Origin of the sequence: Nonomuraea turcica (assembly GCF_030718205.1) — a bacterium.
Classification (GTDB): domain Bacteria; phylum Actinomycetota; class Actinomycetes; order Streptosporangiales; family Streptosporangiaceae; genus Nonomuraea.
The window spans coordinates 1-113,751 of the sequence record NZ_JAUZQF010000013.1 but is presented as its reverse complement, the minus strand read 5'-3'; the positions used below and the strand labels follow the sequence as shown (position 1 = coordinate 113,751).

General features: G+C 70.1%; 100 protein-coding genes and 2 pseudogenes (1 of these 102 only partly in view). 57 read left to right on the top strand and 45 right to left on the bottom strand.

Features of this window, described 5'->3' with window-relative positions:
- Positions 1-678, top strand: the 3' portion of a protein-coding gene (locus Q9G87_RS31575) for a D-alanyl-D-alanine carboxypeptidase family protein (protein WP_305920166.1). 423 nt of this gene lie to the left of the window's left edge; 678 of the gene's 1,101 nt are visible here — the last part of the coding sequence; the start codon falls outside the window, past its left edge; the stop codon is at positions 676-678.
- On the opposite strand, the gene Q9G87_RS31570 is transcribed toward Q9G87_RS31575, so the two are convergent.
- Positions 667-1,611 carry a YihY/virulence factor BrkB family protein gene (locus Q9G87_RS31570; RefSeq protein ID WP_305920165.1) on the bottom strand — a complete coding sequence of 315 codons (945 nt, stop codon included), beginning with the start codon at positions 1,609-1,611 and terminating at the stop codon, positions 667-669. The genes Q9G87_RS31575 and Q9G87_RS31570 overlap by 12 nt on opposite strands.
- A gap of 42 nt (positions 1,612-1,653) precedes the next feature.
- The gene (locus Q9G87_RS31565; protein ID WP_305920164.1) at positions 1,654-2,916 is read right to left on the bottom strand and encodes an amidohydrolase family protein; all 1,263 of its coding nucleotides are present in this window, start codon (positions 2,914-2,916) and stop codon (positions 1,654-1,656) included.
- 60 nt (positions 2,917-2,976) lie between these two features.
- Here Q9G87_RS31565 and Q9G87_RS31560 point away from each other — a divergent pair, with 60 nt between their 5' ends.
- Entirely contained in the window at positions 2,977-3,483 is a 507-nt protein-coding gene (locus Q9G87_RS31560) for a MarR family winged helix-turn-helix transcriptional regulator (protein ID WP_305920163.1), read from the top strand.
- Here Q9G87_RS31560 and Q9G87_RS31555 read toward each other — a convergent pair.
- Positions 3,480-4,343, bottom strand: a complete 864-nt coding sequence (locus Q9G87_RS31555; protein WP_305920162.1) for a haloalkane dehalogenase — start codon at positions 4,341-4,343, stop codon at positions 3,480-3,482. The genes Q9G87_RS31560 and Q9G87_RS31555 overlap by 4 nt on opposite strands.
- Positions 4,344-4,433: 90 nt before the next feature.
- On the opposite strand from Q9G87_RS31555, the gene Q9G87_RS31550 reads away from it, so the two are divergent.
- The 3 genes from Q9G87_RS31550 (at position 4,434) to Q9G87_RS31540 (ending at position 6,460) form a co-directional block, all read left to right on the top strand.
- Complete coding sequence (locus Q9G87_RS31550; protein WP_305920161.1) at positions 4,434-4,904, top strand: MarR family winged helix-turn-helix transcriptional regulator; 471 nt, start codon at positions 4,434-4,436, stop codon at positions 4,902-4,904.
- A gap of 81 nt (positions 4,905-4,985) precedes the next feature.
- The gene (locus Q9G87_RS31545; protein WP_305920160.1) at positions 4,986-6,176 is read left to right on the top strand and encodes a helix-turn-helix domain-containing protein; all 1,191 of its coding nucleotides are present in this window, start codon (positions 4,986-4,988) and stop codon (positions 6,174-6,176) included.
- 89 nt (positions 6,177-6,265) lie between these two features.
- Positions 6,266-6,460: a hypothetical protein gene (locus Q9G87_RS31540; protein WP_305920159.1), complete on the top strand. Its 195-nt coding sequence runs from the start codon at positions 6,266-6,268 to the stop codon at positions 6,458-6,460.
- Positions 6,461-6,502: 42 nt separating this feature from the next.
- Here the strand turns inward: Q9G87_RS31540 and trpS are convergent, their stop codons facing one another.
- Together trpS and Q9G87_RS31530 are read right to left on the bottom strand one after the other, a co-directional pair.
- Positions 6,503-7,507: a tryptophan--tRNA ligase gene (gene trpS / locus Q9G87_RS31535; RefSeq protein WP_305920158.1), complete on the bottom strand. Its 1,005-nt coding sequence runs from the start codon at positions 7,505-7,507 to the stop codon at positions 6,503-6,505.
- Between the two features lie 14 nt (positions 7,508-7,521).
- On the bottom strand, positions 7,522-8,835 hold the full coding sequence (locus tag Q9G87_RS31530; RefSeq protein WP_305920157.1) for a hemolysin family protein: 1,314 nt from the start codon (positions 8,833-8,835) through the stop codon (positions 7,522-7,524).
- Between the two features lie 86 nt (positions 8,836-8,921).
- Here Q9G87_RS31530 and galE (Q9G87_RS31525) point away from each other — a divergent pair, with 86 nt between their 5' ends.
- Positions 8,922-9,869: a UDP-glucose 4-epimerase GalE gene (gene galE, locus Q9G87_RS31525; protein ID WP_305920156.1), complete on the top strand. Its 948-nt coding sequence runs from the start codon at positions 8,922-8,924 to the stop codon at positions 9,867-9,869.
- A gap of 274 nt (positions 9,870-10,143) precedes the next feature.
- Here the strand turns inward: galE (Q9G87_RS31525) and Q9G87_RS31520 are convergent, their stop codons facing one another.
- Both Q9G87_RS31520 and Q9G87_RS31515 read right to left on the bottom strand, forming a co-directional pair.
- Positions 10,144-11,130 carry a malate dehydrogenase gene (locus tag Q9G87_RS31520; protein ID WP_305920155.1) on the bottom strand — a complete coding sequence of 329 codons (987 nt, stop codon included), beginning with the start codon at positions 11,128-11,130 and terminating at the stop codon, positions 10,144-10,146.
- Between the two features lie 55 nt (positions 11,131-11,185).
- Positions 11,186-13,156 carry a serine/threonine-protein kinase gene (locus Q9G87_RS31515; protein ID WP_305920154.1) on the bottom strand — a complete coding sequence of 657 codons (1,971 nt, stop codon included), beginning with the start codon at positions 13,154-13,156 and terminating at the stop codon, positions 11,186-11,188.
- 170 nt (positions 13,157-13,326) lie between these two features.
- On the opposite strand from Q9G87_RS31515, the pseudogene Q9G87_RS60840 reads away from it, so the two are divergent.
- Positions 13,327-13,641, top strand: a pseudogene (locus Q9G87_RS60840) (saccharopine dehydrogenase NADP-binding domain-containing protein); the annotation flags it as partial.
- Between the two features lie 211 nt (positions 13,642-13,852).
- A complete protein-coding gene (locus Q9G87_RS60835) occupies positions 13,853-14,458 on the top strand; it encodes a saccharopine dehydrogenase family protein (RefSeq protein ID WP_371825857.1) in 606 nt (201 codons plus the stop codon).
- On the opposite strand, the gene Q9G87_RS31505 is transcribed toward Q9G87_RS60835, so the two are convergent.
- From Q9G87_RS31505 to Q9G87_RS31490, 4 genes are all read right to left on the bottom strand, one after another.
- A complete protein-coding gene (locus Q9G87_RS31505) occupies positions 14,455-15,483 on the bottom strand; it encodes a polysaccharide deacetylase family protein (protein WP_305920153.1) in 1,029 nt (342 codons plus the stop codon). The genes Q9G87_RS60835 and Q9G87_RS31505 overlap by 4 nt on opposite strands.
- Positions 15,484-15,679: 196 nt before the next feature.
- Complete coding sequence (locus tag Q9G87_RS31500; RefSeq protein ID WP_305920152.1) at positions 15,680-16,036, bottom strand: YciI family protein; 357 nt, start codon at positions 16,034-16,036, stop codon at positions 15,680-15,682.
- Between the two features lie 241 nt (positions 16,037-16,277).
- Positions 16,278-16,709 carry a hypothetical protein gene (locus Q9G87_RS31495; protein WP_305920151.1) on the bottom strand — a complete coding sequence of 144 codons (432 nt, stop codon included), beginning with the start codon at positions 16,707-16,709 and terminating at the stop codon, positions 16,278-16,280.
- A 362-nt stretch (positions 16,710-17,071) separates the two neighbouring features.
- Positions 17,072-17,731, bottom strand: a complete 660-nt coding sequence (locus Q9G87_RS31490; RefSeq protein WP_305920150.1) for a hypothetical protein — start codon at positions 17,729-17,731, stop codon at positions 17,072-17,074.
- On the opposite strand from Q9G87_RS31490, the gene Q9G87_RS31485 reads away from it, so the two are divergent.
- Positions 17,730-17,960, top strand: a complete 231-nt coding sequence (locus Q9G87_RS31485) for a hypothetical protein (protein ID WP_305920149.1) — start codon at positions 17,730-17,732, stop codon at positions 17,958-17,960. The two genes, Q9G87_RS31490 and Q9G87_RS31485, sit on opposite strands and share 2 nt — an antisense overlap.
- Before the next feature lie 84 nt (positions 17,961-18,044).
- The gene (locus Q9G87_RS31480) at positions 18,045-18,524 is read left to right on the top strand and encodes a peptidase inhibitor family I36 protein (RefSeq protein WP_305920148.1); all 480 of its coding nucleotides are present in this window, start codon (positions 18,045-18,047) and stop codon (positions 18,522-18,524) included.
- A gap of 431 nt (positions 18,525-18,955) precedes the next feature.
- On the opposite strand, the gene Q9G87_RS31475 is transcribed toward Q9G87_RS31480, so the two are convergent.
- A complete protein-coding gene (locus tag Q9G87_RS31475; protein ID WP_305920346.1) occupies positions 18,956-22,462 on the bottom strand; it encodes a serine/threonine-protein kinase in 3,507 nt (1,168 codons plus the stop codon).
- Positions 22,463-22,726: 264 nt separating this feature from the next.
- Here Q9G87_RS31475 and Q9G87_RS31470 point away from each other — a divergent pair, with 264 nt between their 5' ends.
- Both Q9G87_RS31470 and Q9G87_RS31465 read left to right on the top strand, forming a co-directional pair.
- Positions 22,727-26,197 (top strand): WD40 repeat domain-containing serine/threonine protein kinase, encoded by a 3,471-nt coding sequence (locus tag Q9G87_RS31470; RefSeq protein WP_305920147.1) that lies wholly within the window; start codon positions 22,727-22,729, stop codon positions 26,195-26,197.
- Between the two features lie 94 nt (positions 26,198-26,291).
- Complete coding sequence (locus Q9G87_RS31465; RefSeq protein ID WP_305920146.1) at positions 26,292-28,874, top strand: AfsR/SARP family transcriptional regulator; 2,583 nt, start codon at positions 26,292-26,294, stop codon at positions 28,872-28,874.
- Positions 28,875-28,935: 61 nt separating this feature from the next.
- On the opposite strand, the gene Q9G87_RS31460 is transcribed toward Q9G87_RS31465, so the two are convergent.
- The 4 genes from Q9G87_RS31460 to Q9G87_RS31445 all read right to left on the bottom strand — a co-directional run bounded on the left by Q9G87_RS31460 (position 28,936) and on the right by Q9G87_RS31445 (position 31,356).
- On the bottom strand, positions 28,936-29,466 hold the full coding sequence (locus Q9G87_RS31460) for an RICIN domain-containing protein (RefSeq protein WP_305919547.1): 531 nt from the start codon (positions 29,464-29,466) through the stop codon (positions 28,936-28,938).
- A 36-nt stretch (positions 29,467-29,502) separates the two neighbouring features.
- The gene (locus Q9G87_RS31455) at positions 29,503-30,147 is read right to left on the bottom strand and encodes a tetratricopeptide repeat protein (RefSeq protein WP_305920145.1); all 645 of its coding nucleotides are present in this window, start codon (positions 30,145-30,147) and stop codon (positions 29,503-29,505) included.
- Between the two features lie 180 nt (positions 30,148-30,327).
- A complete protein-coding gene (locus tag Q9G87_RS31450) occupies positions 30,328-30,711 on the bottom strand; it encodes a hypothetical protein (RefSeq protein WP_305920144.1) in 384 nt (127 codons plus the stop codon).
- Positions 30,712-30,942: 231 nt separating this feature from the next.
- On the bottom strand, positions 30,943-31,356 hold the full coding sequence (locus Q9G87_RS31445; protein WP_305920143.1) for a sensor histidine kinase: 414 nt from the start codon (positions 31,354-31,356) through the stop codon (positions 30,943-30,945).
- Between the two features lie 508 nt (positions 31,357-31,864).
- On the opposite strand from Q9G87_RS31445, the gene Q9G87_RS31440 reads away from it, so the two are divergent.
- Complete coding sequence (locus Q9G87_RS31440) at positions 31,865-32,581, top strand: winged helix-turn-helix domain-containing protein (RefSeq protein ID WP_305920142.1); 717 nt, start codon at positions 31,865-31,867, stop codon at positions 32,579-32,581.
- Between the two features lie 151 nt (positions 32,582-32,732).
- On the opposite strand, the gene Q9G87_RS31435 is transcribed toward Q9G87_RS31440, so the two are convergent.
- From Q9G87_RS31435 to Q9G87_RS31425, 3 genes are read right to left on the bottom strand one after another with little or no spacing between them, the layout of a single operon-like run.
- Complete coding sequence (locus Q9G87_RS31435; protein ID WP_305920141.1) at positions 32,733-33,950, bottom strand: NADP-dependent isocitrate dehydrogenase; 1,218 nt, start codon at positions 33,948-33,950, stop codon at positions 32,733-32,735.
- A gap of 53 nt (positions 33,951-34,003) precedes the next feature.
- A complete protein-coding gene (locus Q9G87_RS31430; protein ID WP_305920140.1) occupies positions 34,004-34,306 on the bottom strand; it encodes a DUF3017 domain-containing protein in 303 nt (100 codons plus the stop codon).
- A complete protein-coding gene (locus Q9G87_RS31425; protein ID WP_305920139.1) occupies positions 34,303-35,424 on the bottom strand; it encodes a citrate/2-methylcitrate synthase in 1,122 nt (373 codons plus the stop codon). The genes Q9G87_RS31430 and Q9G87_RS31425 overlap by 4 nt, the downstream gene beginning before the upstream one ends.
- Before the next feature lie 181 nt (positions 35,425-35,605).
- On the opposite strand from Q9G87_RS31425, the gene Q9G87_RS31420 reads away from it, so the two are divergent.
- The gene (locus Q9G87_RS31420; protein ID WP_305920138.1) at positions 35,606-36,253 is read left to right on the top strand and encodes an FHA domain-containing protein; all 648 of its coding nucleotides are present in this window, start codon (positions 35,606-35,608) and stop codon (positions 36,251-36,253) included.
- A gap of 193 nt (positions 36,254-36,446) precedes the next feature.
- Here Q9G87_RS31420 and Q9G87_RS31415 read toward each other — a convergent pair whose 3' ends face one another.
- Positions 36,447-37,979: a glycoside hydrolase family 10 protein gene (locus tag Q9G87_RS31415; protein WP_305920137.1), complete on the bottom strand. Its 1,533-nt coding sequence runs from the start codon at positions 37,977-37,979 to the stop codon at positions 36,447-36,449.
- Positions 37,980-38,070: 91 nt separating this feature from the next.
- Between Q9G87_RS31415 and Q9G87_RS31410 the strand changes: the two genes are divergently transcribed.
- Together Q9G87_RS31410 and Q9G87_RS31405 are read left to right on the top strand one after the other, a co-directional pair.
- Positions 38,071-39,501, top strand: coding sequence for a glycoside hydrolase family 3 protein (locus Q9G87_RS31410; RefSeq protein ID WP_305920136.1), 1,431 nt, complete (start codon positions 38,071-38,073; stop codon positions 39,499-39,501).
- Positions 39,498-40,361: a MurR/RpiR family transcriptional regulator gene (locus tag Q9G87_RS31405; protein WP_305920135.1), complete on the top strand. Its 864-nt coding sequence runs from the start codon at positions 39,498-39,500 to the stop codon at positions 40,359-40,361. Before Q9G87_RS31410 ends, Q9G87_RS31405 begins: the two co-directional genes overlap by 4 nt.
- A 23-nt stretch (positions 40,362-40,384) precedes the next feature.
- Here Q9G87_RS31405 and Q9G87_RS31400 read toward each other — a convergent pair whose 3' ends face one another.
- Positions 40,385-41,155, bottom strand: a complete 771-nt coding sequence (locus Q9G87_RS31400; protein ID WP_305920134.1) for an IclR family transcriptional regulator — start codon at positions 41,153-41,155, stop codon at positions 40,385-40,387.
- Between the two features lie 102 nt (positions 41,156-41,257).
- Here Q9G87_RS31400 and Q9G87_RS31395 point away from each other — a divergent pair, with 102 nt between their 5' ends.
- Genes Q9G87_RS31395 through Q9G87_RS31370 form a run of 6 tightly spaced genes read left to right on the top strand, consistent with a single transcriptional unit; the run spans position 41,258 to position 47,698 of the window.
- Entirely contained in the window at positions 41,258-42,205 is a 948-nt protein-coding gene (locus Q9G87_RS31395; RefSeq protein ID WP_305920133.1) for an ABC transporter substrate-binding protein, read from the top strand.
- Positions 42,202-42,969: an ABC transporter permease gene (locus tag Q9G87_RS31390; protein ID WP_305920132.1), complete on the top strand. Its 768-nt coding sequence runs from the start codon at positions 42,202-42,204 to the stop codon at positions 42,967-42,969. Before Q9G87_RS31395 ends, Q9G87_RS31390 begins: the two co-directional genes overlap by 4 nt.
- Complete coding sequence (locus tag Q9G87_RS31385; RefSeq protein WP_305920131.1) at positions 42,966-43,769, top strand: ABC transporter permease; 804 nt, start codon at positions 42,966-42,968, stop codon at positions 43,767-43,769. The genes Q9G87_RS31390 and Q9G87_RS31385 overlap by 4 nt, the downstream gene beginning before the upstream one ends.
- The gene (locus tag Q9G87_RS31380; RefSeq protein ID WP_305920130.1) at positions 43,762-44,532 is read left to right on the top strand and encodes an ABC transporter ATP-binding protein; all 771 of its coding nucleotides are present in this window, start codon (positions 43,762-43,764) and stop codon (positions 44,530-44,532) included. Before Q9G87_RS31385 ends, Q9G87_RS31380 begins: the two co-directional genes overlap by 8 nt.
- The gene (locus Q9G87_RS31375; protein ID WP_305920129.1) at positions 44,529-46,229 is read left to right on the top strand and encodes a thiamine pyrophosphate-dependent enzyme; all 1,701 of its coding nucleotides are present in this window, start codon (positions 44,529-44,531) and stop codon (positions 46,227-46,229) included. The genes Q9G87_RS31380 and Q9G87_RS31375 overlap by 4 nt, the downstream gene beginning before the upstream one ends.
- Positions 46,230-46,240: 11 nt before the next feature.
- Entirely contained in the window at positions 46,241-47,698 is a 1,458-nt protein-coding gene (locus Q9G87_RS31370) for a benzaldehyde dehydrogenase (protein ID WP_305920128.1), read from the top strand.
- Between the two features lie 42 nt (positions 47,699-47,740).
- On the opposite strand, the gene Q9G87_RS31365 is transcribed toward Q9G87_RS31370, so the two are convergent.
- Positions 47,741-48,592, bottom strand: a complete 852-nt coding sequence (locus tag Q9G87_RS31365; protein WP_305920127.1) for a bifunctional methylenetetrahydrofolate dehydrogenase/methenyltetrahydrofolate cyclohydrolase — start codon at positions 48,590-48,592, stop codon at positions 47,741-47,743.
- A gap of 208 nt (positions 48,593-48,800) precedes the next feature.
- Between Q9G87_RS31365 and Q9G87_RS31360 the strand changes: the two genes are divergently transcribed.
- The 3 genes from Q9G87_RS31360 to Q9G87_RS31350 are packed head-to-tail and all read left to right on the top strand — an operon-like array spanning position 48,801 to position 54,987.
- The gene (locus Q9G87_RS31360) at positions 48,801-52,940 is read left to right on the top strand and encodes a glycoside hydrolase family 38 N-terminal domain-containing protein (protein WP_305920126.1); all 4,140 of its coding nucleotides are present in this window, start codon (positions 48,801-48,803) and stop codon (positions 52,938-52,940) included.
- Positions 52,937-53,863, top strand: a complete 927-nt coding sequence (locus Q9G87_RS31355; protein WP_305920125.1) for a DUF7158 domain-containing protein — start codon at positions 52,937-52,939, stop codon at positions 53,861-53,863. Before Q9G87_RS31360 ends, Q9G87_RS31355 begins: the two co-directional genes overlap by 4 nt.
- A complete protein-coding gene (locus tag Q9G87_RS31350) occupies positions 53,863-54,987 on the top strand; it encodes an ROK family protein (protein ID WP_305920124.1) in 1,125 nt (374 codons plus the stop codon). Before Q9G87_RS31355 ends, Q9G87_RS31350 begins: the two co-directional genes overlap by 1 nt.
- 32 nt (positions 54,988-55,019) lie before the next feature.
- On the opposite strand, the gene Q9G87_RS31345 is transcribed toward Q9G87_RS31350, so the two are convergent.
- The 3 genes from Q9G87_RS31345 to purN all read right to left on the bottom strand — a co-directional run bounded on the left by Q9G87_RS31345 (position 55,020) and on the right by purN (position 57,483).
- Complete coding sequence (locus Q9G87_RS31345; protein WP_305920123.1) at positions 55,020-55,196, bottom strand: hypothetical protein; 177 nt, start codon at positions 55,194-55,196, stop codon at positions 55,020-55,022.
- 122 nt (positions 55,197-55,318) lie between these two features.
- Complete coding sequence (gene purH, locus Q9G87_RS31340) at positions 55,319-56,857, bottom strand: bifunctional phosphoribosylaminoimidazolecarboxamide formyltransferase/IMP cyclohydrolase (RefSeq protein ID WP_305920122.1); 1,539 nt, start codon at positions 56,855-56,857, stop codon at positions 55,319-55,321.
- Positions 56,854-57,483 carry a phosphoribosylglycinamide formyltransferase gene (purN, locus tag Q9G87_RS31335; RefSeq protein WP_305920121.1) on the bottom strand — a complete coding sequence of 210 codons (630 nt, stop codon included), beginning with the start codon at positions 57,481-57,483 and terminating at the stop codon, positions 56,854-56,856. The genes purH and purN overlap by 4 nt, the downstream gene beginning before the upstream one ends.
- A 75-nt stretch (positions 57,484-57,558) precedes the next feature.
- On the opposite strand from purN, the gene Q9G87_RS31330 reads away from it, so the two are divergent.
- The gene (locus Q9G87_RS31330) at positions 57,559-57,978 is read left to right on the top strand and encodes a hypothetical protein (RefSeq protein ID WP_305920120.1); all 420 of its coding nucleotides are present in this window, start codon (positions 57,559-57,561) and stop codon (positions 57,976-57,978) included.
- Between the two features lie 203 nt (positions 57,979-58,181).
- On the opposite strand, the gene Q9G87_RS31325 is transcribed toward Q9G87_RS31330, so the two are convergent.
- The 3 genes from Q9G87_RS31325 to sucC all read right to left on the bottom strand — a co-directional run bounded on the left by Q9G87_RS31325 (position 58,182) and on the right by sucC (position 62,062).
- Complete coding sequence (locus Q9G87_RS31325) at positions 58,182-59,804, bottom strand: cell division protein PerM (protein WP_305920119.1); 1,623 nt, start codon at positions 59,802-59,804, stop codon at positions 58,182-58,184.
- A gap of 197 nt (positions 59,805-60,001) precedes the next feature.
- Positions 60,002-60,877, bottom strand: coding sequence for a succinate--CoA ligase subunit alpha (gene sucD / locus Q9G87_RS31320; protein ID WP_305920118.1), 876 nt, complete (start codon positions 60,875-60,877; stop codon positions 60,002-60,004).
- Positions 60,878-60,880: 3 nt separating this feature from the next.
- The gene (sucC, locus tag Q9G87_RS31315; RefSeq protein ID WP_305920117.1) at positions 60,881-62,062 is read right to left on the bottom strand and encodes an ADP-forming succinate--CoA ligase subunit beta; all 1,182 of its coding nucleotides are present in this window, start codon (positions 62,060-62,062) and stop codon (positions 60,881-60,883) included.
- 493 nt (positions 62,063-62,555) lie between these two features.
- On the opposite strand from sucC, the gene Q9G87_RS31310 reads away from it, so the two are divergent.
- Complete coding sequence (locus Q9G87_RS31310) at positions 62,556-63,410, top strand: hypothetical protein (protein WP_305920116.1); 855 nt, start codon at positions 62,556-62,558, stop codon at positions 63,408-63,410.
- An 18-nt stretch (positions 63,411-63,428) separates the two neighbouring features.
- Here the strand turns inward: Q9G87_RS31310 and Q9G87_RS31305 are convergent, their stop codons facing one another.
- From Q9G87_RS31305 to galE (Q9G87_RS31290), 4 genes are all read right to left on the bottom strand, one after another.
- Complete coding sequence (locus Q9G87_RS31305) at positions 63,429-63,791, bottom strand: VOC family protein (protein ID WP_305920115.1); 363 nt, start codon at positions 63,789-63,791, stop codon at positions 63,429-63,431.
- The gene (locus Q9G87_RS31300; RefSeq protein ID WP_305920114.1) at positions 63,788-64,039 is read right to left on the bottom strand and encodes a zinc ribbon domain-containing protein; all 252 of its coding nucleotides are present in this window, start codon (positions 64,037-64,039) and stop codon (positions 63,788-63,790) included. Before Q9G87_RS31300 ends, Q9G87_RS31305 begins: the two co-directional genes overlap by 4 nt.
- Positions 64,036-64,473, bottom strand: a complete 438-nt coding sequence (locus tag Q9G87_RS31295; protein ID WP_305920113.1) for a MarR family winged helix-turn-helix transcriptional regulator — start codon at positions 64,471-64,473, stop codon at positions 64,036-64,038. Before Q9G87_RS31295 ends, Q9G87_RS31300 begins: the two co-directional genes overlap by 4 nt.
- A 66-nt stretch (positions 64,474-64,539) precedes the next feature.
- Entirely contained in the window at positions 64,540-65,517 is a 978-nt protein-coding gene (gene galE, locus Q9G87_RS31290) for a UDP-glucose 4-epimerase GalE (RefSeq protein WP_305920112.1), read from the bottom strand.
- 438 nt (positions 65,518-65,955) lie between these two features.
- Here galE (Q9G87_RS31290) and Q9G87_RS31285 point away from each other — a divergent pair, with 438 nt between their 5' ends.
- The 6 genes from Q9G87_RS31285 (at position 65,956) to Q9G87_RS31260 (ending at position 70,003) form a co-directional block, all read left to right on the top strand.
- Entirely contained in the window at positions 65,956-67,419 is a 1,464-nt protein-coding gene (locus tag Q9G87_RS31285; protein ID WP_305920111.1) for a glutamate--cysteine ligase, read from the top strand.
- Between the two features lie 5 nt (positions 67,420-67,424).
- Positions 67,425-68,063 carry a neutral zinc metallopeptidase gene (locus Q9G87_RS31280; RefSeq protein ID WP_305920110.1) on the top strand — a complete coding sequence of 213 codons (639 nt, stop codon included), beginning with the start codon at positions 67,425-67,427 and terminating at the stop codon, positions 68,061-68,063.
- 84 nt (positions 68,064-68,147) lie between these two features.
- Positions 68,148-68,408 carry a WhiB family transcriptional regulator gene (locus tag Q9G87_RS31275; protein WP_305920109.1) on the top strand — a complete coding sequence of 87 codons (261 nt, stop codon included), beginning with the start codon at positions 68,148-68,150 and terminating at the stop codon, positions 68,406-68,408.
- A gap of 77 nt (positions 68,409-68,485) precedes the next feature.
- On the top strand, positions 68,486-69,169 hold the full coding sequence (locus Q9G87_RS31270) for a CPBP family intramembrane glutamic endopeptidase (RefSeq protein WP_305920108.1): 684 nt from the start codon (positions 68,486-68,488) through the stop codon (positions 69,167-69,169).
- Between the two features lie 208 nt (positions 69,170-69,377).
- A complete protein-coding gene (locus tag Q9G87_RS31265) occupies positions 69,378-69,590 on the top strand; it encodes a type II toxin-antitoxin system VapB family antitoxin (RefSeq protein WP_305920107.1) in 213 nt (70 codons plus the stop codon).
- Entirely contained in the window at positions 69,587-70,003 is a 417-nt protein-coding gene (locus tag Q9G87_RS31260; RefSeq protein ID WP_305920106.1) for a PIN domain-containing protein, read from the top strand. Before Q9G87_RS31265 ends, Q9G87_RS31260 begins: the two co-directional genes overlap by 4 nt.
- 5 nt (positions 70,004-70,008) lie before the next feature.
- Here Q9G87_RS31260 and Q9G87_RS31255 read toward each other — a convergent pair whose 3' ends face one another.
- Positions 70,009-70,728, bottom strand: a complete 720-nt coding sequence (locus Q9G87_RS31255) for a PIG-L deacetylase family protein (protein ID WP_305920105.1) — start codon at positions 70,726-70,728, stop codon at positions 70,009-70,011.
- Positions 70,729-70,824: 96 nt separating this feature from the next.
- On the opposite strand from Q9G87_RS31255, the gene pcrA reads away from it, so the two are divergent.
- Positions 70,825-73,086, top strand: a complete 2,262-nt coding sequence (gene pcrA / locus Q9G87_RS31250; RefSeq protein ID WP_452450478.1) for a DNA helicase PcrA — start codon at positions 70,825-70,827, stop codon at positions 73,084-73,086.
- A 34-nt stretch (positions 73,087-73,120) separates the two neighbouring features.
- On the opposite strand, the gene Q9G87_RS31245 is transcribed toward pcrA, so the two are convergent.
- The 3 genes from Q9G87_RS31245 to Q9G87_RS31235 form a co-directional block, all read right to left on the bottom strand.
- A complete protein-coding gene (locus tag Q9G87_RS31245; protein ID WP_305920104.1) occupies positions 73,121-74,071 on the bottom strand; it encodes a L,D-transpeptidase in 951 nt (316 codons plus the stop codon).
- Positions 74,072-74,170: 99 nt separating this feature from the next.
- Positions 74,171-74,803, bottom strand: a complete 633-nt coding sequence (locus tag Q9G87_RS31240; protein WP_305920103.1) for a response regulator — start codon at positions 74,801-74,803, stop codon at positions 74,171-74,173.
- Positions 74,800-76,008: an ATP-binding protein gene (locus tag Q9G87_RS31235; RefSeq protein WP_305920102.1), complete on the bottom strand. Its 1,209-nt coding sequence runs from the start codon at positions 76,006-76,008 to the stop codon at positions 74,800-74,802. Before Q9G87_RS31235 ends, Q9G87_RS31240 begins: the two co-directional genes overlap by 4 nt.
- 113 nt (positions 76,009-76,121) lie before the next feature.
- Here Q9G87_RS31235 and Q9G87_RS31230 point away from each other — a divergent pair, with 113 nt between their 5' ends.
- The 8 genes from Q9G87_RS31230 (at position 76,122) to Q9G87_RS31195 (ending at position 86,507) form a co-directional block, all read left to right on the top strand.
- A complete protein-coding gene (locus tag Q9G87_RS31230) occupies positions 76,122-78,023 on the top strand; it encodes a PspC domain-containing protein (RefSeq protein WP_305920101.1) in 1,902 nt (633 codons plus the stop codon).
- A 37-nt stretch (positions 78,024-78,060) separates the two neighbouring features.
- Positions 78,061-78,216, top strand: coding sequence for a hypothetical protein (locus Q9G87_RS31225; protein ID WP_305920100.1), 156 nt, complete (start codon positions 78,061-78,063; stop codon positions 78,214-78,216).
- Positions 78,217-78,287: 71 nt separating this feature from the next.
- The gene (locus tag Q9G87_RS31220) at positions 78,288-78,770 is read left to right on the top strand and encodes a (2Fe-2S)-binding protein (RefSeq protein WP_305920099.1); all 483 of its coding nucleotides are present in this window, start codon (positions 78,288-78,290) and stop codon (positions 78,768-78,770) included.
- Complete coding sequence (locus Q9G87_RS31215) at positions 78,767-81,112, top strand: xanthine dehydrogenase family protein molybdopterin-binding subunit (RefSeq protein WP_305920098.1); 2,346 nt, start codon at positions 78,767-78,769, stop codon at positions 81,110-81,112. Before Q9G87_RS31220 ends, Q9G87_RS31215 begins: the two co-directional genes overlap by 4 nt.
- Positions 81,109-81,963 (top strand): FAD binding domain-containing protein, encoded by an 855-nt coding sequence (locus Q9G87_RS31210; protein WP_305920097.1) that lies wholly within the window; start codon positions 81,109-81,111, stop codon positions 81,961-81,963. Before Q9G87_RS31215 ends, Q9G87_RS31210 begins: the two co-directional genes overlap by 4 nt.
- 77 nt (positions 81,964-82,040) lie before the next feature.
- Positions 82,041-82,733, top strand: coding sequence for an SRPBCC family protein (locus tag Q9G87_RS31205; RefSeq protein WP_305920096.1), 693 nt, complete (start codon positions 82,041-82,043; stop codon positions 82,731-82,733).
- Between the two features lie 109 nt (positions 82,734-82,842).
- On the top strand, positions 82,843-85,488 hold the full coding sequence (locus Q9G87_RS31200; protein WP_305920095.1) for a bifunctional glycosyltransferase/CDP-glycerol:glycerophosphate glycerophosphotransferase: 2,646 nt from the start codon (positions 82,843-82,845) through the stop codon (positions 85,486-85,488).
- Complete coding sequence (locus Q9G87_RS31195; RefSeq protein ID WP_305920094.1) at positions 85,485-86,507, top strand: glycosyltransferase; 1,023 nt, start codon at positions 85,485-85,487, stop codon at positions 86,505-86,507. The genes Q9G87_RS31200 and Q9G87_RS31195 overlap by 4 nt, the downstream gene beginning before the upstream one ends.
- Here the strand turns inward: Q9G87_RS31195 and Q9G87_RS31190 are convergent.
- The 3 genes from Q9G87_RS31190 to Q9G87_RS31180 are packed head-to-tail and all read right to left on the bottom strand — an operon-like array spanning position 86,504 to position 89,915.
- A complete protein-coding gene (locus tag Q9G87_RS31190; RefSeq protein WP_305920093.1) occupies positions 86,504-87,535 on the bottom strand; it encodes a sulfotransferase family protein in 1,032 nt (343 codons plus the stop codon). The two genes, Q9G87_RS31195 and Q9G87_RS31190, sit on opposite strands and share 4 nt — an antisense overlap.
- 22 nt (positions 87,536-87,557) lie before the next feature.
- The gene (locus Q9G87_RS31185) at positions 87,558-88,424 is read right to left on the bottom strand and encodes a CDP-alcohol phosphatidyltransferase family protein (RefSeq protein ID WP_305920092.1); all 867 of its coding nucleotides are present in this window, start codon (positions 88,422-88,424) and stop codon (positions 87,558-87,560) included.
- Between the two features lie 48 nt (positions 88,425-88,472).
- Positions 88,473-89,915, bottom strand: a complete 1,443-nt coding sequence (locus tag Q9G87_RS31180; protein ID WP_305920091.1) for a glycosyltransferase family 2 protein — start codon at positions 89,913-89,915, stop codon at positions 88,473-88,475.
- A gap of 146 nt (positions 89,916-90,061) precedes the next feature.
- Here Q9G87_RS31180 and Q9G87_RS31175 point away from each other — a divergent pair, with 146 nt between their 5' ends.
- Together Q9G87_RS31175 and pseI are read left to right on the top strand one after the other, a co-directional pair.
- Positions 90,062-90,553, top strand: a complete 492-nt coding sequence (locus Q9G87_RS31175) for a GNAT family N-acetyltransferase (RefSeq protein ID WP_305920090.1) — start codon at positions 90,062-90,064, stop codon at positions 90,551-90,553.
- Positions 90,550-91,593 carry a pseudaminic acid synthase gene (gene pseI, locus Q9G87_RS31170; protein ID WP_305920089.1) on the top strand — a complete coding sequence of 348 codons (1,044 nt, stop codon included), beginning with the start codon at positions 90,550-90,552 and terminating at the stop codon, positions 91,591-91,593. Before Q9G87_RS31175 ends, pseI begins: the two co-directional genes overlap by 4 nt.
- On the opposite strand, the gene Q9G87_RS31165 is transcribed toward pseI, so the two are convergent.
- Both Q9G87_RS31165 and Q9G87_RS31160 read right to left on the bottom strand, forming a co-directional pair.
- Positions 91,590-92,558: a PseG/SpsG family protein gene (locus Q9G87_RS31165; RefSeq protein WP_305920088.1), complete on the bottom strand. Its 969-nt coding sequence runs from the start codon at positions 92,556-92,558 to the stop codon at positions 91,590-91,592. The two genes, pseI and Q9G87_RS31165, sit on opposite strands and share 4 nt — an antisense overlap.
- Positions 92,555-93,289, bottom strand: coding sequence for a glycosyltransferase family protein (locus tag Q9G87_RS31160; protein ID WP_305920087.1), 735 nt, complete (start codon positions 93,287-93,289; stop codon positions 92,555-92,557). Before Q9G87_RS31160 ends, Q9G87_RS31165 begins: the two co-directional genes overlap by 4 nt.
- A 103-nt stretch (positions 93,290-93,392) precedes the next feature.
- Between Q9G87_RS31160 and pseB the strand changes: the two genes are divergently transcribed.
- Both pseB and Q9G87_RS31150 read left to right on the top strand, forming a co-directional pair.
- Entirely contained in the window at positions 93,393-94,370 is a 978-nt protein-coding gene (pseB, locus tag Q9G87_RS31155) for a UDP-N-acetylglucosamine 4,6-dehydratase (inverting) (protein WP_305920086.1), read from the top strand.
- Positions 94,370-95,494 (top strand): aminotransferase class I/II-fold pyridoxal phosphate-dependent enzyme, encoded by a 1,125-nt coding sequence (locus Q9G87_RS31150; RefSeq protein WP_305920085.1) that lies wholly within the window; start codon positions 94,370-94,372, stop codon positions 95,492-95,494. The genes pseB and Q9G87_RS31150 overlap by 1 nt, the downstream gene beginning before the upstream one ends.
- On the opposite strand, the gene Q9G87_RS31145 is transcribed toward Q9G87_RS31150, so the two are convergent.
- The 3 genes from Q9G87_RS31145 to Q9G87_RS31135 all read right to left on the bottom strand — a co-directional run bounded on the left by Q9G87_RS31145 (position 95,491) and on the right by Q9G87_RS31135 (position 100,006).
- Positions 95,491-97,377 carry a glycosyltransferase family 2 protein gene (locus Q9G87_RS31145; protein WP_305920084.1) on the bottom strand — a complete coding sequence of 629 codons (1,887 nt, stop codon included), beginning with the start codon at positions 97,375-97,377 and terminating at the stop codon, positions 95,491-95,493. The genes Q9G87_RS31150 and Q9G87_RS31145 overlap by 4 nt on opposite strands.
- A gap of 15 nt (positions 97,378-97,392) precedes the next feature.
- Complete coding sequence (locus tag Q9G87_RS31140) at positions 97,393-98,994, bottom strand: class I SAM-dependent methyltransferase (protein WP_305920083.1); 1,602 nt, start codon at positions 98,992-98,994, stop codon at positions 97,393-97,395.
- Between the two features lie 88 nt (positions 98,995-99,082).
- A complete protein-coding gene (locus Q9G87_RS31135) occupies positions 99,083-100,006 on the bottom strand; it encodes a hypothetical protein (protein ID WP_305920082.1) in 924 nt (307 codons plus the stop codon).
- A gap of 161 nt (positions 100,007-100,167) precedes the next feature.
- Between Q9G87_RS31135 and Q9G87_RS31130 the strand changes: the two genes are divergently transcribed.
- From Q9G87_RS31130 to Q9G87_RS31085, 10 genes are all read left to right on the top strand, one after another.
- Positions 100,168-100,416 carry an acyl carrier protein gene (locus tag Q9G87_RS31130; protein WP_305920081.1) on the top strand — a complete coding sequence of 83 codons (249 nt, stop codon included), beginning with the start codon at positions 100,168-100,170 and terminating at the stop codon, positions 100,414-100,416.
- On the top strand, positions 100,391-101,239 hold the full coding sequence (locus Q9G87_RS31125; protein WP_305920080.1) for an SDR family NAD(P)-dependent oxidoreductase: 849 nt from the start codon (positions 100,391-100,393) through the stop codon (positions 101,237-101,239). Before Q9G87_RS31130 ends, Q9G87_RS31125 begins: the two co-directional genes overlap by 26 nt.
- A complete protein-coding gene (locus Q9G87_RS31120) occupies positions 101,236-102,594 on the top strand; it encodes an AMP-binding protein (RefSeq protein ID WP_305920079.1) in 1,359 nt (452 codons plus the stop codon). The genes Q9G87_RS31125 and Q9G87_RS31120 overlap by 4 nt, the downstream gene beginning before the upstream one ends.
- An 833-nt stretch (positions 102,595-103,427) precedes the next feature.
- Complete coding sequence (locus Q9G87_RS31115) at positions 103,428-104,456, top strand: LuxE/PaaK family acyltransferase (RefSeq protein ID WP_305920078.1); 1,029 nt, start codon at positions 103,428-103,430, stop codon at positions 104,454-104,456.
- Between the two features lie 140 nt (positions 104,457-104,596).
- A complete protein-coding gene (locus Q9G87_RS31110; RefSeq protein ID WP_305920077.1) occupies positions 104,597-105,802 on the top strand; it encodes an acyl-CoA reductase in 1,206 nt (401 codons plus the stop codon).
- 66 nt (positions 105,803-105,868) lie between these two features.
- Positions 105,869-108,046, top strand: coding sequence for a hypothetical protein (locus Q9G87_RS31105; protein WP_305920076.1), 2,178 nt, complete (start codon positions 105,869-105,871; stop codon positions 108,044-108,046).
- 110 nt (positions 108,047-108,156) lie between these two features.
- The gene (locus tag Q9G87_RS31100) at positions 108,157-109,374 is read left to right on the top strand and encodes a glycosyltransferase (protein ID WP_305920075.1); all 1,218 of its coding nucleotides are present in this window, start codon (positions 108,157-108,159) and stop codon (positions 109,372-109,374) included.
- Positions 109,375-109,382: 8 nt separating this feature from the next.
- Positions 109,383-110,081 (top strand): class I SAM-dependent methyltransferase, encoded by a 699-nt coding sequence (locus tag Q9G87_RS31095; protein WP_305920074.1) that lies wholly within the window; start codon positions 109,383-109,385, stop codon positions 110,079-110,081.
- Positions 110,082-110,115: 34 nt separating this feature from the next.
- The gene (locus Q9G87_RS31090) at positions 110,116-110,790 is read left to right on the top strand and encodes a polysaccharide deacetylase family protein (RefSeq protein ID WP_305920073.1); all 675 of its coding nucleotides are present in this window, start codon (positions 110,116-110,118) and stop codon (positions 110,788-110,790) included.
- A 29-nt stretch (positions 110,791-110,819) separates the two neighbouring features.
- On the top strand, positions 110,820-112,307 hold the full coding sequence (locus Q9G87_RS31085; RefSeq protein WP_305920072.1) for a hypothetical protein: 1,488 nt from the start codon (positions 110,820-110,822) through the stop codon (positions 112,305-112,307).
- A 36-nt stretch (positions 112,308-112,343) separates the two neighbouring features.
- On the opposite strand, the gene Q9G87_RS31080 is transcribed toward Q9G87_RS31085, so the two are convergent.
- On the bottom strand, positions 112,344-113,264 hold the full coding sequence (locus Q9G87_RS31080) for a CHRD domain-containing protein (RefSeq protein WP_305920071.1): 921 nt from the start codon (positions 113,262-113,264) through the stop codon (positions 112,344-112,346).
- Positions 113,265-113,468: 204 nt separating this feature from the next.
- Here Q9G87_RS31080 and Q9G87_RS31075 point away from each other — a divergent pair.
- Positions 113,469-113,751, top strand: a pseudogene (locus Q9G87_RS31075) (DUF1996 domain-containing protein); the annotation flags it as partial.

Sequence of the window (113,751 nt, the reverse complement as noted above, 5' to 3'; positions counted from 1 at the left end):
GGCGGCCTCGCGAAGACGATGGCGGACATGAACGCCGAGGCCAAGCGGCTGCAGGCGTACGACACCGTGGCCAAGACGCCGAGCGGCCTGGACAAGCCCGGGCAGAGCAGCTCGGCCTACGACCTGGCGCTCATCGCCCGCGCCGGCCTGGCCAACCCCGATTTCACCCGCTACATCAGCACGAAGGTCGCGAACTTCCCGGCGCCCAAGGGCAAGCACTACCAGATCAGCAACCACAACAAGCTGCTCTGGCGCTACAACGGCATGGTCGGCGTCAAGAACGGCTGGACCACGAAGGCACAGGCCAGCTTCGTCGGCGCGGCCACCCGCGGCGGCCACACGATCGTGGTGAGCATCATGCGGCACGAGGGCGGCTTCTGGGACGAGGTGGCCTCGCTGCTCGACTGGGGTTTCTCGGTCAGGGGCAAGGCCGCGCCGGTCGGGCAGCTGGTCGACCCGCTCCCCGCGGGCCTGACCGCGCCGCAGCAGCAGGTGTCCGCGCCGCCGGCCACGCAGGTCACCCCGGCTCCGCAGCCGCCGCTGCTGGACACGGCCGCACGCAACCAGGACGCCTCCACCAAGACGGTCGGGTCGGTGGTGATCGGCGGAGGGCTGTTGTTCGGGCTGATCTACCTCTGGTACGGCATCCGCCGCAAGCGCTCCAGATCACGCTTCTGACGTCGGCGGCGGCGTCGGGGACGGCGGCGGGCAGAGTCCCGCCGTCGCCGTCCACGCGGCGACATAGAGCACGAGCCTGGCGGAGAAGTTGATCCAGACCAGCAGGCCCACGATGACGGCGAACGTGCCGTAGACCGGGTTGCCCAGCGTCTGCCCCAGCAGCAGCGTGGCGAGTTGCTTGAGCACGCCGAAGCCCATCGCGCCCAGCAACGCACCCCTGGCGATCACGCGGAACGGCTGGGTCAGCCTGGCCACCCAGCCGAGCAGAATCAGGAACAACAACCAGTCGGCGCCCACGCTCGCCGCCACCCCGGCCAGCCGCAACCCGGTGGTGGCCAGGGCGGACTCGCTGCCGAACAGGAATTCCAGCACGTTGTCCGTGGCCGTGGTGGCGAACCCGGCCACCAGCACCGAGGAGATCATCGTCACGCCGATCATGGCGATCGAGGCCAGATCGCGGAGCTTGCCCAGGAAGAAATTGAGCGGCGGCTCTGTGGTCATGGACATCTCGCGCAGCGCCCCGCGCAGCGCGTCCATCGCGCCGAGCCCGGCGTAGAGAAGGCCGAGCAGGCCGATGATCCCGGCGGTCGCCTTGGCCGTGGAGATGGCGTCGAGGTCCAGCTGGCCGGCGATCCCCGGCAGCCGCTCGACGATCGCCGCCTCCAGCGCCTCCCTGGTCGTCTCGCTGGTCGCCACCACGAGCCCGAGCACCGCGTACGACAGCGCCATCAGCGGGAAGAACGACAGGAACGCGAAGTAGGTGACCGCGCCCGCCAGCCGGTCGCCGAACTGCACCTGGTAGCGCTGCACGGCCCTGATGAGATGATCGAACGACAGCCTGCGGACCCGCCAGTCATCCACCTTGCCGCGGCCCCAGGCCTTGACCTTGCCGATCCTCTCCGTCAGGCCCGCCATCACACCCTCCCTGCTCATGGCCTCACTCCGTGAGGCGGGCGACGGCGCTCCCTCGCGGGATCACCTCACAACCGCGCCCGCGGACTCCCGCAGGGAGGCGAGGACCGCCGTCAGGTCGTGGTGGAGCAACTGCCCACCTCGCTTGACGACACGCCCCGCGACCAGCACCGTGTCGACGGAACTTGTGTCGGCGTTCAGCACGATAGCGCCGATCGGGTCGTGGGCGGCGGCCATGCCGAGCCGGTCGGTACGCAACAGCACCAGGTCCGCCTGCTTGCCGGGCCGCAGCGAACCGATCACGCCGTCCATGCCGAGCACCTGGGCGCCCTCGATGGTGGCCATGCGCAGCGCGTCGCGGGTGGTGAAGCCGAGTCCGGCGCCGTCTGGGCGGCCGCGTTCGAGCAGGTGGATCGTCCGCATCAGGGAGAACATGTCGCCTGGCGAGCAGACCACGGTGTCGGCGCCGAGCCCGGTCGGTACGCCTGCCGCCCTGGCCCGCCCGGTGGCCGGGTAGCCGATTCCCAGGTTCATCTCGTCCACCGGCGCGAGCGAGACGCTGCCGCCGCTGGCGGCGATGCGCTTGAACTCCTCATCGGTGTAGTGCAGGGCGTGCACGAACGTCGTCGGGGTGTCGAGCAGCCCGTTCGCCTCCAGGAAAGCCAGCCCGGCGCTCTCCGGGCTGTTTCCGAGATGGCAGGTGACCGGAAGGCCGAGCTCTTTGGCCAGCCGCCACTCCACCAGCGCACGCTCCTCCCCCGCGATCTCCGGCCCCAGGGCGGCGAGGGCCATCGTGACCAGGCCGTCCGGCAGTTGCTCTCGCACCCGCCGGGTCTCGCTCGCGAGACCGCCGGGCTCGCCTCCATGGCAGTAGCCGAACACCGCCCTGATGCCGGATTCGCGGAGCGCCTGGAGCGCCGCCTCGGTATGGCCGGGGCTGAACTGGATGTGCGACCAGTCGAGCAGCGTGGTGATGCCCGCGTCGAGGCACTCCAGCGCGCCCCCGAGGTTGCCGGCGTAGACGTCCTCGGGTCTGTGGCGGGGCGCGAGCTCACCGATGACGCGCCGCATGTAGCCGGGGAAGTCGACGTCGGGCGCGGCGGCCCTGATTGCGGCCTGCCAGGTGTGCCGGTGGGTGTCGACGAAGCCGGGGAGCACGAACCGCCCGGCCGCGTCGATCACCTCGGCGCCGGGGACGTCCGGCAGGCCGGGGCCCACCTCGGCGATGGCGCCGTCCTCGATCCGCACGTCGGCGCGGCCGAGGACGACGGGCTCAGGCTCGGTGTCGATGACGACGCCATTCTTGATCAACATGGTAGTTGTCATGTTGGAAAGCTTAAACAGAAGCTTTTAGAAAAGCAATCTCGCGCTAGGTATCCTCAAGGCGTGAAACCGGATGAGATCGACGCGCTGACACCCCTCTGGAAAGAGGTGGGCATGTCGTCGTCGCTCATCGCCACGCTCGAGTTCGGCAAGCGGATAACCCGGCTCCACCTGCTGTTCGAGCAGGCGATCAAGGTGGAGCTGGCGGAGCTGGGGCTGACCTACGCCGAGTTCGACGTGCTGATGGCGCTGAACCGGGCGGCGCCTCCGTACCGGATGAAGCCGAGCGAGCTGTCGAAGGCGCTGTTCCTCACCTCGGGCGGCATCAGCAACGTGCTGCAGCGGCTGACGGCGGCGGGATACGTGGAGCGCGAGGCCAACGCGGGGGACGCGCGCAGCCGCTGGGTGCAGTTGACGGACGAGGGACGGCGGGTGGCCGAGGCGGGCCTGGAGGCCTCGGCCCGGGCGTACACGGACGTGACCGCCGGGATTCCGGAGGAGACGGTGCGACGGGCGGCGGACGCGCTCCGCGAGGTCCTGGCCCCGATGAGCCGCCGCCGCTACCGCTAGCCCAGATCGTGCCGGCCGGCCCAGGCCGAGATCGCCGCGGCGATGACCTCGGCCCGGTCCTCCGCCGCGTGGTGCCCGGCCGGACCGCCGTGCTCCGTCTCCAGGGCGGCGATGTTCTCCGCGCACCAGGCTGCCATCCGCGGCGTGATCAGCAGGGTCGGCGAGGAGTCGAAGGTGAGCAACAGCTTGGGCACGTCACCGCTGGCCCCCAGCCATTTGAGGTAGCCCTGGATGCGCTCCGCCACGTCGGCCGGCTCGCCGTCGAGCGGCAGCGAACGTGACCACTCCAGCAACGGCCGCCGGCTCTCGCGCGTCGGGTACGGCGCCAGGTAGGGCGCCTTCTCCTCATCACTCAAGGGCGTCAGCACCCCTCCCGTGAACGCGGTGTCCACGAGGAAGTTCTGATCGAGCACCAGCGACTCCCCCTCCGGGCCGCGGATGGCCTCGGCGCGGGCGCGCGGCCTGTCACCGAGCTCGTCCCAGCTCATCCCCCGCAGGATGGTTTCGAAGAACGCCACGCCCCGCACTCGATCCGGGTGACGGGAGGCCCAGTCGAAGGCGAGCGAGCCACCCCAGTCGTGGCCGACGAGCACCACGTCGCGCAGCTCGAGCGCGTCGAACCAGGCGTCGAGGTAGCGGGCGTGGTCGGCGAACCGGTAGGGGATGTCGGGCTTGCCCGAGCGGCCCATGCCGATGAGGTCCGGAGCGAGCAGGCGGCGCCCGGCGCCGGCCACTCCCGGCAGCACGTTCCGCCACGCGTGGGAGGAGGCCGGGTTTCCGTGCAGGAAGACGAAGGGGATGCCGTCGCCCGAGTCTTCGTAGGCGATGGTCGAGTCGAGCACGTCGATCGTCTTGAACATGACGCCTCTTTCGTTTGTCTGGCTAACGTTTATGTCACTAACGCAACGTACATCGTTAGTCCCACTAACGCAAGCGATATGATCGGCGGCATGACCTGGGACGCCATGGACGACCACCAACCCTCCGCCCGGCTGCGGCGCCTGCCCAGCCGCATGTTGGCGATGATCGCCATGCAGGCCGACCGGCTCGTGAGCGAAGGGCTGGCCCAAATGGACGCCCGCAAGTGGCACTACGCGGCGCTAGTGGCGCTGAACGAGTCCGGGCCGGTCAGCCAGGCTGAGCTGAGCAGGCGCACCGGCATCTACCGCAGCGACCTGGTCTCCGTGCTCAATGAGCTGGCCGAACGCGGCTTCGTCGAGCGCGCGCCCGACCCCGCCGACCGCCGCCGCAACGTCATAACCGTCACCGAGCGGGGCCGCGGGCACTTGAAGCGCCTCGACAAGCTCATCACCGAGCTACAGGACGACGTGCTCGCGCCCTTGACCCGACCGGAACGCGAGCAGCTGACCGACCTCCTGGCCCGCGTTCTGGAGCATCATTCGCGTTCTCGCGCCTCCTGAGCTGCGCGGAAACCAGGGCAGGGCACGGTCTGGAGCCCTAACCTGTGGGGTGCTGAACCGAGCCAGGAGGCGCCCACACCCATGACCGAAATAAGCACCGGGCAGATGGTCAGACTCCAGCGCGAGCGGCGGGGCATGAGCACCACCGCGCTGGCGACCCAGGCCGGATGCACTCCCCGGCACATCGAGCTGATCGAGCACGGCAAGCGCACACCCTCACTGCCCCTCCTGCGGGAGATCGCCAAGGTGCTGGGCGTACGCACCGCGGTGCTCTTAGGAGAGACCCCGCGCGACTCCCACGAGCCGAGCCGGCCGCAGATCAGCGACATCGAGCGCGCGTTGTTCACCTGCCGCTCGTCGGCGCCCGACCTCGAGCCGCCCGACGCCGAGCAGCTGTCGGAGCGGGTCGCGGACGCGCGCACCTCCTGGTTCACCTCGACGCGCCGCTACTCGATCCTGATGGCGGCGCTGCCGTCCCTGGTGACCGACGCCGAGAGCCTGGCGGCCGAGCGCACGCCGCGGTCCTGCGGAGTCGCGGCGGACGCGTACCTTCTGGCCAGGGGTGTGCTCAAGCACCTGCAGCGGGTGGACCTCTCGCATCTCGCGGCGGACCGGGCCATGCGCTTCGCGGAGGAGTCCGAGGACCCGCTGATGATCGCGTGGGCGTACTGGAGTCTCGGGCAGTCGATGTTGTCGGACGACATGCACCAGATCGCGTACGAGCTCGGGCGGCGCGGCATCGAGCTCATCGAGCCGCACGTCGCCGACGGCGATCAGCGCCACGTCAAGGCGCTCGGCGCGCTGCACCTGCTCGCCGCCGTCGGCGAGGCCCGCTCCGGCGACGACGACCGGGCCAGGGAACGGCTACGCGGGCCCGCGACGCACCTCGCCGAACGCGTGCAGGACTCGGCGAACGTCTACGATCTGGCCTTCTTCGGACCCGCCAACGTCGCCATCCACATGGCCGGCATCGAGAGCGACGTCGGCCGGCCCGAAGACGTGCTGCGCATCGCCGACGACATCGACCTGCGCCACACCCCCTCCATCGAGCGGCGAGCCACCCATCTCGGCCACGTCGCCCGTGCCTGCGAGGACGTGGGCGACGACGCGGCGAGCCTGCTGCACCTGCTGCGCATCGAGCGCGAAAGCCCTGAGGAGCTCGACCACAAGCTGCTGCTGAGGGAGATGGTCCGGTCGCTGGCGCGGCGGGCCCGGCCCTCGTGGGCGCCGGAGGTTCGCCATCTCGCCGAACGCCACGGCATCCTCAACTGAATCGCGAACTAAGAGTTCGGACTTTGCGAACGGGGAGATCTGTCGCTCGAGTTCGTCACGGAACGACACGTCAATGACACGCTGCGTTCATGACCACAGCGCCGAGTGCCGATTTCGTCATGGCACGACTACAGCAGGAAGCCGTGCGTGAGTTTCCCGGGTGGGCCTTCGAACGGGATCGTTCCGGCTGGACCGCCGTTCACGGCGACATCCGGTTCACCAGGCCCACCTTGGCCGCCCTCCGCGCGATTCTGCGCGTCCACCGGGCGACGCGGCGTCGCTAAGGGCGGGCCGCGGAGCCCCGAGCGCCGTGGAGGTCCGAGGTGTCAGAGCTTGGGGAGGAAGCCGACCCGGTCGCGGACCGCGGCCATGGTCTGCCTGGCCACCGCCGACGCACGCTCCGCCCCCAGGGCCAGCAGCTGGTCCAGCTCCTTCTCGTCCGACAGCAGCTTCTCCGTGCGCTCCCTGATCGGCGTGAACGTCTCCACGACCGCCTCGGCGACGTCCTTCTTGAACGTGCCGTATCCCTGCCCCGCATAGCGGGCGACGAGCTCAGGGATCGGCGTGCCGGTCAGCGCGGACTGGATCCGGAGCAGGTTGGAGATGCCGGGCTTGTCGTCCTCGTCGAACAGGACCTCCGTGCCCGCGTCCGTGACCGCTCGCATGATCTTCTTCTTCAGCGGGCCCGGCTGCTCCAGGACGTCCAGGATTCCGGCCGGGCTCGACGACGACTTCGACATCTTCGACGTCGGGTCCTGCAGGTCGGTGATCTTCTCGACTTCCTTGAGGATGTAGGGCTCCGGCAGCGTGAACGTGTCACCGAAGCGGTGGTTGAAACGCTGCCCCAGGTCGCGGGTCAGCTCCAGGTGCTGCTTCTGGTCGGCGCCCACCGGCACGGCGTTGGCCTGGTAGAGCAGGATGTCGGCGGCCTGCAGGATCGGGTAGGTGAACAGGCCGACGCTGGCCGCGCTCTCCCCGAACTTGGCGGACTTGTCCTTGAACTGCGTCATCCTGCCCGCCTCGCCCATGCCGGTGAGGCAGATCAGGACCCAGGCGAGCTCGGTGTGCTCGCGTACGTGCGACTGCACAAAGACCGTGGAACGCTCCGGGTCGAGGCCCGCGGCGAAGAGCTGTGCGGCGGCCACGCGGCTGCGGCGGCGCAGGGCGGCGGGCTCAGTCGGCACGGTGATCGCGTGGAGATCGACCACGCAGTAGAAGGCGTCGTGGGTCTCCTGCAGGGTGACCCACTGGCGAACGGCACCCAGGTAGTTGCCCAGGTGGAAAGAGTCCGCGGTGGGCTGGATGCCGGAGAGTACACGAGGTCTGGCCATAGCACGCAATTGTGTCAGGAATCCTGGTCGGGCGGCGACTCGACGACCGCTCGGCGCTTCACCCTCACCCGGGCGACACGGCGGCCGTCGAGCTCGGTGACGGTCAGCTCGAATCCCGAGGCCTCCACGCGTTCCCCGAGGACGGGCACGTGGCCCAGCATGGCCATCACGAACCCGCCCAGCGTCTCGTAGGGGCCGTCGGGAAGCCTGATGCCGGTCTCGGTGGCGAAGTCGTTGAGGTTCGTCAGGCCGTCGATCTCGATCTCGCCGGCGGGCAGGACGACGACGTCCTCTTCGATGTCGTACTCGTCCCTGATGTCGCCGATCAGCTCCTCGACCAGGTCCTCCATGGTGACGATGCCGGCGGTGCCGCCGTATTCGTCCACCACGATCGCCAGGTGCTGGCCCTCGTCGCGCATCTCGTTCAGCGTGGTCAGCAGGCGTTTGGAGGCGGGCACGAACTTGGCGGGGCGGATGGGCACGACCGCGCTGATGGGCTCGGTGCGGCCGGCGAGCTCGGGATCGAGGATGTCACGCACGTGGACGAAGCCGATGACCTCGTCGTACGACTCGCGGTAGACCGGGAATCGGGAGTGCGGCAGCCTGGCGACCTCGCGCGCCGCGTCGACCAGCGGCGTGTCGGCCTCCATGAACTCCACCTCCGTGCGCGGCAGCATCACCTCCCTGAGCTGCCGTTTCCCCGCGGCGAACACCTCGCCGATCAGCTTGCGCTCATCGGCGGTCAGGTCGGTGTGCCCGACCACCATGTCGCGCAGCTCCTCGGTGGTGACCTCCTCCCTGTCGGCCTTCGGATTGCCGCCGAGCAGCCTGACCACGCCGTCGGTGGACTTCGACAACATCCAGATGATCGGGCGCGACAGGTGGGCGATCCAGTCCAGGAACGGCGCCACGACCAATGACAGGCCCTCGGCCCGCTGCAGGGCCAGCCGCTTGGGGGCGAGCTCGCCGAGCACGAGCGACACGTACGAGATCGCCAGCGTGACCAGCACGAGCGCGAGCACGGGCGACACGGCCGCGGGCACCCGCCACGTCTCGAGGACGGGCACCAGCTGCGCCGCCAGGCGGTCGGCGCCGAACGCGGCCGACAACATGGTGGCCACGGTGACGCCGATCTGCACGGCGGACAGGAACCGGTTGGGGTCCTGAGTGAGTTTGGCCACGCGTTCGCCCCGGCGGCCGAGTGCGGCGAGCTTGCGGACCTGGCTCTCCCTGAGGGAGACGATCGCCATTTCGGCCGCGGCGAAGAAGCCCCCGATCAAAATGAAGAGCAGAACCAGGGCGATGTTGGCCGCGACGGTGTCAAACATGGTGGTTGGCAGCGTACTCGTGTGGTTTCCAGCGTATGCTGAACGGCAAGCCATACAAAATCAAACATATTTGAACAGGAGCCAACATGAGACTGCTGGTCACCGGAGGGGCCGGATATGTCGGCAGCGTCGTCGCGGCGCAGCTCGTCGAGGCGGGACACGAGGTGACCGTGCTCGACGACCTGTCAACCGGACATGAGGACGCGGTGCCGGAGGGCGCCCGTTTCGTCCGGGCGGAGATCGCCGACGCAGGCGATGTGCTCGACGGCATGGACGCGGTGCTGCACTTCGCGGCCAAGTCGCTGGTGGGCGAGTCGGTGCAGAAGCCGGGGCTCTACTGGGACAACAACCTCGGCGGCACGCTGGCGCTGCTCGAGGCCATGCGGGACACGGGTGTGGGCAAGATCGTCTTCTCCTCGACCGCGGCCACGTACGGCGAGCCCGAGCGCTCCCCGATCCAGGAGGACGACCCGACGCGCCCGACCAACCCGTACGGCGCCTCCAAGCTGGCCGTGGACACCGCGTTGAGCGCGTACGCGCGCATCCGCGGACTGGGCGCGGTGAGCCTGCGCTACTTCAACGTGGCCGGCGCCTACGGCCGCTACCGCGAGCGGCACGCCATCGAGACCCACCTCATCCCGAACGTGCTGAAGGTCGCCACCGGCGAGCGCGCCTCGGTGAGCGTGTTCGGCACCGACTACCCGACGCCGGACGGGACCTGCGTGCGCGACTACATCCACGTGACCGACCTGTCGCGGGCGCACCTGCTGGCGCTGGAGTCGATCACGCCGGGCGAGCACAAGATCTACAACCTGGGCAGCGGCACCGGATTCAGCGTGCAGGAGGTGATCTCGGTCTGCCGCGAGGTCACCGGCCACGAGATCCCCGCCGAGGTGGGCGAGCGCCGGGCCGGCGACCCCGCCGTGCTGGTGGCCTCGTCCGCGAAGATCCAGCGCGAGCTGGGCTGGAAGGCGGAGCGGCCGGCGCTGCGCGACATCGTCTCCGACGCATGGGACGCGCTTTCCGGCAAATGAGCCGTTCAGGCGAAACGGGCCATTCACCGAAAAGAGTCATGCCGCAGCCAAATATGTGCTGTGATACCGAAACGTGAGGAGCTTTTCACCAAGGGTCACGAAGCTGATCTTCGGTGCCCTCGTGGCGATGGGCAGCCTCCTTGCCGCCGCGGGTGTCATCTTCACGACGCCGCAGCCCGATCCTGCCGTGCAACCCACGTCCTGCCCCATGCAGAGCGGCGTGAGTCCATGAGAAAGCCCCCCGCACCGGGCGAGGGGCTTTCGCGCAGGGCCGTCAGATGAGGCCGAGCTCCTTCACGGCGGTGCGCTCCTCCTCCAGCTCACGGACGCTGGCGTCGATCCGCTCGCGGGAGAAGGCGTCGATCTCGAGGCCCTGGATGATCTCGAACGTGCCGTTCGCCGCGCGGACGGGGAACGACGAGATGAGGCCCTCGGGCACCCCGTAGGAGCCGTCGGAGACGACGGCGGCCGAGGTCCAGTCGGTGCCGTTGACCCAGTCGTAGACGTGGTCGACCGCGGCGTTGGCGGCCGAGGCGGCCGAGGAGGCGCCGCGCGCCTCGATGATGGCGGCGCCGCGCTTGGCCACCGTCGGGATGAACGTCTCCTTCAGCCACTCCGCGTCGACCTGCTCGGCCGCGACCTTGCCGCCGACCTCGGCGTGGAACAGGTCGGGGTATTGCGTCGCGGAGTGGTTGCCCCAGATCGTCATCTTCTTGATCTCGGTGACCGGGACCTGGAGCTTGGCGGCGAGCTGCGACAGCGCGCGGTTGTGGTCGAGCCTCGTCATCGCGGTGAAGCGGTCGGCCGGCACGTCGGGCGCGTGCTGCTGGGCGATGAGCGCGTTGGTGTTGGCGGGGTTGCCCACGACCAGGACCCTGATGTCGTCGGCGGCGTGGTCGTTGATCGCCTTGCCCTGAGGGCCGAAGATGCCGCCGTTGGCGCCGAGCAGGTCGCCGCGCTCCATGCCGGCCTTGCGCGGCATGGCGCCGACGAGCATGCCGACGTTGGCCCCGTTGAAGGCGACGTTGGGGTCGTCGGTGATCTCGATGCCGGACAGCAGCGGGAACGCGCAGTCGTCCAGCTCCATCGCGGTGCCCTCGGCCGCCTTCAGGGCCGGGGTGATCTCCAGCAGGCTCAGCTTGACCGGCACGTCGGCGCCGAGCAGCTGCCCCGACGCGATGCGGAACAGCAGTGCGTAGCCGATCTGGCCGGCGGCTCCGGTGACGGTCACCTTGACGGGCGCAGTGGCTGACGACGCCATGGCCTTTCCCCTAACTCGCAGCAGGATTGTTGACGTTCGGGATGTTACTCCCTCGTCATCGGCAGGTTTCCATCGCGGGTTGCTCCAGCTCCGGTTTGAAGTCAACCTTGCCGAAATACTTGGCGATGAGCTGCTTGAGCTGGCCGCTGCTGTAGAGGTCGGCGATGATGCCGTTCACCGCCTTGCAGGTCTTCGCATCGCCGTTCCTGACGCCCACGGCGTAGCGCTCGTTGCTCAGCTTGGCGCCGAGGATTTTGTAGCGATGGTTCTCCCGGTTGGCGAAGCCGGCCAGGATGAGGTCCTCGCCGGGGATCGCGTCCACCTCGCCGCTCCTGAGCTTGTCCATGCAGATGGCCATGTCGGCGGCGGGCACGGGCTTGACCTTCACCCGGTCCTGGACATCGCCGACGGTCGGGCTGTTGGGGGCGCAGATCCTCTTGTTCTCGAGGTCCTCGAGCGCGTCGATGCCGCTGCCGGCCAGGACCATGACGTCGCGGTGCGCCACGTAGTAGGGGCCCGCGAACTCGGTCGGGCCCTTGTCGACCGCGAAGGTGGCGACGACGAGATCCATCCTGCCTTCGGCCAGCCCCAACGGCCGGTCGTCCCGGCTGACTCTGACGAACTGCGTTTCCGTGGCGCCTAACCCTGCGGCGATGCGTTTGGCGATCTCGATGTCGAAACCCTGGAAGTCGTCGCCGTCCTGCAGTCCGATGCCGGGCAGGTCGCCCTTCACGCCGATCACGATCTTCCCGGTCTGCGCGACCTTGTCCGCCACCGAGGCGAACGAGCGCGTGGGCTCCTGGGTCGGTTCGGGCTCCTCATCGAACGCGGGCGGCGACCAGCCGTTGAGCGCCAGTGCGAGCGCCGCGGCGGCGACCAGCACGAGCGCGGTGCCGAAGGCGATCCACACCTTGGCACGGCGGCGCCGCGGCGGCCCTGACGGCTCGGTCGTCGGGTTCGGCGCCCGCCCGGCGTCCGGTGGCGCGGATCCGCCTCCATAACCGCCGGGCATCACCGACACGGCCCTCTGCCCCGTCACGGCCCCCGGGCCTGAAACGGGTGCTTCCTCCTGAGCCGCAGGGCCGGGCTGGGACGGCACCAGCGAAGCGGAGCCCCTGTCAGTGATCGATCCGGCCGACACCCTCATGAACGGCGTGGTGTCGTCGCTGGCGACCTGCACGCCCCGGGTCAGTACGGCCGTGGACGCCCCCACCCCGGTCGACTGCCCGAGCAGCCGCAGCAGGATCTGGTCGGCCGACGGCCGCTCCACGGCCGCCTTGGCCAGCGCGGAGCCGACCACGCTGCGCAGTGGCTCCGGCATCATGCCGACGTCGACCTCATGGTTGAGGATGCGGTTGAGCACGGTGGCGATGGACTTGCCCTCGAACACGGCCTTCCCGGTCGCCGCGAACGCGATGGTCGCGCCCCAGGAGAACACGTCGGTGTAAGGACCGATGTCGTCCCCGGCGATCTGCTCCGGCGCCATGTAGGCGGGCGTGCCGATGGCCCGGCTGGTGATCGTGCCCGTGGAGTCGATGATCCGGGCGATGCCGAAGTCCACCACCCGCGGCCCGTCGGCGGCGATCAGCACATTGTCGGGCTTGAAGTCCCTGTGCACGATGTGCGCGTGGTGGATGGCGGTGAGCGCGGTCGCGGTGCCGATCGCGAGCCGGTCGAGCGCCGTGCCGGTGAGCGGCCCGTCGGTATCGACGATGTCTCTGAGCGACCGGCCGTCGATATATTCACTGGCGATGTACGGCGTGTCGCCGTCGAGATCGGCCTCGATCACCCTGGCTGTGCAGAACGACGCCACCCGCTGCGCCGCCTTCAACTCCCTGGCGAAACGCGACCTCGCGATCGTGTCACCGCTGAACTTCACGTGCAGCAACTTGATGGCGGCGCGCTCGCCCTCGTCGTTGACGCCCAGGTAGACGATGCCCTGACCACCCTCCCCGACCCGTCCGGACAGCCGGAATGACCCCAGGTGAGTGGGATCACCGGCCATCAACGGCGAGATCTGCGGCATTCGTCATCCCCACGTTTACATCAACCCCAACGACGCAAACTTTACGACGCTCAGCAACCTCTCAGGGTTTCGTTAACCGTTCGTGAGGTCACAAATTGCCTCCCCTGTCAGAGCCGGAAGTCAAGTGGCGCCCCTTGCGCGCGCGGCCGATCACGGGGAGGCTCGAGATCATGGACCGTCCCTACGACATCGTGCTCTTCGGCGCGAGCGGGTTCACCGGCGCGCTCACGGCCGCCTATCTCGCCGGGGCCGCGCCTCCCGGCACGCGGTGGGCGCTGGCCGGACGCGACCGCGCCAAGCTGGAGCGGCTCGGGCTCGACGTGCCGGTCCTCATCGCCGACGCCGCCGACCCGGCCGCGCTGGCCGAGGTCGCCCGCCAGACGCGGGTCCTGGTCACCACGGTGGGCCCGTACGTCACCCACGGCGAGGCGCTGGTCGCCGCCTGCGCCGAGGCCGGAACCCACTACCTGGATCTGACGGGCGAGCCCGAGTTCGTGGACCGGACCTACCTGCGCCACCACGATCAGGCCGCCAGGACCGGCGCCAAGATCGTGCACGCTTGCGGTTTCGACTCGATCCCGTGGGATCTCGGCGTCCTCCACACCGTCAGCCTGCTCCCCGAAGGTGTCCCGCTGGCCGTCAGCGGCTTCCTGCGGGCGAGCATGCGGCCCCTCGGGCGGCACCCTGGCCACCGCCATGACCATGTTCGGCCGCGCCCGTCAGATGGCCGAGGCCGCCGCGCAGCGCCGGGCCGCCGAACCCCGCCCGAAGGGACGCAAGGTGAGCTCGGCCCCCGGCGGCCTGCGGTACGTGGGCGGATGGGCGTTGCCCATGCCCACCATCGATCCGTTCATCGTCGGCTACTCGGCCCGGCTGCTCGACCGCTACGGCCCGGACTTCTCCTACCGCCAGCACTACGCCGTCAGAACGCTCCCGCAGGCAGCGGCGACGGCGGCGGGCGCCGGCGCGTTCGCGGCGCTCGCGATCATCCCGCCGGCACGCCGCCTGATCCAGAGCCGGCTGCGGCCGGGGGAGGGCCCCTCGCCCGAGCGGCGCGCGAAGAGCTGGTTCAAGGTCACGTTCCTGGGCCACGGCGGGGGCGAGCGCGTCGTCACGGAGGTCGCCGGCGGCGACCCCGGATACGGCGAGACCGCCAAGATGCTCGGCGAGTCGGCCCTGTGCCTGGCCTTCGACGAGGTGCCCGACCGCGTGGGACAGCTGACGACGGCCTCGGCCATGGGCCGGCCGCTCATCGACCGCCTACGGCGCGCGGGCATCACCTTCGACAGGCGGGCCGGCTAGTACGGCAGGCTCCACTTGGCGAACGACTTACGCAGGTACGTCCCCTTGAACTTCGGGTACGCCACCGTGCTGGGATCCCCGTCGGACGTATACCGCATGTCCGGGTTGTTCTTCAGCCAGTCCAGCCAGGCCTGCGAGCAGAACTGGGCGCAGTCGCCCTTCTTCTCCATGACCTTGATGCGCGGGATGCCGGCCGGGTCGTACGCCTTGCTGAACGGCGCGGGAGCCGGCGTGTAGCCCGCCAGGAAAGCGCCCTGGTGGTCGTAGTGCTTGCCGCGCATGGCCCAGTCCTTCTTGCGTGGCTGGTTGCCGTACGGCAGGGCGATCGTGGCCGGCTTGACGTAGGACAGCGAGGTGATCTGCTGGCCGATCGTGCCGATCTGCTCCTCGACCTCCTCGTGCGAACGCGTGCGCAGGTCGAAGTGATCGCGCGTGTGGTTGCCGATGTCGAACCCGTTCTCCTTCAGCCAGAGCAGCATCTGGGCCTGCTCCTCCCGGCCGGTCTTGCCGAACATGTCGCGCGTCACGTAGAACGTGGCGACCGGGCGGAAGCCCGGGTTCTTGGCGGCCACGTCCTTCAGGATCGCCACAGCCGTGTCCTTCTGCGGGACCCCCATCTGGTTCAGCGTGAGCTGCGAAGGTGAGGAGTCGTCGAAGGTCAGGACCACAGGATGCTTGCCGGCCGGGATGTCGATCTTGCCGGTCACCATCTCGGCCGCCGTGATCGGCACATAGCCCTCCTTCGCCAGCCGCTCCAGGTCCGCGCGGAACTGCTGCGGCGTGCGGTCGTCGGTCGTGGCCGGCTTCTCCACGACCCGGTGGAACATCAGCACCGGGATCTGCCCCAGTTCGTTCGCCTTCGCCTTGGCTGCGGCCTTGGCCTTGGCGACCTTGTCCACCTTGGCCTTCGCGGCGGTGGTCGCCTTGGCATCCGCCATCTTGGCTGTGTCGGGCTGCGAGTCGCACCCGGTCAGAAGCGCTGCGGCGGCCAGCACCCCCAGCCCACTGGAAATACGCAGTCGCATTCGAACCCCCCGAGACGCGTACGACTGTTACGAGGGGGCTCTTACCCAGGTGATCAACTACGCCACGCCGCCCCCGTGTCAAGAGATGGGAAAGGGCCGCACGTCGGATGACCACGGTCCTCGCCGACGACCTTCCTGAGCGGCAGCTGACGGCCTGCGAAAGGCCCGAAACCCTGGGACTCCTGGCCTGATCAGTTCACGTCACCGGAGGTTCGTGGCATTGGCGGACCTCCACCGGTTCGCCGGCTCCCGCGACGATCTGACGAGCGAGCTCCAGCGCTCTCGTCTCATCCGCGACGTCCACCAACCACCAGCCGGCCAGTGATTGGCTGGGCTCAGCGAACGTGCCGTCCCGCACGGCCACCGCGCCGTCTTCGAGACTGACAACCTTCGCATGCGGCGCGAGTGCCAGCCCTTCATCGGCAAGCAGTTCACCGGACCTCTTCAGCCCTTCGGTGAACTCGATCATGAATTTGATCATTTGCTGGACCCATTCCTGAGACTTGCCGCTCAGGACGGATTCGTCGCCGAACTGCATCAACATGTATTTCATTGCTTCCTTCCGGGGTGAGTACCTGGTCGACTTCGTGCGATGGTGACAGGACCTCCGGCCCGTCCCCTCACAAACGCGTCGATCGCGCACCGCCGGAATCGACATGGCTCCCGAGGCAGCTTTCAGGCGTCATGAAGCGAAGCGGCATTCGTGCAGCTCAGGTCCATGGCACACGCCGTCGGCGCGGGCCCGGAGTCCGGCCAGGATGGGCAGCGATGAAGGACGGCACCGTCTGAGCGCACTACTTCTTCCACGGGGTGCACACCCACCGGCCGACGGAGAAGACGCAGGCGCGGAAGCTGCGGCCGCCCCACTGGTCGACGCCCCCAGCGGTGGCGATGCTGCCACGGCGCTTGGCGTAGCAGCCGTGCCAGGAGCGCCCGCCGGTGTCCGACCAGTCGAGCGTGACCCTGTCCCCGCGCTGGAGCCCGCCGGCCAACGCATAGAAGACGTGCCGTCCCTTGTAGATCCGGTTCCAGGACTTGTCGAGATGGACATACCCGAAGGAGGTCTGGGCGCTTCCCAGGGGTGTAGTCCCGTTCGCGCGCTCGTAACTGATCCGCGGCCCGCAGCTGTAGTCGATGAACCCGGGCCCCACCGCATTCGCCGCACTCGGCACCGCCAGCACCGCGAGCCCTGTGGCGAGCACCGCACCAATCGCTAACTTGCGCATGTTCCCTCCTGAGGTGATCCGTTCCAAGGACCATGCGCCGCCCCGTGTTGAGAATCTGTTGAGCTTCCGTTCAGGCACTCGCGGCCGTACGCAGGCCGCGATCTCTGCGACACCGTACGCCTTCGAGATAGAAGTCCAGCTCAAACACATCAAGGGCCGGATCCCCCGGCCCAACCGCGAGTTCCACCATCGTCACTCCCGACGACTGGCGACGCGTCACGCAACCGTCGGTGGCACGAAACTAGTCATACGGCCAGGTCAGCTGCTCCCCGTACGTACGTGATGCTGGACCGTGCAGTTGCACGGCGCCACCGGTCTACGAGTCATCAGGATGACGCGTGAGAGGCCTCCCGGCCAGACCATCAGCAGGAGGCCACCCGGCATATCTTGGCCAGCATCTTCTTGGCGTCCCGCCGGTATTTGGCGAAGGGCTTCTTCTGCCGCGGTCCACCGTAGTAGATGATCGCGTTGGCCCGACGGACGATCACGTAGGCGTCCCACTGCTCGTCGTCGTCGGTGTTGTAGCCCGTCACCGCCCAGGCCTGGTCGCCCAGGGAGCTGGGATAGAGCTTGCGGTGGAAGACGCCCATCGGCTGGGCCTTGCTGCCCTTGCGCGCGCAGCGGGCGGCTGCGGCCTTCCAGTCGCCCATGACTTTCTTGGCGATCTCCGTGGAGCGATAGACGATCACCTGCTCCTGCGTTCCGTAGTACTCCTGGGAGCTGAAGGTCACCGACCGCACGGCTTTGCGGCCGGTCAGCCCGACCTTGGTACTCAGGCCCGTGGCGACCGCGACGGTGTAGCAGGGGTTGGCCAGGAGCGGCTGGTCGGCTCTGTCGTCGTAGAGCCAGGTCTCCTCATAGTCGTGAACGTCATCAGGGTCGTCACGTGCCATGTCCTCGCGGGCCGTGCGCTCGTAGAGCAGGAAGTTCTTCGGCAGCTTCGTGGCCGTGGCCGCCTGCACGGGCACGCCAGGCGCGAGGCAAATACCGACAAGTCCAACTAACGCGATCTTCTGCAGCATGACCGCTCAGGCTAGCGGGACGACGGCTCGCTATCACGACGGCAACTCGTTATGGCGCGGCACGGCGCCGGTGAGGGACGGGGGCGCGGGCTATCACGAGCACAGCCTCAACGGCCAGCCGCACCCGCGGTGCCCATCTCGACTCGGTTGGGTCGCCGGCCATGGACTGCCCGAACAGCACGCCCGCGGCATGCTCCGCGAGGCGCTGGCGTTCCTGTCCGCGGACTGACCCGAGCCGGGTCAACACGCACTCAACACTGGCTCAACATCGGCCTGCCTATCTTCCTGTTCACCACACGAAGAGGGAGACGAAATGAGTTTCATGAGAGTGGCCGCCATCGTCATCGGCGCCGGTGTCATCGCCGGCGGCGCGCTCCCGGCCCAGGCAGCCTCAAGCAGCGCCCGCGTCGACGCCTACATGGCCGCGTTCCCCGGCGGGACGAAGGTCGGCAACAACGAGATCTCCTGGCACGGCGGCGACGTCCGCGTGGTGCTGGCGGCCACCGCCAAGTCCTGCCCAGCCGGCTACTACTGCGTCTATGAGCACCAGTACTGGCGCGGCGCGATGGGCGCGTGGCGGGCCTCCGCCGCGAATTGCAAGAAGTTCAACTTCACCGCCTACTGGCGGGACAAGGTCTCCTCGTTCTGGGCGCGCGGCGGCTGCGAGACCGCCACCTACTTCCTGAAGAACAAGAAGAAGTGGCAGCCAGATCAGTTCGAGCCCTTCGAGGGCAAGAAGGCCTGGGTCCGGTTCAACGACAGCTACGACTACGCCGCCCGCGGCTACCTTTAAGCGGTCAGAGCTGGACGCTGAACAGCATGACGCCCACAGCAGCAGCCACGGCAAGGCGTGAGGTTGACCGGTAGATGGGCCATATCGGTTCACCTGATGGCACGGTACGCCGCGATCGCCAATCGCCTACGCCCCTGTTCATGATCCGGACCCTGCCACGCGTGATCGCCGAGCCGGCGGGCAAGCCGGTCCCCAAGGGCGGCGTCGAGCCGCGTCGGCTGGCCCGCCGGATCGCTACCGAACCGGCAGCGTGGACCCGCCGCCCGCCTGCCCCTGACCGCCAGATCGATCGCCGTCGTCGTCTGCATCGAACGTGCGGAGTCGCGCGACCGCCGTCGGGGTGGATCCGCAGGTCGGCGAGGCTAGACGGGGCAACGTCCCCCACCCCTCCGAATGTGTTCGACGTCGCTTGCGCGGCTGGTGGCTCTCACTCAGCGCCCACTACGGCGTTCGCTACCGGATGTGGACCCGCGGGCTGCCGATTCTGCGGATCGGCACAGCGTGAAAGGCTCGACGCCGGGCAGGTGGCGGGACCATTCAGCGGCGGTGAGTGTACGGCCCGCGCGTGCGCACACGGTCGCGGCCACGTGCCGCTCATCCACGTCATGCACGCGCACGGTGCCGTCGAGGGCGGCGGTGTGGAGTTTCGTGCCGTCCGCCGAGAACGCCACCCACCCGTCGCCGACCTCGTCCAGCCGCTGCTTACCGTCGAAGACGATGCCCAGCGGTTGCCGGGTCGGCACGTCCCACAACCGCACGCGCATACCCTTCTCGTACGAGGCGATCGTGCGCCCGTCGGGTGACCAGGCGAGCATGGTGGCCTCGCTGCCCGGAACCGCGGAGAACTGGGCGATCCGGGCCCTGACGTCGCCGTCCCACAAGGTGAGCCGGTCGGGGCCGGCGAAGACCACCTGACGGCCGTCCGGGCTGACGGAGAAGGGGCCGTCGAGCTGGCCGGTCCCCGGCGCGAGAGGGCGGGTGGCACCCGTCGCAGGGTCGATGAGCTGGAACGGGTCCCCGGTCATCAGCAGCCGTCCATCGGGGCGGAAGGCCAGGTAGCCCGCGCTACGCCCGCTCGTCGTTCGCGCAGTCCCCCGTTCGAGGTCCCACAGCTCGACGCGGCCGGACTCGTCCTCGCGTGACACGGCCAGCGTGCGGCCGTCCGGGCTGAAGGCCAGCGCCCGCGCACCCTTCCTGCCGTTACCCGTCAGCTTGAGCCTGGCCGACACCTCGCGTCCGGCCAGATCCACGATGGAGACCTTGTCGCCGCCGGCCAGGGCGAGGCGGCGGCCGCCAGCGTCGAAGGCGGTCGCGGCCCCCGTGCCCGACCAGCCGACCGGCGCGATCAGCGGCCGTCCCGTCGCCGTGTCCCAGACGTCGATCGTGTCCATGTTCACCTCGGTCAGCACGCGCGCGGAAGGGTCCAGCGCCACGCTCGCGCCGTCGCCGGCGGCGATCGGCCGGTCGAACGCCATCGAGACGTCCTCGGTGTAGACGACGCCGCGGTCGTTCAGATAGCGGACGGCACGGCCGGCGAGGTCGAAGCCAAGCTGGGCGACGAAGTCGGGCATGGCCCGCTCGTACACCGTGGCGAAGCCGGAGCGCCGCTGTAACCTCAGCATGCTCCCTCCCCCCCAGGTGGCGATGAACGCGTCGCCGAAGGCGAAGGCCACATTCGTGGCGCGATCGCTCTCCTCACCCATCGTCTCCCCTGCGGTCGGCAGCTCGAACAGGCGTAGCCTGCTCTGCTCGCCCGAGGCCAGGGTCTCGAGGGTCACCAGCGCCCTGCCGTCGTCACTGAAGGCGATGTCGTCGATGACCGCTCCGTCCGGAAAGCGCGGTATACGCGTCTTCTTGTCGCTGCGAAGGTCCCACAGCTCCTCCCTCGTGTCGTCAGCCACGAAACCGTGGCGGCCGTCCCCGCTGATCGCCTTGACGGCGGCTCCCGAGGGGGCGGTGAGCCGCTTGCGCGTGGTGACGTCCCACCATTCCTGCAGGACTTGTCCGGGGATGGCCAGGTAGCGACCGGACTTGTCAAACTCCAGGTCGGCGCCCCACTTGTGACCCTTCCCGAGCGGGATGGGACCGCCGAGCGGCCGGCCGGTCCGCGTGTCCCACAGTCGCGCAGCCTTGCCGTCCAGGAGGGCCAGGGTGCGCCCGTCGGGGGCGAGCGCGGCTTGGGCCACGCCCGTGCCCACGCCCGAGAGCGTGCCGATCCGCCGCTTGCCGGGAAGGTCCCAGATCCTGGCCGTGCCGTCGCTCACCGACACGAGCGTGCGCCCGTCCTGGCCGAGCGCCTGTACCGTGTCGGCCGTGTAGTCGGGGTCGGCGAAGACGGAGGTCGTGCTCTGGGAGAGCGAGTCGTAGAGCGCGCCTCGGGCCTCGGGCAGTCCCGGGCTCAGCCGCCAGCCGGCCACGCTCAGCAGCATCGCGGCCTGGGGGTCGCTCTTCCGCAGGTCGGCGGCGCGCAGCGCGAGCGCTTGGGCCAGCGCGTTGTCACGCTGCCTGTTCGACTCCCTGCGCAGGTATTCGGCGCTGCCGAACCCGCCGAGCGCGGCCACCAGCAGCACGGCCAGCGCCGCCGCGACCAGGTTGCGCCGCCTGGACTGCCGGCGGGCTTGCCGGGAGGCGGCGTCGAGGTATTCGCGTTCACGCCTGGCCAGAGTAAGGTCCTTGCGCTCGGCCGCGGCCCAATGGAGCGTCCGGTCCAGAGCCGAGCCGTGCATCAGATCGCCGGGTCTCCTGCCGTGCGACTCCCACTCGGCCGCGGCGTCGACGAGGCGGCGATGCACCGGCAGCCCAGCGCTGTTGCCCGCCACCCACTCGCCCAGCCGGGGCCAGGCGCGCAGCAGGCCCGGCATGGCCAGCGCGTACGCCGTCCCGGTCCGCGTGACGATGCCCGCCGCGGCGAACACGTCGAGCAGCGCGTCGACGGCCGGGGGCTCGGGCAGTTCGTCCCGGTCGACCGGCCGGAGCGCGTCGCCGTCGATCATCCGCAGGAAAACCTCGGGCACGCTCGCCCGCTCGGTCTCGGTGAGCTCGGCGTAGAGCTCCTCGGCGATCGCGCCCAGGTCCGGTTCCGCCCGGCCCTTCAGCGTGCCGGCCAGCGTGCCGCCGCGCGCCAGCGGGTCCTCCTCGGCGGCGTCGCCCGCGACGGTGTCGTCGAGCAGGCGCAGCAGCACCTCCTTGGCGGTCGGCCGGTCGGCGGCGTTCCTGGAAAGGGCGGCCGCCACGAGGGAGCCGAGCGGTTCCGGCAGCCCGGCCACGTCCGGCTTGAAGCCGAGCAGCCGCCCGATGACCGCCATCGGGTCGCCGTGCTCGATCGCGTCCCTCCCCCGGGCCGCGAACAGCACGACCAGGCCCCACGCCCACAGGTCGGCCGCCTCGGTCACGGCGCGCCCGTCGAACACCTCCGGCGACATGTAGTTCGGCGTGCCCATGATCGGACCGCTCGTGGTCGGCCCGACCTCCCTGGCCACCCCGAAGTCGATCACCCGCGGGCCGTCGGGGCCCAGAATGATGTTGTCAGGCTTGAGGTCACGGTGGACGATGCCGGCCTGGTGGATGGCGGTCAGCGCGGTCGCCACGCCGACGGCCAGGCGGCGCAGCCGGTCGCCCTCATAGGAGCCCGACTCGGCCACGACCTGCCGCAGGCTGAGGCCGGGAACGTACTCGCTGACGATGTACAGCGGGGCCGCCTCGACCTGCGCCTCGATCACCTTGGCGGTGCAGAACGAGGCCACCCTCTCGGCCGCCGACGCCTCCTTGGCCAGCCTGGCCCGCGCCTCCGCGCCCTCGGACCTGGGCACCTTGATCGCGACCCGTTCGCCCGGCTCGCCGTACGCCTCGTAGACGACGCCCTGGCCGCCCGCGCCGAGGCGACCGACCAGCCAGTAACGCCCCAGGCGGTGCGGGTCGGAAGAAGTGAGAGGAACCATCAAGACCGCCATTCTGCTCGATCGGGGTCGTCCCGGACCATAGGGCGGCGGATGTTGAGGCGATGTTGAGGATCCGCCCAGTCCGGCGGCAAGCGCTCGCGTGCCGCGCAAGGACCGGGGCGTCGCGGACGCTGGCCCGTGCCGCGCGGGTGCTGATCGAGCGGCACGGTCTCAAGGGACATTTCTCATAAGGCAGAGGCACCGCGCGGACTCCGGCCGTGGTACGGAATATCACCAGACGACTTTGGTGGAGGAAGGATCTTGATGGCCCCTCTGGCTCCCTCCGATCCGCACCGCCTGGGGCGTTACTGGCTGGCCGGCCGCCTGGGCCAGGGCGGTCAGGGCGTGGTCTACGAGGCGTACGGTGACAACGGCGAGCGGGTCGCGGTCAAGGTGCCCAGGTTTGACAATGCGCAGGCGCGGGCCAGGCTGGCGCAGGAGAGCGCGGCGGCCGAGAGGGTGGCCTCGTTCTGCACCGCGCGGGTGATCGAGGCCCGGGTGGACGTGCCCGTCCCGTACATTGTCAGCGAGTTCGTGCCGGGTCCCAACCTGCGGCAGGTCGTGGACGAGTCCGGACCGTACCGAGGGGACCGGCTGCGACGCCTGGCCATCGGCGTGGCGACAGCGCTGACCGCCATCCATCGGGCAGGGATCGTGCACCGCGATCTCAAGCCTGACAACATCATCCTCGGCCCCGACGGCCCGCGGGTGATCGACTTCGGGGTGGCCAGGGAGGTCGGGCCGACCACGAGCGGGCCGCTCATGGGCACGCCCGCCTACATGCCGCCTGAGGTGCTCGCCGGGAGTGGCGCCACCGAGGCGGCCGACCTGTGGGCCTGGGCGATGGTGGTGCTCTTCGCGGCCGGGGGAAGCGACGCGATCGCGCCGGGCGAGCCGATGGCGGTCGTCGGCCGCGTGCTCGCCTTCGAGCCTGACACCGCCGGGCTGCCCGACCCGCTCGGCCCTCTCGTGGCCGCCTCACTCGCCGCGGACCCCGCTGCCCGGCCCGCCGCCAAGGACGTCCTGCTGCGTCTCGTCGGTGAGGACGAGAGCGAGAGCCACGATCTGCTCACTTGGGGCAGCACGCAGGCGGGAACACTGCGCGGCCCGGCCGAGCCCGACCTGGGCGCGATCGCCGAGGAGCTCTACGGCCTGCTGACGGAGGCGGAGCGCGCGAGCACGCCCGAGGTTTTCCTGCGGATGGTCGACGGCGACACGCTCAGACCGGTCGCCAGGGACGAGTTGCCGGAGACGGAGGCCGTCGACGCGATGCTGGCCGTGTTCGCCGCCGCCGGCCTGGTCGCGAGCACCGGCACGGCATACGAACTGGCCAGGCCCGGCCTCCTCCACGCCTGGCCGAGGCTCCGGGACTGGGTGGCGGGCAACCGCGAGGGACTGCCCGTGCACCGCCGCCTCGCCGACGCCGCCGCCGAGTGGGAATCGCACGGCAGGAGACCCGCCGATCTGATGCACGGCTCGGCCCTGGACCGGACGCTCCACTGGGCCGCGGCCGAGCGCAAGGACCTCACACTGGCCAGGCGCGAACGCGAATACCTCGACGCCGCCTCCCGGCAGGCCCGCAGGCAGTCCAGGCGGCGCAACCTGGTCGCGGCCGCCCTGGCCGTGCTACTCGTGGCCACACTCGGCGGGCTGGGCACGGCCGAATACCTGCGCAGGGAGTCCAACCGGCAGCGTGACGACGCCCGCTCCAAGGAACTGGTCCTGCGCGCGGCCGACCTGCGGGAGATCCAGCCCGAACTGGCGCGGCTGCTCAGCGTCGCGGCCTGGCGGCTGAGCCCGGAACTGCCGGAGACACGCGGCGCGCTCTACGACTCCGTGTCGCAGCCCACGGCACGCATCTCGGGCGACGCCTCGATCACCGACGCGGAGTTGCGGTCGCTCAGCCACGACGGCCGCACGCTCGTGGCGGTCGTAAGTGGCAAGGCCCAGATCTGGGACGTCTCCAGTTGGCGGCGCCTGCGCGAGTTCTCCGGGCTCGGCGAGGGCCTGCACAAGGTCGCGCTGAGCCCGGACAGCCGCGTCATGGCCGTGCAGGGCCCCAAGGGGGTGCAGCTGTGGGACGTCGGCACGGGCCGCCCGCTCGGCGGCTGGTTCGCCGCCAAGGCCGAATACTCCGAGGTGTACGCCAGGCTGGAGTTCGACCGGACTGGGCGCCTGCTGAGCGTGCCTGTCGGTTCGACCAGCGAGCAGTTGTGGGACGTCGCCACCCGCCGGCGGCGCACCGCGCCGTCAGGGGCGGCACTGACCGCCATCAGCGCGGACGGCCGCCTCGGGTTCGCGTCCACGGGGGCGGGCGAGCGGGCGGAGCTCTGGGATCTGCGCCGCGGCGTCCGCATGAGAGCCTCCTGGCTGCCGCGCTCCGGGAGCGTCCTCAGGGCCAGGTTCAGCGAGGACGCGCAGGAGCTGGCCATCGTCGAAGAGGTGCCAGGCTCGGAGCGGCCCAGGGTGCGCGCGCTCTACCTGGACATTGGGTCCCCCTGGCTGATCGAGGACGGCGAGGAGGGGCAGGTCGTCGACTACAGCCTCGATGGCCGTTTCGTCGCCGCCTGGACCTCGATGAGAGAGGTGGTGTTATGGCGGGGGGCCAACGGGCAGATCGTGTTGCGACTCGAGCTGCCGGACCTCGTCAGCGAGGTCCGCCTCGACACCAAGGGCCGGGCGCTGCGCGTCCTGACCGACAGCGGCACCGTCCACACGATCGACGTCGCCCACCTCTTCGACCGCTCGCTCACCGATCACGCATTGGACGACCTGCGTCCAGACCCCGGGGCACGGGTCCTGGCCGTCAAGCGGGCCGGGATCCTGAACCTGCTGGACACGGCGTCGGGCCGGCCGCTGGTCCCGGCGATCAAGACGAACGACACCGGAACCGTGATGGCGTTCAGCCCCGACGGCAAGCGGCTGGCCACCACCGAAGGCACGACGGTCCTCATCATCGAGACCAGCTCGGGCAAGGTCACGGCGCGGTTCCGGCTCGCTACCAAAGGGGCGGCGACGTCCGACCAGATGGTCTTCAGCCGGGACGGCCGGACACTGGCCGTCATTCCGTCCGGATTCGACGGCCAAATGCCGTCGGAATGGGACGACCAAACGCCGTTGGAATTGCTGGATCTGGAGCACGGGTCGTCCAGGGTCACCGCGATCTCGGGCTACGGGCCGATGGAGTTCCTGCCGAACGGCGGACTGATCATGCCGTTTCCCGAGGTCAGGATCGTCGATCCGGTGAAGGGCCGGCCCGCCGCCCCGGAGGCCGCTCCCGTCGCGGACACCTTCGCCGTGGCCGCGGACGGCAGCAGGATCGCGCTCAGTCAGCCTGACGGGATCTCTCTCTGGGACGGGGAGCTCAAGACCCGGCTCGGCTCCTTCCCTTACGCCCCTGACGGCGACCCGCGGATACTCGCCTGGTCGCCTGACAAGAGCATGATCGCCGGCTTCGAGAGCGGCGCGCGCATCAGGCTGTGGGACGTGGCGAGCAGGCGTCCGCTGGGCGTGGTGTTCGACGGGCTGGGCGGCGACACGAACGGGCTCTGGCTGGAGTTCTCCGCCGACGGCAGGAAGCTCGTCAGCCTGACGGACGACGGGACGCTCCGCACGCACGACATCGACGAGCATCGCGTGGCGGGGACGGTGTGCGAGCGGGTGGGGCGCGCGCTCACCGCCGAGGAGTGGCGGACGTACTTGCCCGAGATCGAGCGCTTTCGCCCTTGCCCTTAGCTTGTCCTTCACGTGCGCCACGAGCGCAGGCGGGAGTGAGAGGAGTCATCAGGTGTGCCATTCTGATCGACATCTCCCCGAGAAGGAAGATCGCATGGAATTTCGCATCATGGGGCCGCTCGAAGTGCGCGACGGCGACGGGCGGGACCGCACGCCGACCGTGCCGAAGCACCGCGACCTGCTGGCGATGTTCCTGTTGAACGCCGGTCGTCCGCTGACGGCCGAGCGGCTGCGCCGGCTGCTGTGGTCGCGTGAGGGCGGCGACCGATCCGACTCCCTGATCCGTGGCTACGTGGGCCAGTTACGCCGGCTGATCGGCCCGGATGTGATCACAACCGTGTCCGGCTCGTACGTGCTCAACCTCGGTGACGGCCTCCTGGACGTGGACCGGTTCCGGCTGCTCGTGGACCAGGGGGCGTACGAGGACGCGCTGGCCTTGTGGCGGGGCGAGGTCCTGGCGGATGTGGACCCCGAGGGCGAGCGCTGGGTGGAGACCCGGCTGCTGCGCGAGGAGCTGGAGGAGCTGCGGCTGCTCGCCCTGGAGCGCAGGGTGCAGGCGGACCTGGACGCGGGCCGGCACCGCGAGCTGCTGGCCGAGCTGCGGCAGCTGACCAAGCAGCACCCGATGTGGCAGCGTTTCCGCGGCCAGTACATGCTGGCGCTCTACCGCAGCGGCCGCCGCGTGGACGCGCTGGCGGCGTACGCGGTGCTGCGCGACCAGCTCGACGGCGGCCACGCGATCGAGCCCGACCCGGAGCTTCAGCTCCTCTACCACCGCATGCTGCACGACGACGTGTCGCTGCACGTCTCGGCCGGGCCGCCGGTGCTGCTGCCGCCCGACATGACCGACTTCACCGGCCGCGCGGATCTCCTGGAGCGGGTTATAGGCGGACTGGTCGTGCTGCACGGCCAGGCGGGGGTGGGCAAGTCGGCGCTAGCCGCGCATGCGGCGTGGCTGCGACGTGAGCGCTTCCCCGACGGCATCCTGTACGCCGACCTGCGCGAGACCACGACCCCGGCGGCGGTGTTGGAGGACTTCCTGCGCTGGCTGGGCTGTCCGGCGCAGGCGATACCGGCGTCGCCGGGGCAGCGCGAACGGCTGTTCCGCACCTACACCGCCAACCGCCGGCTGCTGGTGGTGCTGGACAACGCGGCCGACGAGGCGCAGGTGCGGCCGCTGCTGAGCGCGTGCCCGACGGTCGTGACCAGCCGTTCCCCGCTCGGCGGCCTGACCGGCGCGCTGCGGCTGTCGGTGGGTGTGCTCGACGACGCCGAGGCGTTGGAGCTGCTGGTCAGGAGCTCAGGACGGGCCGCGGACGACGCTCTGCGCAGGCTGGCGCGCTTCTGCGGCGGCCTGCCGATCGCGTTGCGCATCGCGGGCTCCCGGCTGGCGGCCCGCCCTGAGTGGAGCGTCGACTACCTGGTGGGGCTGCTGGAGGACGAGCACGAGCGGCTGGACCGGCTGCACGCGGGCGATCTGACGGTACGGAGCGTGTTCGCGATCGGGTTCGACGGGTTGCCCGAGACGGCCAAGCTGACGCTGCGCGGGCTCGGCGCGCTGTCCGCGCCCGACTTCGCGGACTGGGTGACCGAGCGGCTGGGCGGGCAGGCGGAGGCGCTGGTGGACGCCGGCCTGCTGGAGACGCACGGTGTGGACGTGGCGGGCCAGGTGCGTTACCGGCTGCACGGCCTGACCCGGCTGTTCGCCCGCGAGCAGCCGGTGCCCGGCGTGCTGGCGACCCTGTCGGAGGTGGTGCAGGCCAGGGTGCGGGCGTCGCGGTTCTCGCTGGTGTCCGGCGATCCCGCTACGGCCGTGGCGACCAGGGACATCAGGGAGTCCGTGGAGTGGCTGGCGGCCGAGCGGGCGTTCCTTGTGAGCCTCGTCGCCGACCTGCACGCGGCGGGGCTGGACGACGGGTGCTGGCGGCTGGCGCACCTGCTGGTGCCGTTCCTGGAGCGGCACCGGTTCCTCGACGACTGGCGGGCCGTGGCGGGGCCGGCGCTGGAGTCCGCGCGCCGGGCGGGCGACGACCGGGGCGAGGCGCTCGCCCTCCTGGACCAGGGCGACCTGCACGTGGCCGAGCGGGAATGGGACAGCGCGCACGCGAAGCTGCGGGTGGCGCTGGCCATGTTCCTGCGCCAGGCCGGGCAATCAGGCAGGAGCCGCGACGTCAACCACACCAGGCGCCGGCTCGGCCGCGTGCACCTGGAGCTGGGCCGGCTGGAGGAGGCGGAGCGGGCCCTGCTCACGTGCCTGGAGGGCGCGGAGAACGAGCGCGACGCCGCCGACGCCGAGCAGGTGCTCGGCCTCGTGCTGCGCCGCGCGGGCCGGCTCGACGAGGCAGCCGCCCGGCTGCGGGCCGCCGTCGGGCACCTGGCCGAGCTGGGCGACCGGCACCGGCAGGCCGACACGCTGCTGGAGCTGTCCGCGGTGCACCTGGCGCAGGGCGCCAAGGCGGCCGCCAGGGCCGCCGCCGAGCAGGCCAGGGGCATCGCCGTGCGCCTCGGCGACCGGCTGCTCGACGCGCACGCCCTGCTGGCGCTGGCCAAGGTCAACCGGGCGGAGGGCGCGGCCGAGCGCACGCGCGAGCTGGCCGGCGCGGCGCTGGAGGTCTTCGAGCAGGCCGGCGACCACCAGGGCAGCGCGAACGCCCGCGCCCTCCTGGCACTCGCCTGAACCGCCGGCAGGTGGCGGACGTCCTCGCGGTGCAGCTCTTTGGCGTCGCCGATGCGGACCGCTAGCCGACCTTGGTGATCTGCCAAGCCTGCTCGCTGCCTCCCTTCTTGCATGGCCACTGGATGGCGGACTTGCCCTTGCGCGCTTCGCCGTGGCCGATCGCCAGGCACATCTGGGTCGCGCCGTTCATGAAGTGATACGCCCGGAGCTCGTCCTCCGGGACGCCCTTGACTCGCAACAGCCGCTTGGGCTTCCAGCGCTGCGCCCACCCGCCGTTGCACGGCCACTGGATGGCGGACTTGGCCCTGCGCGCTTCGCCGCCACCGATCGCCAGGCACATGCCGGTGGCGGCGTTGGCCAGGTACCCATCGGACGACATCAGCCATTGCTGTTCCGGAGCATGGGTGCACGGCCACTGGATGGCGGACTTGCCCTTGCGCGCTTCGCCGTGGCCGATCGCCAGGCACATGCCGGTGGCGACGTTCTTGAGCTCGACGACGGCTCCGCTGGATCCGGTTGCCGCCTGGGCGGGAACCGCCAGCAGGCCACCGGCCAGCGTGACGCCGGCCAGAAGTGTGATCGCTGTACGCATATGTTTCGTCCTCTCTTGGGTTGTTGGGGGATGTGCTTATGGACAGTGGCCGAGCGCCGAGATGACGACGTCGAGGCCGGCCAGGGCATGGGCGAGGCCGGCGCGGTGCTGCTCAGGGGAGGCCGCGGCCAGCTCCCGATGAATGGTGACCGCCTCTTTCGCCAGGGGCAGCGCTTCGGCCGGCAGGCCGCGTTCGGTCAGGGTCACGCCGAGGTCGGCGAGCACGTCTGCGAGGTCGGCCAGGTAACGGCCGGGTGAGGCCGCAGCCAGTCGCCGGTAGATGGCGGTGGCCTCTCGCTCGGCGCGCAGGGCGTCGGCCGGCCGGTCCAGCTCCGCCAGAGTCGTCCCAAGGTTGATGAGGGCATCGGCGAGGTCGGCCAGGTAGTCGTCGGGGGAGGCCGCGGCCAGCTGCCGGTAGACAGAGACTGCTTCCTCCTCGGCGTTCAACGCCTCGCCATGCCGGTCGAGCTCGGAGAGGGTCACGCCGAGACTGGTCAGGCAGGTGGCGAGCTCAGACAGGTAGAACTCGGGGGAGACCGCGGCCAGCCGCCGGTAGATGGCGATGGCCTCTCGCTCGGCGCGCAGGGCGTCGGCCGCGCGGTCCAACTCCCCGAGATGCACCTTTTCCATGAGCAACCGAGCCCGCCTGCTCCCCTCGCCCTCGTCCGGGACTTCCGCCACAGCTCATCCCTCCATCGACATCAGGCAGCAACCGCTGTGGCGCCGTTCTTTCCTAAAGGGCCGTCACGGGCCTGGAGGCGTGACGGCCCTTCACAGATCACACGTCCGTGTGCCGGCTCCCGGCGGTTCTCAGTGGTCAGTGGCTGCGGCGGGCTCGTCGGCCCCAGCTCATCCGGCCGGTCAGATGAAGTCGCGGTGCTCCTCGACGCCGCAGTCCTGCCTCTGGGTGTTCCTGATGGTGCGCAGGTTGTCCTTGCTCATCCAGCCATGCGTCCCGGTGCCCTTGACACGGACGTACACCCAGTGCTTGCCGTACTTGTTCCGCGTCCAGCAGTGGAAGTACAGAACCTGGCCCGCGTGGAGCCTGGTGACGTTCCCGCACGCGGCGTACGGAGCGGTCTTGAGGTTGAACGACCCCCGCATGACGCCCCAGCCGTCGTCGACGTTGACCGGACTCGGTCCGCCGCACCCGGGCAGCGTGGCGGCCGACGCCGCGGCCGATCCACTCAGCAGGGCCGCCCCCATGGCGCCCGCGATCGCCAGCGCTCCGAATGTCTTGACCATGTGCCCCATCCCGTTCCCCCTTCACCTGAACCGATCGATGCCATGGACGATAGGAACTCATGCGTTGAGCTTGTGTTGAGGATCTGTTGAGCCCGCTGGCCCCGTTTTCCGCACATGAGTGATCTTCAGCGGAGATCTCGTGGGTCGATATCGGCGGGATGGCGGGCGGCCTGCGTATACGCCGTCGACCTGAGTGACATGCCCCGGATGTGCTGGACGCGCCGGCCCAAACTAGCCGAGGGCCCTTTGGGGTACTGTGGCGCTCACCGTGGTGCCTTCTCCTTGTACGCCATTGACGGTGAGGCCGCCGCCCACTCCTGCCAGCTCGACCCGTCTGCCACTCAGATTGGCCTCATACGCATCGGCCGACGTACCGAGGCCGTCATCGCTAACGGTCAAGCGCAGCCCACCGGGAGCCACGGTGAGGGCAATGGAGACGTTACGGGCCTGCGCCTGCCGTTCCGCCTCCTGCAGAACGTCACGGATCACGCCATGGACGATCTCGGTGATGAGGGCGGGAAGCGACTGCTTCGGCAGGGCCCATATCTCCACCGTGATCCCGGTCTGCAGCGACCATTCCGCCAGGTGATCCTCCAGAGCGTGTGAGGTGGCCGTGCGACTGGCTGATTCAGAGCTATTGATCATCTGCTTCCTCCACTGTCCTTTTCCGCCGCCGCCCATGGTCGTTGCTCTTGTCGTGATCAACGCTTCATCGGCTCTCGCCGTCGGCGTCGTGCCCAGCTTCCGCGTCCTCGCGATCGCTGCTCTACGTGATTCGGCCTAGCCCGAACAACGACATTTCGGAAGAATGGCCCAGAGCTTGTTCGACATGGGGAGGACCGTGGTCTATCGGATCCACTTCACGGTTGAGGACCTGGCCCGGACGAGAGTCGCCGAGACCCCACCGCCGTTGTGGGAACTGAGCATCTCGCTGCGCATGCTTCAAGAACGCACCTACCCGGTGCGCTTCGGAGCCTGGCGACGTCGTGCCCGCGCCGGCCTGCTCCCTCCGGCCCGGATGGTGCTTGAGCTGACCCCGCCCCGTGGCTGGGTGCCGACCTTCTTGGCCCCTACCGGACTCGGCTGCCCGCAGGAGATGCTGGAGCAGGTACGCTCCACGCCCCGGTCCCAGATCCGTACGAGCCTGGCTTCCGTGGCCGAGCGCCAGTCACTGCCGTCGTGGGCCCACCATCTGGCGGACGATCGCGACTTGCTGCGCCAATTGTTCATCGGCCTGGAGCACGTGTACGACCGTTTGCTGGACCCGCACTGGCCACAGATTGCCGGTTTCACCGCGGCCGATCAAGGAGCGCGTGTCCGGCAGATGGCCACCGGCGGTTGGGAACGTCTGTTCGCCTCGCTGAACCCGCGGCGCATCCGCTGGAATCCACCCGTACTGGAGCTCGCGATGGCTTCGGGTCTTGAGGGCGACCTACACCTGGACGGCAGGGGGCTGCTGCTCATTCCCTCGGTTTTCGGTTTCGCAGCGCCCGTCCTCGATCCTTCCGCTGAGCCCCAACCGATCCTGACCTACCCCGCGGGCCTTGAGCAGCAGTCCGGCACGCTGCCCCTGTGCGCCCCGCCGGCACAGCCCACATCTCCGGGAGCGTCGTCGCCGCTGGCGTCGGTCCTGGGCCGCACCCGAGCCGCCGTGCTCCACTCCATCGCCGAGCATCCCGCCTGCTCCACGAAAGAACTCGCCGCGCGCATCGGCATCGCCCCGGCCAGCGCGAGTGAACACACCACGAGTCTGCGCGAAGCCGGCCTGGTTCACACGGTGCGGAGCCGCAACACGGCACTCCACAGCCCCACCGCCCTCGGTGCCGCTTTCCTCAATGCCCCGCGTGACATCCCGCCGGTTAAGGCTTGAGGAGATCACGCCGAGCAGCCAGGAGCGGACGCGGAACGCCGTCGCCGCCGTGTTCGCGCCCGATCCGAAGCCGTGACGGCCCACAGACGGCCCAGGCATGCGAAACGGCCCCCACCATGCGGCGAAACCGCAGGTAGAGGGCCGTGTTCGACTAGGCGGACATCTTCTTCTTGAGGTTCTCGTCCAGCGCGGCCAGGAAGTCCTGGGTAGTGAGCCACTGGGCGTCGGCGCCGACCAGGAGCGCGAGGTCCTTGGTCATCTGGCCGCCCTCGACGGTCTCGATGCAGACCTGCTCCAGCGTGTTGGCGAACTCGGTCACGGCGGGAGTGTTGTCGAGCTTGCCCCGGTGGGCCAGGCCACGGGTCCACGCGAAGATCGAGGCGATCGGGTTGGTGGAGGTGGGCTTGCCCTGCTGGTGCTGACGGAAGTGGCGGGTGACCGTGCCGTGCGCGGCCTCGGCCTCGACCGTCCTGCCGTCGGGGGTCATCAGCACCGAGGTCATCAGGCCGAGCGAGCCGAAGCCCTGGGCGACGGTGTCGGACTGCACGTCGCCGTCGTAGTTCTTGCACGCCCAGACGTAGCCGCCCTCCCACTTGAGCGCCGCGGCGACCATGTCGTCGATGAGGCGGTGCTCGTAGGTCAGGCCGGCCTTCTCGAACTCGTCCTTGAACTCGTTGTCGAAGACCTCGGCGAACAGGTCCTTGAAGCGGCCGTCGTACGCCTTGAGGATCGTGTTCTTCGTGGAGAGGTAGACCGGGTAGTTGCGGGCCAGGCCGTAGCGCATCGACGCGCGGGCGAAGTCGCGGATCGACTCGTCCAGGTTGTACATCGCCATCGCGACGCCGCCGCCGGGGAAGTCGTAGACGTCCAGCTCGATCGGCTCGGAGCCGTCCTTGGGGGTGAACGTCAGGGTCAGCGTGCCCTCGCCCGGGATCTTCAGGTCGGTGGCGCGGTATTGGTCGCCGAAGGCGTGACGGCCGACGACGATCGGCTTGGTCCAGCCCGGGACGAGCCGCGGCACGTTCGACATGATGATCGGCTCGCGGAAGATGACGCCGCCGAGGATGTTGCGGATGGTCCCGTTGGGGGACTTCCACATCTTCTTGAGACCGAACTCCTCGACCCGCGCCTCGTCCGGGGTGATGGTGGCGCATTTCACACCGACGCCGTACTTCTTGATGGCGTTGGCGGCGTCGATGGTGACCTGGTCGTCCGTGGCGTCTCTGTGCTCGATGCCGAGGTCGTAGTACTTCAGGTCAACGTCGAGGTAGGGAAGGATCAGCTGGTCCTTGATGAATTGCCAGATGATCCGGGTCATCTCGTCGCCGTCAAGCTCGACGACCGGACCCTCCACCTTGATCTTGGGCATGCGAATGGTTCCCCTTCAATGAATCGATGCGTTGAGGCTATCGGACCGTCCGGTCAACGGGCGAAAAGGGACAGGATGAACGCCTTGAGCTCGTTGTTGTCCAGCAACAGCGAGGTCAGGACCAGCACGAAGCCGAACGCGGCCAGCGTGGTGACGTCGGTCGTCTTGCTGCGGATGGACAACTGGCCGCCGTAGCCGGCGAAACGCAGCGCGGCGGCGACCATGACGACGGCGCCCAGCGCGAACCCGCCCCAGCGCGGGTCCATCAAAAAGATCGCGACCACGCCGACGGCCGCACCCGCCAGGATCAGCGGGTACGGTCCCCAGCTCTCTCGCCCAGTCCCCCGGTCGCTCAACGCTCTTCTATCGGCTTCCACTTCTGATCCGTCTCACCGATGTATTCGCTGTCGGGGCGGATCAGACGGTTGTCGGCGTGCTGCTCGATGACGTGAGCCGTCCAGCCGGACATGCGGCTGATCGAGAAGACCGGCGTGAACAGGTCCGTCGGGATGCCGAGATAGTGATACACGGAAGCAGCGTAGAAGTCGACGTTCGGGTAGAGGCCCTTCTCCTCGAAGACGACCTCCTCCATCTCCTTGGACATCCTGTAGTAGGTGTCGTCGCCCGTGGCCTCGGCCAGTTCCGCGGACATCCTGCGCAGGTGGGTGGCGCGCGGGTCCTCGGTCTTGTAGACGCGGTGGCCGAAGCCCATGATCTTCTCGTGAGCGGCGAGCTTGTCGCGTACAGCCTGGGCCACCCCGTCCGCCGGGATCGACTCCAGTGTCTTCATGACCTGCTCGTTCGCGCCGCCGTGCAGGGGACCCTTCAGGGTGCCGATGGCGGCGACGATGGCGGAGTGCATGTCCGACAGGGTCGCGGCGCAGACGCGGGCGGCGAACGTGGAGGCGTTCATGGTGTGGTCGGCGTGCAGCACCAGGCACTCGTCGAAGATCTCGACCTCGCGCGGTGCGGGGGTGCGCCCGGTGACCTGGTGCAGGAAGTTCGCCGCGATGCTCAGGGACGGGTCAGCGTCGGGGATGCTGCCGCCGGTGCGGGCGGCGTGATAGCGGGCGACCAGCAGCGGCTGCTGCGCGACCAGGCGGGCGGCCTTGCGCAGGTTGGCCTCAGGGGCGATGGAGTCCTTGTCGGCATCGTCCGCGCCGGACAGCGAGACCAGCGAGCGCAGCGCCTCCATGGGTTTCTGCTTCTCGGCGATCTCCGCGATGTTCGCGGACACCAGGGCGCCGAGCTCCCTGCCCCGCGACAGCTCCTCGCCGTAAGCGTCCAGCTGGGAGCGGGTGGGCAGCTTGCCACGTTGCAGCAGGTGTGCGGTCTCTTCGAACGTCGCGCGGCCGGCCAGGTCATGGATGTCGTATCCACGGTAGAAGAGTCGACCGGCCTTTCCGTCAATGTCGCTCAGCGCTGTGGACGCGGCTACGACATCGGCCAGGCCTTTCGTGGGCTTGTCCGCCATGAGTGTTTCCTCCGCTTATCTTCGTCCGAAGTCTACCCGTGAGCAGGCAAAACCGTCCGCAAAGGTCCAGACCAATTTCACGTCGGATTCTCCTTTCGGCAAAGGAGATTCCGCATCCCCTCGTTTGGGTAAGCCGGAGCTGTAGTAATAGTTACGGCGGGCTACCTGGGGAGGAACTGCCGTGGAGGGGCCGTTCATACGCATCGAGGACACTGGTGAAGTGATCCCGTTGCGCCCCGAGATCACGACGGTCGGGCGAGGCCGAGGTGTGGACATCCGGCTCACCGATCCCAGCGTCTCTCGACTCCATGCCGAGTTCGTCAGACGAGGACCCTACCTGTACGTCGTCGACCTGGGGCTGTCCAGGAACGGCACGCGGGTGAACGGCAGGCCGATCGCCCGGAGGGTCCTCGACGACGGCGACGTCGTCTCGTTCGGTGCGGCGCGGGGCCGCATCGGCGGAGTCCCGCGTGAGGACTTCACCCCCGAAGTGGAGCTGCGCAGGGCCGCGGCGCCCGAGCTGACCAGGCGCGAGGTCGACGTGCTGACCTCACTCTGCAGGCCGGCGCTGTCGGATGAGGCGTTCGTCGCCCCGGCGACCGCACGCGAGATCGCCGACGACCTGGTCGTGACCGAGGCCGCGGTCAAGCAACATCTGCTGCGGCTCTACCAGAAGTTCAGGATTCCCGAGGGCACCAACCGGCGCACGCGGCTGGCCAACGAGGTCGTCGCGCTCGGCCTGGTGCGCCCGACCCCTGTGGTGCCGCCGCAGCGGTCATCGGGAGCCACGGCCGAGCAGCCTTCGGCGGCTGGACGCAGGGCTTCATAGGGACCGGATCGCGACCGGGGCTTCGGCGAGGGGTTCCGGCAGCGTCGGAACCTGGACAACACCATGCTCATGAGAACGGCGGGCACCGCACGCCTCTCGGTGTGCGGCGACCCGCCGGGTTCAGTGACAGTCAGGGCACGGGCCGGCGACACGTGCGGGCGAAGCACGCTCACCACCGCGTTGCCGGCGCATTTCAGATGACCCGGAATCCGTTGCTGGGTTTGCTGGTCCGGTTGGCCCGGTCCACCGCCACCGCGTAGTAGTGGTCGCCGCTCTTGCCGTCCGGGTCGGTCCAGCGGATCTGCCGGTCTCCCGGCACGACGGCGACCAGGTTGCGGGCGTCGGCGAAGGCGCCCGCGGACGCGTGCCGGTCGAAGCGGAAGATCGCGAACAGGAACGGCTCCTCCCTGCCCGTGGCCACCGCCCGCACCTCGACCCCGCCGTCGCGGCGCAGCGCGTACGCCACCACCGGCCGCCGCGGCGGCTCCCCGTTCGCCAGCCTGGGCAGCACGGGCGCGAGCGCGGGCCGCTGGTAGTGCTCGTTGACGGCGGTCGTGATGGAGCCGATCCTGTCGACCTTGACGTCGTTGGCGTTGTACCAGATGTCGCCGCTGATCTCGGGGTGGTTCCTGTTGAGCGTCAGGTGGTTGGACAGCTCGGCGGGATTCTTCCACTCGGGCGCGGGCTGGGCGGGGTCGCCCGCCTTGTACGCGGGCTGCCCGATCCACAGCAGCGTGTTCGTGCCCTTCGCCACGTCCGACCACCACGGCACGAGCTTGGAGTAGTCGGCCGGGGGCTGCCCGATGTACCAGTAGAGCTGCGGCGCGATGTAGTCCAGCCAGCCCTTCTTCACCCAGCCGCGGGTGTCGGCGTGCAGGTTGTCGTACGACTGCCCGCCATTGGTGTCGGAGCCGAGCGGGTCACTGGCCTTGTTGCGCCAGATGCCCGACGGGCTGATGCCCCAGGCGATGCTCGGCTTGCTCTCCAGGACCCGCTGCTGCATCTCACGCACCATGAGGTCCACGTTGTCGCGCCGCCAGGTGGCCAGGTCAGGGAATCCGGCGCCATACTTCGCGAAGGCCGCGCTGTCGTCGAAGGCCGTGCTGTTGACCGGGTAGAAGTAGTCGTCGAAGTGCAGACCGTCGATGTCGTAGCGGGTGACCGCGTCCATCATCGCGTCCTGGCAGAACTTTCGGACCTCCGGCATGCCGGGGTTGTAGTAGAGCTTGCCACCGTACGGCACGATCCAGTCGGGGTGCTTGCGTCCGGGGTGGTCGGGGTGCAGCTTGGCGGGGTCGGCCTGCATCGACACGCGGTACGGGTTGAACCAGGCGTGGAACGCCAGGCCGCGCTTGTGCGTCTCTTCCACGGCGAACCCGAGCGGGTCGTAGCCGGGATCCTGGCCCTGCGTACCGGTGAGATATTGGGACCACGGCTCGTACGGCGACGGCCAGAACGCGTCAGCCGTCGGCCTGATCTGCACGAACACCGAGTTGAGCTTGCGCTGCACGGCCACGTCGAGCCAGGCGAGGTATTCGGCCTTCTGCTGGTCGGCGGTCAGCCCCGGCTTCGACGGCCAGTTGATGTTGACGACGGAAGCGATCCACATGCCGCGCATCTGGCGCAGCGGCGGCACGTAGTCGGCCTGAGCGAAGGCAGGCAGCGGGACGGCGGAAGCGGCGGCGGCGAGGGCTAGGCCCTTTAAGAGAGTCCTTCTGCTCGGCATGGGGGGATGGCCTCTCGGGGGATGTGGTTGTATCGAGGGCGACAATGACAGAAAATTACCTTCAGATCAATATCGATGAAGGAAAATGCCGATGAGCCGTGACCTGTGCAGACTGGCGATGACGGTGCTGCATCCGGGGTTCGAGGGGACCTCAGCCCCCGACTGGCTGCGCCGTGCGCTGGGCGACGGTCTCGGCGGGGTCGTCCTGTTCGCCCGCAACGCCATCAACGCCCAGCTCGTAGGGCAGCTGCGGGCCGAGAACCCGGCCACCGTCGTCGCGATCGACGAGGAAGGCGGCACGGTCACCCGGCTCGAGGTCCTGTCCGGCAGCTCCTTTCCCGGCAACCGGGCGCTGGGCGTGGCCGACGACGTGGACCTCACCGAGCGGGTCGGCCGCCAGATCGGCAGGATGCTCGCCGAGGTCGACATCACGCTGAACTACGCGCCCTCGGCCGACGTGAACGCGAACCCGGCCAACCCGGTGATCGGCGTGCGCTCGTTCGGCCCGGACCCCGGCCTCGTCGCCCGGCATACGGTCGCCTACGTCAACGGGGTGCAGCGCGCGGGCGTGGCCGCCTGTGCCAAGCACTTCCCCGGCCACGGCGACACCGTCGCCGATTCCCACCTGGCGCTGCCCACCGTGCACGCCTCGCGCGACGTGCTCGCCGAGCGTGATCTTCCGCCGTTCCTGGCCGCGATCGGCGCCGGGGTACAAAGCATCATGACCGGCCACCTGCTCGTCCCCGCGCTCGATCCGGCGCTGCCGGCGACGCTGAGCCGTACCGTGCTGACCGAGCTCCTCCGGGGTGAGCTCGGCTTCGACGGGATGGTCGTCACCGACGCGATCGAGATGCAGGCGGTGGCCGCCATGTTCGCGCCCGGCGAGATCGCGGTGCGGGCGCTGGGCGCCGGCGCCGACGCCATATGCGTGGGGCTGTGCACCGAGGAGAGCCTCCACGAGATCCGCGACGCGATCGTGACGGCCGTGCGGGAAGGGGACCTGTCCGAGGAGCGGCTGGCCGAGGCGGCCGCGCGGGTGCTGGCGCTCTCGAGCTGGTACGCCGCCCATGGCCCGCTCCGGGAGCAGGCCCGCGCCGACGTCGACCCCGGCGTCGGCCTGGAGGCGGCCAGAGCCGCGCTGACGACGACCGGAGCCGCCACCCTCGAGCGCGGGCCGCTGGTCGTCGAGGTCAACACCCGCCACAGCCAGGCCGTGGACCCGGCCACACCGACCGGCGTCACGGCGGCGCTCACCCGGCTGCTGCCCGACACGGCCATGCTCCGGCTGGAGGCCGACGGCGAGCTACCGCCCTTCGACGACCGGCCGATCGTGCTGGTCGTGCACGACGCGGCCCGGCACGCCTGGGTACGCGACGTCGTGGCCAAGGCCGTGGCGGCGCGGCCCGACCTGATCGTGGTGGACACCGGCATCCCCGGCCCACCGGTCGGCGCCGCCCATATCGCCACCCACGGGATCTCACGCGTGTCCGCGCAGGCCGCGGCGGAATGGCTGACCCGATGAGCGCCACCGAGCCGGCGAACCCCGTCGCCGCCGTACGCGCCGTGCTGCCGTCGCTCACGCCGGCGGCCCAGTCCATCGCCCGCATCATCCTGGACGACCCTGGAGTGGTCGTACGGAGCACGATCACCGAGTTCAGCGCGGTGTCCGGGACCAGCGAGGCCACGATCGTGCGGACGTCGCGGGCGCTCGGGTTCTCCGGCTACTCGCAGATGCGCTTCGCCCTGGCGGCGGCCGTGGCCCAGCAGCCCGAGCGGCTGGTGCCCGGTGACCTCGCGCCGGACGATCCGCTGACGGACGTGATCGCCAAGGTGGCGCGGGCCGAGTCCGAGGCGCTGGCCGACACGGCCGCCCAGCTCGACCCCGACCAGCTGGGCGAGGTGGTGTCGGCGATCTCGGTGGCACGGCGGGTGGACGTCTACGGCGTGGCGGCGTCGGGGCTGGTCGCGGCCGACATGTCGCAGAAGTTGCTGCGGATCGGGCTGTCCAGCCATCCGTTCAGCGATGCCCATCTGGCGTTGACCAGTGCGGCTTTACTGAAGACAGGGGACGTGGCGGTGGCGATCAGCTGCAGCGGGGAGACCCCCGATGTGCTCGTCCCCGCCAGGACGGCGGCCGAGGCCGGGGCGCTGGTCGTGGGGATCACCAACAATCCGCGGTCGTCGCTGGCCGAGCTGTCCGACCACACGCTGGTGTCGGCCGGGCGGGAGACGGCGTTCCGGCCCGGGGCGCTGGCCAGCCGGATCAGCCAGTTGCTGATCGTGGACTGCATCTTCGTGGGGTTGGCGCAGCGCACGTATGAGACGGCGGACGCCGCTATCCGGGCTACGCGGGACGCCACGGACCGCTACCGGAACCGGTGACGCCACGGCCGTCGCCGAGCGGGTCAGGCCCGGGCCACCGACAACGAGGTCAGGTCCGCCTCGATCTTGGCGGCCGTGGCCAGCAGCGGTGGGAGGAGTTGCCGTCTGGCCTGCTGCAACGTCGTGCGGCTGGCGTGCGTCGAGACGTTCACCGCGGCCACCGCGCGACCCGAGCGGTCCCGGATCGGGGCGGCGATGGAGCGCAGCCCCTCCTCCAGTTCCTGGTCCACCATCGCCCACCCGCGGCCGCGCACCCGGTCCAGCTCGGCCCGCAGCGCCGCGGGCAGCACGATCGTGTGTGACGTGAGCCGGCACAGCGACGCCCGCTCCAGGTAGGCGTCCAGCTCGTCCGGGGGGAGCGCCGCGAGCAGCACCCGCCCCATCGACGTGCAGTAAGCCGGGAAGCGGGTGCCGATGTTGATGGTCACCCGCATGATCCGGGCCGTGGCCACCCTCGCCACGTAGACCACGTCCTCACCGTCCAGCACCGCCACCGACGCCGACTCGTGCACCTCCGCGGCCAGCCGTTCCAGGTGCGGGTCGGCCACCTCGGGGAGGGACAGGCTCGACAGGTACGCGTACCCGAGCTCCAGCACCCGCGGCGTGAGCGCGAACAGCCGCCCGTCGCTGCGCACGTAACCCAGATCGGCCAGGGTGAGGAGGAAACGCCTGGCCGCCGCCCGGCTGAGCCCGGTCGCGCGGGCCACCTGGCTGAGCGTGAGCTCGGGCTCGGCGGCGCTGAACGCCCGGATCACCGCGAGCCCGCGGGCCAGCGACTGCACATGATCGACCATCGAGATCCCCTTGACAGGCCACGGCAGAGGCGTAACTTCCGCGATACGGGGCTTGTTCGGTCAGAGAATACATGTGCGCATCGCGAACAAACAGGAGCCACCGTGCGTCGCGCTTCCATCGTCTTCGCCGCCTTACTCGTCACGGCCGCCTGCGGCGGCACTCAGCCCGCGGCGCCCGGCCAGCAGTCCTCCGGCGGGATGAGCAAGGTCAACGCCGGCGTGATCGCCATCGTCGACACCGCGCCGATCCACCTCGGCAAGGCCAAGGGCTTCTTCACCGAGCAGAAGATCGACCTCACGATCACCTCCGTGCCCGGCGGCGCGGCGAGCATCTCGGGCGCGGTGAGCGGGCAGTTCCAGTTCGCGTTCGCGAACACGACCTCGCTGCTGACCGCCAAGCAGCAGGGCCTCGACGTCAAGGTGGTCGCCAACGGCGTCTCCTCGACCGGCCAGCAGGGCAAGGACTTCAGCGCCGTGCTAGTCAAACCGGACAGCCCCATCAAGACCGCCAAGGATCTGGCCGGCAAGAAGATCTCGGTCAACCAGCTCAAGAACATCGGCGACACGACCGTACGCGCCTCGGTCCGCAACGCGGGCGGCGACCCCACCGGCATCGAGTTCGTCGAGCTGCCCTTCCCCGACGCGCCCGCCGCGCTGCAGAGCGGTCAGGTGGACGCGATCTGGGTCGTCGAGCCGTTCGTCAGCCAGGCGATCAGCCAGGGAGCGCGCCCTGTGGCATGGAACTTCGCCGACGCGGCCCCCAACCTCACCGTGGCCATGTACTTCACCACGAGCCGGACCGACGCCGACCTGACCAGCCGGTTCACGGCGGCGATGCGTAAGTCGCTGGAGTACGCCGACGCGCACCCCGACGAGGTCAGAGAGGTGCTGAAGACGTACACGAAGATCGCGCCCGAGGTGATCGCGAAGATCAACCTGCCGAAGTGGCCGGTCGAGGTGAACAAGGCCTCCGTGCAGACCGTGGCCGACCTGGCCCTGGCCGACGGGGTGCTCAAGGAGAAGATCGACGTGTCGGCGCTGGTTCCGTGACCAGGCTCCTCTACGGCCTGGCCGGACTGGGCGGCCTCCTGGCGCTGCTGGAGGCGGTGCCCCGGCTCGGCCTGGTCGACGAGCGTTTCCTGCCGCCCGCGTCGCTGATCCTGAGCACGCTGGCCACGCAGTTGGCGGCGCCGCAGTTGTGGATCGCGCTCGGCGAGACCATGGGCGGCTGGGCGCTGGGCCTGGCGATGGCGTTCTGCGCGGCCGTCGTGGCCGGGGTGGTCATCGGGATCGTGCCGGGCCTGCGCGCGCTGACCAACTCCACGATCGAGTTCCTGCGCCCGATCCCGTCGGTCGCGCTGGTGCCGCTGGCCACGCTGCTGTTCGGGCCGTCGCTCGGCTCGACGCTCATGCTCGTGGTGTACGCCGCGTTCTGGCAGGTGCTCATCCAGGTCCTGTACGGCGTCGCGGCCGTGGACGCGGTGGCCTACGACACCGCCAGGTCGTACGGGCTGTCGGCCTGGTCGCGGGTCAGGCACTTGGTGTGGCCGACCGCGCTGCCGTACGTCATGACCGGGCTCAGGCTTGCGGCGGCGGTGGCGTTCATCCTGGCGGTGACGGCGGAGCTGGTGATCGGCAGTCCGGGTCTGGGGGCCGAGATCCAGGTGGCGCAGAGCAGCGGGGCCGTGCCCACGGTGTACGCGCTGATCGTGGTGGCCGGGGTCGTCGGGATCGGCGTGAACGCCGCCGTGCGGCTGCTGGAGCGCAGGGTGCTGGCCTGGCATCCGGCCGTGCGATCGGAGGTCGCCGCGTGAAGCCTCGCCGGACGGCCCCGGGTCGCCGGGTGACGGTCTGGGGGCGTGGTGTGCGTGCGGTCAGGCTGCTGGCTCTGCCGGTCGCGTTGGTGCTGGTCTGGTGGGCGGTCAGCGGGAGCTCGTTCTACCTGCCGAGCCCTGTCCGGGTGGGGCAGGCGTTCGCCGAGACCTGGTTCTCCGAGCGGCTGGCCGAGGACGTGGTGCCGAGCGTAGGGCGGCTGCTGGCGGGGTACACGCTGGCCGGGCTGCTCGGGGTCGGCCTGGGCGTGCTGATCGGGTTGTCGGCGCGGCTGCGCGCCACGCTGGAGCCGGTGCTGGAGTTCTTCCGCGCCATCCCGCCGCCCGTGCTGGTGCCGCTGATCATGCTGCTGGCCGGCATCGACACGCCGATGAAGGTGCTGGTCATCGTGTCCGGCTGCGTGTGGCCGATCCTGCTGAACACCGTGGAGGGCGTGCGGGCGCTGGACGAGGTCCTCGCCGACACCTGCCGCATGTACGGCGTGCGCGGCGCCTCCAGGATGCTGCGTTTCGTGCTGCGCGGCGCGAGCCCGCAGATCATGACCGGGCTGCGGCAGGCCCTGTCCATCGGGATCATCCTCATGGTCATCAGCGAGATGTTCGCCAGCTCCAGCGGGCTGGGGTTCACGATCGTGCTGTTCCAGCGGCAGTTCCAGATCGCCGAGATGTGGAGCGGCATCCTGCTGCTCGGCCTGCTGGGCCTGGGGTTGTCCGTCCTGTTCCGCCGCGTCGAGCGGTGGGTGTTGTTCTGGTACTACGGCAGTGGAGCCGCCCGTGCTTGAGATCTCCGCGCTGAACAAGGTCTACGAGAGCCCGGGCCGCCGGGTCGAGGCGATCCGCTCGGTCACGGTGGGCGTCGAGGCGGGCGAGCTGGTATGCGTGGTGGGCCCGTCGGGCTGCGGCAAGACCACGCTGCTGCGGTGCGTGGCCGGGCTGCTGCCGGTCAGCGGCGGCGCGGTGCGGGTTGCCGGCGTCCCTGTCACGGGGCCGCCGCCGCGGATGGCCGTGGTGTTCCAGGAGTACGGCCGGAGCCTGTTCCCCTGGATGACCGTGTGGCAGAACGTCGAGCTGCCGCTGAAGGAGAAACGCCTGCCCGCGGCGCGGCGGCGGGAGCTGGTGACCGGCTCCCTGGAGGCGGTGGGGCTCAGTGACGCCGCGGACGCCCATCCGTGGCAGTTGTCCGGCGGCATGCAGCAGCGGGTGGCGATCGCGCGGGCGGTGGCGTACGAGCCGCAGGTGCTGCTGATGGACGAGCCGTTCGCGGCCGTCGACGCGCAGACCCGGGCCGACCTGGAGGACCTGATCCTGCGGTTGTGGCGCGACCTCGGGGTGACCACCCTGTTCGTCACCCACGACATCGACGAGGCCGTCTACCTGGGGCAACGGGTGATCATCCTGTCCTCCTCGCCCACCACGGTCATGGAGGACCTGAAGATCGATCTGCCCCCCGAACGCGACCAGCTGACCACCCGGTCCCTGCCGCGCTTCGGCGAGCTGCGCGGGCACGTCTACCGGCAGATCCAGCGAGCCAGGGGGACACGATGACGACAGTGCGGGACGCCACGTTCGACGTGCTCAGGCGGTATGGGCTGAGCACGATCTTCTGCAATCCCGGCTCCACGGAAGTGTCCCTGCTGACCGGGCTGCCGGACGACCTGCGTTTCGTGCTGGCCCTGCACGAGGGGTCCGTGGTGGGGATGGCCACCGGCTGGGCGATCGGTCGCTACGACGGGAGCGGAGCTCCCGAGCCAATAAGAGGGGCGCCGGCGCTCGTCGTGCTGCACACGACGGCCGGGCTCGGCAACGCGGTCGGCGCCGTCGCCACGGCCCGGGTCAACCGGGTGCCGCTGGTGATCCTCGTCGGGCAGCAGGACCGGCGGCACCTCGCTCTGGAGCCGTTCCTGGCTGGCCGGCTGGACGGGCTCGCCGGGGACTATCCGGTGTGGGTCGATCAGCCGGTACGGGCCCAGGACGTGCCGGGAGCGGTTGCGCGGGCCTGCCACGAGGCGGTCACCTTCCGCGGGCCCGCGCTGGTGGTGGTGCCGATGGACGACTGGGACGCCGCCTTCGAAGGAGAGATCGCCGCGGCCGCCCAGCAGGTCGTGCGGCCGCTCGCCGTGGCGGACGCCGACCTCGCGCCGCTGGTGTCGCTGCTGGCGGGGGCCCGGGCGCCGGCGATCGTCGCCGGGGCGGGCGCCGACTGGGAGTCCCTGGTGGGGCTGGCCGAGCGGCTGGGGTGCCCGGTGTTTCAGGAGTCTTTCGGGGCGCGAGCCGGGTTCCCGCAGGACCATCCGCAGTATGCCGGGGTGCTGCCTGCCGACAGGGTGCGGCTGCGGGGCGCGCTGGCGGGCTACGACGTGGTGGTGGCGGTGGGCGCCCCGGTGTTCCGGCAGTACCCGTACGTGCCGGGGCCGCTGGTGGCGGCGGGGACGACGGTGGTGGTGATCACGGACGACCCTTCGGAGGCGCATCGCAGCCCGGCCGACCTGGCGTATTTGGCCGCGCCGTCGGCCGTCTGCGCCCGCCTGACCGCCCTGCTGCCCCCTGGCGGGCAGGACCGTGGGGGCGGAGGCGGCGTTGAAGGGCGACCGGCCGACGGCGGAGGCGGCGTCGAGGGGCGACCGGTCGGCGGCGGCGGGGGCGTTGGGACGCGGCCGGCCGCCGTTCCGCCGGTGCCGGAGGGAGGGCGGCCGTTGCGGGCCGCGCACGTGCTGCATGAGCTGGCCGTGCGGCTGCCCGCCGACACCGTGCTCCTCGAGGAGACCCCGTCCTCCCGCCCCGACCTGCACCGGCTCGTGCCCGCCAGGAACCCGCTCGGCTTCCTGTCGGCGGCCATGGGCGGGCTCGGTTTCGCCGTGCCGGCCGCGGTCGGGCTGAGGATGGCGCTCCCCGGCCGCCCCGTGGTCGCGGTCGTGGGCGACGGGTCGGCGCTCTACGGCATGCACGCGCTTTGGAGCGCCGCGCATTACCGGGTGGGCGCGCTGTTCGTGGTGCTCGCCAACGGCCGCTACGCGGTCATGGACCGGCTGGCCGACCAGCGGGGCGGCAAGGCGCCGTGGCCGCCGTTCACCGAGGTGGACATGGGTGCCCTGGCCAGGTCGCTCGGCTGCCCTGCGCGGCGCGTGGAGACGTACGAGGAGCTGACGGCGGCACTCGACGACGTGGTGCCGGGGCTCTCCACCCGCGAGGAACCCCTATTGCTCGACGTCACCGTAACGGTGGACCCCGACTTCCAACCTTGAGGAGGCTCACCATGACGTTCCTAGAACCCAAGATCTGGACCGGCCTGGTCTTCGACGGCGGGTGGACGGCCTCGCGCGCCGGTGACGCGCCGGTCGTCGAGCCGGCGACGGGCAACGAGCTCGGCCGCTCGGGCACGGCCGGCGCCGATGACGTGGCCGCGGCCGCCCTGCGGGCCCGCCAGGAGCAGCGGGCGTGGGCGGCCACCCCGTACGAGGAGCGGGCGGCGGTGCTGCGCCGCGCCGGGCGGCTCTTCGAGGAGCACGCGCAGGAGATCCAGGACTGGATCGTCCGCGAGTCCGGCGGGGTGCCCGGCAAGGCCGCCTTCGAGACGCACGTGGCGGCGCAGGAGTGCTACGAGGCGGCGGCGCTGGCCTCGCAGCCGCTCGGCGATGTGCTGCCGACCTCGCGCAAGCGGCTCAGCTTCGCGCGGCGGGTGCCCGTGGGCGTGGTCGGGGTGATCGCGCCGTTCAACTTCCCGCTGATCCTCGGCATCAGGTCGGTGGCTCCGGCGCTCGCGCTCGGGAACGCGGTCGTCTTCAAGCCGGACCAGCGCACCGCCGTCTGCGGCGGGTTCGCGATCGCCCGCGTCTTCGAGGAGGCGGGGCTGCCGAGCGGCCTGCTGCACGTGCTCCCCGGCGGTGCCGAGACGGGGCAGGCCCTGGTGACCGACCCCAACATCCCGGTGATCTCCTTCACCGGGTCGAGCGCGGCCGGGCGCAAGGTCGGGGAGGCGGGGGCTCGCCTGCTCAAGCGGGTGCACCTGGAGCTGGGCGGCAACTCGGCGCTGGTCGTCTTCGACGACGCCGACCTCCAGCCGGCCGTGTCGGCCGCCTCGTGGGCGTCGTTCTTCCACCAGGGGCAGATCTGCATGACGGCGGGCCGGCACCTGGTGCACGAATCGGTGGCGGAGGAGTACGTCGAACGCCTCGCCGCCAAGGCCGACGCCCTGCCGGTCGGCGACCCGGCCACCGGTCAGGTCGCCCTCGGCCCGCTCATCGACGCCGGGCAGCGGGACCGGGTGCACCGGCTCGTCACCGACAGCGTGTCGGCCGGGGCCAGGCTCGCCGCCGGCGGGACGTACGACGGGCTGTTCTACCGGCCCACCGTGCTGGCCGGGGTGCCGGCCCACGCGCCGGCGTACGCGGAGGAGGTGTTCGGGCCGGTGGCGCCGGTGATGACGTTCTCCTCGCTGGAGCAGGCGGCGGCGCTGGCCGCCGACACGGAGTACGGCCTGTCGCTCGGCATCCTCACCCGCGATGTCATGAAGGGGCTGGCGCTGGCCGACCTGGTGCCGACGGGCATCGTGCACATCAACGACCAGACGGTGGACGACGAGGCCGTGGCGCCGTTCGGCGGTGTGGGCGCCTCGGGGACCGGCACAAGGTTCGGCGGGCCCGCCAACGCGGACGCCTTCACGGAGACCCAGTGGGTCACCGTGCAGGGGGACGTGGCGGCGTATCCGTTCTAGCGAGACTGCAAGGCGCCGGGGATCTCGGCGCCTTGCAGTCGTTCACTTTGCTTGGCGTTCTGCGGCCTCCACCACGTTGGAGAGCAGGAGGGCACGGGTCATGGGGCCGACGCCGCCCGGGTTGGGCGTGAGGAAACCGGCGACCTCCGCCACGTCCGGCGCCACGTCGCCGGCGATCTTGCCGTCGACCCGGGAGACCCCCACGTCGAGGACGGCCGCGCCGGGCTTGACCATGTCGCGGGTGATCAGGCCGGGCACGCCCGCCGCCGCCACCACGATGTCCGCCCGGCGCACGTGGCCGGCCAGGTCCTGGGTGCCGGTGTGGCAGAGGGTCACGGTGGCGTTTTCGCTGCGGCGGGTCAGCAGGAGGCCCAGCGAGCGGCCCACCGTGATGCCGCGCCCGACCACGGCCACCTCGGCGCCCTTGATCGGCACGCCGTATTCCTGCAGGAGCAGCACGATGCCGTGCGGGGTGCACGGGAGCGGCGCGTCCACCATGTGGACGAGGCGGCCGAGGTTGACCGGGTGGAGGCCGTCGGCGTCCTTGGCCGGGTCCATGCGCTCCAGCAGGGCCATCGTGTCGAGGTGCTTGGGGAGGGGGAGCTGGACGATGTAGCCGGTGCACTCGGGAGAGGCGTTGAGCTCGTCGATGGCCGCCTCGACCTCGGCCTGCGTGGCGGTGGCCGGCAGGTCGACGCGGATGGAGGCGATGCCCACCTCGGCGCAGTCACGGTGCTTGCCTGCCACGTAGATCTGGCTGCCCGGGTCGTCGCCCACGAGCACGGTGCCCAGGCCGGGTGTGACGCCGCGGTCCTTGAGCGCGGCCACTCGGGTCGTGAGGTCTGCCTTGATCTTGGCGGCGGTCGCCTTGCCATCGAGTTTCACTGCGCTCATGCAGGCAATCCTTCCATGCCTCCGTCCGCCCCTCGCACCGGCCTGACCCGCCGGCGCACGCGCAGGAGGAGGAGAGCTCGCAAGTTATCCACAGACCCCAGCCAACCAGCGCAAGTTATCCACAGACGGTCGTTGACATCGTTGTCATTGATCTTCGAAGGGCCTAGTGTTACGGGCGCCAGCATCACGCTGTCCACGGAGGTCCCCCTTGCCTGTCCGCCTGTTGTCCGCCGAGTCGACCGACCTCTTCGTAGGCTCCGAGGCCGAGCCGCACCAGGTGCTCCGCGTCACCGTCGCCCAGGGAGAGCGCGACACGCCCCTGGAGCTGCGCGGCGAGGGCGTGCGGCTGGCCGAGCCGGTGACCGTGCCCGCCACCGCCTCCGGCGTCCTGGAGATTCCCCTGACCCTGACGGCACCGCCCGGCGCCGCCCTGCCGTGCGTGGTGACGCTGGGCGAGGAGTCCCTGGAGATCACGGTCACGGCCGAGGAGCCGGGCTGGACGATGCACATGGTGTCCCACTTCCACTACGACCCCGTGTGGTGGAACACCCAGGCGGCCTACACCAGCCCGTGGGAGCTGCTCTCCGCCGACGCCACCACCAGACCCCTCTGGGAGCGAAACGCGTTCGCGCTGGTCGAGGCGCACATCGAGCTGGCGCTGCGCGACCCCGACTACCGTTTCGTGCTGGCCGAGGTCGACTACCTCAAGCCGTTCTTCGACACCCATCCCGAACGACGGGCCGATCTGCGCACCCTCATGGCCGAGGGGCGGGCCGAGCTGATCGGCGGCACCTACAACGAGCCCAACACCAATCTGACCGGCGCCGAGAGCACCATCCGCAACCTCGTCTACGGGATCGGCTACCAGCGCGACATCCTGGGCGGCGATCCGCGCACGGCGTGGCAGCTGGACGTGTTCGGGCACGACCCGCAGTTCCCCGGCTATCTGGCGGCGGCGGGGCTGACCGGCAGCGCGTGGGCGCGCGGGCCGTTCCACCAGTGGGGGCCGATCCACAAGAACTTCCAGCAGGCCAAGAACGACGCGGCCATGATGCAGTTCCCGAGCGAGTTCGAGTGGATCTCGCCATCCGGCCAGGGCGTGCTCACCCACTACATGCCCGCCCACTACTCGGCGGGCTGGTGGATGGACTCCGCACCCACGCTGGAGGACGCCTGCCAGGCGGTCTACGACCTCTACCGGTCGCTCAAGCCGGTGGCCGCGACGAAGCACGTCCTGCTCCCCGTGGGCACCGACTACACACCGCCCAACAAGTGGGTCACCGACGTCCACCGCACGTGGGCGGCCCGCTATGTGTGGCCGAGGTTCGTGTGCGCCACCCCACGGGACTTCCTGAACGCCGTCCGCGCCGACATGTCGCATTTCAGCCCCCAAACCCGCGACATGAACCCCATCTACACCGGCAAGGACGTCTCCTACATCGACACCAAGCAGGCGCAGCGCGCCGCCGAGGTGGCCGCGCTCGACGCCGAGCGGCTGTCGGCGTTCGCGCAGACGCTCGGCCTCGGCCGCTACCCGCACACGGCGCTGGACAAGGTGTGGCGGCAGCTGGCCTACGGCGCGCACCACGACGCGATCACGGGCTCGGAGTCCGATCAGGTCTACATCGACCTGCTGACCGGCTGGCGGGAGGCCTACGACCTGGCCACGGCCGCCAGGGACACCGCCCTGGACGCCCTGACCGGTCAGATCGCGGTGGACGCGCCGAGCGTCGTGGTCACGAACACGCTGCCATTCGCCCGTGACGGGCTGGCACGCGTGCGCCTGCCTGCCGGTCACACGGTAGCCGGCGTGCCGGCCGTGGTGGAGGACGGCACGGTGAGCTTCCTGACCCAGGACGTTCCCTCGCTGGGCTGGCGCACTTACCGGATGGTTCCCGGCTCCCCCACCACCTGGCAGCCCGCACCGGCGCACGGCGCCATCACGATCGAGAATGACCGCTGGCGCATCACCGCCGACCCCTCCCAAGGCGGCGGCCTGACCTCGATCCTCGACCGGGCCTCGGGCCAGGAGCTGCTGTCCGGGCTCGGCAACGAGCTGCGCCTCTACCACGAATACCCCCAGCACCCTGACATGGGCGAGGGCCCCTGGCACCTCATCCCCACAGGCCACGCCGTTGGCTCGGCCGGCACCCGGGCGATGAGCGCCCGCACGGAGACGAGCGCGATCGGCCGGCGCCTGATCGTCACGGGCGAGGTGGGGGAGATCTCGTACGAGCAGACCGTCACCCTGCTCACCGGCTCCGACCGCATCGACTTCACCACCCGCGTGCTCGACCACACCGGCGCCGACCGCCTGCTCCGCGTCCGTTTCCCCGCGCGGGTCGAAGGCGCGCTGCCGGTGTCGGACGTGTCGGGCGCCGTGGTGGGCCGCGGTTTCGCACTCCCCGACGTGGACACGGCCGAGCACCCATGGACGCTCGACAACCCGGCCAACACGTGGTTCGGCCTGTCCGCCACCGCCAAGGTCGATCTCGGCGAGGCGGGCGCGCGGGCGCTGGGCGTGGCCGAGGTCGTGGTGCCTACGCTCGCCGACGCCCCGGAGGCCCGCGACCTGGTGGTCGCGCTGGCCCGCGCGGGCGTGACCGCCACTACGTCATCGGCCTCCGGCACCCGATACGGCTGGCTGGACGTCGACTCGAACCTCCCGGACGTACGCATCGTCGTGGGCGGCCCCGACATCAACCCCGTGGCCGCCGACCTGCTCGCCCAGGCCGACCCCGTCTATCTGGATGCCCTGAAGTCGGGCGCGCCCCGCGTGTGGGTCCCCGCCGAACGCTCGCTGGCGGAGGTCTGGCAGCCGAGCGCCGACCTGCGTGACCTCCGTGCCCTGCCCGCCCTGATCGTCGCCGGTCCCATCGCGGACCTGGTGGCCGACCTGGCCGACGCCACGATCGACGCCGTGTGCCCGCTCGGGGCGGAGCGCCTGGAGGACCGGACGGTCGCGCTGCTGACGTACGGCCTGCCCGGCTTCGCCGTCGACCCGGACGGGGCTCTGCACCTGTCGCTGATGCGTTCCTGCACGGGCTGGCCCTCGGGCATCTGGCTGGATCCGCCCCACCGCACGACCCCGGACGGCTCGGGCTTCCAGCTCCAGCACTGGACCCACGAGTTCTCCTACGCACTGGTCGCCGGCGACGGCGACTGGCGCGCCCTGCGCCTCCCCGCCGCAGGCCAGGAGCACATCACCCCGCTCCTGCCCCGCACGCTGAACGCCCAGGACGGCGAGCTCCCGCCGGTCCACTCGCTCCTCACGCTCTCGCCGCCCCGCGATGTGCTCGTGAGCACCATCAAGGCGACCGGCAACCCGCACGCCCACGGCCGCACCGCAGAGCCCGGCCGTGGCGTGACCATCCGCTTGATCGAATCGACCGGCCTGGGCGCCCAGGTCGAGATCGACTCCCCGATCCTCCCGCTGACCGACCTCACCCATGCGGACCTGCTGGAACGTCCCGGCGCACCGGCCTTCGACCTCACTATGGCCGGCTTCGAGGTCGCGACCTTCCTGGCCAGCGCCCCGCCCCCACCGGCACGGCCCGAGCTCGGCCCCACGACCGAGCAAGCCCAGCCCGTCTACAGCCGCTACTGGCTGCACAACAAGGGCCCGGCGCCGCTCGGCTACCTCCCGATCTCCATCGCCGTCGGCCCCGGCCTCGTCACCTCACCAGAGGGCCCCTTTGAGCTGGAGGTCGTGGTCTCCTCCCACCTGACCGAGGAGCCTCACGAAGGCGTGGTCGATCTTCGGGTCCCGCCCGGCTGGATCGCCACCCCCGTCCAACGCCCCTTCCGCCTGTCCCCTGGCGGCCACGTACGTTTCCCGGTCACCGTGACGCCGCCGCAGCCGGACACGGGCCTGCACTTCATCTCCGCCCGCACCTTCGTCGCCGGCCAGCTCATCGAGGACGTCGCCACCGTGGCCGTGGGCGACGCCCCCGAACTCCCCGTCCCAGGCCTGCCCCCGGCCTCGGGCACCGCCGTCAAGGGCACCAGTTCGCCCGAGGCCCGCTCGACCGGCCTCTCGGTCAGCCCGGTCACGGACGTCCTCTCCCTCCATCCCGGCGACCGCACCGCCCTCGTCCTCCGGCTCACCAACACCACGGCAGACGAGATCCGTGGTGAGTCCCAGCTGGCATCACCCTGGGGCACGTGGACCCTGCTCCCTCGGGTCATCCAGGGCTTCGCCGTGGCGGCCGGTGAAACAGCGGAGGTGTCGTTCCCGGTGGAGGTGCCCGAGGACGCACCAGACGGGCATGCCTGGGCACTCGCCAAGGTCATGTGGTACGGCCGTTGCCAATACTCCCCGGCGATACGCCTGGAGGTGACCCGATGAGCCATCACGTCCATCACCGCCCAGCGGCGCCCGCGCACGCCGCTCCTGGCCCCCGCGCCACCGCACCGGGACCGGACGGTGTCATCGGCTGGGTCGGGGACCGGCCGATCCCCCGTGAGCACCTCGACCGGCGCCTCGCCGGCCTACGCGACGGCCCGCTCAGCGCGGCGCTGCCCGTTCCAGGCAGTTCTGAAGACCGCCAGCTGGCCCGGTGGCTGACCCAGGTCATCCTCACCGAAGCCCTGTGCGAGGCCGCCGCCAGAGGCTTGGGCCTTGCTCCCGTGGAGGGCGGGCCGCTCGATCGGGTGGCGGCCGTCGAGCTGGGCTCGATCAACGCCGCCGCCTACAATGGCAGCCCGTGGGTGCGCGCCCTGTTCGAGCACGTCACCGCCACGGCAGAGATCCCATCGCAGTGGCGAGCCCGCACCTCCCCCCAACGCTCCCCCAGGCACGTTGTCCACCACCGTCTGTTCGCCGACCGGACGAGCGCCGAGCAGGCCGGACCGGACGACCTCGAACCCCTCGGCGCCGTGAGCCTCGACTCGCTGCCGGCCGCGATCGCCGGGGCGATCGAGCACCGGCCGTACGGCATGCTCGTGGGCCCGGTCGAGGACGCCCTGGGCTGGCACCTGGCCACAGCCGTCCCCGCCTCACCCGGCCCCGATCAACTAGCCGTCACCTCCGCACACGGACAAGGAGGCGCCCCGACGCCAGAGCAAGGAATCTCCCCATCTCCTGGATCCCCCGGCCCTCCACGCCACCACAGCGCCTCCGCCCTGCCGGCGGATCGTTTGCTGGAGGCCGCGCGGCGGAGGGCCTTCGCCCGCCGGCTCGATGAGCTGCGTGCCGAGAAGGTCAAGCTAGTGCCCGGACTGGAACACCCTGGCGACCCCCGCCAGCCCGACAACCACCACAAACACTGATGACCTGCGTACTTGCCATTGATATCGGAGGAACCAAGCTCGCCGCCGCGCTGGTGGACGAGGCCGGTTCCGTCTTGTGCTCCGCTACCCGGCCCACGCCGCGTACGGACGTCATGTCCGCCCTGGCGGCTCTCATCACGGAGGTGACCGAGAGCGGCCCGCCACCGTTGGCCGCCGGGATCGGCTGTGCGGGCCCGCTGGACCTCGCCACCGGCACCGTGAGCCCGGTCAACATTGCCAACTGGCGCGGCTTCCCACTGCGCGAGGAGGTACAGAAGCTCACGGGGCTGCCCACCGTGCTGGCGGGCGACGCACAATGCTTCGCGCTCGGGGAGCATTGGCTGGGTGCGGGGCGCAACACTGCGTCCTTGCTCGGCATCGTCGTGTCCACCGGCATCGGGGGCGGCATCGTGCTCGACGGCGCCCCGCTCCTGGGCCCGACCGGTAACGCCGGACATGTCGGGCATATGAGCATCGACCCCTACGGGGAACGCTGCGGATGCGGTGGCCGGGGATGCGTGGAGCGCTACTCCAGCGGCCCCAACCTTGCCCGCTGGGCTCTGGAGAACGGCTGGTCACCCAGCGCGTCGTCACCCGACCCCGCCGCCGCCACCCGCACCGATCAGGCCGGCACCGTTGAGACCGCCAGCGCAAAAGAGATCGTCGGCGCCGCACAGCCCGCAGGCACACCAGAGCCTGCCGGCCCAGCGGGGGCCGCCGACCCATCAGGGGCCGCCGGCCCAGCGGAGGCCGCCGGCTCAGCAGGGACTGCCGGCTCAGCCGGGGCCGGTCGTACCGAGGTGAAGGCGGACGCGCGGGCCCTGGCGCGGGACGCCGCGGCGGGTGATGCGATCGCGCTCGCCGCGTTCGAGCGCGGCGCCAGAGCGCTGGCCGGCATGATCGCGTCCACCGCGGCCGCGGCAGAGGTCCAGACCGTGGTGGTCGGCGGCGGCGTGTCGGCCGCGGGCAAGGTGCTGTTCGAGCCCTTGCAGCGGGCGCTCGACGATGTGGCCGGCCTGCCCTTTGTCCGGGCGGTCCAGGTCAGGCAGAGCACCCTGGGCGTGCGTGCGAGCTTGGCCGGCGCCGCCAAACTGGCCTGGCGGCTGCATCCACCGAACACGTGAGGCACACCCTGAGGCGGACTCGATGCCCAGGGCTAGTCGCGTTCGGCGCCCTGGGCTTCTCTGCGCTCGATGATCCGGCGGGTGAACGGGATGATCTCGACGACTCGGCTGCCGAGGTAGGCGCCGACGAAGGCGAGCACCAGGAGGACGACGGGGCTGGTGGCGAAGCCGTTCATGGTGACGAACGCCTGCAGGATCGCATCGAGCAAGGAGAACTCCGTGTGAATGGGCTCAGCGGGGAGGCACTCAGGCTAACCGGACATGGCCCGTGCTCGCCCCCAAAACGCACTAAAGGGCGACATGATCTCACATGTCGCCCTTTAGTGGACGATCAGTGGAAGAAGTGGCGGGTGCCAGTGAAGTAGAGGGTGATGCCCGCCTTCTCCGCGGCCTCCACGACCAGGTCGTCCCGGATGGAGCCGCCGGGCTCGACGATCGCCTTCACGCCCGCCTCCGCCAGCACCTCCAGCCCGTCGGGGAACGGGAAGAAGGCGTCCGAGGCCGCGACGGAGCCGGGCGCACGCTCCCCTGCCCTGGTGACCGCCAGGCGGCAGGAGTCCACCCGGTTGACCTGCCCCATGCCTACGCCGACCGTGGCGCCGTCGCTGGCCAGCAGGATGGCGTTGGACTTCACCGAGCGGCAGGCGCGCCAGGCGAACTCCAGGTCGGCCAGCACCTCGGGTGAAGCAGGCTCGCCGGTCTTGAGCTCCCACTGCGACGCCGCATCGCCGGGCGCGTCGACCCGGTCGACGGTCTGCACCAGCAGCCCGCCGTCGATCTTGCGGAACTCCGTCGGCTGCGCCGGCCCTTCCGCGCACGCCAGCAGCCGCAGGTTCTTCTTCTCGCGCAGCACCTCCAGCGCCTCCGCGTCGAAGGCGGGCGCGATGACGACCTCGGTGAACACGTCGGCGATCTGCCTGGCCAGCTCCACCGTGACCGGCCGGTTGACGGCGATCACCCCGCCGAACGCCGACACCGGATCGCAGGCGTGCGCCTTGCGGTGCGCGTCGGCCACGTCGGAGCCGATCGCGATGCCGCACGGGTTTTGGTGCTTGATGATGGCCACGCACGGGTCGGAGAAGTCCCAGGCGGCCCGCCACGCGGCATCGGCGTCGAGGTAGTTGTTGTAGGACATCTCCTTGCCGTGCAACTGCTCGGCGTTGGCCAGCCCGCCGGCGCCGGCCGTGTAGAGCGCGGCACGCTGGTGCGGGTTCTCGCCGTAGCGGAGGGTCGACTTGCGTTCGTACGCGGCCCCCGTGAAGGCCGGGAGCTCTTCCTTTTCGTACACGCTCCCGAACCAGTTGGCCACGGCCACGTCGTAGGAAGCCGTGTGTGCGTACGCGATGCCCGCGAGCCGCCGCCGCTCGGTCAGGGTGAAGCCGCCCCCGGCCAGGGCCGTGAGCACGTCGCCGTAGTAGCCGGGATCGACCACGACAGCACAGGTGTTGTGGTTTTTGGCGGCGCCGCGGATCATGGCGGGCCCGCCGATGTCGATCTGCTCGACGCACTCCTCGTCGGAGGCGCCGGAGGCCACCGTCTGCTGGAACGGGTAGAGGTTGACCACGACCAGCTGGAACGGGTCGATCTCCAGCTCCTGCAGCTGGGCCACGTGGTGCGGCTTGGTGACGTCGGCCAGCAGCCCGGCATGCACCCGCGGGTGCAGCGTCTTGACCCGCCCGTCGAGGCACTCGGGGAACCCGGTCAGCTGCTCGACCTTCGTCACCGGGATCCCGTACGACGAGATCGCGGCGGCCGTGCCGCCGGTCGAGACGATCTCCACCCCAGCGCCGTCGAGGGCCCTGGCCAGCTCCTCGAGTCCGGACTTGTCGTAAACAGCGATCAGCGCACGCTGGATGGCGATGCGAGTCACGTGGTTTCCCCTCCTGATTGGTTGCCGATGCGGACATGGCGTCCGCTGACCTTCCAGCCCTCGCGGGCCATCCGGCCGACGATCTCGACGAGTAGACGGCGCTCGACGGTCTTGATGCGCTCGTGCAGGACCGCCTCGTCGTCGTCCGGAAGCACGGGCACCGCCTCCTGGGCGACAATGGGCCCGGTGTCGATCCCCTCGTCGGCCAGCATCACCGTGCAGCCGGTGACCTTGACCCCGTGGGCCAGCGCGTCGCGCACGCCATGCGCGCCGGGGAAGGACGGCAGCAGCGCCGGGTGGGTGTTGAGCACGGGGAAGGCCTCGAGCGTCGGCGTACCCAAAATCTTCATGAAGCCTGCCGACACCACCAGGTCGGGTTCGTACGATGCGATCTTGGCCGCGATCGCACGGTCCCAATCCGCCCTTGTCGGATAATTGCCCAATTTTTCGACAAAAGTCGGGACGCCTGCCTTAGTGGCCCGGACCAGCCCCTCGATCCCCTCCCTGTCGGCACCGACCGCCACCACGCGAGCCCCGTACGACGGGTCGGCAGAAGCGTCCAGCAGGGCCTGTAGGTTGGTTCCAGAGCCGGAGACGAGGACGACGAGCCGCCCAGCCTTAGACACGCGCACTCTCCAAGAGGAAAACAGGGTGGGCTGCCAGGGTATCTGTTCCTTAACCGGCGACGCAGAGGAGGTCAGGTGTCGACACCGGTGCAGGCACCGGCAGGCCAGCAGCCCGCCGAATCGGCGGGTCGCCGAGCGATTTGGTTGTCCATCGCAGCGCTGGCCATGACGTTCATGTTGCCGCTCGCCGGCCTGGTCATGGCGCTGTTCGCGCTGGCGGCCGGGATCCGGGCGCTGCCGCTGCTGAAAGCCGCGAGCAAGCCCACGGGGATAGCCGTGGGCGGCATCGCCATCTCCTCGATCGCGCTGGCACTGTCGGCCATGGCCACGGGGATGCAGCTTTACCTGATGGATGAATACGCCGCCTACCAGGAGTGCATGAAGGGCGCCGGCACGGTGTCCTCGCAGGGCGAGTGCTTCACCCAGTTCCGAGACGCGGCCGAGCGCAAGCTGCCCCCGGACGTCCTCGAACTCCTGGGCGCCATGCAGCCCTGAGCCGGCCGGATTTTCCCGTCGTCGCCACCCGGCAGCGCACCACTGCGCGGCGTCACGGCGGCGCGCCCTGCTGGTGGTGGTCGCATTCGCTACGGGCCTGCCGTTGGCATCGTGCCCCGCCCGCTCCGACCCACGCTCCCGGGACAGAGGGCAACCCACGACGGCGCTTGGGGCACCACGTCGCAGCGTAAAGGAAAAACGGATCAGTCTTTGTCCCAAGCATAGGGATCGAGATAGATCACATGACCGCCGCGGTCGTCGGACTCGTCGACGATGTCGTTACGCGGCGGGCGTGTCTCCGTCACGCGGGGACGCGCCTGAGCCAGCGTCTCCTCGGCGGCCGAGGCGTGCTCGTCCTGCCAGTCGTCCCTGATGACAGGGATCTCCTGAGTGTCCGCCTCGGTGGCGTCCATCCAGTGGCCGGGCAGCGGGCGCGGGTCCGACTCCGCCAAGCCCACCTTGCTCGCCGCCTTGGCGATCGCCGCGCCCGCCTTGCGTACCGGGGCGGCCGCCTTGTCGAGCGGCGCGCGGGCCCGCTTGTTGATCAGCAGCAGGTTCGTCACGCCGGCGGAGATGCCCGCGGCCACGCCGACCTCGAGCGCTACCGACAACGCCACTTCCCAAGGCGAGGGGCCGATCGCCGCCAGCCGTCCGCCGCCGATGGGCCCGCCGGACAGCGCCGCCAGCGCCCCCGCCACGACCCCGGTGGACACTCCGGTGAGGAATCCCCAGAGCGGCGCCGCCTCATACGACGGCGACGGCGAGATCCTGGCCACCATCACCCCCGCCACAGCCCCCGCCGCGAACGGCAGCGCGATCACCGCCATCATCCACGCCGGCACCGGCCCGCTTTCCGGCAACGCCCCCAGCAACGGCAGGCTCGGCACCGTGCCGAGCTGCACGCCTGTGGGCGCGACCAGAGTGTCCGCACCGATGGCGAACCCCGGTCCGGCGATGTACGAGGACGCCCAGATGACGACGTTGAGCAGATAGAGCAACTGGAGCAGCACCAGGAGCAGCCCGCCCACGAGCCCGGGCGACAGGACGCTGGACAGCTCCCTGACCTGGTCGAAGTTCAGCACGATGGCGACCAGCACCAGTGCCAGCCCGGCCACCAGCAACAACGCGGTGGCCATCGCCGTGCCGACGGTGAGCGCGCGCACCCGCTCGGGCAACAGCCGGAGCATCACCCGCCAGGGCCCGATCATCCGCGCCGTGGCCAGCGCCCCCGCCAGGAACGCCAGCACGAAATGGCTGAACAACGCCTCACCGATGAACGGCTGCGTGATGTCGTTGCTCGCCACGAGCGCGATCAGCCCGGCCAGCAGCGCGTACGGAGCCGCCAGCGACACTCCGGCCTGCACCACCAGCACCAGCTGGGCCCGGCGGCGAGCCTGGGCCTTCTCCCGCGGGCTGTTCTTGGGCAGCCGCGCGGGCAGCCGGAGCCGCAGGTCGGCATCGCGCGCCATCCAGCGTCCCGCCCGATAGAGCAGCACGGCCGGCAGCATGATCAGGCCGAGTGGCAACAACCCGACCCGCCCGCCGGGGATCGCGAACCCGGCGTGGTGCGCGGCCAGCCAGAGCTGCGCCGCCGTACGGAACACACCCGGCAGCCCGGAGCCCAGCGTGCCGCGCGGGGCGGCGATCCACCCGACCAGCGTGAGCGTGGTGAGTGCGGCCAAGCCGACGCCCAGCGTGCATGCCGCGGCCAGCATGCCCGACACGGGCAGCGGTCGCCTGGACTCGTCGTCGTCGCCAGGGACCCGGGGGAGCTTGCCGAGCACCGACCGGGGGGCAGCGCGCAACTGGTCGATAATCGCCGTCACAGTAGGTGATTTTCTCAACCTTTCCCAACCAGTGCTTGGTTGACGCGCCGGGGGATTAATATTCAATCTTTTACCCTGCGACGTGGCCGCCCCAAGCACCGTCGTTGGTCGCCCTCTGTCCAGGGGGACGCTTTCTGCGCTGTCCACGCATGGGAAAGCCCCGCGCGGTGTGCCGCGCGGGGCCTTCTTGGCGATGATCAACGAGCCTGCATGATCTCGCGCATGAGGCGTGCCGTTTCCGACGGGGTCTTGCCGACGCGGACGCCCACCTTCTCCAAGGCTTCCTTCTTGGCCTGGGCGGTGCCGGCCGAGCCGGACACGATGGCGCCCGCGTGGCCCATCGTCTTGCCCTCGGGCGCGGTGAAGCCGGCCACGTAAGCGACCACGGGCTTGGTCACGTGCTGCTCGATGTAGGCCGCGGCCCGCTCCTCGGCGTCGCCGCCGATCTCACCGATCATCACGATGGCGTCGGTGCCCGGGTCCTCCTGGAAGGCCTGGAGCGCGTCGATGTGCGTGGTGCCGATGACGGGGTCGCCGCCGATGCCGACAGCGGTCGAGAAGCCGAAGTCGCGCAGCTCGTACATGAGCTGGTAGGTCAGCGTGCCGGACTTCGAGACCAGGCCGATGCGGCCGGCGGTGGTGATGTCGGCGGGGATGATGCCGGCGTTGGAGGCGCCAGGAGAGGCGATGCCGGGGCAGTTGGGGCCGATGATGCGGGTCTTGTTGCCCTTGGTGACGGCGTAGGCCCAGAACTCGGTGCTGTCGTGCACCGGGACGCCTTCGGTGATCACCACGACGAGCGGGATCTCGGCGTCGATGGCCTCCTTGACGGCGTCCTTGGTGAACGCCGGAGGCACGAACACGACCGACACGTCGGCGCCGGTCTGCTCCATGGCCTCCATGACCGTGCCGAACACGGGCAGGCCCTCATGAACGGTGCCGGCCTTGCGGGCGTTGACGCCGCCCACGACCTTGGCGCCGGAGGCGAGCATGCGGCGGGTGTGCTTGGTGCCTTCCCCGCCGGTCATGCCCTGAACGATGATCTTGCTGTTCTCGGTCAACCAGATGGCCATGAGTTACGCACCTACCGCAGCGAGCTCGGCGGCACGCTTGGCCGCGTCGTCCATCGTGTCTACCAGCTCGACCCGCGGGAGCGCGGCGTCGGCCAGGATCTGTCGCCCGAGCTGGGCGTTGTTACCGTCGAGGCGGACCACCAGCGGGTGGGTCACGGCCTCGCCCCGGCTCTCCAGCAGCTTGAACGCCGAGACGATGCCGTTGGCGACGGCGTCGCAGGCGGTGATGCCGCCGAAGACGTTCACGAAAATCGACTTCACGTCGGGATCGGAGAGGATGATCTCCAGGCCGGCAGCCATGACCTCAGCCGACGCGCCACCACCGATGTCGAGGAAGTTGGCGGGGGACGGCTTGCCGGGGAACGCCTCACCGGCGTAGGCCACGACGTCGAGGGTGGACATGACCAGGCCCGCGCCGTTGCCGATGATGCCGACGTCGCCATCGAGCTTGACGTAGTTGAGGTCCTTCTCCTTGGCCGCGGCCTCGAGCGGGTCCTCGGCGGCCTTGTCGGCCAGCGCCTCGTGCTCCTGCTGACGGAAGGCGGCGTTGTCGTCGAGCGTGACCTTGCCGTCGAGCGCCTTCACCTGGCCATCGGCCGACAGGATCATGGGGTTGACCTCGACGAGCGTGGCGTCCTCGTCGACGAAGCAGCACCAGAGCTTCTCGATGAGCTCGGCGGCGCCGTCGAGCGACTTCTCCGGCAGCCCGCCGGCCACCGCGATCTCGCGGGCCTTGGCCCGGTCGATGCCGGTCAGCGCCGAGACCGGCACCTTGGCGACCTTCTCGGGGGCGCTGTGGGCGACCTCTTCGATGTCCATACCGCCGGCGGCGGAGCAGATCGCGAGGAACGTACGGTTCGCACGGTCGAGCAGGAAGGAGAAGTAGTATTCCTCCGCGATCGCGCTGGCCTCCTCCACGAGCACCTTGTGGACCGTGTGGCCCTTAATGTCCATGCCCAGGATGGCGGTGGCCTTCTCGACGGCGTCGGCGGCGTCATCGGCCACCTTCACGCCTCCGGCCTTGCCCCGGCCACCGGTCTTGACCTGGGCCTTGACGACGACGCGACCGGTCAACTGCTCGGCGGCCGCCCGCACCTCCTCCACCGTGTGGGCGACGATGCCGCGCGGCACCGGGATGCCGTAGTCAGCGAAGAGCTCCTTCGCCTGATGTTCGAACAGGTCCACGAGGGTCCGTCCTTGCTTATCCGACTGATGTTCGACGGCCCGGGCAACCCGTGCGTGCCGGGCGTTTCCGCCAGTGAAGCCTAGCCCCAAGCTTGACCTGCCCAGGTCACCGGGTCATGGTTCTCCCACTATGTGACGCTGATCTCACTTCCAAGCCTCACCTCCGGCCTCACTTCCGGCAAGGGTGCACAGATGATGATCTGCACGAGAAATGCACCGATTCGCCGCCGGAGCGCCCGAGTGCCGATATATGACCGTGATCTTTAATGGCCAGGATTCCTGGGGCCCCCGGTTATCCGATTCGAAGGAAACCGAGGGCCATTCCCGTCCGTGATCGCCATGGGACGTTACGTGTATGCGCAGGATTACCGATATCCACGACGCGTACCGGAACGCTAGGATCACGACCCAGCTTTTCCCTACCTCGCTTCACCCCGAGGCACGAAAGTTTCGGCGGGAAGCACCGGTAATCCCCCTCAACAAAGGAATCCGTATGAAGCGCATGCTCGCCGGCGTGGTGTTAGCCACCACTGCCACCCTGGTCGCCGCGACCCCCGCAATGGCCGCCGCACCGAAGGACCCCGTCGGCGCGGTGAAGAAGCAGCTCGCTCCCGGCAAGGGAGTGAAGTTCACGGAGCGGACCACCCTCGACGTCGAAGGGGAACGCGAAATCTTCGTCCGGCGCAGCGGCACCCTGCAGTTCAGCAAGTCCGGCATCGCGGCCTCGGACAGCACCGGGAGGTTCAACATCTCCCTGAAGGACCTGGGCGCGGACGACGCTCCGGAGCTGCTCAAGGCGCTGGCTTCACCGGAGCGCACGATTCGGGTCGGCACCACGTCATACCTGTCCGGAGGCATGTGGGCGACCACGCTGCCTGAGGGCAAGACCTGGTTCAAGTTCCCCAAGGGCCCGACCGGTGGCGTGACCGGTACCTACAGCCAGCCGGTGAACCTCGCCGAGCCCGCCACGCTCAAGACCCTGTTCAAGAGCGCCAAGCCCGCCAGTGGCGGCTACGCCGGCAAGATCACAGTGGGCGACCTGTGGAAGGTGTCCCCGTGGTTCCGCGCCACCGGGCTCTCCAAGCCCTCGGCGAAGGCCCTGAAGAGCACGATCAGCTGGCGGCTCGCGGTGAACTCCGCCGGCCTGCCCACCCGGCTGGTGTCGACCTTTCCGATGTCCGTCCTGTCCAGCGGGAAGGGCAGCGTGAGCGTGGACACCAGGTTCTCCGGCTGGGGCACCGCCGTGTCGATCAAGGCGCCGCCGGCGGATGAGGTCGCCACCGAGTTCGAGAACGGTGAGGACGACGCGTCCGTCATCTGGGACTCGCTCGCCAACGTCGGCAGCTGATCCAGCTATCTGATCGTCTCAGCCCTCTCCCGTCGCCAGGCGGGAGAGGTGCGGCTGCTTGGCGTAGTCGGTGAGGCCGATGACGTTCCCCCATGGGTCCGACAGCTCCACCGTCCAGCCCGTGAACACCTCGAACGGCTCCACGCCCAGCTCGGCCGCCGCGGCGCGGGCGTCGGGGACCTCAAGCCAGACGCGCATGGAGCCGGGACCGGCCTCTTGGACGCGTACCAGCAGGCCGGGGGTCTCCTCCCCGATCGCGTAGAGGGCCATCTCCCCTGTCGAGAACTTCTCCTTCAGCCCCAGCACGCCACCGTAGAACTCCTTGGCCCGATCGAGGTCGGCCACGCCGACCAGGACATTGTCGACGCCCAGGATCCTCATGCCATCAACCTCGGGTGGTCGCGCCAGGCGGGCATCGTGCGCATGTAGGCCCTGGTGGCCTCCTCGGCCTCTGGCCTCGGCCGGCCCGTGCGCTGGACCTCCCACTGCACCATGCGCTCGAACCGCTCGTCGAAGTCCTGCAGCGTCCCGTCGGTGTTGGAGCAGTAGCGGCACCAGGTGCTGCCGGGGTGGCCCGGCGCGTGGTCCTCGGCGCTCTCCATCGGCATTCCGCAGCTCTCGCAGCTCATGACCCGTCCTCTCCGTCTCTCAGGAGCGCGCGGAGCCCGGTCACGAGCCCTTGGCGTTCCTGCGGCGTCATCGTCCGCACGGCCTGCGCCAGCAGGTCGTCCTCGAGCACCCGCGGCGCCGCCGCCGCGGCGGCCGCCCTTCCCTCTTCGGTGACCCAGACGAACACCCGCCGCCGGTCGCGCTCGTCCCTGATCCTGGCCACCAGGCCGCGTTCTTCGACCCGGGTGACCAGCTCGGTGGTCGCGGCCTTGGACAGCTGCAGGTGCTCGGCCAGCTCGCTCAGCGTGAGCGGCCCTGCCGCCAGCAGGTGGCCGAGCACAGCGTGCATCCGGGCGGTCAGCCCGGCCGCGATCGGCCTTCTCGACGCCTTGAATCGCCGGTAGACCGCCGGGTAGAGCCGTGCCACCTCGCGGGCCGCCTCAGCTTCTTCCATGTTTTCTTTCGTGTACGAACAGTTCGTATACGAATCGTATGACGAGACGCCGCGCCGGTCCAGGGTCTATCCGAGTCGCGACTCGCGCAGGCGCGCCCATTCGAGCGAGTGCCTGATGCCCTCCTCGACGGAGTAGCGGGCCTGCCAGCCGAGCAGGCTGCGGGCGCGGTCGCTGCGGGTGTAGGCGCCGGCCACGTCGCCCGGGCGGGCAGGGGCCTCGACGACCTCGATCGGGCGGTCGACGACGCGGTTGAACGCCTCGACCAGCTCGCGGACGGTGGTGCCCGCACCGGTGCCCAGGTTGATCACACTTGCCGTCAGATCGTCGAATCGCCGTAGGGCCTCGACATGCGCGGCGGCCAGGTCCCAGACGTGGACGTAGTCGCGGATGCCGGTGCCGTCCCTGGTCGGGTAGCCGGTGCCGGTGATCTGGAAGGGCACCCGGTCCTCGTACGCCTCGATCATCTTGCCGAGGGCGTGGCTGGGGCGCCGCAGTTGCAGGCCGGTGCGCATCTTCGGGTCGGCGCCGATGGGGTTGAAGTAACGCAAGGAGAGGATCTTGATGGGGCGGGTGGCGGCGATGTCGGCGAACATGGCCTCGCACACCGCCTTGGTCCGCGCATATGGGCTCATGGGGTCGAGCGGGGAGTCCTCGTCCACCGTGTGGTCCTCGCCCGTGCGGTAGATCGAGGCGGAGGAGCTGAAGATCATCCGGGTGCAGCCATTGCGGAGCAGATGGTCGGCGAACTCCAGGCTCTTTGCCACATTCGCGCGGTAGTAGCCGATGGGGTCGGCTACGGAGTCAGGCACGACGATGAGTGCCGCGCAATGGATGACAGCCTCGATATCGGGGTTTTCGGCAAATATCTTGTCAATCAGCGGGCCGTCGCTGATATCACCCTCGTAGAACGCCCGCCCGTCGGCGAACTCCCGCCGCCCGGTCACGAGACTGTCGAGAATCACGGGCGAGATCCCGGCATCCAGACACGCCGAGGCCACCGTGCTGCCGATATAACCCGCCCCACCACTAACCAAAACACGCATCCCCGAACCTTATCTTCGCGCGCCGCCATCTCCGTTCGGCCCCATCTTCGCGCGCCGCCATCTCCGCGCGGCGCCATCTCCGCGCGGCGCCATCTCCGTGCGGCGCCCGTACATGGCTGGGCTTTTCAAACCCCCATCTTGTACGGCTTCGCCGACTGGGCCGCCACCCACCGAACTTCGGCTGATGGCCCTCCAGGAACACGGCCTCTGAGCCCTTCAGTGGCTGAGCACCGTTACGGAGCGCATCCTGGGCCAAGTCCGTGGTCGGCGCTGGACCCAGGCCATGGCCATCGCTGGCCCCAGGCCGAGGCCGTCGCCGGGCCGAGGCCCACCAGGACGCCGCAAGGCCTTCGCCTGGGTCGGGTTCGGTAAAGGTTTGGAGGAAAGGGTGGGTGGGTGTCCTGGTCTTGGGGGCGTTGGCGTGCGACATTTCCAGATATGGGCAGGGACGTGCCGGTGGTGGTCTTCAGCCGCGAACATCGGCGGAAATATCGCGAAAAGGTGCGACGATGTCTCGACGTCTTCGCCCAGATGCTGCGTGAAGCTCGGTTCGAGCTCGAACGCCCCCTCGCCGGCCTGGAGATCGAGCTCAACATCGTGGACGCGGACGGCGAGGCCGCCATGCGCAACGCCGAGGTGCTCGCGGCCATCGAGCAGCCGGACTGGGCCACCGAGCTGGGCCAGTTCAACATCGAGATCAACATCCAACCCCAGGAGCTGAGCGGCGAGGGCGCGCTCCACCTGGAGAACGACGTGCGGGCCCGGCTCAACCATGCGGAGTCACGCGCCCGCACCGAGGGCGGGCATCTGGTCCTGATCGGCATCCTGCCCACGCTGCGCGAGCAGGACATCGGCGAGGGCACGCTCTCGGCGAACCCCCGCTACCGCCTGCTCAACGAGCAGATCTTCGCCGCCCGCGGCGAGGACCTGCATCTGTGCATCGAAGGCGTCGAACGCCTCGACACACACGCCGACAGCGTCGCGCCCGAGGCCGCCTGCACGAGCGTGCAGCTCCACCTGCAGGTGAGCCCCGAGGCGTTCGCCGCGCACTGGAACGCCGCCCAGGCCATCGCGGGGGCGCAGGTCGCGGTCGCGGCCAACTCCCCTTACCTGTTCGGCAAGGAGCTGCACCGCGAGACCAGGATCACGCTGTTCGAGCAGGCCACGGACACGCGGCCGGCCGAGCTCAAGGCGCAGGGCGTGCGGCCGCGCGTGTGGTTCGGCGAGCGGTGGATCACGAGCGTCTTCGACCTGTTCGAGGAGAACGTCAGCTACTACCCCGCCCTGCTGCCGCTCTGCGAGGACGAGGACCCGCGTACCGAGCTCGAACAGGGACGCACACCCCAGCTCCACGAGCTGACCCTGCACAACGGCACCATCTACCGCTGGAACCGGCCCGTGTACGCGGTGGTGAACGACATGCCGCACCTGCGCGTGGAGAACCGCGTGCTGCCCGCCGGGCCCACCGTGGCCGACGTCGCGGCCAATGCCGCCTTCTACTACGGTCTGATGCGCGTCTTGCCGTACGCCGAGCGACCGATCTGGAGTCAGATGTCGTTCCAGGCGGCGGAGGACAATCTCAGCGCCGCGGCGCGGCACGGGCTGGACGCCCGGCTGTACTGGCCGGGGATGGGCGAGGTGCCCGCGGCCGAGCTGATCCTGCGCCGGCTGCTGCCCATGGCGCACGAGGGGCTGGCCAAATGGGGCGTCTCCCAGCCCATAGCCGACCGGCTGCTCGCCATCATCGAGGGCCGCTGCCTGGCGGGGCGTACAGGGGCGACCTGGCAGGTGGAGCGGGTCAACGCGCAGGGAGGCGACCGGCACGAGGCGCTGCGTGCCATGACCCTCGAGTACATCGAGCGCATGCACACGAATGAGCCGGTGCACCTGTGGGAGGTCTGAAGCCCGTGACCCTCCGCCCGCTGATCGTGGTCCTCGTCCTGCTGCTGACGTCCTGCGGCATCGCCCGCCCGCCGTCCCTGAATCCGCAGGACGAAGACCGGTTCGAAGACGATGTCCGCACGGCGCGGACGTTGACGGAGGAGTTCTGGAAGCAGCAGTTCGCCCAGCTTGGGGAGACATATCGGCCTATCGCCGACTTCGTCCCGTACTCCGGCGACTCGGGGCCGAGCTGCGGCGGTCAGCCCTCCGTGCCGAACAACGCCTTCTACTGCCCCGTGGGCCACTTCATCGCCTATGACGAGGCCTGGATGGAGGGCCTCTGGAACGAAATGGGGGACGGGTCGGTCTATGTGATCATTCCCCATGAGTTCGGCCATTCCATCCAGGCCCAGCTACGGTCCGACTTCCAGCTGAACGTGCAGATGGAGCTGCAGGCCGACTGCTACGCGGGCGGCACCCTGTCGGCGCTGGTGAACTCCGGCGCGCTGACGGCGCAGCCGGGCGACGAAGAGGAGTTGCTGACCAGCCTGGCGGCCGCCGGCGACCCCACCGACGACTGGCTGAACCCGGCCGCCCACGGCACGGCCGAGCAGCGGCAGGCGTCGTTCGCGAGCGGCTACCGAGGCGGAGTGGGCGCCTGCTGAAGCCATGAGGTCTCCCGGGGATGTACTCCCCGATCAACCCAGAGGATGATGTGGTCGATCATGACCAGGCCGTACCGTTGACCCATGCCACTGGAGGAGATCGGCTGGCTGCGCCGGGGGGCGTGCAGATCCAGCGACCCTGACCTCTTCTTCCCACTCGCCCCCTCGCCTCTGCAGGAAGCGCGCGCCAAGGCGGTCTGCGCGGGCTGCCAGGTGATGGAGGAGTGCCGCTCCTACGCATTACGAGCGGGCGAGTCGGAGGGCATCTGGGGTGGCCTCACCCCGGAGGAACGCCGCCGCACCCGCTTCCCGGCGGGCTGGCGCAACTCGGCCGCCGCCTCCTGACCGGGGTCTTTCCGGAGGCGGGGGGCGATTGGCGCGAGGCGGGGCGAGACGGGCGCGTCGCGACGTAGCCTGCAAGGGTGCTCCTCCGCTCGATCGCCGTCCTCGCCGCCGCCAACCTCATGAACAACAAGGTCGCCCCCCGCTTGGGCCCGCTGACCTCTACCGCCGCGACGGCGGCCCTCGTGGCGATGGCCCGCAAGTCCGGCCTGTCGTGGGAGGAGCTGGGCTTCGAGCACGGCCGCCGCGGGGCGATCGCGGGCGGCGCCCTGGCGGCGGCGGTGGCCACCGTCTACACGGTCGGCATATCGCATCCCCGCACCAGGCCGCTCTTCCACGACGAGCGCGCCCTGTCGCTCTCGCGCGCCCGCGTCCTGGAGGAAGCCCTCCTCCAGGTCCCGCTGGGCACGGTCCTCCTGGAGGAGGTGGGCTTCCGCGGGGCCCTGTACGCGATGCTGCGCCAGCGGCACGGCACGGTCGCCGCCACGGCGGTCTCCTCGACCCTGTTCGGTCTCTGGCACATCCTGCCTGCCATGGACATGGCCCGCGCCAACCCGGCCCTGGGCGCCCTGACGGCCGGCGAGTCCCCTAACCACCTGGACATGGCGCGAGTGGTGGCGGGGAGCGTGGTGTCCACGGCGGCGGCCGGGGTGCTGTTCTGCGAGCTACGCCGTCACAACGGCCTCCTGGCCCCGGCCATGCTGCACCTGGCGACCAACTCTTTGGGCTATCTCTTCGCCCGGATTGCCGCGAAGAAGAAGTAAGTCCAGGCGCTGCGGTCACTCTGTGAATGAGAGTTCTTCACCTATGGATGAAGATCCTCTCCCATTTCATGGAGCGTTCCATATGCGTCTGACCTCGATGCTTTACGGTCTCCCGGAGCGCTCTCCCCGAGGCCGGTGCCGCCTCGGGGAGAGCGTATTTCAAGATCACAAATTCCGATACACGCTGGAGGTACGGAGGTGGTGTTGCGTGCGCACGGTCATCGACATCGACAAGGAGCTTCTCGAAGTCGCCCGGCACGAGTTGGGGACTTCGACCACGGAGGAGACCGTCAACGCGGCTCTGAAGGAAATCTCCGAACGGTCAAAGCGTCGGAAGGCCTTCGAGTACTGGCGCGCCCGAGACAACGCCGATCTACTGGATCCGGATACCACGAATCGTGCGTGGTATCCACGGGCGTGATCTACCTCATCCATAAAAGCGCGCTGGCGCGCATGCCGCACCCAGCAGTTCACCGGGTGCTCCAGCCGCTGATGCTCGACAAGATGCTCGCGATCTGCGAGGTCACGCAGTTGGAGGTGCTCTTGAGCGCGGATGACCCGGAGGTCTACGAGCGGCACGCCCGTCACCTGCGCGAGGACTTCCACCTCCTCTCGATCCACGAGAAGGAGGTGGCCACCCGCGCGCTGGACGTCCAGGCGTTGCTCGCACGCACATCGCATCATTGGGCGGTCGGGCCAAGCGATCTGCTGATCGCCGCATGTGCCGAGGTGCACGGGGCGACGGTCCTGCATTACGACCGCGACTTCGACATCATCGCCGAGGTCACCGGGCAACCCGCCCTATGGGTGGTGCCGCCCGGTTCCGTCCCGTAAAAATCTCAGGCGGTGGGGACCACTTGGAAGGCCTCCGCGTAGCGGCCCTCGCCGAAGCCGGCCTCTTCGGCCCAGGCGGCGAAGCGGCCCCTGACGAACTCGGCGAACCCTTCCACGTGCGACACCTGGCTCACATGCGACTGCAAGGCCGCGAGCTTGCGGTCCATGGCGTCGGTGATGTCCACCCAGTGGTTCGGGGTCGGACCGCCGTTCAGCCAGACCTCCCGCACCGTCCAGGCCTCCAGGCCCTCGTCCTTCAGCAGCTCGGGGAAGGCGTAGGGGTTGCGGGCATCCGGGTAGACGGCGTCCAGGGTGGCCCCGCCCACCGCGCGGTGGTCGGGGTGGCTGGGGGCGATGAACCGGTAGTTACGATCCGGGTGGTGCGTGATGACCAGGTCCGGTCTGACCTGGCGGATCACGCGGGCGATGTCGCGCCGCAGATCGAGGGACGGCACCACCTGACCATCCGAGTAGCCCAGAAAACGCACGTCCGTCACGCCGACGGCCTTGGCCGCGGCACGCTGCTCGCTCCTGCGGAGTTCGGCCATGCCGGAGTTGTCCAGAGTACGTTCGTTACCGCCCGCGTCACCATCCGTAATCAGCAGGTAAGTGACCTCCACTCCCCGGTCCACGAACAGCGCCACGCTCCCAGCGGCACCGAAATCGGCGTCGTCGGGATGCGCGGTCACGACGAGCACCCTGTTGATCTCGGCTTCCGGCAGCATCGCTCCCCCTCCTTGACCTTCCGTTGAAAGACAACCGGTGCCCTGCCGATGGCATTCCGTGCGCCGTTTGTCGGTGGGGAGTCTTAACCTAGACGCGTGCCCACCCAAGTCTCTGTTGACCACCCCTTGCTCGACGGCCTCAACCCGCAGCAGCGCGAGGCCGTGATCCATCACGGCGGTCCACTGCTCATCGTGGCGGGGGCGGGGTCCGGAAAGACGCGGGTGCTCACCCATCGCATCGCTTTCCTGCTGGCCGAGCGCAAGGTGCACCCGGGCGAGATCTTGGCGATCACGTTCACCAACAAGGCCGCCCGCGAGATGAAGGAGCGCATCGACAAGCTCGTCGGGCCGCGGTCCAAGGCCATGTGGGTGATGACGTTCCACAGCGCCTGCATGCGCATCCTGCGGCGGGAGGCCAAGCGGCTCGGGTTCCCCTCCAGCTTCTCGATCTACGACCAGGCGGACTCGCAGCGGCTCATGGCGATGGTCTGCAGGGAGATGGAGCTCGACCCGAAGCGCTACCCGCCGCGCTCGTTCTCGGCGCAGGTCAGCAACTTCAAGAACGAGCTGATCGACTACGAGACCGCGACGGACAAGGCGGGCTCGCATTTGGAGAAGACGCTCGCACAGGCATACAAGGCCTATCAGCTCAAGCTGACCGAGGCCGGGGCGATGGACTTCGACGACATCATCATGAACACGGTGACGTTGTTCCAGCTCTTCCCCGAGGTGGCCGAGCACTACCGGATGCGGTTCAGGCACGTGCTGGTGGATGAATACCAGGACACCAACCACGCCCAATACATCCTGATCAGGGAGCTGGTCGGACATCCTGAGCTGCGGACGGCGGACGGCGACGTCGTGCGGTCGGGGGCCGACCAGTCCGAGTTGTGCGTGGTGGGCGACGCCGACCAGTCCATCTACGCCTTCCGGGGCGCGTCCATCCGCAACATCCTGGAGTTCGAGCGCGACTACCCCGACGCGCGGACCATCCTGCTGGAGCAGAACTACCGCTCCACCCAGAACATTCTGGCCGCCGCCAACGCCGTGATCGCGCGCAACGAGTCGCGCAAGCCCAAGAACCTCTGGTCCGACCAGGGTGACGGGCCCAAGATCGTTGGATACGTCGCCGACAACGAGCATGACGAGGCCATGTTCGTGGCCCAGGAGGTCGACCGGCTCAGCGACGAGGAAGGCGTGAAGCCGAGCGAGGTCGCCGTCTTCTACCGGACCAATGCCGCGTCCCGGGTGTTCGAGGAGATCTTCATCCGCACCGGCCTGCCCTACAAGGTGGTCGGGGGCGTGCGCTTCTACGAGCGCAAGGAGGTCAAGGACCTGCTGGCCTACCTGCGGGTGCTGGCCAACCCGGCCGACGTGGTGTCGATGCGGCGCATCCTCAACGTGCCCAAGCGCGGCATCGGCGAGCGGGCCGAGGCGACGGTCGAAGCGCTGTCGTCGCGCGAGGGCATCACGTTCTGGGACGCGCTGCGCAGGGCCGAGGAGGCCTATGGCATGGCGACGCGGTCGCTCAACGCCGTGCGCGAGTTCGTCGCCATGATCGAGGAGCTGATCGCCAAGGCGGCGGGCATGCCGCCGTCGGCCCTGGCGGAGGAGGTGCTGGTGTCCACCGGCTACCGCGCCGAGCTGGAGGCCTCCGAGGATCCGCAGGACGAGTCGCGGCTGGAAAACCTCAACGAGCTCATCTCCGTGGCCTCGGAGTTCGAGGAGGCCAATCCGGAGGGGACGCTGGTGGAGTTCCTGGAGCAGGTGTCGCTGGTGGCCGACGCCGACCAGATCCCCGACGCGGACGGCGGCCAGGGGGTCGTCACGCTGATGACCCTGCACACGGCCAAGGGGCTGGAGTTCCCCGTGGTGTTCCTGACGGCCATGGAGGACGGTGTCTTCCCGCACATCCGGTCGCTGGGCGAGCCGAAGGAGCTGGAGGAGGAGCGGCGGCTGGCCTATGTGGGGATCACGCGGGCGCAGAAGCGGCTCTACATCACACGGGCGGCCGTGCGCAGCTCGTGGGGGGCGCCGTCGTTCAATCCCGCCTCGCGCTTCGTCAACGAGGTGCCGGGCAAGCTCATCGATTGGCGTACTGATCCGGAGAAGTCGGCCTGGAGCGCGGCCACCCGGCGGGAGCCCGCCGCCCGGCCCGCGCCGGCGAAGAGCGGGGGCGCGGGCGGGCGCAAGGTGCCGTCGCTCACGCCCGGGGATCGGGTCTCGCACGACGCGTTCGGGCTGGGCACGGTGGTGGCCGTGGACGGGGTCGCGGAGAAGACCAAGGTCAAGATCGACTTCGGTAGCGGCGGGGAGAAGACGCTGCTGCTGGCGTACGCACCGCTCGAGAAGTTGTGATCCCCGAGCTCCGGGCCCGCCTGGGCCCTCACCTCTACAGGGCGCTGCCCTGCTTCCACTGGGTCCAGTTGAGCTGCCAGTAGCTCCATCCGTTGTTCCACTGGAGCTTGCGCTTGGTGCCGGTGATCTTCACGACGTCACCGCGCTGGGCGATCGTGTAGAACCACTTGGCCCCGGCCGGGGTCGCCCGGACGCAGCCGTGGCTCTGGTTGGAACGCCCGAGGAAGTGGTAGTAGCCGGCGCTCTGGTGGACGTACTCGCCGCTGTCGGAGATGCGGACCGCCCACGGGATTTCCTCCTTGTAGTAGCGCGGGTCCTTCGGATCCGTCACGCCCATCCAGGAGGAGGTCATGGTCTCGACGGCCTTCTTGCCCATCGTGAGGTGAACGCCGCTCGTGGTCAGGTAGACGTCCACGCCGTTCCTGATCAGGCCGCCCTTTCCTGCGCTGATCGGGATCTTCTTGGCGAGCTTGCCGTTCCGGTAGACCTTCATCGTGTGCGAGCGGGTGTTGACCACGGAGATGTGCTGCGCACCGACGGCGAAGCGGCGGGAGACGTCCTTGGCGCCGGTGTTGCCCGGCAGCTCCGACAGCCTCGCGGTGAAGAGCACCTTCTGGTACGGCTTCCAGTACGTCTTGGTCCGGTAGATGACCTTGCGTGCCGACACCCACCGCCAGGCGCCTTCGACCGGCTTCTCCGGTGTCACTTCCAGCAGCGACTCGACGTCCGCCCTGTCCTTGGCTTTGACGTCACGGTCGAACGTGACGATGATCGGGAAGCCGACGCCTACCTTCTCGGTCTTCTCCCCCATGGGAGCGATGTCGGCGATGCCGAGCTTGACCTTCTTCGCCGGGGCGGCGACCGCGCCGGCCAGCTGGGGCGCGGCGGCGGCTTGAGCTCGCGATACGGGGACGCTCTCCGCCGCACAGGCCGTCGCGGCGACCAGTGCGACCATGGCCGGAAGCATCCGGATTACGCGCTTCAAAGGGTTACTCCTGGACTAAGTGCCTATCTACCTCCTTGTGTGACAATTGAGACGGATGTTTCGACTGCCGAAAACGAATAACTTTCGCGTAACGGCGTATTAGACGAGGCGTCGGGCGGTGGCCCAGCGGGACAGCTCGTGCCGGTTGGAGAGCTGGAGCTTGCGCAGGACGGACGAGACGTGCGTCTCCACGGTCTTGACCGAGATGAACAGCTCCTTGGCGATCTCCTTGTACGCATACCCGCGCGCGATCAGCCGCAGCACCTCGCGCTCACGCTGTGTCAGCGAGTCGAGCTCCGGGTCGATCGGCGGCGCCTCCGAGGAGGCGAACGCGTCCAGCACGAACCCGGCCAGCCGCGGCGAGAACACCGCGTCCCCGTCGGCCACCCGGCGGATGGCGTCCGTCAGCTCCTTGCCGCTGATGTTCTTGGTGACGTAGCCGCGCGCGCCGCCTCTGATCACGCCGATGACGTCCTCGGCCGCGTCGGAGACCGACAACGCCAGGAAGCGGACCTGGGAGCCGGAGCCCAGCACGCGGCGCAGCACTTCCTGGCCGCCGCCCCCGGGCATGTGCACGTCCAGCAGGACCACGTCGGGCTGGTGCTCGGCGATCGCCTTGACGGCCGATTCGACGTCCTCGGCCTCGCCCACCACCTCGATCGAGTCGCCCAGCTCGGCACGCACCCCGGACCGGAACAACCGGTGATCGTCGACGATCAATACGCGCGTCATGCCTTCTCCACCTTCATCGTCAACATCACTTCCGTGCCCTCGCCGAGCTCGGTGCGTACGCGGGCCGCGCCGCCGTGACGTTCCATTCTCCCGATGATGGACTGCCTGATCCCCATCCGGTCGAGCGGCACCGCCTCGAGGTCGAACCCCTTGCCCCGATCCTTCACGAAAATCGTGACCTCTTCACCCTCTACTTCCGCGTAGACGGAAATGGAGGGACTTTCAGAGTATTTGGCGGCGTTGACCATCGCCTGCCTGGCCGCCTTCAGCATGGCGCCGAGCCTGCCGCCCCCGTCGAGATCCATGTCGCCCACGCAGACCACCTCGATGGGCACGCCGTGCGCGTCCTCCTCCTCCGCCGCGATCCTGCGTACGGCGGCCGCCAGCGTGGCGTCGGCGTCCTGAGCGGGCTGGTAGAGCCAGTTGCGCAGCTCTCGCTCCTGGGAGCGGGCCAGGCGGGTGACCTCGCGCGGGTCGTGGGCGACCCGCTGGATCAGCGTGAGCGTGTGCAGCACCGAGTCGTGCACCATGGCCGCGACCTCGGCGCGCTCCTCCTGCCTGATGCGCTCGCGCCGCTCCAGCTGCAGCTCCTTCCACAGGCCCGCGAGCCAGGGCGCGGCGACGACCGCCAGGCCGCCGACGACCACGACGGTGAACAGCAACCCCGGCCTGGCCTGGGCCAGCTCGCCCTGCGAGTACAGGAATCCGGCCGCGCCGATCACCACCAGCACCACGCCGAGCAGCGTGCGCACGCGGTTCTTCCTGATGCTGAGCGCGGCCCCGCTCATCCAGCTCCGGCGGCGTTCGGGGTCGGCCTGCTGCCAGAGGATCAACGCGCCGATGCCGCCCACCGCGAACGGCAGCATGCCGATCCCGCCCTGGGAGGCCCCCGTGAGCAGCCCGAAGGCCAGCAACGCCACCCCGATCGCGGTGAACGCCGCGAGCTGGCTCCAGTCCCGCTGCACCGGCTGGCCCTGGTACGGCTCCTTCGGCGTGATCATCCACAACACCGCGTACACCACACCGCCGACCCCGTCGACCACGCTGAGCAGCACGAACGCCAGCCTGATCACCACCGGATCAAGCTTGAGCTGCGTCGCCAGCCCCTGGGCCACGCCGCCGAGCAGGCGGCCCTCCATGGGGCGCATCATGCGCCGGTACGGCGCGTCGCCGTTGGGCTCGGCGAGAGTCTTCTGGTCAGCCATAACATGGCCATCGTCACATGTCGGGGATGTCCTGGGCATCAGGGAACAACCCCCGGGTCGGGTCAGGGGTGTCCCGGATGCGAGCACACCGCGCGCCGGGCCACGATGGTTCCATGACAGAAGCTCCGCCCAGAGAACCGGCCGCCGGCCCGAAGGTGCTGCGACGCAGCAGCGAGGGACGCTTCCTCATGGGAGTGTGCGCGGGCCTCGGGCGGTATACCGGCATCGATCCCGTGGTGTTCCGGGTGACCTTCGCCGTGCTGCTGCTCGGCTCGGGTGTCGGCCTGTTCCTGTATCTGGCGGCGTTCCTGCTGATGAAGGAGCCGAACGGCGGGCCGGGGATCATCGAGCAGTGGACACGGCGCGACTTCGACGCCGAGGCCGTGCTTGCGCTGCTGACGGCGGTGCTGGCGTTCGGGCTGGCGATCAACCTGGCCACGATCTGGTTCGACACGGGGACACTGGTGGTCGGGGTGCTCCTGGCCGTGTCGCTGCTGGCGGCGCACTCCAGCGGGGTGGATCTGCTGGGGCTGGCCCGGTCGATGCCGGAGCGGCTCAGCCGCAGGCGCGTGGAGGAGCGGGCCGCGCCGTCCTATGCCGGCCGGCAGGCCGCTCCCCCAGTACGCCCGACGCCCACCGCCCGGCCCGCGCCCACGTTCAGGCCGGCCCCAGGGCCGCACCGGGCCGGCGACCGCATGCCGCCGGCCCCTGAGGCGCCGGGCGTGGGTGCGGAACATGCGGAGACGCCAAGCGCGGGCGCAGAGACGCCCCGCGCACGTGCGGAGACGCCAAGCGGCGCACAGACGCACGGTGCACGCGCGGAGACGCCGAGCGCGGAGACGCCAGGCGCGGGCGCGACGGCGCCGGGCGCCGATGCGGACACGCCAGGCGCGGGCGCAGAGACGCCAGGCGCGGGCGCAGAGACGCCAGGCGCGGGCGCAGGGACGCCAGGCGCGGGCACAGGCGCACAAGCGGCGACGCCAGGCGCAGAAGTGGCGACGCCGATCGCAGAGACGGCGGCGTTTGCGACGTGGAAGGGCGGCGAGCAGCTCGATCGGGAGCCGTCCGCGGCCGGCGAAGCGGCGCACGCGCAGGCGGCGCACGAGGACGCGGCGCACGAGGACGCGGCGCGGGAGGATCAAGCGGCGCACGCGCAGGCGGCGCGCCAGGATCACGGGGCGCGCAAGGATCAGGCGGCAGCCCGCATGAGCAGGACGGCACCGCTGGCCGACGAGACGCGGGAGCGCGAAGCGGCGGCCTCCGCGCGGAACTACACCCCGTACGGCGAGCCGTTCGCGCCCAGCGGCCCGTACCAGCCGCTGGATCCGGCCAAGCGGGCCGGTGGCTACTCACCATACGACCCGGTCCTGTACGGCCGCCCGCTCCCGAAGAAGGAGCGAAGGCCGAAGTCGTTCATCGGCGCCATCACCGTCCTGCTGGCAATCATCATTGGAGGGATCGTCGTGGCGGTCCAAGCCAGGTCGGCCGCCGGAGTGAGCCCGACCATCGTCGGCGGCGCGATGCTCATCACGATCGGCGCCGGACTGCTGATAGCGGCCTGGTGGGGCCGCGGCGCCGGGCTGGTGGCGGCCGGGACCGCGGTGGCGCTCATCGTGAGCGCGGGCCTGATGCTCGGCGGCCTGCCACGGAACATCGGCTCGTCCGAGTGGGCCCCGACCACGCTCACCGAGCTGAACGCCGCCTACGATGTCGGCGTCGGCGACGGCCGGCTGGATCTGTCGGAGCTGAAGCTGGCTCCGGGCACGACGGCGACGGTCAACGCCGCGGTGTCGTTGGGCGAGCTGGAGGTGATCGTGCCGCCGACGGTGAGGCTGGAGGTGCACGCCTCCAACAAGGTCGGCGACATCACGGTCGACCAGTCGGTCCGGGGCGGCGTGGACATCCGGCTGGACAAGGTGCTGGAGCCGGAGATCGAGCCCAAGGGGGAGGTCTCGACGATCGTGCTCAACCTGAGGGGCGGGCTCGGCGACATGGAGGTGCGGCGTGCCGCGTGAGGTCGAGCGCCCACGTCAGCTCCACAGGACGGACTGGATGGCCCTGCTCAGCGGCGTGCTCTTCGTCGTTGTGGGTATTTTGATCGTGACACGCGCGATCAGGGATCCGCTGGTCCTGATCGGCGTCACGGTGCTGGGATTGGCGTTCGCAGGGCTTGTCGCGATCGTCGCACGGGCGGTCCGCGGTAAGTAACCCTTGACCGGGAGTAACACCGGCGTAGGTTCGGGTGTGTCCGCCTTTCCCCTGCTCCTGAGGGAGGACGTATGCCCCGGATCACCGTCACCGTCGATGGGATCAAGTACGAGGAGGACGTCGAGCCGCGGCTCCTTCTCGTTCATCTGCTACGAGAACGGCTGGGTAAGACCGGCACGCCTGTCGGCTGTGACACCAGCAACTGCGGCGCATGCACGGTCATGCTGGACGGCAAGAGCGTGAAGAGCTGCTCGGTCCTCGCCGTCCAGGCCGACGGCTGCGACGTCGTCACGATCGAGGGCCTGGGCGTCAACGGGTCGATGCACCCCATGCAGCAGGCCTTCCACGAAGAGCACGCGCTGCAGTGCGGCTACTGCACGCCCGGCATGGTCATGGCCGCGATAGACCTGCTCAGAGACGATCCCGACCCGTCGGAGGAGAGGATCAGGCAGGGCCTGGAGGGCAACCTCTGCCGCTGCACCGGCTACTGCAACATCGTCCGCGCCGTCCGCAAGGGCGCGCAGGAGATGGGGCAGGCGGTGAGCACGCCATGACGATCCAGGAAGTCGGCAAGGAAGTCGGCAGGCCCAGGAAGCGTAAGGAGGACGCCAGGCTGCTGACGGGGCGCACGCAGTGGACGGACAACCTCACGCGTCCGGGACTCCTGCACGTGATGTTCCTGCGCAGCCCGATGGCGCACGCGAGGATCACCAGGGTCGACGTGTCGGGGGCACGTGACCTTCCTGGGGTCGTGGCGGCGTTCAGCGGCCAGGACTTCGCCGCCGAGCAGGGCAGCCTGCCGTGCGCGTGGCCGGTGAGCGAGGACGTGGTCATCCCCGACCACCCGCCGATGGCGGTGTCGGAGGTGCGGTACGTGGGCGAGGCCGTGGCCTGCGTGATCGCGACGGACCGCTACCGCGCGGCCGACGCGCTGGAGGCCATCGACGTCGAGTACGAGCAACTGCCCGCGGTGCTCGAGATGAAGGAGGCGCTGACCACGGAAAGCCCGAAGGTGCACGAGGCGGGCAACAAGGCGTTCAGCACCAAGATCACCTCGGGTGACATCGAGGCCGCGTTCAGGGACGCGCCCATCGTCATCGACCGGACGTTCCGGCAGCAACGGCTGATCCCCAGCGCGATGGAGCCGCGGGCGGTCATGGCGGACACCGACGGCGAGTCGTACACGTTGTGGTCGTCCACGCAGATCCCGCACGTGCTGCGGGTCATGCTGGCGGTCGTGACCGGCATCCCCGAGCACAAGATCCGCGTGATCGCGCCCGACGTGGGCGGCGGGTTCGGCTCGAAGCTGCAGGTCACCGCCGAGGAGGTGCTCTGCCTGCTGCTGGCGCGCAAGCTCGGCAAGCCGGTCAAGTGGACCGAGTCCCGCTCCGAGGGCAACCTGACCGTGCACCACGGCCGCGACCAGATCCAGCACCTCCGGCTGGCCGCCGACGCCGACGGCCGCATCCGCGGGCTCCAGGTGGACCTGCTGGCCGACATGGGCGCCTACCTCATGCTGGTCACGCCGGGCATCCCGCTGCTGGGCGCGTCCATGTTCAACGCGATCTACAAGATGGACGCGTACGAGTTCGCCTGCACGGGCGTGTTCACCACCAAGATGCCCACCGACGCCTACCGCGGCGCGGGGCGGCCAGAGGCGACGTTCGGCATCGAGCGGGTGATGGACGAGCTGGCCGCCGAGCTGCACATGGACCCGGTGGAGGTGCGCAGACGCAACTGGATCAAGCACGAGGAGTTCCCGTACACCACGATCTCCGGGCTGACCTACGACTCGGGTAACTACGAGGCGGCGACGGACAAGGCGACCGCGATGTTCGGCTACGACAAGCTGCGCGCCGAACAGAACGACCGGCGGGACCGGGGCGACCCCGTGCAGCTGGGGATCGGCGTCAGCACCTACACCGAGATGTGCGGCCTGGCGCCGTCGAGGATGCTCGGCGAGGCCAACTACGCCGCCGGCGGCTGGGAGCACGGCACCGTGCGCATGTTGCCCACGGGCAAGGTCGAGGTCATCACCGGCACCTCCCCGCACGGGCAGGGGCATGTGACGGCGTGGAGCCAGATCGTTGCCGACGCGCTCGGCGTGCCGTTCGACGATGTCACGGTCCTGCACGGCGACACGGCGATCGCGCACAAGGGCATGGACACCTACGGCTCGCGCTCGCTGGTCATCGGCGGCATCGCGGTGCTGAAGGCGGCCGAGAAGGTCAGGGACAAGGCGCGCAAGCTGGCCGCGCACCTGCTGGAGTGCTCGCCGGACGACCTGGAGTTCGAGGCCGGGGCGTTCAAGGTGCGGGGCACGGAGTCGCAGAAGACCATGCAGGAGCTGTCGTGGGCCGCGTTCGCGGCGCACGACCTGCCCGAGGGCGTGGAGGCGCGGCTCGACTCGGACGCCACGTTCGACCCGGAGAACTACTCCTTCCCGCACGGCACCCACCTGTGCGCGGTGGAGGTGGACACCGAGACGGGCATGGTGAAGATCCGCTCGTATGTGGCGGTCGACGACGTCGGCAAGGTGGTGAATCCGCTGATCGTCGAGGGGCAGGTGCACGGCGGCATTGCGCAGGGCATCGCGCAGGCGCTGTTCGAGGAGGCCGTGTACGACGCCGACGGCAACCTGCTGACCACGACGATGGCCGACTACCTGCTGCCGTCCGCGGCGGACCTGCCGACGTTCACGCTCGACCGGACCGAGTCGCCCGCGACCAGCAACCCGCTGGGGGTCAAGGGCGTCGGCGAGGCCGGGACGATCGCCTCGACCCCGGCCGTGGTGAACGCCATCGTGGACGCCCTGCGCCCGCTCGGCATCCACGACGTCGAGATGCCGTGCTCGCCGGAACGCGTCTGGCGCGCGCTGGAAGGAGTGCGGTCATGATCCCCGCGCAGTTCGAGTACGTGCGCCCGGACTCGCTCGCCGAGGCGTCGCAGGCGCTCGCGGCGGACGAGGACGCCAAGGTCCTGGCCGGCGGGCAGTCGTTGCTGCCGCTGCTGCGGCTGCGGCTGGCCTACCCGTCGACGCTGGTCGACGTCGGGCGGCTGACGGAGCTGAAGGGCGTGCACGACCGCGGCGACCACGTGTTCATCGGCGCCATGGCCACGCACGACGAGGTCATGCGCTCCGACGTGGTCAACGCCGGCTGCCCGCTGGTGGCGCTGGCCGCCGCCCACGTGGCGGACCCGGCGATCAGGCACCGGGGCACGTTCGGCGGCTCGCTGGCGCACGCGGACCCGGCAGGCGACCTGCCGGCCGTGGTGCTGGCCCTGGATGGCGTGTTCGTGGCGAGGTCGGCGCAGGGCGAGCGGGAGATCCCCGCCGCCGACTTCTTCGTCGACTACCTGGAGTCGTCGCTCGAGCCGGGAGAGATCCTGGCCGGGGTGAAGATCCCGAAGCTGGGCGAGGGCTGGGGCTTCCACTACGAGAAGTTCCATCGCACCGCGCAGGCGTGGGCCATCGTCGGCGTGGCGGCGGCCGTCAAGCGCTCCAACGGCGCGATCGCCGAGGCCAGGATCGGGCTGACGTGCATGGGCCCGACGCCTGTGCGGGCCCGCGCGACCGAGTCCGCCCTGCAGGGCATGGAGCTGAGCGACCAGATCCGGCAGGCGTGCGAGCAAGCGGCGGCGGACACCTCCCCGCCGTCGGATCTGCACGCCCAGCCGGACTACCGCCGGCACCTGGCCAAGGTCCTGACCGACCGCGCGGTACGCACCGCGGCAGGCGCACCTTAGGCCACCTACGGGGGCGCCTCTTCCAGGGGCGCCCCCGCCCGTCGTAGTGTCGCAACATCGGCAGAAGGAGCGGATCGATGGCGATGCGGTTCGAGCACGAGTTCACTGTTCCAGTCCCGATCGAGCAGGCCTGGGCGGTGCTGCTCGACGTAGAGCGGGTGGCGCCGTGCCTGCCCGGGGCGACACTCGACATCTTCGAAGGCGACGAGTTCACCGGCAGGCTGAAGGTCAAGGTCGGCCCGATCATGGTGACCTATCGGGGGACGGCCAAGTTCGAGGACGTGGACAAGGACTCCCACACGCTCACCATCCAGGCCTCGGGCAAGGAAGCCCGCGGCTCCGGCACGGCCTCGGCCACGGTCAAGGCCCGGATGGCGCCGCATGAGGGGGCCACGGCGGTGACCGTGGAGACGACGTTCAACGTGACCGGGCGGCCCGCTCAGTTCGGGCGGGGCGTGATGGCCGAGGTGGGCGCGAAGCTCATCGACAAGTTCGCGGAAAACCTGGCCGCGCTGCTGTCCGAGCCCACCGTGGAGCCTGCCCAGACGCAGGCGGCGCAGGAGGAGGAGCGGCACCTGAGCGCCGTGCCCACTCCCGACGAGGACGTACGCCCCGCCGGCACCTTGCGGACGTCGCGGACGCCCGATGAGGAGGCGCTCGACCTGCTGGAGATCGCCGGACAGCCGGTGCTGAAGCGACTGGCGCCCGTCGCCGCCGCGATCGTGGGTCTGCTGATCATCGCCTGGGTGATTCGTCGGATTATGCGCTGACCGCAAAACTCCGGCTTTTTGGGCAAAACTCCATCAAGTCCGGACACTTCGTCCTCCCCAAGGGAAGTGCCATCCCCGCAGGCAATTGGACCAGCGGGGGGACTTGGGGATGCCGGACTGCACCGTTGTCGTGATCACGTATAACGACGCGGCCCGCCTGCCCAGGGCCGTGCGCTCCGTACTCGGCCAATCGCTGCGCGACCTCGAGGTGATCATCGCCGACGACGCCAGCACGGACGGCACGCCGGAGGTGGCGGCCCGGCTCACCGCACTGGATCCGCGGGTGCGTTACCTGCGCAGAGGGGTCAACAGCGGGGGCTGCGGGGCGCCGCGCAACGACGGGATCGACGCCGCGGCCGCGCCGTACGTCATGTTCCTGGACAGCGACGACGAGTTGCCCAGGCACGCGTGCAAGAGCCTGCTCACCGAGATCGAGCGGACCGGGGCGGATTTCGTGTCGGGGCAGATCTCGCGGTTGTTCGAGGCGAGTGGGCGGCTGCAGCCGTACTACCCGTCGTTGTTCGCCCGCCGGCGCGTGGTCGAGGGCATCCGCGAGGAGCCCGAGCTGTTCCTGGACAGCTTCAGCACGAACAAGCTCTATGACGTGAGCCGGCTGCGGGAGCGGATGCTGCGCTTCCCCGAGGACATCCACTTCGAGGACCACGTCTTCGCCACCGAGTTGTACGCGGTGTCGCGGAGGTTCGCGGTCGTGCCGTGGGTGGTCTACCACTGGCACCGGTCGCCGGCGAACTCCTCGATCTCCTTGAGCGTCGACGACATGGAGAACGTGCGACAGCGGGTCATCGCGGCCCGGCTCAGCGACGACCTCCTGCGCACGTACGAGGCCGAGGACCTGGTGCCGCACCGGCAGCGCCGGTTCGTGCGGCAGGACCTGCGGGTCTACCTCAATCCGCTGCCGGCGCGGGATCTGGTGTGGGTCAAGGAGTTCGCCTCGATCGTGCGGCCGTACCTGGAGGAGATCCCGGCCGAGGTGGTGAGCGAGGCCGAGCCGCTCGAGCGGGTCTGCTGCCGGCTCATTCTCGACGACCGGATCGAGGACCTGCGGGTCGCGGCGGGATCGCTGACCGGGCCGCGGGCCGCGCCACGGGCGGCCGTGCAGCTCAACGGGCGTACGTACTGGGGCACCTCGGTCTCACCCGGGCTGGACATCACTGCGCTGCGGCTGGCCGAGCTGCCCTTCTCGGCCTCCCGGCTGCGGCACGAGGCGTCGGAGATCACCTGCGAGGGCGAGCGGGTGCGGATGACCGTGCGGACCTACGACCCGTTCGGCGCGCTGCCGGTGGACTGGACGGCGTTCCTGCAGCTCGGCAGGGAGAGGATCCCCATCGAGCCGGAGCCGTCCGGCGAGGGGGGATACCTCAGCGAGGTCGTCTTCACCCCCTCCGGCAGGTGCGATCCGCGCATCGGCTTCACCAGGATCTCCGACGGGCACACCACGACCGACCGGATCATCGCCGACCCGCACACCCCGCCGATCGAGCTGCCGCGGTGCCGGGTGCTGGTCGAGGGCTATGCCGCGTACCTGTGCGTGCGGCCCGATCCCACCGCGCGGTCGGTGTGGCGGCGGGTCAAGCAGGTCGTGCTGAGGCGGTTCAACACGCCGCGCGCCAAGCTGCGTGCCTACAAAGTGCTGATCAAGGTGCTGCCGCGGCGGCGGGACCTCGCGTTGTTCGAGTCCGACGTCGGCAAGAGCTGCAGCGGCAGCCCGCGGGCCGTCTACGAGGAGCTGCGGCGGCGGAACCTGCCGATCGAGGTCGTCTGGTCGGTGGCAGGGAACCGCCGGAACTTCCCTCCCGGCGTGCGGCTCGTGCGGCGCGGCAGCTGGCGCTATCTCTGGACGATGGCGCGGGCCGGGATCTGGGTGGACAGCCACGGGTTCCCGCTGGACTATCCGAAGCCGCGCGGCACCCGCTACCTGCAGACATGGCACGGCCAGGGGATCAAGTCGATCGGGTTCGACGCGCCGGATCTGCGGGCCGACTTCGACAAGCCGCGGGCCCAGTGGCGGGCGGCGGTGGCGCGGTGGGACGCGCTGGTGTCGCCGAGCGCGGAGTTCTCGCGGATCTTCGTGCCGTCCAACGGGTACACGGGCAGGGTCTACCGGTACGGGACGCCGCGCTGCGACGCGCTGGTCAAGGGCGTGGCCGTCGGGGACGTCCGGGGACGGCTGGAGATCCCGCGCGGGCGACAAATCCTGCTTTATGCGCCTACTTACCGGGATTGGGCGAAGGGAAGCGGTAAATCCGTACGGGTCGATCTGGAGCTGCTGGCTGAGGAACTGGCCGACGACTGGGTGCTGGTGCTGCGTACCCATCCGGTCGAGCACTACAGCCCGCCCGAGCACCTCAAGCACTTCGTACGGTCCGCCGGGTCCTATCCCGAGATCAACGATCTGATGCTGGCCTCGGACGCCCTGCTGACGGACTACTCGTCCGTGATGTGCGACTACGCGATCACCGGCAAGCCCATGGTGTTCTTCATCGACGACTGGGACGACTACCGGCTGTCGGAGCGCGGCGTCTACCACGACCTGCCCGCCATCGCGCCCGGCCCGTGCGTCACGACGACCGAGGAGCTGGTGAGCGTGCTCAGGCGGCTGCCCGGCCTGCACGCGTCCTACGCCGAGCGGTATACGGCCTTCCGCCACCTGTGGTGCGCCGACGAGCGCGGGGACGCCGCCGCGCGGATCGTGGACGACTTCTTCGGGTCCGGGCTCTTGGAGAAGGTCCGGTGAGCGTGGTCTTCGCCTGCGTGGACACCGACACCCTCGGCGGCATCCAGCAGGTCACGCACACGCTCGCCCAAGGGCTGGCCGAGCGCGGCCATGAGGTGCACGTGATCGGCCTGCAGCGGTCCCTGGCGCCGTTCACGTACGTTGACCGGCCGCTCTACCACCGCCACGTCGTGGAGTCCGACCGGAAGGCGCGCAAGCTGCTCGCCGCGATCGGACCGGGGTACGCGATCATGACGTCGCCGTCGGTGGTGATCAAGCTGTCGGAGCTGCTGCCCGCCGGGCTCCGGCCGATCGGCCAATACCACGGCTCGTACGACCACGCCCGCGGCTGCTGGCACCTCGGCTCGATCAGGAAGCACTACCCCAAGCTCGACCAGGCGGTCTTCCTGAGCGAGGACGACACATGGCGCTTCTCCGAGGACGCGCTGCTGCCCAACGCCTGGACGTTGCCGAACCCGCTGGCCGCCTGGCCGGAGCGCACGTCCACGCTCAGCTCACCCCGGGTGCTGGGCGTGGGCCGGCTGGAAGGCGTCAAGCGGTTCGACCGGCTGATCAGCGCGTTCGCCCGCTCGGGAGCACCCCCGCCCTGGGAGTTGCACCTGATCGGCGACGGCGCCGAGCGGGAGCGGCTCCGCGCGCACGCGGACAGGGAGGGCGTCGGCGACCGCGTGGTCTTCAGGGGCCTTGTGCCGGCCGCGCGCCTGCCCGCCGAATACCTGAACGCCGCGATCCTGGGCCTGACCAGCGAGCACGAGGGCCTGCCGATCGTGTTGCTGGAGTCGGGCGCGCACGGGGTGCCGTCGGTGGCGTTCGACGTGTCGGGCGGCGTGCGGGCCGCCGGGCCGGTGCTGGCACCGCCGGGGGACGTGGACACGTTCGGGGCCGAACTGTCCAGGCTCATGAACTCGATGGAGGAGCGGCGGCGCCTCGGGGCCGCCGCCCGCGCACGGGCCGAGTCCTTCCGCCTCGACCACGTGCTGGACCGCTGGGAGCGGCTGTTCGCCCACATCAAGCGCTAAACGGTCAGCTCCGACCGCTGCTGCGGGACCCCCGCGAGCGAGCGCTGGCGCGAGGTGAGCAGGGCAGGCACCGGGCTCGGCTCGCGCAGCCGGTTGAAGCGGTCGCGCATGTGCTTGCGCATGCGGCTGGCCTTGCGCTTCTGCATCGTCTTCTGGCAGGTCGTGATGTGCTCCCTGGCCGGCTTGGGCACGCCGGTCAGCTCGTAGCCCATGGACTCCAGGCGGTCGCCGAGCATGTGCTCGCACAGCGCGATCTCCCAGTCGTCCAGCCGGTTGCCCCAGCTGCCCACCCGGGTGCGGATGACCTCGCCGTGCGTGTTGCTGTGCCAGACCTTGTGCTGCGGCACCGCCACGCTGGCCGCCTCACGTGGGGAGACCATCGACGGGGAGAAGTCCTCCTCCAGGAAGTGGCAGAGCTTTTTCAGCTCGGTCGCCGGATCGTCGGTGAGGTCCTCGTACCGCAGTTCGTAGTACGTGTCCTCGGACAGGGTGCGCCGCAGCCGGCCGCCCGCGTCGATGGCCTCGGCCCAGGTGGAGATGGCGTGGTAGGAGTCCAGCGTGTACCAGGGCATCTCCTTCAGCGAGGACACGCAGTCGCGGCCGTCCCTGATCAGGTGGATGAACTGGGCGTCGGGGAACAGCCTCAGCAGCATGTCCACCTGCTTGACGTAGCTGGGCCGCTTGTCGCCCCAGCGGCTCTTGTCGAAGCGGTCGGCGTACATGCGGAAGGCCGTGCCGATCACCGACCCGAGCGTGCCGGGTCCGGCCACCGCCTGCCTGACGAACTCGTCCTTGTCGATCTTGAGCTCGCGGAACTTCGTGCTGCGGTCGGTCGCGATCCACTGCGCCAGGGCGCGGCGGCGATGGGCCACCCGCAGGTCGCCCCACTTGCGCCGGCGGTAATACGCGGGAACGAGGAAGCGGGTCTCCGGCGGCACCGCCATGTGCGGGTGCGAGTGCAGCATGAGCTGGAGCATCGTGGTGCCGGAGCGCGGACATCCGATGACGAATACTGGTCGGTCGGACATTTCGTACTAACCCCCCGAAAACTTAGACGAGAACGCGCTCTCGGCTCTCCTGAGAGGAGGCCACGGCGTACCTGCGTGTGAAGAGCCACATCCGGTAGACAAGGACGACCTCGTTGACGAGCAGCAGGACCCCTGCCGTCGCGGCGACCGGGATCAGCGCCCACGCCCCCGCGAGGGGCGCGACCACGAACACCGCGGCGTGGAACTCGATGCCGCTGATCAGGTGCGAGCGGACCCGGCGCCGGGCCAGGGACCTGTTGAGCCGCCGGTAAAAGTTGCGCGGCCGTGGCGTCCGCTGCGGCGCCATCTGCTCCAGCGGCTCGCGGGCCAGTGGCAGCTGGTCCAGCAGCGCGGGGTCCACGGGGACCAGCGCTCCGGGATCCTCATCGAGCTCCGGCAACTGCCGCTCTTCCCTGACGGCCTCGCGCACGCGCTTCATCTGCGGCGCGTTGACGTACCTGAAAAGGTCCAGCACGGCCACTCCCGCGCCGAGAAGCACGTAGCGCACATCCCCGGTCAAGGTGTACTGCCCGTACGCCAGCCCGCCGGCGCACAGGACCACCCTGACCCGGTCCCCCACGTAGTCGAGCCAGAGGCCGAAGGGCGTCCCCGTGCCCTTGAGCCTGGCTATCTTGCCGTCCACACAGTCGATCATGAAGCTGAGATAGAAGACCACGGCGCCGGCGACGAGCTGATTCATCGCGAGGCAGGCGGCCGACACCATGCCGAGGACCAGCGAAAACACAGTGAGCGCGTTCGGCGTCAGCCGAGTGCGGTTGGCGACCGGAAGGGCGACCCGGCAGGCGACCGGGTCCACGAAATACACGGTCCACCAGGAGTCTCTCCGCTTGCGTGTCCCGTAGACGTCATCGAGCGAATAGGTCCTCATGGAGACCAGCATGAACACGACACGCACTCTTGCGATTACTGTCTGGAACTACTGGGGCATGTCCATGCCGCTTCTTGACCAACCCGGCACTCCCGATGCCGTGAACCGCCACGACGCGTGCGCCTCGACGTCCCTGAACCAGCCCTTCAGCACCAGCCCGCGCGTCTCGGTCCGCGCCTGCAGCCGCCAGCTCGGGCCACCGCCGGCCAGCCGCTCCGGGTCGATGGTCGTGACGATCCCGTGCCGTCCGGCGCGCCGCACCTCCAGCGGGACCTTGCGGCGGCCGTCGCTGAGCCACAGGTCGATCTGGCCGATCCGGCGGTCGACGCGGTGGATCGAGACGTGCCCGCGTACCTGGTACTCCGTGCCCGTCCACTCGCAGCTCTCGACCCTGGCGTGCAGTTTCAGCTCGTCGCGGGCGTCGAACACGGCGTCGGGGATCTTGAGCCGGCGGTCGCGGAAGAACGGGTAGTCGCCGTACCAGCCGGTGTTGCGCCAGCCACGCGGCACGATGCGGGCGGCGTCCTCGCGGGCGCGGCGGAACTCGCGGATCTTCCGCAGCTCGGCCACCAGGCCGCGCCCGAGCAGGTGCAGCTCAAGGCGGCGCAGCGACGGCGCGGTGTTCAAGGCGTTCTGGCCCAGCGAGGCCACCCAGGAGCGGGCCAGCTCGAGCAGCGGCCCCGGCTCCTCGCTGACCTCCAGCGCCTGGAACAGGAAGAGGATGTCCTTCTCCAGCACCAGCGCGTCGAAGCCGTCGAGCAACTCGGGCGCCCGCTCGTCGAGAAACGCCCGGACCGACCGGATGGCGGCCAGCCGCTCGTGCAGGTTGGGCAGCTCGTTCCGGCACTGCGTGATGGACGACTCCCGCCTGCGCCAGTGATAGACCACGTCGCCCAGCATGTCCACACGGGTGGCCAGCACGTGCGCCCGCATGGCGACCGGCACATCCTCGTAGATGCCGGCGGAGAACCGCAGCCCGGCGCGCTCCCAGAAGTCGCGCCGGTAGACCTTGTTCCAGATCGTGCGGTCTCTGATGAGCACCGGCTTGTCGGTGATGTGGGTGCACAGCTGCGGCCGCCTGAACACCTTCTCGTGCAGGATCGACTCCTCCAGCACACCGTCGACGAGCCGCCCCACCGCGCCGCACGCCAGGTCGGAGCCGGTCTCGGCCAGCTTGGCGACGAGCCGCTCGTACGCGTGCGGCGGCACGACGTCATCGGCGTCGGCGAAGGCCAGGTACGCGCCCGTGGCCCGCTCGATCCCCGCGTTGCGGGCCGGCCCCGGCCCCAGGTTGCGTTGCTCTATCAGGACGAAGCGGCGGTCCTTGGCGACGAAGTCCTCGGCGATCCGCCGGCTGCCGTCGCTGGAGCCGTCGTCGACCATGACGACCTCGAAGTCCTCCAGCGTCTGGACGGCCAGCGACTTCAGGCACTCGGTGAGGTACGACTCCACGTTGTGGAACGGAACGACGATGCTGAGATGGGGGATCATGCCGATTTGCTCCTCGGATCTCAGGATGGGATCGAGGGCAGCATGCCGTGGAATCCGCGCCCGAGACCTGAGCCTGATGAGCTCTTTACCCGACGCTCCATCCGCTACGTTGGGCAAGGGACGTGTCACGCTTAGTTGGGAGCGCGATGCTGAGAGGCGTCCGGGACGACGATCTGCCGGTCATGCGGCGCTGGCGCAACCACCCGCAGGTGCGGGCCGCCAGCTTCACCACACACGAGATCGGGGCGGACGAGCACGCCCGCTGGTGGGCGGCCACGCGCGCCGATCCGGCCACACACGTGCTGATCTACGACCACGAGGGGACCGCCGCGGGCGTGGTGACCTACGCCGACCTGTCGGCGGCGAGCGCCTGCTGGGGCTTCTACCTGGACTTCGACGGCCTCGAACGGTCGGGGAGGCTGCTGCGGGCGTGGATCGGCCTGGAGCGGGCGGCCATCGACCACGCCTTCGGGCCGCTCGGGCTGACGACGTTGCGCGGCTCCGTGCTGGCCGACAACGAGCCGGTCAGGCTGCTGCACCGGCGGTTCGGGTTCGTCGAGGTCGGGTTCTACCAGCGGGACGTGGACGGGGTGGCGCGTGAGGTCGTGGCCATCGAGCTGAGGAAGGAACACACATGATCTCCATTGCGGGGCGGGCGATCGGTCCTGGTCATCCGCCGTTCGTCGTGGCCGAGCTGTCCGGCAACCACAACGGGAGCCTGGAGCGGGCGCTGGCCATCGTGGACGCGGTGGCCGCGGCCGGGGCGCATGCGCTGAAGCTGCAGACGTACCGGCCGGACACGCTCACCATCGACGCCGACGGGCCGGCGTTCCGCGTGGGCGACGGGCACGAGTTGTGGGGCGGTGAGACGCTTTACCGGCTCTTCGAGCGGGCCCACACGCCGTGGGAGTGGCACGAGCCGATCTTCGAGCGGGCGCGCTCGCACGGGCTCATCGTGTTCTCCTCGCCCTTCGATCCGACGGCCGTCGAGTTCCTGGAGAAGCTCGACGTGCCGGCGTACAAGATCGCTTCATCCGAGATCGTGGATCTGCCGCTGATCCGGCTGGCGGCCGGGACCGGCAGGCCGCTGATCATCTCCACGGGGATGGCGTCGACCGGGGAGATCCACGCCGCCGTGGCCGCCGCCAGGGAGGCCGGGTGCACACAGCTCGCCGTGCTGGCGTGCACGGCCTCCTACCCGGCCTCGCCCGCCGAGAGCAATCTGCGGGCGCTGCCGCTGCTGGCGGCGCTCACCGGGGACGTGGTCGGCGTCTCCGACCACACGCCCGGCATCGGGGTCCCGCTCGCCGCCGTCGCGCTGGGGGCCTGCCTGATCGAGAAGCACGTGACCGCGTCGCGGGCCGACGGCGGGGTGGACGCCGCCTTCTCGCTGGAGCCCGGCGAGCTGGCGACGCTGGTGACGGAGAGCAAGCGGGCCTGGGAGGCGCTGGGGAGCGCGGTGATCGGGCCGCGCGCCTCCGAACGCGAAGGGCTGCGGTTCCGGCGGTCGTTGTACGTGGTCCGCGAGGTGCGGGCCGGGGAGACGGTCAGCGCGGAGAACGTACGGTCGATCCGGCCGGCCGGTGGGCTGCCTCCCGACTCGGCGCGGGACGTGATGGGGCGGCGCTTCGCCCGGGACGTCCCGAAGGGCACGCCGCTGACCTGGGACCTGATCTAGAGCAGTTCGAGCAGGGCGTCGGCGACGCGTTCCCGGCCCTTGCCGTCCACCAGGCCACTGCCCCGCCGGCCGTGCTCCTCGCGGGCGGCGGGCTCGGCGAGCAGGCGGGCCAGCGTGCCGACGGCCTGCGGTCCGGGCGTGTTGCCGAGCCCGGCCGCGACGCCCCTGCCCACCAGCTCCTCATAGCCGATCAGCTGGTTGCCGGCCACCCAGGTCAGCGCCGTGGGCACGCCGAGATGGAGCAGCTCCCAGACGGCCGAGCCCGCCGCGGTGACCACGAGGTCGGCCTCGGCCATGAGCGCGGGCAGCCGGTCCGTCGGCGGGATGACGGTGATCGCGTCACCCGCGGCGAACGGCGCCGGGCTGACCACCGTGCCCTCGAACGGCACGCCGGTCGCCAGGAGCGCCCGCGTCCACGCGGGGACCATGCCCGCGCTGTCGGTGCCGCCGAAGAAGCACAACACCCGCGGCACCGCCCTGCCCCGCCGCGGCGCCCGCTCGCTTCGCAGCACGCTGTCGCGCAGCAACACGTAACGCGCCCCGGCCAGCCGTCGGCCGGCGCGGAAGGGCCGGCGCTCGGCGCCCAGGTTCTGGTCGAGGTAGAGGTCGGCCGCCTGGCCCAGCGGGTCGCCGTCGACGATCGCGAGCACCGCCAGACCCGCATCCCTGAGCGCCGCCCCCGTGCCCTCCGGCAGGTCGTAGGAGTCGAGCACCACGGCGTCCAGCCGGAGCTCACGGGCCAGCCGCGCCAGCCGGACCGGGTCTTCCTGCGCGGCGACCAGCGGGAGACCACGCTCACGCAGCTGCGCCCGCGCCCATTCGGATCCGTCCACCGCACCGACGAAGACGACGTGCGCCCCGCGCGCGCACAGCTCCTCGGCCAACGCCACGCAACGCACCAGATGGCCGACTCCGCGCCCGACCCCGGCGTCGCAGCGGAAGCCGACCCGCAAGCCGCCCGTCACGCGTCCTGGAGCGCTTTCTGCTGGACGTGGGCGTTGAGCTCGCGCACCTCCGGCCGGTCGCGCAGCCAGCTCACCAGCGTCCCGACCGGCACGCAGCCGTCGCCCAGCTCGTCCACCACCCGGGAGATGAGCCGCCAGTCGTCCTCGGTGTCGAGCGTGACCCGCAGATCGTCGGCGACGGGCTGGTAGGTGAGCCCGAGCAGCCGCGTGTCGCCTGGATGCTCGTAGACGTAGGAGGTCACGTGCACGCGGTGGTAGGCGTCCGCCTCCTGGTCGGCGCGCTCCAGCGCCTCCCGGCCGACGATCTCCACGTCGAGCCCGCGCGGCAGCGTACGCGCCAGGCTCGTGCTCAGGTAGCCGAGGCCGGGCACGGCCCGGTAGACGAGCGCCGCCTCCTTGATCACCTGAGGGTCGAGCAGCGGGCAGTCCGCCGTGAAGCGCATCACGGCCTCGGCCTCCCGCTCCTCCAGCGCCTGTATGAACCGCGTGAGCACATCGTCCACCGGTCCCCGGTGCCAGTCCACGCCGAGGCGGCAGCACTCGGCGACCACCACGTCATCGACGTCCTCGGTCGTGGTGGCGACCACGAGGTCGTCCACGGCGTGCGACTCGCGTACGGCGCGAACCACCCACCCCAGCACCGAACGCCCGCCGCCCCCTAGCTGCCGCAGCACCTTGCCCGGCAACCGCGTAGAGCCCATACGAGCCTGAATGATCCCGACAATACGCACAGCAGCCCCATTCCCCCGTGTGACAGTGCGTCATTGACCGATCGCGCTATGCTACCGCCGAGCATGACGACAACAGTGCGTAAGCGCGAATTTCGGGGGGCACGTGAGCATTCTCAGCGGATCATCAATTTTGATCACCGGCGGGACGGGGTCCTTCGGCAAGGCCTTCATCCGCCACGCTCTCGACACGCTCGGGGTGCGCCGCCTGGTGGTCTTCTCCCGCGACGAGCTCAAACAATACGAGAGCAGGCAGCTCTTCAACGACGACGAGCGGCTGCGCTGGTTCATCGGGGACGTGCGGGACCGCGACCGGCTGACCCGCGCCATGCACGGCGTCGACCACGTCGTGCACGCCGCGGCGCTCAAGCAGGTGGACACGGCCGAATACAACCCGTTCGAATACGTCCGCACCAACGTCGCCGGATCACAGAACGTGGTGGAGGCCGCCATCGACTGCGGCGTGCGCAAGGTGGTCGCGCTCTCCACCGACAAGGCGTCCAGCCCGATCAACCTCTACGGGGCCACGAAGCTCGTCGCCGACAAGCTGTTCGTGTCGGCCAATCACTACGCCGCCGCGCACGTGACCCGCTTCGCCGTGGTCCGTTACGGCAACGTCGTGGGAAGCAGGGGCTCGGTGGTGCCGCTGTTCCTGCGCCTGGCTGAGCGGGGCGCCAGCCTGCCGATCACCGACAAGCGCATGACCAGGTTCTGGATCACGCTCGACCAGGCGGTCAGGTTCGTGGTCGACTCGTTCGACCTGATGCGGGGCGGCGAGCTCTACGTGCCGCGCATCCCCAGCATGCGCATCACCGACCTGGCCGAGGCGCTGGCGCCGGACAGCCCGATCTACGAGATCGGCATCCGTCCCGGAGAGAAGCTGCACGAGGAGATGATCGGCCCGGACGACGGCCGCAGGGCGTTGCGGCTCGCCGACCGCTTCGTCGTCCAGCCCACGATCGCGACGTGGGGCTACAAGCCACCGCAGACCGGCGAGATGCTGCCGGAGGGTTTTGCCTACCGCTCGGACACCAACGACGAGTGGTTGTCGGTGGACGACCTGCGCACCCTGGTGGCCGGCTGATGCTCCCCTACGGGCGGCAGTCGATCGCGGAGTCCGACGTCGAGGCCGTCGCCGAGGTGCTGCGCGGCGACTGGCTGACCACCGGGCCCGCGGTGGCCGCGTTCGAGGCGGAGCTGGCCCGCTGGACGGGCGGCGTGCCGTGCGTGTCGGTCACCTCGGGCACGGCCGCGCTGCACGTCGCGTACGCGGCGGCGGAGGTGCGCCCGGGCGACGAAGTGATCACGTCGCCGCTGACGTTCGTGGCCACGGCCGCCACGGCGGCGCTGCTCGGCGCGCGGGTGGTCTTCGCCGACGTGCAGCCCGACACCGGCAACCTCGACCCGGACGCCGTGGCCGCGCTGGCCGGCTCCCGGACCCGGGTGATCACGGCCGTGGACTACGCCGGCCACCCCGCCGACTACGACGAGCTGCGGGCGGTCGCAGACCGCGTGGGCGCGTCGCTGGTGGGGGACGCGGCGCACTCGATCGGGGCGGCCTACAAGGACCGGCCCGTGGGGTCGCTGGCGGACCTGACGACGTTCTCGTTCTACCCCACCAAGACCGTGACGACCGCCGAAGGCGGCGCCGTCGCGGCGGCCGACCCGGAGCAGCATGCGCGGGCGGCCCGCTTCAAGAACCACGGCCTGGTCAGAGAGCCCGCCGAGCAACGCGAGCCGGACGTGGGCGGCTGGCACCAGGAGGTGCACGCGTTCGGGCTCAACTACCGGCTGCCCGACGTGTTGTGCGCGCTCGGCATCAGCCAGCTGCGGCGGCTGGCCCGCTTCCGCGAGCGGCGGCGCGAGCTGGTCGCCCGCTACAACCTGCTGCTGCGCGAGGTGCCGGGGCTGCGGTTGCCCGCGCAGCGGGCCTACGTGTCCCCGAGCTGGCACCTCTATCCCGTGCGCGTCCGCGACGGTCGGCGGCGCGAGGTCTACGAGCGCATGCGGGCGGCCGGCATCGGCGTGCAGGTCAACTACATCCCCGCCTACTGGCATCCGGTCTTCGCCGACCTCGGCTACCGGCGCGGCCTCTGCCCGCGCGCCGAGGCCTACTACGCCGAGGAGTTGTCGCTGCCGCTGTTCCCCGATCTCACCGACGCCCAGCAGGACCGGGTCGTGGAGACACTGGCGAAGATCCTGGCCTAACGTTCGGCGAGGAGCAGGCAGCCGTCCTCGCCCCGGTCCACCAGAAACCGCCGCTCCGCGATGGTGGCGACGGGACGCTGGCGGGTGCGCACCAGCGGGCGCAGCGCCTTGCCCTGGTCGATGACGACCTCCCAGCACGACTCGTCGCCGACCCGCTCGTCGACGTCCGCCAGCGGCACCCGGGCGTGGAAGTCCCGGCCCGACAGCGCCACCGGGAAGTACATCTCCTCGCCGTCGCTCCTGCGTCTCAACCGCAGCACCGGCTCCCCGTCGCCGACGTCGGACATCTTCCCCGAGAACACCAGGTCGCCGTCGTTCACCCGGCACTCCGCGATGATCGCCTCCGCCGTACGCAGCCGCAGGCCCCAGGAGCCCTTGACGCTGCGTACCGGCACCAGCCACACCCCTGACCTGCGGCGTGGCGCCGGGATCTCGGGCGGCAGCCAGCGCGGCCCGCCCACCCTGCCGTCGAGCCGCAGCCCTTGACCCTTGAGCTCGAGCCGCAGGTCCCAGAGGCCGCGCCTGGCGAGCTGAGCCGCGGTCAGCGCGTCCGGGTCGAGGGCGAACCTGAACGGGAACACGTGCTGGGGCAGCGTGTCGCCGTCCTCGTCCGTCAAGTGCTCCCAGACCGGCGCGGAGTCCTGCTCGCCCAGCTGCACGGTCTCGCCGGTCCTGCGTTCCTCCAGCCAGACGCGTACGCGTGCCTGGCTCAGCGCGCCGACGTCGAAGCTGCCGACGCCCGCCCAGCCCGCGCCGGCGAGCCGGCCGTCCCGCCAGTCGAGCTCCACGAGCCTGGCGGACAAGTCCAGCTCGGCCGACACCTCGGACAACTGTCCGGGCATCCATGGGTGGCGGCCGTACCAGCGCCTGCGCACGAACCCGGCCGGGCGCATCCGGGGCCGCAACCGGCCGTCGCGGACCTGGGCGTGCACGTCGGCGAGCTCGGCCAGGCGGCGCTCGTGCAGGAGGTGGACCTGAAGCCGGTGCGCGAACGGCACGCTCTGCCACGCCTCGCGCGACACACCGTCGAGATAGCGGACGATCAGGTCGATCAACGCGGGGTCCGCCGAGGCTCCCATGGCGGCCACGGCCTCCACCGCGACACTCATGTCGATCTCCATCGTGTCGCGGTCGAAGTCCGGCTTGAGCCGCGGCGCGCGGCGGGCCACCAGGTCGGCGGTCTCCAGCACCGACAGGAGGCGGTCGCGCAGGTTGCCCGGCTCCAGGCGGCGCTGGGTGATCGAGGAGCCCGGCTCGTCGCGCTGCCGCCAGTGGTAGACGACCTTGGCCAGCACGTCCACCGAGCGCGCGCCGACGTGGGCGGCGATGGCGACGGGCTGGTCCTCGTACATGCGCTCGGGGAAGCTCAGGCCGAGCTCCTCCCAGAAGGAGCGGCGGTAGATCTTGTTCCAGAGCATGCGGTCGCGGATCAGCAGCCGGTGGCGGGTGATGTGGGTGCCCTTGACGGGCTTGGCGAACGCCTCCTTGTGCGCCCATGAGCGGACCAGCAGGTTCCTGTAGAGCCGCATGACGTTTCCGCAGGCCAGGTCGGAGCCCGAGGACTCGAGCGAGGACACCAGGCGGCCGAACGCGCCCGGGGGGACCGTGTCGTCGCCGTCCACGAAGGCCAGGTAGCGGCCGGTCGCCTGGCGCAGGCCGACGTTGCGGGCCCGTCCCACACCCTGGTTGTCCTGGCTGATGAGACGGATGCGGCGGTCGCCGGCCTGCCGGTCCCTGACGACGGCCGGGCCGCCGTCGTCGCTGCCGTCGTCCACGCAGATCACCTCCAGATCCTTCAGGCTCTGGGCGGCGATGGAGTCCAGGCAGGGTCCGATGTACTTCTCGACGTTGTAGAACGGGACGATGACCGACAGAACCGGCACCTGTACTCCTCCTCGTCAGCCGGACAACAAGCGGAACACTTTGCGGGCGACCCTGCGCGGGCGGGCCAGGCGGCGCGAGAGCCGGTAGCCGAGCGTTCTGCGGTAGGCGATGGCCTTGCGATGCGTCCTGCGCAGCTTGGCCCTGGCCCTGACCAGCTCACGTTCCCGGTAGGACAACTTGGTCTCCAGGCGCGCGACGCGCGCCAGGGCGGCGGTGAGCTGGTCGGTCAGGCGGTCGCGGGCGCCCACCAGGTCGCGGTACGTCGGCGCCTGCTCCGCCAGCTCGACGGGCTGCCCCAGCTCGGCGTCGAGCTTGCGGGCCCGGTCGAGGTCGCCCGGATCGCAGGGGCGGGCGGCCATGCCGCACAGGGTCAGCGTGAGCTGGTCCGCCTCCAGCGGCCATGGCCACGGGTGATGGTGGCCGGCCGCCAGCAGCCTGACCGCGAACCGCCGCAGGATCCGGCACAGCACGACACGCGGCTCGGGGGGCGTGGACGGGAGCGCCGCCATGGGGCCGATGGCGGCGAACCGCTCGCCGTCGTACACCAGGCTGTCGGTGCCGGCGGCCGCGTCGCCGCCCTGCTCCAGCCAGGTGGCCAGGTTTTGGAGCAGCTCGCGGACGGTCTTCACGTCCTCGCGGGCGCATGCTTCGACGAGGATCTCTTCGACGACCCGGCCTGTGGGGACGGGGTACTCCGCGCCGTCGGGGAGGTGTTTGAGTCCGGCGCGGGTGAGCTCGTACAGGGCCGGCCCTTCCTCGATGAGGCCGAGCGGCAGCTCTCCTGCGTCGTCGGCGCCGATCGGGCTCTCGCTGACCAGCCGAGGGCGGGTGGCCACGGCGAGCCACAGCGGAGCGAGCTCCTCCCCCAGGCGGTGCCGGAACACCAGGCGGGTCAGGCGCAGCGGGTCGGCCACCAGCATGCCGTCACCGCCCCAGGAACTCAGCGGGAACGTGAGCGCGTCCGGCAGCTCGGCGGTCAGGGCCTCGCGAGCGAGCAGGGCACGAGGCGCCTGCCGGCCCGGGTACGCGGCGTAGCACCGCTGCACCGTCAGGCCCGCCGACTCCAGCCCGGCGTCCAGGGCCCCCGGTCCGCTGGGGTAGCTGGGGTCGAAGCCGTGCGGGGCCCACTGGTCGTCGGCGCCGTCCCGGTCGGCGGGCCGGGCCTCGACGAGCCGGTCCACGCCGAGGTCGTTGCGTACGCCGAGCACCAGGCGCCCGCCCGGCGCGACGAGTGCGGCCAGCGCGTCGAGTGACTCGATCCAGGCGGCGGCCGGCGCCTCGGCGGAGTGCGTACGCAGCAGGCCGTCCAGGGCCAGCACGAGGTCGTACGGCTCGTCTGCCGCGAACACCTCGAGCCGTCCGCAGAAAACTGCCAGCCCCGGATGGCGTTCGCCGAGCGCGCAGGCGTCGGGGTAGGACCGCAGGAGCACGGCCGCCGAAGGGGTATGCGCCGCGGAGACGTGCGCCGCAGAGACGTGCGCCGCGGAGGCATGTGCCGCGACCTCGTCCACGACCAGCTGCGGATGCGGTCCGACCAGCAGGACCCGGCCGCTCGGCGGGAGCATCCGCCTGATCAGCTCCAGTGCCGCGCCCCGCCAGTCTGTCGCACCACCCATGTTGGACATGTCAGACCAAAGCAGCATCTCACCGCCGATCAAATGCACGTTCTCGGGCGCCTCGCCACTCATACACGTGTTCATGGCCTCACTCCGTCCGGCGGCTCGGTCGCCCGGACGCCGCCGCCTTCCCCCGCGCTGGTCGCTTCGTTCCCGCCTCTGCTCCAGGCGGCGTCGCTCCCTCGCCCACCCGCTTCCATCCGAACATTCGCCGTAGCTCCTCCGGTGTCGCCTGATACTCGAATCCCAGCTCGCGCCGCGCCACCTCGGCCGCCAGCTCCGGATCGACGCGTGTGCCGTGCAGCTCGGGCCAGAGCCGCATGCGGCGCGCCGTGCCGCCGTACTCGGGACGTTCGTCCTCGAACTGCATCGGGTCCCCGTACACGGCCACCTCGCACCCCACTGAGGCGCCGTAGAACAGCGCGCTGCCGAGCCGGTTGGAGGCCACCCTGCGGTGGCGCCGCAATTGGACCAGCTGCTTGCGCAGGAAGTCCCGCCCCTTGCCCTCCCAGCGGGATCCGCGCTCGCCATGGCAGATGACTCGAAATCCCCTCGATTCGTACGCCCGCCGAATGTCCGGATTTGCGAATTCCAACCAATAAAGGCAGACCGTGACCGGACCGGTCTCGACATTTCGGATTTCGTCGGCCAGGCGGGCGTGGTCGCCAGTGACGGAATACTTCTCCCAACCATGAAAGGGATACCAGATCGTACCCTGGCGCTCCGGCGTCACGCCCAGCTCAGGCTCCAGATGAAGGAGGTAAATCCAGGGGGCGCCGATGAGGTAGTGCCCCCTTCTGCCCATCGACCAGCCGCGGCGGCGCAGCACGTCGGACCAGATGAAGCGGGGGTATCCGGGGCTGCACCAGTGGTCGTTCGGGGGAAATCCATGGAGATAGTTCCATCCGTGCTGAAGGAATCCTTGGATGCGTTTTGGCACCTCGTCGGGCAGGCCGCAGTATCTGGCGAGTATGCGGGAGTGCCCGTACCAATGATTGGATTCGTCCATCATTCCCCCTGTAGTGGTTCGCGCTCCCCGGCCGACATTCCCAGCGCCCAACGTGCCCCACTCGCCGTTATACGGTTCCATTACTCGAGACGGGGGCTTGGTTTCTCCGGACCCGGAAATGCCGCTACACTACGTCGTGGCTTGAGGACAGAGAGTGAGTGATCATGAGTCATCTCGATCGCCTGCGGGCCGTCTTCCGCAGGGCGCTCAACCTTCCCGCCGACGCCGATGTCGACGGCCTCCAATACCGGGCTGTCCCACAGTGGGACTCGCTGGCCCACATGGCGTTGATCGCCGCGATGGAGGACGAGTTCTCCATCATGATCGACACCGACGAGATGATCGACATGAGCTCGTTCGCGAAGGCGGCCGAGCTGCTGGAGAAGCATGGCATCGGCGCCGCCGCCGTCTGAGCCCGGCGCAGCCGTGCCGCCTGCGCCCCGCGCCGCCATCTCGTCAGAGCCCACTACCACCACGCCGCCGCCGTTGTCGTCGTCGTCCGAGCCACGTGTCGCGCTCGTCACGGGATCGACGGCGGGCATCGGGCGGGCGATCGCGATGTGGCTGGCCGCGACCGGATACGCCGTCGAGGTGCACGGCCGCGACGAGGAGCGTGCGTCCAAGGCCGCCGCCGAGGTGGCGGCGCAGACCGGCGGGCCGGCTCACCCGGTCCACGGCGACGTGGCGGACCCATCGCTCGTCTCGGCCATGATGCGGCAGATCTACCAGCGTCACGGCCGGCTCGACGCCCTCGTGATCAACGCCGGCATCCACGCCGCAGGCCCGCTCGGCATGATGCGCCACGACACGATCAACCGGCTGTTCGAGGTCAACGCCATGGGCGCGACACACACCCTGCAGGCCTCGCTCAGACTGCTGCGCCGGGGGACCTTTCCCGCCGTGGTGCTGGTCTCCTCGGTCATGGGCCGCGCAGGCGGCCGGGGACAGGCGGTCTACTCCGCGACCAAGGGGGCGGTCATCGGCCTCGCCCTGGCCGCGGCCAAGGAGCTGGGCCCGGCCGGGATCAGGGTCAATGCCGTGGCTCCCGGCTACATCCGGACGGACATGCTCGCCACGCTCGACGGCGACGCCCGGGAGGCGACGATCGCGGCGACCCCGCTCGGCCGGCTCGGCACACCCGACGATGTCGCCGGTGCCGTCGCGTTCCTGCTCTCGCCCGCCGCGGCTTTCATCACCGGGCAGGTCGTCGGCGTGGACGGCGGGCTGACGCCATGACCTTCGCCAAGCCATCGCCACCCCCGCAGGCCGGGCTTCGGGGTGCAGTCTTCCCGCACTCGGAGGCGCGGCTCGTGGTGGCCGGGGAAGCGGCGGGCCTGGGCGGCTATGCCCTGGGCAACCACATCACACGCACGGCGGAGGCTCTTTCCCGGCTGCGGCCGGGGCCGCTGTTCTGCGGGATGCGCAACAACCTCGCCTCCGTGCTGCGTTACCTCGCGGCCTGGCGTTCCGGCCGGCCGATCGCACTGCTGGATCCGGACCTCCCTGCCGGGATCCTGGCCGATCTGGTGGGCCGGTTCCGGCCGGCCGCGCTGGTCGGGTTCACGCATGCGGCCGACGGCTCGCCTCCGGCGCGGCGCGACGTGCCTGATCCGCATCCCGACCTCGCCATCCTGCTCGCCACCTCAGGCTCCACCGGCAGCCCCAAGCTCGTGCGCCTGTCCCGCCAGGCCGTCCTGGCCAACGCCCAGGCCATCGCCACCGCGCTGTCCATCACGCCCGGCGAGATCGCGCCCACGAGCCTGCCGCTGCATTACAGCTACGGCCTGTCCGTGCTCAACAGCCATCTGACGGCGGGCGCGACCGTGATGCTGACCGAGGCGGGGCTGTTGGAGCGGTCGTTCTGGACGCATCTGGACGCGCACCGGTGCACGTCACTGGCCGCCGTCCCCTACCAGTACGAGATGTTGCGCCGACTCCGCTACGACCGGTCGGAGCATCCGACGATCGCCACGCTCACCCAGGCCGGCGGGCGGCTGAGCCCTGAGCTGATCGCGGAGTTCTCGGAGAAGGCGGACCGGTTCTTCGTCATGTACGGCCAGACGGAGGCCACGGCCCGCATCGCGATCCTGCCCCCGGACCGGCTCGCCGACAAGCCGGGCTCGGTGGGGGTGGCCGTTCCTGGGGGGCGACTGGACGTCGAGGACGGCGAGGTCGTCTATCACGGCCCCAACGTCATGATGGGATACGCGGAGACGGCGGCGGACCTGGCCCGAGGGGACGATCTGGGCGGTGTGCTGCGCACCGGCGATCTGGGGCGTCTGGACTCCGAGGGCTTCCTCTTCATCACGGGACGGCTCAAGCGCATCGCCAAGATCTTCGGCGTACGGGTGAACCTGGACGACGTCGAGCGCCTCCTGCGGGACTCCGGGCCGGTGGCGGCCACCAGCGGGGACGACCGGGTGACGGTGTGGGCCGAAGGGCTGGACGCGGCCGGGTGCGTGGGACTTGCGCGGCGGCTGGGGGCCGAGCTGCGGGTGCACTGGAGCGGGTTCGACGTACGCGGCATCGACCGTCTCCCCCTGCTGGCCACCGGCAAGATCGACTACCGTGCCCTGGAAGCCCGCTCATGACAGCCTCGTCGTTCATCGGGGTGCTGGGCGCACCGCGCCTCCTTGGTGTTGTGCGCGTCCCAGGGTCAGGCGCCACCCCCCCATCGGACGGCCTAGCGACGCGTCGTGGAGGGCACGACGGCGGCGCTCTGCACGCCGCCTGGCAAGACGATCGGCGCGACGCCGGCCAAGCCCATGCACAAGGCGGTCCGCTTCCCGGGGGCGGGTCCACTTCCCGGGGGCGACGCGGTCCCGGGGGCGACGCGGTCCCGGAGGCGGCGCGCGATCCCGGGGGCGACGCGGTACCCGAGGGCCACGCGAACCCGGGGGCAACGCCCGATCCCGGGCGCATCGCGATCGCGGGGGGCAATGCGATCGCAATCGCGATCCGGTGGGGCGACACGATCCTGGAGGGCGACGCGCGATCCGGGGGGCGACACGATCCCGGAGGCGACACGATCCCGGAGGCAACTCGCGATCCCGGAGGCAACTCGCGAATCCCGGAGGCAACGCGCGATCCCGGAGGCGACGCGATCCCAGGGGGCGACGCGCGATCCCGGGGCGACGCAATCCGGGGGGCGACGCAATCCGGAGGGCGACGCAATCCGGAGGGCGACGCAATCCGGGGGGCGACGCAATCCGGAGGGCGACGCAATCCGGAGGGCGACGCGCGATCCCTGGGGCGATGCGGTCCCGGGGGTGGCCCGCGATCCCTGGGGCGATGCGGTCCCGGGGGTGGCCCGCGATCCCGGAGGGGCAATCCGCTATCCCCGAGGCGACGTCTGCCGGGGACAGCGCCGGGGCAGGTGGGCGGGCGCGTGGTGGTGTGTGGTCAATGACGTGGGGGGCGTTGGGTGAGCGTATTCACGATGGATGAGGCCGAGCGGGAGGCAGCGCTGGTGCCCGAACTGGCCGCCCTGACCGAGCAGCACAGGGCGGCCTGCCGGCCCTACCGTCGGATTCTCGACGCGATCGGTGCGGTGCAGCCCTACGAGCGCCTGATGGACCTGCCGTGGTTGCCGGTGCGGCTGTTCAAGACGCACGAGTTGCGCAGCGTGCCGCAGGAGCAGGTGTTCAGGGTACTGACCTCCAGCGGGACGACCGGGCAGCAGCCGAGCCGGGTCTATCTGGACCGGGAGGCGGCCGCGGCGCAGACGCGCATGCTGGCGGCCACGCTCAGGGTGGTGCTGGGTGAGCGGCGGCTGCCGATGCTGGTCGTGGACACCCGTTCCGTGGTGCGCGATCCGACGTTGAGCGCTCGCGGGGCCGGGGTGCTCGGGATGATGAACTTCGGCAGGGATCACACGTTCGTGCTGGACGAGCAGGGGCGGGTGGACGCGGAGGCGGTCAAGGGGTTCCTTGAGCGGCATGGGAGCCGGCGGTTCCTGATCTTCGGGTTCACGTTCATGGTGTGGCTCTGGCTGCGGGACCTGGGGGCGGATCTGTCGCAGGGGGTGCTGATCCACTCCGGTGGGTGGAAGCGGCTGGCCGAGCAGGCGGTGGACAATGCCGAGTTCCGGCGGCGGCTGGCGGCGGAGTGTGGGCTGACCAGGGTGCACAACTTCTACGGGATGGTCGAGCAGATCGGGACGATCTTTCTGGAAGGGCCCCATGGGGATGGGCTTTACTGCCCCGATTTCGCCAATGTCGTGATTCGTGATCCGGAGACGTGGCAGGAGGCGCCGAACGGCGTGCCCGGGCTGATCGAGGTCGTCAGCACGCTGCCGACGTCGTATCCCGGTCATGTGCTGCTCACGGAGGATCTAGGTGTGGTGCGGGGCGTCGACGACGGGGCCTGGCCGGGGAAGCGGTTCGAGGTCCTCGGCAGGCTGCCGCGAGCGGAGGCACGGGGTTGCAGCGACACCATGGGGCAGGCCGGCTGATGCGGTACATGTCCGGGGCGGATACCGGCGCGTCAGGGGCGGGTGGCGGCACCTCACAGGCGCGTGGCGGCGCGTCCCGAGCGGGTGGCGGCGCGTCCCGAGCGGGTGGCGGCGCGTCCCGAGCGGGTGGCGGTGCGGTGGTGCGGGTGCGGTTTCCGTGGGAGGAGCGCGTACCCGTGGAGGTGCTGCTCGGGCAGGTGCGGGGCCGACTCGAGGTCGGGGATCAGCGGGTTCGGGAGTTCCTGGCCGAATTCGGCAGGCGGCTGCTGCGGCCGGCTCTGGCCCGGCGGCACCCTGAGCTCGGGTCGCTCGGATTCTTCCTGCGGCCCAGCGAGCTGGCCCGCACGATCGACGGGATGGCCGGCGAGCACGTACGCGTGCCACGCGGCCTGATCTTCCACATCCCGCCCGCGAACGTGGACACGGTCTTCGTCTACTCCTGGGCCCTGTCGGCCCTGATGGGCAACCGCAACGTCGTACGCCTTTCGCCGCGTTCCGGCGCGGTCGCCGAGGCGATCGTCGAGACGCTGCAGGAGGCGCTGCGCGAGGCCGACCCCGTCGTCGGCCAGACACAGCGGATCATCTCCTACGAACGCGAAGCCGAGGCCGTCACCGCCGCGCTCTCCGCGGCCTGCGACCTGCGGGTGGTGTGGGGCGGCGACCGGACGGTGCAGGACGTGCGGCGATACCCGCTCCCCCCGCATGCCCGTGACCTGGTCTTCCCTGATCGTTCCTCGTTCGCCGTGATACGGGCGGCGGCGTGGTTGTGCGCGCCGCGAGCCGCGCGGGTGAGCGTGGCGGAGGGGTTCGTCAACGACACCTACTGGTTCGACCAGGCGGCCTGCTCGTCGCCGCGGACGGTGTTCTGGGTGGGCGCGGAGGTCGATTGCGACGCGGCGCGGGCCGACTTCATCGATCACGTGTCGCGGGTGGTCACGGCACGCGGCTGGGGTGTCGATGCGGCAATGGCCGTGGAGAAGCGGGTCTCCACCTATGGGCTGGCCGCGGAAGGAGTCGCGCGGAGCGTGGAGTTCCGCGGGAACGCGCTGGCCAACGTGACCCTGGCGGCCGCCGACCAGGCGCCGAGGCGGTGGCTGGGCGCGGGGACGTTCGCCCATGCCAGGCTCGGCTCGCCGGCCGAGCTGGCGGGACTGGTCGAGCGACGGGATCAGACGATGACCCATTACGGCTTCGGGCGGCAGGAGTTGGAGGAGCTGGCGAGGGCTCTGGCGGGGCGCGGGGTCGACCGCATGGTGCCGGTCGGCAGCGCGCTCAGTTTCCATCGGGTGTGGGACGGGGCCGATCTGCCGGCCGAGTTCACCCGGCTGGTGACGGTGGTCCGATGACGATTGTTCGCACGGTGGTCCGATGACGATGGTTCGCGCGGTGCTGTGCCGGTGGTCCTCGGTTTCATGACGATCGCGCCGCTCAAGAGCACACATGCCGCTCCAGCGCGGTCCTCGGGCCGCCGGCTGAGCCCGGGGTTGTGGCCTGCGGGGATCGTGGCGGCCGGTGCGGTGGCCGTGTTCCTGTGGTGCGGGGTCTCGGCCCGCGATCTGGCGGCGTTCGCGGCGTACGTCGGGCTCGGGGTGGCGTTGCCGGGGACCCTGCTCTGGCGGGCGCTGACAAGGGGCGGTCGGTCGACGGCCGAGGACGTCGCGGCCGGTCTTGCGCTCGGCTACGCGATAGAGGTCTTGGCCTACATCCCGGCGAGGGCCGCCGGGATGCCGCTGCTCGTGCTGGTCCCGCCCGTCGCCGTGCTCGGCACCTTCCTGATCGCGCCGGGGCTGCGGCGGCATTGGCGGGGCCGGGCCGTCGCGGAGCGGATGCCCGGGTGGTGTGCATGGGTGCTGGCAGGGGTGATCGGATACCTGATCACGTGGAGCACGTTGTCCCTGTACCGGGTGCCGATCGCGAGCGCGTACGTGGACATGCCCTACCACCTGGCCCTGGTCGGCGAGGTCAAGCACCATTTGCCGCCCACGCTGCCGTCCGTGCTGGGCGAGCGGCTCTGTTACCACTGGTTCGTCTATGCCGACATGGCCGCGACGAGCTGGGTCACCGGGATCGAGCCGGTGACGCTCGTGTACAAGTTGTCCACGCTGCCGATGATGGCGGCGATGGTCGTGCTGGTGGCGGTGCTGGGGCGGTGGCTCGGGGGGCGCTGGGGGGCCGGGGCGGCGGCGGTCGGAGTGACGTACTTCCTGCTCAGCCCGGTCCTGCAGGATGGCGTGTCCTTCACGGCGCGCTCGATGTTCACCGCCTGGGCGAGTCCCACACAGACGTTCGGGGCGTTGTTGTTCGCGCCCGTGGTGGTGTTGCTGGTCGCCGGCTGGTCGCGGCGAGGGTGGGTGGCGCTGGTCGTGCTCCTGCTGGCGTTGACCGGGGCGAAGGCCACCTTTCTGCCGTTGCTGCTGGCGGGCTTGCTGGCCGTGGTCGCCGTGCAGTGGGTCGTGGGGCGGCGGCTGCCGCGCAGGTGGGCGGCCGCGGCGGCGCTCACGTTGGTGTGCCTGCTCATCGCCCAGTTCGTGGTGTTCGGGCGGGGGTCTCATGGGATGGCGGTCTCGCCGTTCGCGACGATGCGGGTGGTGTGGGGGACCGTGGCCGGCATCGAGATGCCCGCACTGGCCTCCGCGTCTCTGGGCCCGTTGGTGGTGCTCACCGTCGTGCACCTGTTCTGCCTGGGTTGTGTGTGGGGTGGGGTGGCAGGGCTCGGGCGCCGGGCGCTGGAGCCGCCGATGGTGTTGTTGCTCGGGATTGGTGTCGCCGGAATCGGCGCGGCCACGCTGCTGGGACATCCGTCGGAGTCGCAGCTCTATTTCCTGGAAGGCGTCCGGCCCTACCTGTCGATCGCGGCCGTGTGCGGGACGCTGGCTCTCCATTTGGAGGGCCACGCGGGCGCGACCATGAACAAGTCCTGGCGGGCCGTGGCGTGGACAGGGGCCGGGGCGGGCGCCGCCGTGGTGGCAGCGCAGCTCGACGTGGCTGGGGATGCGCTGGAGCGGGTCGTGGTGCCGTACCTGCTGCTCGCGGTCGCGGCAGTGGTGGTGTGGCGGTGCGGGTCCGTGCTGGCGGTGGTGGCGCTGCTCGCGGGGTATTCGGTTCCGGCCTCCGTGCGCTACGTGGTCGCGCACGTCACGCCTGCGCCGGGGGGACGTGAGCGGCTGATCCCCGACGGCGCGCTGGAGGCCGGCCGGTGGTTGCGCGAGCACTCCTCACCCGCCGACGTGGTGGCCACCGACCTGCATTGCCGTCCCGTCGCGCCGCATCCGTGCGACAGCAGGCACTACTGGGTGTCGGGGTTCACCGAACGCCGGGTGCTCGTGGAGGGCTGGGGGTACGCCGAGAGCACGCAGTCACGTACGCAGTTGTTCGTGACGTCGTACCTGTCGGTGCCGTTCGCAGACCCTGCCCGGCTGGCGGCGAACGACGCGGTGTTCGCGGCGCCGACGGCGGAGAACGTCCGGCGCCTCGCCCGAGAATATGGGGTCAAATGGCTCTTCACCGGGCGAAATCCGAACCTATGGAAATTCGCCCGGATGCGGTTCCGCAGCGCGTCCATCTCGGTTTACGAACTCACCGAAAGGTAAAGTCACTCTCCGCTCAGCGGAATGGTGAGGGGAAACCCCGCGCGGCCCGTTGGACATCCCCAGCAACATTTCCCTGGACGTACGGCCACAGGCAAAGGATCAGGGAATTCATGGACACGCGTGCCGCCACGAAGCCGGCCCCCCGCGTCCTCGGCACCGCGGCCCGGCTCGCCAGCGTCGACATCGTCATCCCCGTGCTCAACGAGGAGCGTGCCCTGCCCGGCTGCGTGCGTACGCTGGCCGCTTTCCTCGACGACCGATTCCCGCTGCCGTGGCGCATCACGATCATGGACAACGGCAGCACCGACGCCACCTGGCCGCTCGCCGCCGCGCTGGCCGGGGAGTTCGACCAGGTGCACGCCCGCAGGATCGACGTGCGCGGCCGGGGCGCCGCGTTGCGCGCGGCCTGGCGCGACAGCCCGGCCGACATCGTCGCGTACATGGACGTCGACCTGTCCACCGACCTCGACGCCCTGTTCCCACTGGTCGCGGCGGTGGCCAGCGGACACTCTGAGATCGCCATCGGCACCCGGCTCGCGCACAGCGCGCGCACCCGCCGCTCGCTGCGCCGCGAGGTGGTGTCGCGTTCCTACAACGCCCTGCTCAGGTACGGTTTCGGCGCCGGGTTCAGCGATGCCCAGTGCGGTTTCAAGGCGGCCAGGACCGACGTGGTGCGGCCGCTCATGGACAAGGTCGAGGACAACGGCTGGTTCTTCGACACCGAGCTGCTCCTGCTGGCCGAGCACAACGGGCTGCGGGTGCACGAGGTGCCGGTCGACTGGATCGAGGACATCGACTCGCGCGTACGCGTGGTCAGGACCGCGGCCGACGACCTGAAGGGGCTGGCCAGGCTGGCGTGGTCGATGTCGACGGGCCGGGCCGGCGTCCGGGTGAGCAGGTCCGAGCCCGTGCCGCGGCATCCGGACGCCGTCGTGGCCCGGCCGCGGGCGGTGACGCTGGCGAGATTCACCTCATTCGCCGCGATAGGCGTGTTGTCCGTCATCCTGTTCACGCTCATTTACCTCCCGCTGCGCGCATTCTGGTCTCCGGCCACCGCGAATTTGGCCGCGCTCGTGCTCACGGGAATCGTCAACACCGAGGCGAATCGCCGGTGGACGTTCGGCCGGGTGCGACGCAGCACCATGCATGTCCGCGCGACGGCGCTTTCCGCCACCACCTATGCGCTCACCACTGCCGCCGTGCTGGCGGTACCGCCGGAGGCCGGGCGAGCGGCCGAGGTCGGGGCGGTCGTGGCCACGTACTGCCTGCTGACCGTGATCCGCTTCACCGCGCTGGACCGCTGGGTCTTCTCCCGCACGAGGGGTTGAACACACCGATGGAAGCCACAGAGATCCGCCGCCTGATCGCGCTGGAGAACCACCACTGGTGGTACCGCGAGCGCCGGGCCATCCTCCGCCGAGAGCTGCGTGGGCTCGGCCGTCCCGGGCGGGCGCTGGACATCGGCGCCGCCGGCGGCGGGAACACCAGGGTGCTGACCGAGGCGGGCTGGGACGCGACCGCGACGGACAGCAGCGAGACGGCCGTCGAGCTCGCCAGGCAGCGTGGCGTCAAGGCCGTGTGGGCGGACGCGCGGGCGCTGCCGTTCGAACGGGACAGCATGGATCTGGTGACCGCGTTCGACGTGCTCGAGCACATTCGCGAGGACCACCTGGTCACCGAGGAGATCGCCAGGGTGTTGGCGCCGGGCGGGCACGCGTTGATCGCGGTGCCGTGCGACATGGCGCTGTGGTCGGCCCACGACCACGCCGTGGGCCACGTCCGCAGATATCACCGCGACTCCCTGACCGGCGTCGTCGAAAAGGCGGGACTCCAGGTTCAGCGGGTCTGGAGCTGGAACGTTCTCCTGCGGCCCCTCGTGGTCCGGCACCGCCGCCGCTCCCGGGGCAGCGACCTGCGGAAGATGCCCGCCGTGGTCAATGCGGGCCTGTCGGCGATCGTCGCGGCCGAGCGCTACCTGCCGGTCAAGTCGCTCAAAGGCGTGAGCTTGTTCCTGCATGCCAGGCTCGGGGCGTGAGAACGGCGGACGGCGTTGGCCTAGGCTGTCGTTTGTGGTGATTCACGCCTTACTCGCAGCCTCGCTGGCCCTGACCTCCGCGCCTGCCGCTGCCCACGCGCAGATCGACTGCTCCCGGGTGAAGTGCCTGGCGCTGACGTTCGACGACGGTCCGGGAGAGACCACGCCCGCCCTGCTCAAGACGTTGAAGCAGGCGGGGGCGAAGGCGACCTTCTTCCTGGTCGGCAAACAGGTGGAGGCGCGTCCGAAGATCGCCGCACAGGTGGTGGCGCAGGGGCACGCGATCGGCAACCACAGCTACTCGCATCCCTCGCTGCCGACGCTCCTCGACGACGAGATCGTCGCGGAGCTCGCGAGCACCCAGGAGATCATCCAGGAGGCCACGGGGCGGTCGCCGGTGATGTTCCGCCCGCCGTACGGGCACACGGACGAGCGGGTGCTGGGACTGGCCGACCAGGCAGAGCTCGCGCAGATCATGTGGACGGGCACGACGCTCGACTGGCAACTGCGTGACGCCAAGAAGATCAAGGCGGCCGTACTCAGGCTGGCCCAGCGCAACGGCGTGATCCTCATGCACGACACGGTCCCGGCGACCGTGAAGGCCATGCCCGGCATCGTCAAGGAGCTCAAGAAGCGCGGCTACCACCTCGTCACGGTGCCGACGCTGCTGCGCGGCAAGGGGCCGAAGGCCGGAGTGAGCTACTTCTAGGGGCCCTCCGGCAGCTCGGGATCGGAGACATGGGGAACGACACGACCGTCGAGAAGCCCAAACCGTGGGCTGCCCTCGCCACCTTCCTCGCCGTCCAGGCGGTGCTCGGGTGCTGGTGGGCGGCCTTCTACCCCGGCCTGTTCAGCCGCGACTCGGTCCTCTACCTGAGCCACACCGTCGTCGGCCCCTGGGTGAGCGACCATTCCGTGGTCTACGACGCGCTGCTGTGGCTGAGCTTCCGGACGACCGGCGACCTGGGCGTGGTCACGTTCGCGCAGACCACGGCCATGGCGGCGGCGCTGACCTTCCTGGCCCAGTCGCTGAAGGCGCTCGGCGCCCCGCGTGCGCCCACCACGGCGGTGGCGGTGCTCATACCGTTGGCGCCGCCTGTGGGGGCATTCGCGGTCACGATGTGGAAAGACGTGCCGTTCACGATCTGCGCGGTGGCGATCGCGGGGGTGTGCGCGCGCTTCGCGGCCCGGCGCGCGATCACCTGGCCCGGGCTGGCGGGGCTCGGGGCGCTGATACTGGCGCTGGGGTTGTTCCGCGCGAACGGCTTCCTCGTCGTGGGCGTGGCCGTCGTCGTGCTCGTGCTGGTCGTCACGACCATGCGGGTACGCCTGCTCCTTGCCGGCACGGTCGCGGCGGCGCTTCCGCTCGTGCTCACGAACCTCGTCTTCCCCCAGGTCGGCATCGTCGCCCCGTCGAAGACGTACGTCTACCACACGGCCTTCGGGGACATCGCGGTGGCGTTCCGGGACCGGCCCGACCTGTTCAGCGCGCAGGACAAGACGTTGATGGCGTCGGTGGCGCCGCTGGAGCGGTGGTGGTGGGGCGGGACGTGTTACACGATCAACCCGCTGATCTGGCGGGGCGACTTCAGCTGGCAGCAGGCCGACGCGCACACCACCGAACTGCTCGAGTTGTGGAAACGACTGCTGCTCAGCGAGCCGCGGCTGATCGTCGACGCGCGCCTCTGCCGAGGGGCGATCGCCTGGAAGCCTGTGCAGGATCCCTTGATGACGGGTGGGGCGACGTATCGTTTCTCGCGCCGGCCCACCGCGGACACCTACGTCGGGCCGGCCAAGGTGCCGGACTTTCCCGGACGCCAGGTCTACACGCTGCGACCGCTGTCGTCGGAGCTGAACCAGGTGGCCGATCGGTGGCTGACGGCTTCGCTGGAGCCCGAGTACGACTGGGCGTTGTGGCGGGGGGCGTCGTGGGCGTACCTGTCGTACCTGGCCGTGGCGCTGGGGGCGGTGGTGTTGCGCAACCGGTATGTGGTGGGGGTGGCGGCCGTGGTGGCCGGGCAGCAGCTGGCGGTGCTGGCCAACATCTCGGCGCAGGACTTCCGGTACATGGCCTCGCCGATCTTCGTCGGGGTGCTTCTGGTGCCGTTGCTCGTGAGGAGCGCGGGCATGCTCGTGGCCCGGCTCGTACGGCCGGCGCGTCCCCAACCCGTGCCGGAGCCTGCCGAGGGTGAGCAACCGCCGCGTGCCGACACCCCGCCGGCCTGACCGGCGAGGCGTCTCGGCGTCGGGTTCGGGAGATCTCTACCAGCCGCCCCTGTAGAGCTGGCCGCGGACCGCACCGCCGGGGAACTCGGCGTTGTGCAGGTTGGCGTACCAATTCTTGGGGTTGTTCTTGATGCGGAAGGCGACCTGGGAGGGAGCGGTGGCGGTGCCGGCCAGGCCGTTCACCCCGGCTGGCAGGCCCTTCTCGGCGGCGAAGAACGGCACCGCCACGGGGCCGTTCTTGCCCTTCGGCGCGCGGTGGATGTGGGCGGCGGTCGGCGCGGCGACGCGGTTCCAGGCGGTGGCGAAGTGCACCTTGGTGCCCTTCACCCAGACGAGCCAGGCGGCGCGCCCGTCCGGGTCGCCGACCTTCATGCCGGGCGCCGGCACCTCCTGGTCGCCGTCGGCCACCGCGGTCAGCGTGCTGCGATTCCCGACGGCCAGCACGGACTCGAGGACCACCGGCCGGACCCGGTGCAGCTGCGCGCGTACGGCGCCGCCGGGGAACTCGCCGGTGTGCAGGTTGGCGTACCAGCCCATGGGGTTGTGCATGATCCTGTTGAGCAGCCCGAGGTCCTTGACGTAGACGGTGCCCTTGATCGCGCTGAGCGAGGCGGGCAACGCCTGGCCGAAGAACGGGATCCGGACGTCGCCATTCTGGCCGGCGTCGCCCCGGTGGATATGGAAGCCGGTCGGCGGGGCGACTTTGTGCCAGCGGATGGCGTAGTCGACGCGGTTGCCATGGATGCGGAACACGGCGATCGCACTGCCGTTGCCGTCACCGACCTTCATGCCCGGCGCGGGCACTTCGTTCTTGCCGTAGAGCTTCGCCGCGAAGTACATCGGGGTGCTCGACTCGGCCTGGGCGGCGGCCGGGCTGAGGGAGGCGTTGATCAGCCCAGTGGAGATCAACGCCGTGGCGAGCGCGAGGCCGGGGACGGTGAGGATGCGCTTCGTCATGATCGACCCTTTCGAGGCCTCACGAGGTGAAGCCCCCATAGCGGAGGTGACGCAGGGTGGTACGCCCCGCGTCGTCCGCTGGGTTCAATCCGGAAATGTGGATAAATACGCATTCGAGCCCGGCCACGGCCGGATGAACCCTTCGGTTTGCGGCGCCGTACCTCTCGAAGATCGGACTATCCCGACACCAGAAGGAGGGGTCGCATGCGGATTCCATCGGGGGGAAGACGATTCAGACCGTGGTTGGGGGCCGTTTCCCTGGGCGGGAGCATCGCGCTCGCCCTGTCGGGCTCCCCGGCGTTCGCGCACGCCGGCACGGCCGCAGCACAGAGCATCGTCTGCCCAGGCGTCGCCGACAAACTTCCCCAAATACCGGCCACCGCCCAGGCCGAGGTCGACCGCAACCTCGCCCTCCTGGACAAACAACTCCAGGAAGCCAACGACCGACTAGCCCGCTCCGTCGGCCAAGGAGGCCCCAACTTCGTCC

Bases quoted from the DNA above. Each gene is read 5' to 3' on its own strand.
- Q9G87_RS31205 (WP_305920096.1), top strand. From the start codon at position 82,041: ATGGCGATGCGGTTCGAGCACGAGTTCACTGTTCCAGTCCCGATCGAG.
- Q9G87_RS31365 (WP_305920127.1), bottom strand. From the start codon at position 48,592: ATGAGCGCAGTGAAACTCGATGGCAAGGCGACCGCCGCCAAGATCAAG.
- Q9G87_RS31540 (WP_305920159.1), top strand. From the start codon at position 6,266: ATGACCACAGCGCCGAGTGCCGATTTCGTCATGGCACGACTACAGCAG.
- Q9G87_RS31550 (WP_305920161.1), top strand. From the start codon at position 4,434: ATGACCTGGGACGCCATGGACGACCACCAACCCTCCGCCCGGCTGCGG.
- Q9G87_RS31255 (WP_305920105.1), bottom strand. From the start codon at position 70,728: ATGCTGCCGGAAGCCGAGATCAACAGGGTGCTCGTCGTGACCGCGCAT.
- Q9G87_RS31190 (WP_305920093.1), bottom strand. From the start codon at position 87,535: ATGTCCGACCGACCAGTATTCGTCATCGGATGTCCGCGCTCCGGCACC.
- Q9G87_RS31495 (WP_305920151.1), bottom strand. From the start codon at position 16,709: ATGCGCAAGTTAGCGATTGGTGCGGTGCTCGCCACAGGGCTCGCGGTG.
- Q9G87_RS31185 (WP_305920092.1), bottom strand. From the start codon at position 88,424: ATGAGGACCTATTCGCTCGATGACGTCTACGGGACACGCAAGCGGAGA.
- Q9G87_RS31450 (WP_305920144.1), bottom strand. From the start codon at position 30,711: ATGGTCAAGACATTCGGAGCGCTGGCGATCGCGGGCGCCATGGGGGCG.
- Q9G87_RS31085 (WP_305920072.1), top strand. From the start codon at position 110,820: ATGGGGAACGACACGACCGTCGAGAAGCCCAAACCGTGGGCTGCCCTC.
- Q9G87_RS31400 (WP_305920134.1), bottom strand. From the start codon at position 41,155: ATGGTCGATCATGTGCAGTCGCTGGCCCGCGGGCTCGCGGTGATCCGG.
- Q9G87_RS31080 (WP_305920071.1), bottom strand. From the start codon at position 113,264: ATGACGAAGCGCATCCTCACCGTCCCCGGCCTCGCGCTCGCCACGGCG.
- Q9G87_RS31295 (WP_305920113.1), bottom strand. From the start codon at position 64,473: ATGGAAGAAGCTGAGGCGGCCCGCGAGGTGGCACGGCTCTACCCGGCG.
- Q9G87_RS31355 (WP_305920125.1), top strand. From the start codon at position 52,937: ATGAGCCATCACGTCCATCACCGCCCAGCGGCGCCCGCGCACGCCGCT.
- Q9G87_RS31515 (WP_305920154.1), bottom strand. From the start codon at position 13,156: ATGCCGCAGATCTCGCCGTTGATGGCCGGTGATCCCACTCACCTGGGG.
- Q9G87_RS31545 (WP_305920160.1), top strand. From the start codon at position 4,986: ATGACCGAAATAAGCACCGGGCAGATGGTCAGACTCCAGCGCGAGCGG.
- Q9G87_RS31530 (WP_305920157.1), bottom strand. From the start codon at position 8,835: ATGTTTGACACCGTCGCGGCCAACATCGCCCTGGTTCTGCTCTTCATT.
- Q9G87_RS31310 (WP_305920116.1), top strand. From the start codon at position 62,556: ATGAAGCGCATGCTCGCCGGCGTGGTGTTAGCCACCACTGCCACCCTG.
- Q9G87_RS31200 (WP_305920095.1), top strand. From the start codon at position 82,843: ATGCCGGACTGCACCGTTGTCGTGATCACGTATAACGACGCGGCCCGC.
- Q9G87_RS31500 (WP_305920152.1), bottom strand. From the start codon at position 16,036: ATGAAATACATGTTGATGCAGTTCGGCGACGAATCCGTCCTGAGCGGC.
- Q9G87_RS31180 (WP_305920091.1), bottom strand. From the start codon at position 89,915: ATGATCCCCCATCTCAGCATCGTCGTTCCGTTCCACAACGTGGAGTCG.
- Q9G87_RS31100 (WP_305920075.1), top strand. From the start codon at position 108,157: ATGGACACGCGTGCCGCCACGAAGCCGGCCCCCCGCGTCCTCGGCACC.
- Q9G87_RS31460 (WP_305919547.1), bottom strand. From the start codon at position 29,466: ATGCGTACAGCGATCACACTTCTGGCCGGCGTCACGCTGGCCGGTGGC.
- Q9G87_RS31230 (WP_305920101.1), top strand. From the start codon at position 76,122: ATGACAGAAGCTCCGCCCAGAGAACCGGCCGCCGGCCCGAAGGTGCTG.
- Q9G87_RS31475 (WP_305920346.1), bottom strand. From the start codon at position 22,462: ATGGTTCCTCTCACTTCTTCCGACCCGCACCGCCTGGGGCGTTACTGG.
- Q9G87_RS31490 (WP_305920150.1), bottom strand. From the start codon at position 17,731: ATGCTGCAGAAGATCGCGTTAGTTGGACTTGTCGGTATTTGCCTCGCG.
- Q9G87_RS31225 (WP_305920100.1), top strand. From the start codon at position 78,061: ATGGCCCTGCTCAGCGGCGTGCTCTTCGTCGTTGTGGGTATTTTGATC.
- Q9G87_RS31275 (WP_305920109.1), top strand. From the start codon at position 68,148: ATGCCACTGGAGGAGATCGGCTGGCTGCGCCGGGGGGCGTGCAGATCC.
- Q9G87_RS31370 (WP_305920128.1), top strand. From the start codon at position 46,241: ATGACGTTCCTAGAACCCAAGATCTGGACCGGCCTGGTCTTCGACGGC.
- Q9G87_RS31350 (WP_305920124.1), top strand. From the start codon at position 53,863: ATGACCTGCGTACTTGCCATTGATATCGGAGGAACCAAGCTCGCCGCC.
- Q9G87_RS31130 (WP_305920081.1), top strand. From the start codon at position 100,168: ATGAGTCATCTCGATCGCCTGCGGGCCGTCTTCCGCAGGGCGCTCAAC.
- Q9G87_RS31125 (WP_305920080.1), top strand. From the start codon at position 100,391: ATGGCATCGGCGCCGCCGCCGTCTGAGCCCGGCGCAGCCGTGCCGCCT.
- Q9G87_RS31120 (WP_305920079.1), top strand. From the start codon at position 101,236: ATGACCTTCGCCAAGCCATCGCCACCCCCGCAGGCCGGGCTTCGGGGT.
- Q9G87_RS31570 (WP_305920165.1), bottom strand. From the start codon at position 1,611: ATGAGCAGGGAGGGTGTGATGGCGGGCCTGACGGAGAGGATCGGCAAG.
- Q9G87_RS31425 (WP_305920139.1), bottom strand. From the start codon at position 35,424: ATGGCGGACAAGCCCACGAAAGGCCTGGCCGATGTCGTAGCCGCGTCC.
- Q9G87_RS31505 (WP_305920153.1), bottom strand. From the start codon at position 15,483: ATGCGACTGCGTATTTCCAGTGGGCTGGGGGTGCTGGCCGCCGCAGCG.
- Q9G87_RS31215 (WP_305920098.1), top strand. From the start codon at position 78,767: ATGACGATCCAGGAAGTCGGCAAGGAAGTCGGCAGGCCCAGGAAGCGT.
- Q9G87_RS31555 (WP_305920162.1), bottom strand. From the start codon at position 4,343: ATGTTCAAGACGATCGACGTGCTCGACTCGACCATCGCCTACGAAGAC.
- Q9G87_RS31095 (WP_305920074.1), top strand. From the start codon at position 109,383: ATGGAAGCCACAGAGATCCGCCGCCTGATCGCGCTGGAGAACCACCAC.
- galE (WP_305920112.1), bottom strand. From the start codon at position 65,517: ATGCGTGTTTTGGTTAGTGGTGGGGCGGGTTATATCGGCAGCACGGTG.
- Q9G87_RS31305 (WP_305920115.1), bottom strand. From the start codon at position 63,791: ATGAGGATCCTGGGCGTCGACAATGTCCTGGTCGGCGTGGCCGACCTC.
- Q9G87_RS31415 (WP_305920137.1), bottom strand. From the start codon at position 37,979: ATGCCGAGCAGAAGGACTCTCTTAAAGGGCCTAGCCCTCGCCGCCGCC.
- Q9G87_RS31445 (WP_305920143.1), bottom strand. From the start codon at position 31,356: ATGATCAATAGCTCTGAATCAGCCAGTCGCACGGCCACCTCACACGCT.
- Q9G87_RS31565 (WP_305920164.1), bottom strand. From the start codon at position 2,916: ATGACAACTACCATGTTGATCAAGAATGGCGTCGTCATCGACACCGAG.
- Q9G87_RS31210 (WP_305920097.1), top strand. From the start codon at position 81,109: ATGATCCCCGCGCAGTTCGAGTACGTGCGCCCGGACTCGCTCGCCGAG.
- Q9G87_RS60835 (WP_371825857.1), top strand. From the start codon at position 13,853: ATGACCATGTTCGGCCGCGCCCGTCAGATGGCCGAGGCCGCCGCGCAG.
- Q9G87_RS31465 (WP_305920146.1), top strand. From the start codon at position 26,292: ATGGAATTTCGCATCATGGGGCCGCTCGAAGTGCGCGACGGCGACGGG.
- Q9G87_RS31105 (WP_305920076.1), top strand. From the start codon at position 105,869: ATGACGATCGCGCCGCTCAAGAGCACACATGCCGCTCCAGCGCGGTCC.
- Q9G87_RS31140 (WP_305920083.1), bottom strand. From the start codon at position 98,994: ATGGGTGGTGCGACAGACTGGCGGGGCGCGGCACTGGAGCTGATCAGG.
- Q9G87_RS31470 (WP_305920147.1), top strand. From the start codon at position 22,727: ATGGCCCCTCTGGCTCCCTCCGATCCGCACCGCCTGGGGCGTTACTGG.
- Q9G87_RS31285 (WP_305920111.1), top strand. From the start codon at position 65,956: ATGGGCAGGGACGTGCCGGTGGTGGTCTTCAGCCGCGAACATCGGCGG.
- Q9G87_RS31150 (WP_305920085.1), top strand. From the start codon at position 94,370: ATGCTCCCCTACGGGCGGCAGTCGATCGCGGAGTCCGACGTCGAGGCC.
- Q9G87_RS31375 (WP_305920129.1), top strand. From the start codon at position 44,529: ATGACGACAGTGCGGGACGCCACGTTCGACGTGCTCAGGCGGTATGGG.
- Q9G87_RS31520 (WP_305920155.1), bottom strand. From the start codon at position 11,130: ATGGCGTCGTCAGCCACTGCGCCCGTCAAGGTGACCGTCACCGGAGCC.
- Q9G87_RS31485 (WP_305920149.1), top strand. From the start codon at position 17,730: ATGACCGCTCAGGCTAGCGGGACGACGGCTCGCTATCACGACGGCAAC.
- sucD (WP_305920118.1), bottom strand. From the start codon at position 60,877: ATGGCCATCTGGTTGACCGAGAACAGCAAGATCATCGTTCAGGGCATG.
- galE (WP_305920156.1), top strand. From the start codon at position 8,922: ATGAGACTGCTGGTCACCGGAGGGGCCGGATATGTCGGCAGCGTCGTC.
- Q9G87_RS31235 (WP_305920102.1), bottom strand. From the start codon at position 76,008: ATGGCTGACCAGAAGACTCTCGCCGAGCCCAACGGCGACGCGCCGTAC.
- trpS (WP_305920158.1), bottom strand. From the start codon at position 7,507: ATGGCCAGACCTCGTGTACTCTCCGGCATCCAGCCCACCGCGGACTCT.
- Q9G87_RS31480 (WP_305920148.1), top strand. From the start codon at position 18,045: ATGAGTTTCATGAGAGTGGCCGCCATCGTCATCGGCGCCGGTGTCATC.
- Q9G87_RS31220 (WP_305920099.1), top strand. From the start codon at position 78,288: ATGCCCCGGATCACCGTCACCGTCGATGGGATCAAGTACGAGGAGGAC.
- Q9G87_RS31300 (WP_305920114.1), bottom strand. From the start codon at position 64,039: ATGAGCTGCGAGAGCTGCGGAATGCCGATGGAGAGCGCCGAGGACCAC.
- Q9G87_RS31135 (WP_305920082.1), bottom strand. From the start codon at position 100,006: ATGATGGACGAATCCAATCATTGGTACGGGCACTCCCGCATACTCGCC.
- Q9G87_RS31240 (WP_305920103.1), bottom strand. From the start codon at position 74,803: ATGACGCGCGTATTGATCGTCGACGATCACCGGTTGTTCCGGTCCGGG.
- Q9G87_RS31405 (WP_305920135.1), top strand. From the start codon at position 39,498: ATGAGCGCCACCGAGCCGGCGAACCCCGTCGCCGCCGTACGCGCCGTG.
- Q9G87_RS31175 (WP_305920090.1), top strand. From the start codon at position 90,062: ATGCTGAGAGGCGTCCGGGACGACGATCTGCCGGTCATGCGGCGCTGG.
- pseI (WP_305920089.1), top strand. From the start codon at position 90,550: ATGATCTCCATTGCGGGGCGGGCGATCGGTCCTGGTCATCCGCCGTTC.
- Q9G87_RS31435 (WP_305920141.1), bottom strand. From the start codon at position 33,950: ATGCCCAAGATCAAGGTGGAGGGTCCGGTCGTCGAGCTTGACGGCGAC.
- Q9G87_RS31410 (WP_305920136.1), top strand. From the start codon at position 38,071: ATGAGCCGTGACCTGTGCAGACTGGCGATGACGGTGCTGCATCCGGGG.